Genomic DNA, 114,999 nt, shown 5'->3' with positions numbered 1-114,999 from the left:
CTTCTCCTCCTCGTGCAGGACATAAATCGTCCCGTGCTGATCCACCACCGCCTTCTGTTTGCCGATGGCCTGGTTCATGGTGATCGGCGTTTCGATGAAGTGGATCGTGTACTGCTTTCGCCCCGCGTTCTCCGGGCACAGGCTCCATTTCCCTTGTTCACCCGGACGAGCCGGCTGGTTGGTCTCTCCACCGGCCACGCCCAGACCGCCCGGCTCGTCCCCAACCGATCCGGTGGCTTTGTCCACGTGGACGGGCTCTAACCAGGGAGCCGGTCCGTGGTGTCGGGCAAATGGCACCCGTTTGCCGAAGTGCGGCTTGAAGTGCGGGTACGCAAGTTTCCCTGTCTTGGCGTCGAAGAGAATCGGCGGCCGCTTCCCAGGCATGGGCGACTTGTACTTGGGGCTGGCGAACTTCCCGGTTTCCTCAGCCTCCCCCAATGCTTGGTTGCCGTCCCAGGTCCAGTCCCACACCGTCGCATCATACGCGACGATCTGGCCCTTCTCGTCCGCGGTGTGGCCCGGCTGGCCAGCCGGCGGGAGCAACATCTTGACCCAGTCCTTGATCGACACGTCCGGAATGGGCTTGGAGAAGTCGGTCTTGTTCGCGGTGATGTTCCATTTCTTGTCGTACCAGTCCATGGTCTTGCCGACCAACTGATCCGACGTGACCGCCGGCTTCATCCGCCCCTTGCGATCCGGCAGTTCCTGCAGCGGCGGCATGACGTCGGTGCTTCCGAATGGATAGTTTCCGGTCTGGAGCGTGTTGTAGCCGCGCCCGTACGACCACATCCCCGCGACGTAATGGTGCGCGACGTGGCAGTGGAACAAATAGTCCGCCGCCACCTGTTGGCAAAGACCCCACCCGCACTCGGTCTGAAGGTCCAACACCTCCGAAGGACCGATCACTTCCACATCGACGCGGTCGGACGTGGTCCGGACCTCCGGATACTTCACCGGGCCGTTCTGAGCCGCCGTCATCAGGAAGTCCGCCTTCCCATCGGCCTTGGGCTGACGCAGCCAGCGGATCGACCCGCCGTGAGGGTGGTGGGAGTGGAACACCTCGCCGCCTCCATGGATCAGCCGCCACTTGTTCGGGTCGCCCAGGTATCCCCTCGGGATGGGCGTCGGCACATCGCCGAAGGTGTAGGAGCTGTACGACATCGACTCGTCCTCGAAGTGGAAATACTTCTCCTGAACCGCAAGGTTATTGATGCCGAACGGCTCGCTGCGATAGTTGAGCGCGCGAGCCGAGGGCCGGTACGCGTCGGTGTTCGGATCGCGCTGCGGAATCGTTTCGCCCTGGCGGTTCAGCGGGCGGAAGGATTCGTCGCCGATTTCGTGGTAGAAGATCGCGTACTCCCGGAAATCGGGGGCATTGGGATCTTCGATCATCATCTGCCAGCCGCTCTTCGATTCTTTCCCCGTGATCGGATCCAGATAGCGTGACCCCATGGGCTCGACGATGAACGCTCCGATCATCCCCAGGCTCGCCTGCTCCCGGCCGACGTGGCTGTGGAGCATATGCGAGCCCTCCTGCTCGGTAGGCCGGATATACCACTCGAAGGTCTGACTCTTTCCCGGCTGGACCGTGGCGTCGGAGTTGGCGGCGGTGGCCGCCAGCCCGGTCGCCTTGATGATCATGCTGGAGCCGTGAATATGGAGTCCGACGTCTTCACCATCGAGTTCATTCTTCAGCGTGATCACCACGCAGTCGCCTTGGTTGCCCCGCAGCACGATCGGCTGGATTATGTCGGTCTGGAGGCCGGTGCTCACGGCACCCGGGTTGTAACCCGCCGCCTTGCGGGCCTCCGCGTTGGCTTTCTCTTCAGCCCGAACCTTCGGGACATTCTCGGTCAACACGTACATGTACCCGGGGTGGTAATCCAGCCACTGGTTCAGCGTGATCTCCACGTTGATCGCCGAAACGTCGTACTCCTTGACCGGAACGTTCTTGGGGCAGCGTCCTCCGGCCGTTACGCTCTCCCCTGCTGCGGCCGGACCCAAAAAGTAGCTCCTGTCCATCTGCTGAGCCATAGCCGCATCGCTGTAGGGGCCTTGCGAGACGTGGGACGCGTGGTCGCCGGTGCCCTTGGCGATTTCGGCCATGAGCTTCTTCATGGCCGCTTCCAACTGGTCGCGGGTGCCGTTCCGACCCTCGGCCGCGTCTTCGCGTTCGAGCTGTTCCTTGAACTTCTGCTGCCAGGCGGGCAATTCCTGCGCGTCCGCGACCACGATCTCGGCGCCTCCCGATCCATGCGATCCGTGGTCTTCACCCGCCCATCCCGCGGTCGGACCGCCCGACCATAACCAGGCGCCCGCCGCGAGCCCCACCAACACCTTCCACCACTTTGCACTCATAGTGTCTCCCCCTTCCGGTTGTCGACCGGTTCGTCGCTCCCGCGGGTGACCGCCGCAAGGAGGTCCTCCGCCGTGGCATCGGTGATCCGTTTCGTGTCGTAGATTGTCAGTTGGTTGCTTTCGAGGGTGCATCGAATGATTCGTGCGGGGAAGGATTCCATCAGCCGTAACCGATTCAGCGCGTCGCCGTTGCGCCCGTCGTCACGGTCCAGGCAGAAGACGATCACGTCGGGCCGAACCTTCGGCGCGGTTTCGATCGCCGCCTCCACCGTCTTCACCGATGTCACGTCGAACCCGTCGCCCCTGCTTTCCAGCAAGCCACCCACCGCACACCCGAACAACGATGCGCTCCCCACCACCAACACCCTCCGCTTCTCGGTTACCACGGTCTTCTCGGGCATATTCGCGTCCTTTTTATCTGAATGGTGCAAACACCGTCGATTCTCCCGACGGAGTAAATTGCTGGGCATTAAGGATGATCAGGGAGTAGTCACGGGGCCCGCGGTCCCGAGGCGCGGCAGGCCTCCTCACCCGAAAGGAGTATCGGGGATCGGCTGGCCCGGATCACGGTCCGCCTCCACGCGATCCGGACCCGCGGGTCACCGCGCCGGCTTGGTCCGCTGACAGGGCAACGCGTATCTGCGGCGGATGCGTGAGCGTGTGGTGCACGGTGCACCCCTCCACCACGCGCTGCAAACGCTCAGCCATGGCCGCGTCCAGCGTCCCGCGATAGGTGATCCGCACGTCGAACCGCCCGACGCGGTGGGGCCGCTCCGCGTAGTCCCAACCCGTCGTGACCCGGAGGTCGCTGATCGGCAAGGCGTGCCGTTGCGCAAAGCGGGCTGCGAAATAGGCCACGCACCCGCCCAACGAGACCGCCAGGCACTCGATCGGCGTCATCCCCTCGTCGGTTCCATCTTCGTCCCTCGGCTGATCAAGAGTCATCCGGTGCCCGCGCACCTCCGCGTCGAACCGGACGCCCCCGCGCCACGTCACGACCGCTTGGTCGGTCATTGTCATTTCCGCCGCTGTCCGCACGTGTTTAGTCCCAGCACACGGTACACCGGGCAGAACCCCACCAGCGCGGTGCCGAGCATGATCACGCCGCCGAGCCCGAGGATCGTCCTCGCGAGCGGCGCGGCAACGGCCAACGCAGCCAGAAACAACGCGATCCCCACCGCGGCCCGTATCACCCGATCGATCGTCCCCACGTTCTCACGCATTGTCACTCCTCCCCCCTTCACCCCTTCTCCCATTCGCCAGCTCGTCCTGCCTTTGCGATCACCTCGCCAGCACCTTCGCCAGTTCCCACAGTCTCATGTCGATCGGCTTGCACGAGCTGACCACTTCGGCCAGCGGGGTGGTCGTTACCTGGCCACGGATCAGCCCCACCAGCACGCCGTGTTCTCCCCGCACCAACGCCTCCACCGCCCCTGCGCCGAGACGTGTCGCCAACAGCCGGTCAAACGCGCCCGGCGAGCCGCCCCGCTGAATGTGGCCCAAACACGTCACTCGCAGATCGAACCCGATCCGTTCATGGTGCGTGCGGAAGTATTCGGCAATGTCCGATGCCCGGAACTTCGCGCCCTCGGCGATCACGCCGATGGCATGGGCCTTCCCGCGCTCATACGCCGCACGGAATTCGTGGGCAATCGCCTCGGGATCGCAGCTCACCTCCGGAATCACCACGACTTCGGCGCCCCCAGCGATGCCGGTCATGAGCGCGAGGTACCCGCAGTCGCGGCCCATCACTTCGACCAGGAACGCCCGCCGATGCGACGCGGCAGTGGTCTTGATCCGATCGATCGCCTCGAGCGCGACGTTGAGCGCGGTATCCACGCCGATCGTGATGTCGCTCCCCTCCAAGTCGTTGTCGATGGTGGACGCCACGCCGACCACCCAAACCCCGAGGGTCGAGAGGCAGTGCGCGCCTGCCTGCGATCCGGTGCCTCCGATAACGACCAGCGCATCCAGCGCCGACGCCTGGATGGTGGCCAGCGCTTTGCGGCGGCCTTCGTCGGTGGTGAACGCTTCGCAACGGGCAGTGCCTAGAATCGTGCCCCCGCGCTCGATGATCCCGCTGACCGACCGGGTCGTCAGCGCGCCCAATTCCCCCTCGATGAGTCCTGCGAATCCCCGGCGAATCCCGATCACCTCGAAGCCCGCGGCGATCGCGGTTCGCGTAACGGCTCGGATCGCCGCATTCATCCCCGGAGCATCACCCCCGCTGGTCAAGACACCGATTCGCTTCATCTGGGCCTCCTGCTGCCCACGGTACCGCGCACGCGTCGGCAGTTCCATGCTCCGAGGTAGTTAGCGCAGAGAATTTGTGGAGTGAGGCCCTAACCCAAAGGAGTGAGACTCAGGACCAGAGTGGGGTGAACTCTTAGCCGCGTCTGAAGAGACGCGGAGCCTGTTCAGGAAGGGTCAGATGCAAGGCGGAGCGAGCGCCCGCACCGCAGCGTACTGGGTCGTACGTGAGGAGCGGACGCGCAGCGACAACGCAGCAGATGACCTTCCTGGACAGGCTCTACACCACTTCGTCGATCATGTCGATCGCGCCGCACGGACACTCCTCTGCGCACATCCCGCAGCCCTTGCAGTAGTCGTAATTGATCGCGTATCCCGCTGAAGGGTCGAGCTTGATCACCGCGTTGTCGGGACACACGCCGTAGCAGTTGTCGCAGCGAAAGCAGTTCCCGCACGACAAGCAGCGTCGCGCCTCCAACAGGGCGGTGTTCTCGTCCAGACCCCCGACTACTTCGTCGAAGCTCGAGCGCCGCCGAGCCAGTGCCAGAAGCGGCTGCTTGGCTTGCGGGGCGTCGGTGTAGTACCAGGGGTTGAGCCGTTCGAAGGTGGCCGGCGGGGGCGCCACGGGCGCTAGGTATCGCGTCCCTTTGAGCCACGCGTCGATATTCCGCGCGGCCGTCCTGCCGTGGCCGGTCGAGGCCGTGACGGTGCGCTCCGACGGTACCATGTCCCCGCCCGCGAAGACGCCCGGATGCCCGGTCATCATGGTCTCGTCCACCGCGATCACGCCGTCGGGCCGAACCACGACGCCTTCCACGTTGCGGAGAAACCCCGGGTCGACTTGCTGGCCCACGGCCAGGACGACGGTGTCGGCCGTTAGTTCCTCGAACCGGCCCGTGGGGACCGGACGGCCCTGGCTGTCCAGTTCCATGGCCTCGACGCGCAACCGGCCGTCCTCGAATCCCGCGATCGACTCCAGCCAGCGGATCACCACGCCTTCTTCGAGCGCTTCCGCCACCTCGAAGTCGCGAGCCGACATGTGCGGCCGGTCCCGCCGGTAGATGATGACCGCCTCCTCCGCGCCGAGGCGCTTGGCGGTTCGCGCCGCATCGACCGCGGTGTTGCCGCCCCCGTACACGGCCACGCGGCGGCCGATCCGGATCGGGCCTCCCGACTCGACCGCGCGGAGCAGACCGACCGCGTCCACCAAACGCCGCGCGTCGCGGGACGGGATGTCCACGCGGCGGCCGATCTGGGCGCCCACCGCCAGGAACACGGCGTCGAAAGACCCGTGCCGCATCGTGGCGGCAAGGTCATCGACGCGCCGGTTGATGACGAACCGCACGCCGAGGTCCACGATGCGGGCGATCTCCGCGTCCAGGACCTCGCGCGGCAATCGGTACTTGGGAATCCCGAAACGCATCATGCCGCCCGGCTTGGGCCCCGCGTCGAACACCTCCACGGAATGTCCCATCCGTGCCAGGTGATAGGCGGCGGACAGCCCGCTCGGCCCGGCCCCCACCACCAGTACCCTGCGGCCGGTGGCCGGCGTTGCGTTTTCGCGCCAGCCGTTCTTGATGGCAAGGTCACCCAGGAACCGCTCCACCGAGTGGATGCTCACGGCTTCGTCGAGCTGGGCGCGGTTGCACGCGCTCTCGCAAGGGTGGTAGCAGACGCGGCCGTGGATCGCGGGCATGGGGTTTTCCTTCACCAGTGCGCGCCACGCCTCCTCGTACCGGCCTTCCTCCGCGAGGTAGAGCCAGCCCTGGATGTCCTCGCCCGCGGGACAGGCGTGGTTGCACGGCGCCAGACGAGAGACGTACACCGGACGCTTGGTCCGCCAGTTGCCGGTCTGATTGGCCAGGCTGCTGCTGGGATCCAGCGTGATGGCGAACGGCTTACGCTCCACCGGATGCCCCCTCTTCCCACAGTCCATACTCCGCGATGTTCCCATCGGCGATTGCCTGAATCCCTGCGATCGCCTCGCGGTTCGGCGGGTCGCCGAACAGGTGCTTGAAGCGTCCCTGCAGCTCGAGATAGCGCTCGACCGGGACGCGCCGCCGAATGGGCGTGCGGCCGGTCACCCGGCCGAACTCCGCCTCGAACAAGGGGAACAGCCCGCACTCCATCGCCAACCGCGCCACGGTGATGGTCTTCGCCGGGTCGTGGGCCCACCCCAACGGGCACGGCACGAAAATGTGGACGTACCGCGCGCCGCGCATGCCGGCCGCCTTGGTCATCTTCGCTTCGAGGTCCTGCAGATCCGCCACCGACGCAGTCGCCACATAGGGAATCCCATGCGCCATGGCGATCTTGGGGAGGTTCTTGCCGGTAGCGAACGCATTGCCGGGATGACCGGCCGCCACCGGGGTCGTCATGGTCCGTGCGGCGGGCGGCGTGGAGCCGGAGCGCTGCACGCCCGTGTTCATGTAGGCCTCGTTGTCGTAACAGACGTACAAGACGTCGTCGTTGCGCTCGAACATTCCGGACAAACAGCCGAACCCAATGTCCACGGTTCCACCGTCCCCGCCCTGGGCCAGGACCAGCGTGTCGGATCGGCCCTTGGCTTTGAGCGCGGCGGCCACGCCGGAAGCCACCGCGGGCGCGTTGCCGAACAGCGAGTGCAGCCAGGGGATGCGCCACGAGCTTTCGGGATAGGGGCTCGAAAACACTTCGAGGCACCCGGTCGCGTTGACCGCGATCAACCGATTGTTCGCCGCGCGCATGGCCGCGTCCACCGCGTACCGTGCGCCCAACGCTTCGCCGCAGCCTTGGCAGGCGCGGTGGCCGGAGGTGAGCGAGTTGGTCCGTTCCACGCTCGACTGCACCGTGCGTTCGTCCTCGGACAGGAGACGATTTCCCACGGTGAACGTGCCGGTCTGATAGAACTTGATGCGTTCGGTGCTCATCGGCCGCTCACGTCGCGCAGCACGTTCAGCGCCGCGGGGCCCGACCGCCGGCGCTCGCGCTGCCGCGCGATCTCGCGATCCACCACCCCTTCTTGAAGATCCAGAAAGTGCGGCTCATCGAGCGCGTCGTCGCGAGCCCGCTCGATCACGTCACGCAGCGATGCGCTCGTGATGGGCCTGCCGCCAAGCCCCGCGATCACGGTGTAGACCGCGACGCCCGAGGCGTTCATCGCCAGTTTCACGTCGGCGGACACGATGCCCCCCAGGCCCAGCGCCAGGTCCTTCTCGACCACGACCACTCGCCGCGCGTGGCCGATTGCGTTGCGTAATGCCTCGGCCGGAAACGGGCGGTAGGAGACGAGCTTCACGCACCCCACGGCCGAGCCGGCTTCGCGAAGTGCGTCGACCGTGTCTTTAATGGTGCCGATTACCGAACCAAGCGCCACCACGATCGTATCGGCGTCTTCGGTCCGATACGAAGCCACCAGCCCGCCAGACCTCCGCCCGAACCGGTCCGCAAACTCGTCGGCCAGTTCCGGAATCACGCCGAGCGCCCGGAGTTGCGCGCGATGCGCCAGGTACCGAACCTCCATGAAGGCCTCGGGGCCAACCATCGAGCCGATCGTCACAGGGTCATTCGGATCGAGCAGTTGGACCGGCTCGAACGGCGGCAGATACGCGTCGACCGCGGCTTGGTCGGGCAGATCGACCGCCTCGAACGCGTGGGTGAGGACAAACCCGTCCACGCAGACCATCACCGGCACGCTCAACGCTTCAGCCAAACGGAAGGCCTGGACGTGCAGGTCCACCGCTTCTTGATTAGATTCGGCATGCAGTTGGATCCACCCCGAATCCCGCAGCGCTATGCTGTCCGAGTGATCGTTCCAGATGTTGATCGGCGCGCCGATCGCCCGGTTGCCGATGGTCATGACGATCGGTAGTCCCAATCCCGAGGCGTTGTACACGGCCTCTGCCATGAACAGGAGGCCTTGGCTGGCGGTAGCCGTGTACGTCCTGGCGCCCGTGGCGGACGCACCGATCAGCGCGCTGAGCGCCGCGAACTCGGACTCCACGGTCAGGAATTGGCACGTGCCCACCTCACCGCGTCGCACCATCGCGGACAAGGCTTCCACGATGTGGGTCTGCGGCGTGATGGGATAACAGGAGATGACTTCGGGTCGGCAGCGCGCCACCGCCCAAGCCAGGGCCTGCGAGCCTTCAATCTGCTTGAGCACGAGAACGTTCCTCCGAGTCCGCTACCGAGACAGCGCCCTTTTCGTGGACTGCGGCAAACGCCGCGTCGGCCGCGGCCGCGTTGGTTTCCCCGACTCGCCCCGGAAACCGTTGGCGGATCGCCCGGACGACCGACGCCAGGCTCACCGCGCCCGTCGCGGCCGCGAACGCGCCGAGCAGCGCGGCGTTCGGCAGCGGCCGTCCCGTGTGTGCTCGCGCAAGGTCCGTGGCCGGCACCGTGATCAACCGCCCCGGTGGAAGACGCTCAGCGAGTTCCGAGATGCCCAGTTCACCGGGACTTCGGCTGGAGTTCAGAATCACGTAACCCGAAAGCGAGAGGCCCGCGAACAGATCCACGTGGTGGAGCAGCGTGGGATCCTGCACGACCACGGCGTCCGGGTGCGTCACGGGCTCGCGGGAACGGATCGGCTGGTCATCGATCCGGCAAAACGCCACCACCGGCGCCCCCATGCGCTCGGACCCGAAGCTCGGAAACGCCTGAGCGTGCTGGCCGCCGTAGAAGGCCGCGACCGACAGCAATTCAGCCGCGGTCACCACCCCCTGGCCGCCACGGCCATGAATCCGGACTTGGAACATCGCACCCTCGCTTCGAGCTCGACGTCAAGCTTCTACTAAGGCAGACGCTAGCACGAATCTCAGATGACAGGGATCACTCGAAGGAGTGATATCAGCGAGAATTGCGGGTGAACCACTAGGTGCCGCCCGTGGCCCGTCAGACAGATCGACCGATTATCTTGTCGTAGTCAGCATGGGTGCCGATCCAAATCCAGTAAATCCCTTCAGCCACATCGAGCCCAAGCGCCCGATAGTGATCTCCGACCCGCACCGACCGGAGCTCCCCAATGCGTTTGAAGTGCAGCGACGGGTGCCGAGGATCAGCTTTCAGGAGAGCAAAGTTCTTGTCGGCCAGACGACGAATGTCATCCGGCAACGCTCGATATGAAGCCCAGAACTTAGGAGAGGCGAGATGCCTCAAAGCTCGCGAGCTTTGCCGGCTTTGTAGTCGGCGAGGGCTTCGGCAATGAGGCCGCTGAGCTTCCCGGCCTTGAGGTCGGCTTCGATCTGTTTGTCCCAAACGCGCGCGTCGAACTCCAAGAACCACGCCCGGAACTTGGCAAGCTCTTCCGGCGAGAGATTCTGAATCCGGCTTTCCAACTGCTCAACTTCGCTCATACGTCTCTCCGAAACAAGCAAACAATATCACAGAAATTCCCTTGCCAGCCAGTCCGGGGGCTCCGGTGGATCTTGGTGGAGACCTCGATCCATGCCATCAATGGCGCTCCGCAGTTTCGGAGTCTCTATTGGCGGATCCAGCGTAAGCATGGGACGAATACCGCGCGGGTGGCCGTCGCCCGGGCGGTGTTGAAGACGATCTACGCGATGCTCAAGGCAGGACAGCCGTTTGAGGCTCGGTCTCGGCGGCTGGCGGTCGCCGGCTAGACCACAGATTCCGAAAACCGGCTCACGGCTCCGCGCGTCTCCTCGCCTGCCGCTCACGGTACAACCGCTCCGTAAACCCGCCCTCTTTGAGAAAGGTCTGCTCCAGCGTTTGCAACTGCCGCCCGAGCAAAAAGCTGGCTTGGTTAATCAGACAAATGAGCGTGTTCGCCGCCACCTCGGGCGAAGCCGTTGCCATGCAGTACGGGTCAGACCCGTCCGACTGGTCCGACTTGTCAGACTGGTACTTCTTTCTCACTTCCAAAGCTTCTCGTGAATCCTTGCTCCAGATCCGCAGCCCGCGCTGGCGCAAAAAGTCCTGGTAGTCCAGAAGCAGTTCCTCCAGGCTGGCCCGGGCCACGCCGGTGAGCTTGAGTTCGGTCTTCTTCGAGGTGGCGGAGGCCATACTGCCCTCAGCGATATTCTGCACCCCGCTGCGCGCGGCTTGAATCATTTGGTCGTATGTGCGGGAGCGCTTATCGATGAACCGGCCGCAGAAGATCACGGTGGCGTCATACACCAATTGCGCGGACTGAAAACTTCGCAACTTGCGGTAGCCGCCATGCGGCGGGATCAAACGCTGAGCACCCGACATGGTTCCCTCCCGGTCTGTGTCGGACCTCTTACCAGGCCGACTCCTGCCCTGTCCAACACGTCCTACGTGTCCCACCCGTCTGACCGTACAGCACCCCGGTTCTGGCTGTGGCGCGGTCCGCGAGCACGCCCACACTCCTTATGGTCTCGACGTCGCAGCGGCCATAAGGCTCTGATTTGTGGGGCCAGCTGCTGCATTAACCAGTGAATCCGAGAAGATGACGGCGCTCAGCTCGTGATTAACTGGTGTCCCTCGGACGTGTGCTGCGATGGTTTTCTTGAAGTCAGCGTGGGTTCTCCGGATCTCATCACAAAGCGTCATGAGTTGTTGGATCGTCTGCCCCGTCTTCAGGTCCTGGCTGGCGATGTCTGGTATTCGGCGGAATTTCTGCCGCGAGACCGAAGTAGGTCCCTTCGCGGCTGTAGAGCAAGTCGCCGTGCCTCGGCTCGGTTCTTCGAATCCTTTCTCTGTACGTTGATTCCGAGACGCGGCGCGCTTCCCGCGTTTGAGGTCACAATTTGTGACATCAAATTGGAGGCACTGGCATCGAGCACCGGAGGTCCCGGTACCCGTCTACGGGGCTCGCTTCTTCTTTTTCCGATATTTGGGTTGCGTTTCCCGCACCACGTCCGGCCGGGAGGGCGTTGCGCGAATGATGGCGAGATCGATCAGATCGAGCGGATCACGGGTGGTACGTTTGCTGGCATCCAACACCTTGATCGCCACGATCCGCTTGTCTTTCGCGTAGTCGACGACGATCCCGTCGAGCTCCAGCGAATCGACGATCTCCGCGTCCTTCAAGAATTCGATGTTTAGCAGGTCGTGAACCGAATCGTATTCAATTCTCATCGCCCGCTCCCCTTCCAGTACCGCGTGACTGCAGCCGTCAGGTACCCAGTGACCACGTAACAGCATGTCTTCGGCGCGCACCCGATACCGCCGCTGAGCGACCACGCGGCCCCCGTAACCCTCCACCACTTGGTCCGGCGTACGGATCGTCTCCACCACCCACTCCCGCGGTATGCCCCGACGCGCCAGTTTCCGTTCGGCCAGTGGAATGATGTGGACTTCTTTCATCGACCGCTAAGCCACGACGTCGCATTTCGTTTGCGCACGATCCACTTGCGGGCCTCTTCCAGCACCAGCATGCCAACGGCAAATGGGATCACGAAGAGCCACGCGCCGAGCGCGATGGGCGCGGTGCCGAAGAACAGATTGCCCCACGGCGTGTAGTCGATGAGCAGGATCAATGCGACCTCCGCGGCGATGCCGGCAAGGATCAGCGGGTTGCTGAACAGGCCGAACGAGAAGGCGGACGCGCGGTGGTCGCGACAGGCGAACACGTTGACGACCTGCATCACGATGATCGCGGACAGGCAGGCCGTGGTGGCGTGCAGATACAAGGGATCGCTCCCGGAAAGCCGGTCCCCGTAAGCCCACGCTCCGCCCTCGAGCACCCAGAAGAACGCGCTCATGGCCGCGACCGCTTCCAGCCCCCCGAGGAACAGGTAGGCCCGAAGCAACAAGGGCCGGTCGAGCAATCGAGCGGTGCGCGGCCGCGGCGGGCGTTGCATGACTTGGTGATTCGGCGGCTCGGCGCCCAGCGCGAGCGCGGGCAGCATGTCGGTGCCCAAGTCGACAGCAAGAATCTGGATGATGGTGAGGGGTAATGGAATCTTGAACACCACGAACGCGAGGTAGGGCACGATTTCCGGGATGTTCGAGGTGAGGATGTAGGTGAGGAACTTGCGGATGTTGTCGAACACGGCGCGGCCTTCCTCCACCGCGGCCACGATGCTCGCGAAATTGTCGTCCACCAGCACCATGTCCGCAGCCTCGCGCGCCACGTCGGTCCCGGCAAGGCCCATCGCGATCCCGATGTCTGCTTTCTTGAGCGCGGGCGCGTCGTTGACCCCGTCGCCGGTGACCGCCACGATCTCCTTGCGCGCCTGTAACGCGGCCACGATGCGCAGTTTCTGGTCCGCGGTGACCCGCGCGAAGACGATCTCGGGCGCGGCCACGGCGAGTTGAAGCTGCGTGTCCGACAGCCTCCGGATCTCGTCTCCGGTGATCACCACCGGCGAAGGCGATCGGACCAACTCGATTTCGCGCGCGATCGCGAGCGCGGTGTGCGGGTGATCCCCGGTCACCATGACCACCCTGATGCCGGCGTCGCGGCACGTCCGGATCGCGCCGGGCACCTCAGGCCGCGGCGGGTCCTCCAACCCCACCAGACCCGAGAGAATCAGACCGCGCTCGAGCCCGGTCCGGTCCTCGCCGTCCGCCGCCGGACGATCCGCGCACGCGAGCACGCGCAACCCGCGGTCGGCCATCGCCTCCAAGGCGCGCGCCACCGCCGCCCGCCGCTCCTCGGTCAGCGCCAGCACCGCCTCGCCGTCCCGAATGCGATCGCACAGCGGAAGCACGGTCTCCATCGCGCCCTTGGTGTAGAGCGTCGGCCCTTCAGGCGTTCGGCACAACACGGACAGGCGCTTCCGATCCGCGTCGAACGGCACCTCGTCCATCCGCTGCGCCCGGTCCGCGTCCAATCCCGCCCGCCGCGCCGCGTCGGCCAACGCGATCTCCATGGGGTCTCCGACCACCTCCGGCCGGCCGTTGCGATCAACGGTTTTGAGGTCGTGGCACAAGCGTGCGACCTCGAGGACCTTCCGTGCCGCGAGCGACGCTCCCGCGCGCGCGACCAGACCGTCCGCATCCAGGACCTCGCCGGACACGAACGCCTGCTTGAGCGCCATGCGGTTCTGCGTCAGCGTGCCGGTCTTGTCCGTGCAGATCACGGTGGCGCACCCCAAGGCTTCGACCGACGCGAGCCGGCGCACCAACGCGTGGCGCCGCGCCATGCGCTGCGAGGCCATGGCCAGCGACAGCGTGACCGTGGGCAGTAATCCCTCCGGCACGTTCGCCACGATGATCCCGATCGCGAAGATGAAGTTGGCCCAGAACGGCAACCCGATCGCGCGGCCGATCACGAAGAAGACGACTCCCAGCGCCACCGCGAGGATCGCGACGACGCGGCTCAGGCGTACGATCTCGCGCTGAAGGGGTGAGAGCGCTTCTCCCGCGGTTTGGGTGAGGTGCGCGATGGTCCCGAACGCGGTGCGCATCCCGGTGGCGAACACCACCGCGCGCGCTCCACCCGAGACCACGGACGTACCCGCGAGCAGGACGTTTTTCGCGCGGAGCGGATCTTCCTCGGAACTGGGGCGGGCGTCCCGGGCCTTGGGCAGTGATTCGCCGGTCACTGTGGCGTTGTTGACCCGCACGCCCAACGCGTCGATCACGCGGCAGTCGGCGGGCACGTCGTCGCCCTCCTGCAACAGGATCACGTCGCCGGGAACCAGGTCTTCGGACGGTATCTCGGTCACGACCCGGTCGCGAAGAGCGCGGACCCGATGAGGGAGCAGACGCTGCAGCGCCAGTATCGCGCGTTCGGCGCGATACTCCTGCCAGAAGGAAAAGAGGCCGTTGATCAGGATCACGCCCACGATGGCCGCGCCCAAGGCGGCCATGCCTTGCCCCGGCTGGCGCCACTCCGCGATCAGCGCCAGGCCTGCGGCCACCCAGAGGATAAGCGCGAAGAAATGGGTGAGCCCCTTGGCGAACCGGATCGCCAGGGGACGCCTGGCGAGTTGCTCGACCCGGTTGGGGCCGAACTCCTTGAGCCGCCGAGCCGCCTGATCCTCGGTCAGGCCGTCGGCCGCGCTGTGGAGGCTGGCGAGCGCCTCGGGGGCCGTGAGGTGGTGAATTTTCACGCCCGACTGGCGCCGATGTCCGTGTCAGGCTCAGCAGCCGACGGACGCGCCGGCCTGGCCCCGGGCTCGGTCAGTAGGTCCACGGCCTGATCCGCCGCATCCGCGTACGGCAACAACACCAGATCCGCGCCGCTCTGTGCCAGGACGTCCCGATCCGCGACCGAGTGCGCGGTCAGCGCCACCTTGCCGGAATACCGATGGTGGCGAAGCGCGTGGAGCAGTGCCATGTTGACCTCGCGGACCGGCGTGGTGCTGACCACCCATCGCGTACGGCCGAGCGGGAGGTTCGCGGGAAATTCCGGGTCCTCGGCATCGCCGTAGTGCGTGGGGACGCCCAGGCTCCGGCAGCGCGCCACGGCTTCGGGGTCGAAGTCCACGCCCAGCACCGCGGCACCGCGCCGGCGAAGCCCCGCCACGATCCGGCTGCCGTACCGCCCCAGGCCGAACACGATCACGTCGGCCTGCGGAGCGGCGTCGGGCGAGTCAAGGGCTTCCTCGCGATGGGCCGTCCGGCGCTCGAACGCGCCGAGCCACGGGGCGAATCGCTCGTACAACACGTGGGAATAGAGGATCATGTATGTCGACAACGCGATCGTCACCAATCCCACCAGCGTGATCAACCCGAGCGCCCCCGAATCGATGTGGCCCAGGTCTCTTCCCAACGAGCCCAGGATGAACGAGAACTCGCTGATCTGAGCGACCGTCAGGCCCGTCAACAAGCCGGTGCGCTTGCGATATCCCATCGCCCCCATGATGATCATCACGATGAGCGGATTGCCGATCAGCACGAATAGCGACAGGACGAGCGCGGGACCGATCTGCGTATCGAGCAGCCCGATGTCCTGCTGGGCGCCGAGACTCACGAAGAAGAAGAGCAACAAGAAATCCCGTAACCCGACGAGACGAGACCCGATCGCCTCGCGGTACTGGGTCGAGGCCAGGGAAACACCCGCCACGAAGGCGCCGACCTCCTCGCCGAATCCCAGGGTTTCGGCGAGCGCGGCCAGCGACACGCCCCACGCGACCGCAAAGAGAATCAGGAGTTCGGTTGACGCGGCCAGTCGGTCGAGCAGCCGCGGAAGGACGTATCGCATCATCAGCGCGACACCCCCCAGGAAGGCGACACCCCCGGAAACGACTCCCAACATGCCGTAACCGAAAACGTCGTCCCGGCCGGCCGCTCCGAAGGCAGCCAGCACAATCATCGCCAGAACCACCACCAGGTCTTGGACGATGAGGATGCCCAGCGCGATGCGCCCGTGCAGCGCATCGATCTCGCGCTTGTCGGACAACAGCTTGACGATAATCACCGTGCTGGAGAACGTGAGGGCGACCGACACATACAAGGCCGGAATCGGCGCCAGCCCCAGCGCGAGCGCGATCGGGTAACCGGCGAGCGCGGTGAACACCACCTGTCCCGACCCCACCGCCAAGGCCACCCGGCCCAGGCTGCGGATCACGTGCAGGTCGAGCCTGAGCCCGACCACGAACAACAGCAGCGTGATCCCGATCTTCGCGAGCAGATCGACCTGGTCGGCCGACTGCACCCAGTGCAAGCCCGCGGGACCGACCAGGATGCCGACCGCGACGAACGCCACCACCAACGGTTGCCGCAACCACCGGGCGACGTATCCGCAGACCGCCGCGACCATCAGCAGGGCGGCGACCTCGGCAAAGACGTTATCGAAGACGGGCGCGCTCACCCTTCCCGTCGGCGGCGGGATCAGGGACCGGGCCGAGGACGCGAACCGTTCGGCTCACCGCACCACCAAGACGGCTTCACGGCTGTGTTTGACGACTTGATGCGAGACGCCTCCCAACAGGAAGCGGTTGAGGCCGGTGAGGCCCCTGGATCCGACGACGATCAGATGCGGCCGTTTCTGCGAGGCAACGTTCACGATCTTCTGGGCCGAGTGCCCCATCACCCACATGGCGTTCGTTCGGAGTCCGGATCGAGCCAACGGCTCGGAGTACTTCTTGGCGATGACTTGCATCAGCGCGCTGGACGGATGAGGATGAATCGGATATTCCCACACGTACATGACCGTTCCCTGGAGTTTCTTGGGAACGAACCGGGTTCGCAGAAATCGCACGGCTTTGTCCGAAGCCTTGGAACCGTCCACCGCCACCAGCACCCGCTTGAGCGCGCGGATTTTCTGCTTGACGACCAGGACCGCGCAGGGGGCGTACGTCACGATCTTCTGCGACACGCTCCCCAACAGGAAGCGTTGGATATTGCTCAGGCCGCGAGCGCCCACGATGATGAGATCCGCTTTCTCCTTCCGGGCGCGGGCCACGATCGTGTCGGCGACGGGCCCACGCGTGATGATCGCTCCGACCCGGCTCCACCGCTTCCGCACCCGCTCGAGGACCTGCGCGGTCAGCCGCTGCGCCAGCTCGAATTTCTTTTCGGCCATCGCCGCGCTCCCCTTCCGATACTTCTCCACCATCGACGGGGCGATCAACGCCTCCGTCACGGTCGGGACGTCCACCACGTGCATGATCTCGATCTCGGGTTCTTCGGCCAACGGAAGACCCACCAGCAGGTCCGTGGCCCAGCGCGAAAATTTGGAGCCATCGACCGCCACGATGATTTTCATCTCACCTCCTGTCGTCGGATGCCATTCCCTCAACAGATCCGGGGCAACTGCTCGCCGCTCAGCATATCGAGGATTCGGCGGGTTCCGATCGGGCTGCTGACCACGACCGTCGGATCGCCAGTGTGACTCACTCGGCCGATCAGGGCGGCGCCCGCGCCCAGCGGGTGGGCCTTCATCACGTCCCTCGCGCGTTCGAAATCCGCCTCGGGGACGAACGCGGCGAATCGGCCTTCGTTGGCCACGTACAGCGGGTCGAACCCGAGCAACTCGCACGCGCCTCGAACCTGGTCCCGAATCGGCACGCATCGCTCGTCGATCTCGATCGATACCCCGGCGGCCTCGGCGATCTCATTGAGCGCGCTCGCCAACCCGCCGCGCGTGAGGTCGCGCAGGCAGTGGATCTCCACGCCGGAGTCGATCATCGCGAGCACGAGCGAGGCCAGGGGCGCGGTGTCGCTCTCCAGCGTGGTCTCGAACTCCAGTCCCTCGCGGGCGGACATCACCGCGATCCCGTGCCGGCCCAGGTCCCCGCTCACCAGAATCGCGTCACCCGGTCGCACCCGGGTGGGAGCGATCGGATGACGGGCTTCGACGAGCCCCACGCCGGAGGTGTTGATGAACAGGCCGTCCCCCTTGCCCCGGTCCACCACCTTGGTGTCACCGGTCACGATCTGGACGCCGGCTTCATCCGACGCGGTTCGCATCGAACGTACCACGCGGGTGAGGGTTTCCACCGGCAATCCCTCTTCAATGATGAAGCTCGCGCTAAGGTAGATCGGACGAGCGCCGGCCATTGCAAGGTCGTTCACCGTGCCGTTGACCGCGAGCACACCGATGTCGCCTCCCGGGAAAAACAGGGGATTCACCACGTAGGAGTCGGTCGTGAACGCGAGCCGCGCGCCGCTGAGCACGGCCACCGCCGCGTCGTGACGGGTTTCGATCAACGGATTCCTGAACGCCGAGAGGAACACGTCCTCGATCAGCCGGTGCATCAAGCGCCCGCCGCCGCCGTGCGCGAGCAGGACGTGGGAATGGGTGATCGGGACGGGGCATGACAACGAAATGGATTGTTTGGGTGGACTCATCGCGGCGCTCCATTGGTCTCCCCTCCCCCCTTGCGGGGGAGGTAATGGGTGGGGGGTGATCGCCGATACCGATAGTAGGCGGCGCACGCGCCTTCGGACGAGACCATGGGCGCGCCCAACGGATGTTCCGGGGTGCATCGCGCCCCGAACGCGGGACAGTCGGTCGGGTTTTTCCCCCCCAGCAGGATCTCACCCGCGATGCACTCGGTGTCCCGGCTCTGCGCCAGCTGCTGCAACGGAAACCGTTGCAGCGCGTCGTGGCTCGCGTAACGCGGGCGCAGCGCCAGGCCGCTGCCAGGGATGTCTCCGATGCCGCGCCACGTCCGCCCCGCCACTTCGAAGACTTCCAGTACCATGGCCTGGGCCTGGGCATTTCCCTCCCGCCGCACGGTGCGGGCGTATTGGTTCTCGACCTCGGCCCGCCCGTTCTCCAATTGTTTGACGCACAGGTACACGCCCTGGAGGATGTCGAGCGGCTCAAAGCCCGTGACCACGATCGGCACTCGGAAGCATTGCGCCAACGGCTCGTACTCGGTGTAGCCCATCACCGCGCACACGTGGCCCGCGGCCAAAAACCCTTGGACGCGGTTGTTAGGTGAGGCCAGGATCGAGGACATCGCGGGCGGCACCAAGACGTGGGCGACCAGGACCGAGAAGTTGTCGACACCTTCGTGGCGCGCGCGATAGACCGCCATGGCATTGGCCGGCGCCGTGGTCTCGAACCCCACCGCGAAGAACACCACCTGTTTCGCAGGCTGCCGCTTGGCGAGCGCCAGCGCATCCAGCGGCGAATACACGATCCGCACGTCGCCCCCGCTCGCCTTCACGGCCAACAGATCCCGCGACGAACCCGGGACGCGCAACATGTCGCCGAACGAACAGAAGATGACGTCGTCCCGCGAAGCGATCTCGATGGCGGCGTCGATCAACTCGATCGGCGTCACGCACACCGGGCACCCCGGCCCGTGGACCAGGGTGAGGCCCTTCGGGAGCAGTTGGTCGATGCCGAATCGCACGATCGCGTGGGTCTGGCCGCCGCACACCTCCATGATGGTCCACGGCTTGGTGGTGATGCGCCCGATCGCGGTCGCGACCTCGGCGGCCGCGTCGGAATCGCGGTACTCGTCGACGAATCTCATCGGCCCCCGTCTTCCAGTTCCTTCAGCTCTCCCATCTCGTCGATGTACCGGAACACCCGGGAAGCCTCGGCTTCGTCCACCCGCGCGATCGCAAACCCGACGTGCACGATCACGTAGTCGCCGAGCCCCGCTTCCGGCACGAACGCGAGAGACACGTCTTTGACGATACCGCTGAAGTCCACGCGACCCGACCGGGTGACGCCTTCGCCGCCGATCTCAAGAATCCGGCCCGGAATACCAAGGCACATATCGATCCGGTTATGAAGGCCTGGAAAGTGCCACCCCCTCCCTTGCCCTCCCCCGTTGAGGGGGAGGGGAGGGTGGGGGGTGCAATTGCCTGGACGCCGCCACACCTTGTCCGAGCGCGAGGCCGCCATCGTTGGGCGGAACAGACCGGTGCCGGTAAACCCGGAACCCTGACGCGACGAGCCTGTCCAGCGCGCGTTCGGTCAGGTATCGATTCTGAAAGCACCCGCCGGTCAATACCACCCGCTCCTGCCCGGCGCGTTGTGCCACGGCCACGATCGCGTCGACGAGCGCGTCATGAAACGCCCGCGCCATCCATGACGCGGGGACGCCGCGTTCGAGGTCGTCGACTATCGCGAGGATCGTCGGGCCCCAATCAACCACGAGAACTCCACCCCGCTCCATGACCTCAATTGGATATGGCTCACCGGTAGACTGCGATTCCCCCCGATCCCCTGCCGGCAAATCCCCCCTTACCCCCCTTTGCCAAAGGGGGGATGGGGGGATTTTTCTCAAAGGAAGGTGAGGGGGGATTTCTTCCGCGGCGAACTCCAGTTCCATCGCGGCCTGGCCTTCGAACGTCGTAATCTGCCGAATCCCGATCAATGCTGAAACCGCATCAAAGAGCCGGCCGGCGCTCGATGTCACGGGCGAGTTGATCCCTCGGCCGAGCATCCGGCCCATAATCGCCCGGTCCGACTCGGAGAACGACGCAACCGGCGCCAGATCGGTCCGTTCAATGGCGCGCGTGCCGAACAGCTCGAACAACACGCCGAGCGCCGAGCGCCGCGGCTCCCGCACCGCGTGATCCGCACCAGGCAACCGAAACCGCCGGAGGTGGCCGATGCGGCGCCAGGACGCTCGATCCGCCACCAGAAACTCGCCGCCCCAGATCGTGCCGTCGGTTCCGTACCCGGTCCCGTCCCAGGCCACACCCAGCACCGGGCCGTCCAGCTCGTGTTCCGCCATACAGGACACGATGTGGGCGTGGTGATGCTGGATCGGGATCATGGCGCGCCCCGGTGCTCGCGCTTCGGGGGCCGCGGGATCATCCGGATGAAGGTCACAGACCAGCGCGTCGGGCGACACCCCGTGCAGCCAAGCCAGGTCCGCCGCGGTGCGGTGAAACACCACCCGGCTGTCCGGGTTGGCCAAGCTCCCGACGTGCTGGCTCAGCACGGTCCCGTTGCTTGTGACCACTGCCACGGCGTTCTTGTGCCCACCGCCCACGGCCAGCATCATCGGTCGGCTTGGCGTCCCGGGGACCGCAAGCGGCGCGTAGCCCCGACCCAGTCGAAGCACCACGCCCTCTCCCGCGATCACCCGTACCACGGAATCATCCGCGTGCCGTGCGATCGGGCGGTCGTGCACCAACAAGAGGTCCGCGATGTCGCGGAACCGCGCGACCGCCTCGTGCTCGCGCGTGCAGATCGGCTCATCGGACCGATTCCCGCTGGTGGCGACCACGGGGGTTCGCAGGTCGTGCATCAACAGGAGATGGAGCAGCGACGGGGGCAACATGACCCCGAGATGTGGGTTACCGGGCGCGACCGACGGAGCCACGTCCGACCGTCGCGCGGGCAGGATCACGATTGGGGCCTGGGCCGAACGCAGCAGCGAGGCCTCGACGTCACCCACGCGGCAGATCGACCGAACAACGTCGAGTGAGCCGCACAGAACGGCGAAAGGCTTGTCCGGCCGCTGCTTGCGGCGGCGGAGTTCGCGCACCGCGGCGTCATTCGAGGCGTCTGCCATCAAATGGAAGCCGCCCACGCCCTTGACCGCCACGATCAGCCCTCGCCGGATCGCGTCGGCCGCCTCGCGCAACGCGTCGTCGTCCGATGACAGGGTCCGCCCGTTCGTGTCCCACAACGCGAGCTGCGGGCCGCACGCGGCGCAGGCCACGGCCTGGGCGTGAAATCGCCGGGTCATGGGATCTTCGTAGTCGCGGCGGCACTCGGCACACAACGCGAAGGACGCCATAGTGGTATGCGCCCGGTCGTACGGCATCGATTGGATGATCGTGAACCGCGGGCCGCATTGCGTGCAGGTGGCGAATGGATAGCGGTAGAGCCGGTCTCCGGGATCGAACACCTCGGCCGTGCAGTCCCGGCACGGGGCTAGATCCTGCGGCACCTGGCTCTCCGCCGCTCCCGCCGCGTCGGACGGCTCGATCGAAAATCCCGAGACGCCCACCGCGGCCCCGGCCGTCATCTCCACGCGCCGGATCACCGCGTTCGGCGGAGGCTCCGACCGGAGGCGTCGCGCCAGCTCGTCGATGGCGCCTGCCTCACCCTCGACCTCGACGCAGACCCCAACCGGCGTGTTCTTGACCCAACCGGAAAGCCCCAACTCCGTGGCGAGCCGATACACGAACGGACGAAACCCCACGCCCTGCACCAGACCGCTGACCACCAGACAGCGCCGTTCCAGCAATGCCTGGGCCGACGCCGGCGCGCGCGGTGGGACCACGTCCGCTGAAGTCCGGATCATGTCTCGATCTCGATGCTGTCCAACCCTTCGTTGCGGTCGATGGGCCCCGCTTCCACCCCGACCTGGGTGATGACCAGTCGTGCGCCCTCGGCGATCGTGCCGCGCGCCGCATCGGCAAACCCTTCACGAATGTGCTCGATGGAGAGCGCCGATGCGGGACCCAGGCGCACGGTCACGCCGACCACGCGTTTGGCGCCGTCACGGCGCGCCACGGACGCCACGGTCCGAACGAGGGCAGTGAGCCACGCGGTTTCATGCATGGGCGGCGCACTCGACAAGGATCTGCTCGACCAGGTCGTCCAGCACCCGAGCCACCGCCGGGCTCATCACCTGTCCGAGATCGAAACGCGCTCCCACCACACCGTACACCACCAAGCGAGGCGGGAGTGCACCGATCGCGCAAGCCAACGCCACGGCGTCGCCCAAACCAAAGGCATGGGTCGACCCGCGAAACGCCGCGTAGGGAAGGGTGGCGCCGCAAACATCGTATCGCCGGATCGTACCCGGCATTTCTTTAGAGGCCATCGCGTCGACCACCACCGCCAGCTCGGCGTGGTTCCAGACCGCACACACATCCAGGACGTCACCGCGGTACGCCTTGACCTCGATGTCAGGCGCCCGCAGCTTCACACGCTCCGCAACCTCCAGCCCGAGGGCGTCGTCTCCCCGCCATGGGTTGCCCACCCCGATCACCACCCTCCGCAGCAGCCGAGGTCGCGGCTCCAGATGCACGTACGGCCTCTCACCGAGCCTTGAGCAACAGCCGCACCACGCTCAGATATCCTTCCTCGACCGCCAGATCGATTGCGGAGTCTCCGTACCGGTTCTCCGCGTTGACGTCCGCCCCCATCGCAAGCAGGGATCGAACAACGTCGACGTGCCCTTTCGACGACGCCAACATCAGCGCGGTGTCGCCGTCGATTGTGCGGGCATTGACCTCGGCGCCCGCCGCGAGCAAGGCGTTGACGATGCGGAGGTCCCCGTTCCAGGCCGCATCCATCAGCGCGGTATCGCCGCTTTCACGCGCCGCGTTCACGTCCGCGCCCGCAGTGACCAATAGGTCCAGGATGTCCACGTACCCGTTGAACGCGGCGTTCATCAGTGCGGTTTCCCCATACTCGTCCTGCGCGTTGACGTCGGCGCCCGCGGCCAGCAGCACCTTAACCGTCTCGGCGTAGCCGTTGACGGATGCGGCCATCAGCGCGGTCTTGGACGCGGGGTCCCTCGCATTGACGTTGACTCCCGCAGCCAGCAGCGTCTTGACCGTGTCGGTCTGGCCGCTCCACGCCGCGTCGAACAACGCCACCACCTGAGACTGGGTACTACGGCTGGGTTCAGCTTTTCTCGCCCCCGCCTCCTTCGGGACCACTCCCCACCCGCACACCACGAGCACCAATGTTCCCACGCACAACCCCACACGACCGACCGACGTCAGCATATCCTCGATACCTCCTGGTGACCGTCCTTTACGCTGGCCGCGTGAGCTTGGTGATCCCCAGCGAGCGAAGGATCGCCCGCTCGTAGAACGGCTCGCTCACCCCGCGCTTCATCTTGTACAAAAAGTACTTTTCCAGCCCCGCCTTGGCGAGATGGACCCACTTGCCCTTTTTGGCCCACGTCACGTCCCGAGGCGGTATCTCTGGCAGGGCGACGAACGCCACCCCGGTATCGCCCATATCCGCGAGGCAGATCGCGTTCCACGTCGCGGTCTCGCGTTTGGGATCGTTCTCGATGTCGGCCTTGATGTTGTGGACGGCCGCGGCAACCATGGATTCGATCATATAGCCGGTCTTGGGCGCACCGGTGGGGATCGGCGTCTGCTCAACCGGCGGGATCGCGACGCAGACGCCCACCGCGTAGATATTCTTGTGCGTGGGGTTGGCCTGGTAGGCATCGACCGTGACGAAGCCTTTGGGGTTGCACAACCCGGGCGTGGCCGCGACCGCGTCGACGCCGGCGAACGGCGGGATGAACATCGCGTACCGGAACGGAATCTCTTGCCCTGTTTCCAGAATCACCCGACCCGGTTGTACTTCGCGCATCGCGACGCCGGTCACCGGGGTGATCGAGTGATCGGCGAACTCGTCCTCCATCAGGCGCCTGGATTTCCCGACCCCCGCGAGCCCCATGTGGCCGGCGTACGGTTCGGGCGTCACGAACGTGATCGGCACCTTGCGCCGAATCCGTTTTTTTCTGAGATCCGTATCCAGGATGAAGGCCATTTCGTACGCGGGGCCGAAACACGACGCACCTTGCGCCGCTCCTACCACGATCGGGCCCGGATCCTTGAGGAAGGCTTGATAGGTGCCCCACGCCTGTTCGGCGTGATCAACCGTGCAGATCGATTGGGTGTACGCGCTCGGCCCCAGCCCCGGCACGGCGCCGAAGTTCAACTTGGGGCCGGTGGCGACGATGAGGTAGTCGTACGGCACCTCGCCCCGCGCCGTGACCACCACGCTCCGAGCCGGGTCGATTCGGTCGGCCGCGGCGTGGAGGAACTCGATTCCTTTTTTCCTCAAGACCGGCGCCAGGGGAAAGCTGATGTCCTTGCGCGTCCGCCATCCGACCGCGACCCAAGGGTTGGAAGGCACGAAATGGAAGTAATCGACGTTGGACACCACGGTGACTTGATGCGCCTTGCCGAGCGCCTTACGGCACTCGTACGCGGCCGGTAGTCCGCCGATCGAAGCCCCGATGATCACCACCCGCGCCATGTCGCATCCTCCCAGTCAGTACCGGTACCCGACACTCCCCCACACCAGGTTGTCTTGCGCGTCTCCCGCGTCGGCCGTCACCAATGAATACGCGTACTCGACGCGGGCGAAGAGTGATTCGGCCACCCCCTGTTCCCAACTCGCCGACAGCGTGTGGGTTGTGGTGTCGTCCTTGAAGGCGACCTGATTGGCCCCAAAGGTCGATGACGGCCGGCGCCCCCGCCCGTTTGAGGGCGTTGGGGTGGCCGCGGATTCGTAAAAGACGCTCTGGCCCACCGCAACGCCGTAGCCCAATCCGATCCACGTGCTGTCATCCGGTTGAAACTCCCCATCCACTGTGAACCGGTTGCCGCGCGAGCTGTACGTCGACACCTCGGCCGCGCGGCTCGCATAGCGGTACCCAGCTCTCAACGAGAACCGCGGCGCGAACCGCTCTCGAAGCCCGAGCGAAAACTCGTACACCGTGGCGTTGCGCTCGTCGTCTCCGTACCAGCGTCGGCCCGCGCCAGCACCAACGGTGAACGACGTCGCCGTGCCCCGAGAGAAGCGGCCCGACGACCTGACGGACAGAGCATTGACCGTCAGGTCGTCGAACTCGGCATAATACGTACCGCTGTAGGCGCCGTTCAACGTGACTCTCAGCCTCTCAGCCACCCGGTTCAACACGCCGGCGGTCAACCACGACGTGCCGAACATCGAGCCTTCTCGCTGTTCCGCCGAGGTCGCGTTATTCAGGTTGTCGTCGTACCCTCCCCCCGCGCCCAGATCGACCAGCAACGCCGGCGACGCCGCCCAAACCGGAGTTGACGCCGCGAGCACCCAGAGCGCGGGGACGAGACGTCTCATGTAAGAGCGTTATGGCTTCCCGCCGCCAGGCCCCATCCCCATTCCGGGCCCCATCCCCATTCCGCCCCCCGTCATCGGCGGTTCGTCAGGGAGTGTCACTCCGCGTTCCTTGGCGCGTACCTCCATCTGCTCGTGGTGTTGTTTTCGGATCTGTTCTCTCTCCTCGGCAGTCTTCGCGGCGCGCATCTTCGCCTGATATTCAGCGCGCTCCTGCTCCGTCATCAATTGGCTGCCGTAGATCTGCTCCTGTCCTTGCGTTTCCGTCGCAATCTGTTGTTGGCTTTTCTCCTGATCAGCGGCCGCAACGAAGCCGACCGATAAGAGAAGCACGCTTGCGGCTGCGGCCGCGCCCCAGAATCTTCGTTTCATCTTTTTGCCTCCTTTTTAGTAGAGTGTGCGTTGCACGGAGAGGCCGACTGATGGCCCGCCACCTTCAGCAGCGCCATGATCGCCGTTAGTTTCCACCCTTCCCACTCCCGCCGGGTCCAGGCCCACCACCGGGCGCAGGCGATCCCAGACCTCGCTCCATCTCCCGTTTCTCAGCTTGCTCGCGTTCCCGGGTCTTCTGCTGCTCCATCGCCGTCAACTGGTTCTCCACGCGGGTACGTACCTGATTCCCCAGCTCCTGATCGCTCACAGCCAGGCGCTTTTGATCGCGTTCGCGGGCTTGCTCGCGCACTGCGCTCTCGACCATGTTGCGGGCTTCCTTGTCAGTCACGCCCTGGCTCATCGCCCGGTTCATGCTCCGGACCGTCTCCCTGAGGCACTCCGCTTTGCAGTTGTTCTGCAGGGCCGTGCGAATCGTGGCGCGCACCTGCTCCCCTCCGCCCTTCTGCTGGAGGTACTGCTTCAGTTCGGGGTCCAGCGCGTCCAACTCTTGCTGGGACAGGTTCGTGTCCTTGTGGATTTGATCCCGCAACTGCAAGAGGTCACGATCCTGGTCACGCGTTTGATCCTGGTCAGCGGCCCACGCTGCGCCGGACCCACCAACGCTCAGCACAAACGCCACAGCCAAGCTCCAATATGTTGATTGGACGAATTGCCTTCTCATATCGACCTCCTTTGTGTGGCCGAACCGACGGACTTCGTCTCCCCGGGTGATTGGGGACCCTGGCACTCTCGCAGAGCAGGCCCCCTTCTGTCACTCCCCCAAAAGGGGCGAAATTGCCGTACGACTTTGGGCCCGAGTCTCAGGCTTGACCTATTTTCACCGTCAAGAAATGCGTGGCGCACGAGATGCACGGGTCGTAGTTGCGGACCGCTTGTTCGCAACGCCACGTCAACTGGTCCTTGGGCAAATCCAGATGCCGCGGCACCAGGTCGCGAAGGTCCTGCTCGATCATCCGCTGATTCTGCGACGTGGGCGGCACGATCTTCGCGTCGAGGATTACCCCCTGGTCGTCGATGCGGTACCGATGGTAGAGCATCCCGCGCGGAGCTTCGGTGCAACCGTAGCCCACGCCGGCGGCCGGACGCACCTCCACCGCCGCCCGCTCGGGCGCCTGATACTGCTCGATGATCCGCAGCGCTTCGTCGCACGCGTAGAGGATTTCCACGCTGCGCACGACAATGCTCTGGAACGGATTGCGACACACCAATCCCAGGCCCGCGCGTCGCGCCGCGTCCTGCGCAATGGGCGAGAGCTTGTCGAAGTTCAGGCCGTAGCGCGCCAGCGGCCCCACCAGGTAGGCGCCTCGCCCCCGGATCGCCGAATGCAGCGCGTTGGAGTGGGCGACCTGCGTTTCTTCGAAGTGGTGGTCGTAGTCGCGAACTGCAATATCGAGGCCGTGGTTGGAGACGAGCCGCCCTTCGTTGAACGGGTACTCATCCTCGTGGCGCAACGCCACGAACTCGTAGTCCTGCTCGAAGTCCGGGATGGGTAATGTCGCGGTCCAGTGCACGGTCTCCAACGCGGCGTCGCGCGCCCATTGCAGCGGCTCCGCCAACGCGGACAGCTCCGCCCGGGTGGGCAGCCGGTAGAACCCGCCCAACTTGGCGTTGATCGGGTGCACGGAACGCCCGCCCAACAACGCGATCACCTCGTTTCCGACCTTTTTGAGCTTCAGACCGCGCTCGACGAGGGCGGGATGGTCCTTGGCCATCTCGATCCCGCTCGCGTAGCCGAGGAAGTCCGGCGCGTGGAGCATGAATACGTGCAGGGCGTGGCTCTCGATCCACTCCCCGCAGTAGATCAGGCGCCGCAGCGCGCGGAGTTGCCCGTCCACCCGAACCCCGCACGCGTCCTCCATCGCATGGATCGCGCTCATCTGATACGCGATCGGGCAAATCCCGCAGATGCGCGAGGTGATGTCCGCCGCTTCGTCGAACCGGCGCCCGCGCAGCAACGCTTCGAAGAACCGCGGCGGCTCGAAGATGTCGAGCTTGACGTCGGTGACGGCGCCGTCCTTGACCGTCACCTCGAGGCCGCCCTCTCCCTCCACGCGCGCGAGCGCGTCCACCTTGATCGTCCGCCTAGCCACTTGTCCGAGTGACCCCATCGGGAGCCTGTTCAGGGAAGGCCAGATGCAAGGCGGAGGGAGGACCTTGCGCGCGGAGCGTACTGGGTTGTACGTGAGCACGCAAGGCCGACCGACAACGCCGCAGATGGCCTTTCGTGGACAGGCTCCTAGCCATGCCGCGCGGCCTCCCTTCGAAACGCCGGCGCATCGGCGTTGAAGGTGGCGAACAACCGCCCGAGGTCCTGATCCGGAACTCCGGTCGCGGCGAGCCACGCGGTGAGCGACGCGGTGTTCGGGGTTTCCATGGGACCGAAGCAGGCGTAACAGCCGCGCGCGTACTTGGGGCAGAGCGCGCCGCAGCCGGCGTGCGTGACCGGGCCCAGGCAGGGCGCCCCGTGTGCGACCATCACGCACACGGTTCCCGCGCGTTTACATTCCAGACACACACTCGACGCGGGTGTCTGCGGCCGCCGTCCCTGCAGGAAGGCGCGGATCACCTCGCGGAGCTGCGCGCCGTCGATCGGACAACCGCGCAGCTCGAAGTCGACGCGCACGTGATCGCCGATCGCGGTCGAGAGCGCCAGCGTCTCGATGTATTCGGGCGCGGCGTAGACGAGCGAGACGAACTCCTTGACGTCCTTCGCGTTGCGCAGCGCCTGGATTCCCCCGGCGGTCGCGCACGCGCCGATGGTCACCAGGGTCTTCGACGCGGCCCTGATCCGTTGAATACGGTCGGCGTCGGCCGGAGTCGTGATCGAACCCTCCACCAGCGACAGGTCGTAAGGTCCTTTCAGCACTGCTCGCGAGGCCTCACGAAAATCCGCGATCCGGATGGCATCGGCAATGGCCAGCAGATCGTCTTCGCAGTTGAGCAACGTCAACTGGCACCCGTCGCACGACGCGAACTTCCACACCGCCAGCTTGGGCCGACGCCGTGCCCGCCCTGCCGCAGCGCCATTGAGTCGCTTCACCGTGACACGCCCCTGCATCCCCATCCGATCTCCAGAACGCGACATCGTTCATTGAGTCCGACGACCCGATTCCTACGGAATCGGAGCCTTGTTCAGGACGGCGTCAGATGCAAGGCGGAGCGAGAACCGGACCGCAGCGTACTGGAGTCGTACGTGAGGACCGGAAGCGCAGCGACAACGACGCAGATGACCCGTCATGGACAGGCTTCTATACTCCCGGGTGCTCGAACCAATGGCGGATACGATCGAATCGGAAAACCGGCCCGGTCTTACACACGTACTCGGAGCCAAGCTGGCAGTGGCCGCACAACCCCACCGCGCATTTCATGTTGCGCTCGATCGAGACGTAGAGGCTCTCCGTCGGGACGCCCCGTTCAAGGAGCTCTCGGGCCGCGGCCCGCATCATCCCCTCGGGCCCGCACATCATCGCCACGCTGTTGGCGGGGTCGAGGGTCACCCGGCCCAGCAGCGTGGTGACCACGCCGGTGTGGTGGCGCCACCTCCGGTCGGGCTGATCCGTGGTCAGGTGCACCTCGGTGTTGGGGTGCTTGGCCCACGCCTGGAACTGCCGGCGGTAGACCAAATCCGTCGGCGCCTTGATCCCGTGCAGGATCTTGAGTGCGCCGAACGATCCGCGGCGTCTGACCACGTAGCTGATCACCGAGACCACCGGCGCGCAGCCGAGGCCGCCCGTGATCACGATCACGTCGCGACCCCGTGACTCTTCGAGCGGCCACCAGCTCCCATAGGGCCCTCTCAGCCCCACGACGTTCCCCACCTTCAGCCGCTCGAGCACACCGGTCACGTTGCCCACGATGCGAACGGTGTGATCGAGTCCGTCCAGGTCGTCCGGGTCCGACGCGATCGAGATCGGCACCTCGCCAACTCCGAACGCGTACACCATGTTGAACTGGCCCGGACGAAAGCGGAACGCGGCCCGTTTGCCTTCGTCTTTCACGCGGAGGCGGAACGTGTAGATCCCCCTGGTCTCGGAGCGCTTCTCCACGATCTCGGCGGGACAGGGAATCAACGAGTGCCCCCCCGAATCGCGGCCGTCTCCTCCGTGATGTCGATCCCGACCGGGCACCACGTGATGCAGCGGCCGCACCCCACGCACCCGGAGGTGCCGAACTGGTCGATCCACGTCGCGAGCTTGTGCGTCATCCATTGCCGGTAGCGCGATTTGTGCGTCGAGCGCAGGCTCCCGGGGCCGTGGACGTACGAGAAGTCGAGAGTAAAACAGGAGTCCCACGTCCGCACCTGCTCGGCCTTCGCGCCCGCGAGCTTCGTCACCTGCTCCACCGTGGTGCAAAAACAAGTGGGGCACACCATGGTGCAGTTGCCGCAGGCCAGGCATCGCTGGGCCACCTGGTCCCAGCGGGGGTGATCCAGGTTGTCGTACAGGAGTCGTTTGATGTCCGTGGTGTCCAGGCTGCGCCCCATGGACTCCGCGGTTCGGGCGATGACCGCGTCCGCCATCCCAATCTCGTCCGGCGTCGCAGTGGCATGCGGCACGGCGTTGAGAACCTCATGGCCCGCGGGGGTGCCCGCGTCGGCGACGAAATAGTGGCGTTCGCCTGCAACGACCTCGGTCAAGGCGAGATCGTACCCGGAGGACGCGCGCGGACCCGCGTCCATCGACGCGCAAAAACACGTACCCCCGGCCTGACCGCAGTTGACCGCGAGCACGAACAGCCGATCGCGCTGCGTCCGATAGTAGGGATCGACACACGCGTCCTCCAACAACACGCGGTCCTGGATGGCGAGGGCGCGCAGCTCGCACGATCGCGCGCCGATCAACGCGAGCCGAGGCGGATCATGCGATTCCTCCAGGACCACGAACCCGTCCGCTTCGCGTTCGGCGCGCCACAAGGTCAGGCGAGGGGGCAACAGGTACTTTTTCCAGGAATGGGGGCCGACCGCGTACCCGAACAACGCGCGGTCGTTGCGGGGTTTGAGGCGGTACGCGCCGCCGGCTTGCTCGTCGGTCCAACCAACCGGCAGGTCGGCCGAGGAGGTGATGCGGTCATATACGATGGCGCCGTCTCGGACCGTGGGCCCCACCAGGGCGTAGCCGCGTGCGGTCAGCACCCGGCACAACGCGTCAACGCCAGATCGGTCGATCACCCAGCTCATCGCTCTCCTGGATCCGGTCGCAGGGGCCGGGCGGTGCGGGGCATCGCGGTCCGGATGCGCGGGTGAATCACTGGCCTCCATGCCGATCGCGCTCAGGTCGTCCCGACGGGACCACGCCTTATAGGCGCCGACACGGCCCGCTGTCAAGCCCGTCTGCTACGTCTTACTGGCCGTCTTGGCGATAAACGGGCTGATGAGCTGACCGACGTTCTTGGATCCGCAGCCGGGGCAGGCCGGCTTGCCCTGGTCGTGTTCGCGAAGACTCAGGGCAACCGTGAAGATCTTCTTGCAGTCCTGGCACTCGTACTCGTACAGGGGCATGGCACGTCCTCCTGCGTAAATCCAACCCGGCGTCATTCCTGTGGGCGCCAGTATGGCGCAACCTCACTGCGTCGAGCCATCCCGCACCCGTCCCAGTTTCGATCGACAAAGGAGCGATGCATCTTACCTCTTTCGAGGCAGTGCCCGCTCGGTCTGATCACGAAGCCATCCCAGATCATCCCCGGTTGGTCCGTTCCGGATGGCGATCCGCGCGAAGCGTGCTACATTTACTCCCAACGCGGCGCCGGCAAACGGAGCGCTGATCATCGTCAATCCGTGGAACGGAGGACCGATTCATGAAGCGTGAGACCAAAGGCTTGACCAGCATTGCCGCCACCCGCCACCACTCCAACGACCCCACGCTGCAGCGTCAAATCGCCGAGCGCGCCTACCAACTGTTCGAGATGCGCGGCCACTCGCACGGATGCGACGTGGACGACTGGCTCAGAGCCGAGCGCGAAATCCGGGCCGCGTGGGGACGCAAGCGGACCACCACACGGCCAAAAAGCGCGACCAATGGACGGTCGCGGTCCAGAACCCCGAAGGCCGCTTAGCCGCGTTTTCACGGTCGCGAAATCATGACCAGACCACGCGACCGGCCTGTTCAACCTTCGCCCAACGCTTCGGGAGTTTCACTCGGATCGCGCGTCGCCGCTCGCTCTGTCGCTCGATCAACCGACCCAGCGCAAACGCGGCCCGCGGTCTCGACGTGTGCGCGAGCAGTTGGCGCAGGCGTTGTTCCGCCACGAGCGCGTCGTGATGCTCGCCCAGTAGATCCTGGAGCCGCCGCAGCCGCCGGATATATCGCGTCGTTGATTTCCCGATCGTGGCCTCGGCGAGTTCCGCGGCGTAACGGGCTCGTTTGCCGATGATCCGAATTCGGTGGAGCCGGTCGTCGCTCAGGGGCCGGCTCCCCCTGCGCATCGCTCGGCACAACTGCGCGAATCCCGCGCGGGCAATGTCGGAGAGTCGGACCGCGGCGTCGGTCACGACCGGAGAGGCCGCGGTCAGTTCGATTTGCGCCACGAGCGCCAGATACCGCTCGCTCTTCAGCGCCTCCAGCAGCGCCCGGTGCCGCTCGGTTCGCTCCTGGGCGAACGCGTCGAGCCATCGCGAGCAGGTCCGACGTTCGGCCGCGGGGAGATTCGCGCATTCCTGGCGGAGGTGGCCCAAAAACACGTCGAGGTCCCGGACCGGCCCCAAGGCGTTGCCCAGCCAAGCCAGTTCGCTTCGGAGAGTTTCGGCCCAGTCCGCAGCCAGCATGGGCCGCGCCGCGCGCAGAACGGCACGGAGCCGGCGCGCCGCCACCCGCATCTGATGCACGTCTTCTTGGTCCGTCCCGAGTCGCGTTCCCGGGTCGTGTCGCAAGAGCTGGGCGACCTGGTCCTGCAGCAGCGCCTTGAGATGAGCGACCGAGGGAGCGTGCGCCGGGACCGGTTTACCAGCACTTGGCCACGCCAGGTTGAGCACCTGAAACACCTTGGGGCGCTGATCACCTTTTTCCGCGCCTGCTTTGCGCAGGGTCTTCTCGATTCGCCGGAGGTCCTGATCGTCCCCTCCGACCTGCTCGACCTCCACTTCGGTGAACCGCCGCAGCGTGCTTCGTCCATTCAGCACCGAGACCGAGTCAACCGCTGCCTCGGCCAGCGGCCCCTCGCTGCCGATAACCTGGAGACCGACACGGCGGGTTTTCAGCTTGGCAATGGGCTTCAACGGCTGCCCGCGAAGGTACGCGACCAACAGGGCGGTCAGCGACTCGGGCGGCGCGCTGCGGCCGCCCGGGAATTCCAGTTCACGTCGCGCGCCGTTTACGGGCAGTTTGATTTGCCACGCACCCGTCCGTCCCTCCCGTCGATAACGCAGCGTGATCCCGCTCTGCGCCAGCCGATACGCCGTGGTGTCGTAGTAGGTCGAGGTGAACACGCGCGGGGGGAGCCGCCGACCCGGAAAGTTCGGCAGCGCGAACTCCGGTTGCACCCGGAGCTTGATCTCCCGTTCCAGGGCATCTCGGAGCGGCGCCGACATACGGAAAGACTCCCTGACCGCAGCAGAGTACGAACGTGCGAGTACCCTACGACGCGGAATCACAGGGCGTCAAGTATCGTTTGGAAACCAATGCCGGAGCCAGTTTCCAGTAAATCAGGAGGCGCTATACTCTCCCCTGCCACACCAGTCGGGAGGAGGGTAACCCCATGCCCCGAATGCGCCGCCTCACCTCGCTTTACCGTTCAGTCTGGGTTTCCGTCTTCGCCGTGACCTTGGCAGTCCTGCTCCCTGCTCCGGGCTTTGCCAAGTCATTCACCTTTGCCGGGGTCGTGGTCAAGATACACGACGGCGACACCATTTCAGTGGTCCGGCGCGGCCATGCGGAAAAGGTGCGGCTCGCCGGGATCGATTGCCCCGAGCTGCGGCAATCGTTCGGCCACCGCGCCAAAAACTTCACCTCGCGCCTCGCATCCGGGCAGATGGTCACGGTCAGGGTCCAAGGCTCGGACGACCACGGCCGCCGGCTGGGCGTGGTCCTGCTCCCGGACGGCCGCTCATTGAACCGCGAATTGGTCGCAGCCGGCCTCGCGTGGAAAACGTCCAAGAACAAACAACTCGCGCAACTGGAGCAGAACGCCCGTCGCACCAAACGCGGTCTCTGGGCCGACGACGATCCGACCCCGCCGTGGGAATATCGGAAAGCCAAGAGCGCGAAGCGATAAGGCATCGCTTGACTGGCATTTCCCACTCCACTTCGACATAATCCTCGCAATGTTCGTACGTCCCCCCCTCTCCAAAGGGGGGGGTAGCGATCCGCCGTGGATAAATCCCCCCCCTTTGAAAAAGGGGGGAAAGGGGGGATTTGCCTTCGGGGTAAACTACCATGACCATCCGTTCCGACAATTTCCGTGTGCGGCCCGGGGAACCGGTCGACGTCAAAGCGTGGCCGACCAGAGTCAAGCCGGTTTACGCTTCTAAAGGACACTACCGAGAACTGCTCGCCGGCCACGTCGAGAAGCTCAGCGCGTTGCAGACCCTGCTCTACGCCTCGGACAACTACGCCCTGCTCGTGATCTTTCAGGGCATGGATGCCGCGGGGAAAGACAGCGCCATCAAACACGTCATGTCCGGCGTCAACCCCCAAGGCTGCCAGGTGTTCAGTTTCAAACATCCGAGCGCCGAAGAGCTGGACCACGATTTTCTCTGGCGCACCACCCGGTGCCTGCCCGAGCGCGGCCGGATCGGCATCTTCAACCGGTCCTATTACGAGGACGTGCTGATCGTCCGTGTCCACCCTGAGATCCTCCGGAGCCAGCGGATTCCTGATGACGGACATGACGGAGCCAAGATCTGGCCGCAACGGTATCGCTCCATCGTCGATCTGGAGAGCCATCTCCACTATAACGGCACCCGAGTCATCAAGTTCTTTCTCCACCTGTCGAAGGACGAACAGCAAAAGCGCTTCCTCGAACGCATCGAAGAGCCGGAGAAGCACTGGAAATTCAGCCTGGGCGACATCGAGGAGCGCAAGTACTGGGACCGCTACATGGAGGCGTATTCGGCCTGCGTGAGCGCCACCAGCACCAAGACCGCGCCGTGGTACGTGGTGCCCGCGGATGACAAGAAGAACGCGCGGCTGATCATCTCCCACATCATCTTGGAGACGCTCCAGGGGCTCAAAATGAGCTATCCCGAGCTTGGGATCCAGCGCCGCGAGGAGCTCCGAAAAATCCGAAAGCTGCTGACCAAGTAATTCCTTCCCTGGAACATCAATCGGTTCAGTCGCGTTCCAAGTCACGCGGTGATTGACAGCGTCACCTCCACCGATAGACTTGACTCGCCGCAGTGAGTTGAACACGTCCAACGAACCGGTTGGGGCGAGTTGAGTCGATGATCCGACGGGCCTTGAACAGTCTTCGCACGTTGGTGGTGCTGCTCGTGTTGGCCGCGGTGACACCCGCGCTGATCCTGATTCTCTACACCGCGTCGGAACAGCGCGGGGCCGCGGAAGATCACGTGCAGGCCGAGGCGCTGCGGTTCGCCCGGATCGCCTCCGCCCAGCAGCAGCGCTTCATCGAGGGAGCGCGCCAACTCCTCGTCGCCCTGGCAAAGCTCCCCGAGGTCCGCCTCGCTCACGGCGAAGAATGTACGTCGGCGTTCGCGGATCTGCTGGGCGCCTACCCCTTTTACGCCAACTTGGGCGTGATCGACGCGAAGGGGATGATCTTTTGCAGCGCGCTCCCGTTCAATCGTCCCTTGAGCGCGGCCCACCGAACCTATTTTCAACGCGCGCTGGCCACGCGCGAATTCGCGGTGGGTGATTACCAAATCGGCAACATCACGAGGAAAGCCACGATCAACTTCGGTCAACCCGTGCTCGATGCCGACGGTGCGGCCCACGCGGTCGTCTTCGCGGCCATGGACTTGGAGTGGCTGAACCACCTGGCGGCCGAGGCCAACATGCCGACCGGCTCCTCTCTCACCGTGATCGACCGCCAGGGCGCGGTCTTGGTCCGGTATCCCGAATCAGAGGGCTGGGTGGGCCGACGGGTGGCCGATGAAGGATTCCTGCGAACCGTGCTGGCGCAGGGCGAAGGTGTGACCACGGCCCGTCAGCCCGACGGCGTCGAACACCTCGTGGCCTTTACGCCGCTGTCCCAGGTGCCGCAAGCCGGATACGCCTACGTCAGCATCGGCATTCCCAGAGAGACCGCGTTCGCCCACGCCGACAAGACGCTGAGCCGTAATCTGGCCGGGCTGGGTCTGGTGTGGGTTCTGGCACTGGCCGCGGCCTGGGCGGGATGCGACGTGTTTCTGTTGCGCCGCGTCAACGCCATTGTCGCGGCCACGCGCCGGTTGAGCGCCGGCGACCTCACCGCCCGCACCGGGTTGCCGTCCGACGACAGCGAATTGGGGCAGCTTGCCAAGGCCTTCGACGAGATGGCGACGTCCTTGCAGCGGCAGACCGCCGCCGTGGCGCACCAGGCCACCCACGATCTGCTCACCCAACTGCCGAATCGCGCGCTGTTGCACGATCATCTGGAGCAGGCCGTTAAACTGGCGCAACGCGAGCAGACCACGGTCGCATTGCTGATGCTGGACATCAACCTGTTCAAGGAGATCAACGACACGCTGAGCCACCGGAACGGCGACCTGTTGCTGCAACAAGTCGGCCCGCGCCTGCGCCGCGCGCTGCGGGAGTCGGACCTGATCGCCCGTCTGGGCGGAGACGAGTTCGCGGTCCTCCTCCCGGGCACGGACGCCGAGCAAGCCGCGGTGGTGGCCCAGAAAGTTCTCGACGTGTTTCAAGAGCCCTTCGAACTCGGGGACGCGACCGTCGCCGTGGGCGCCGGTATCGGAATCGCGGTCTATCCGGTCCACGGGGACAGCGCGGACCAGATCATGCAGCGGGCGGACGTAGCCATGTACGTGGCCAAGGAAGCCGGGAACGAATACTTCGTCTATACCGCCGCACGAGACCACTACGACCCGGACCGCCTCACCCTCATCAGCGACCTTCGCCGTGCGATCGACAACAACCAGTTGTTCCTCCAGTATCAGCCCAAGATCGACATCCACGCGGGTCGCACGGTCGGGGTGGAAGCGTTGTTACGGTGGCAACACCCCGACCGCGGGCTCGTTCCGCCGGACACCTTCATCCAGCTCGCGGAACATGCGGGACTGATCAAGCCCCTCACGTTGTGGGTGTTGACCACGGCGCTCCGTCAGTGCCGGACGTGGCACGACGCGGGGCTATCCATCCCGGTCGCCGTGAACCTGTCCGCGCGAAGCCTGCAGGATCCCGGCCTGGTGGACCAGGTGGCGGCCATCATCCACCACGCGGACGTCGCCCCCCAGGCCCTGGAGTTGGAAATCACCGAAAGCGTGGTCATGGCGGACCCGCAACGAGCCCTGGAAATTCTCACGCGCCTGCACACGATGGGCGTCCGCATGTCGGTGGACGACTTCGGCACCGGCCACTCGTCGTTGACGTATCTGAAGAGGCTGCCGGTTCAGTCGATCAAGATCGACCGCTCGTTCGTCGGGCCCATGGTGACGAACGCCGGCGACGCCGTCATCGTGCGCTCCATCATCGAGCTGGCTCACACGCTGGGATTCAAGGTCATCGCCGAAGGCGTGGAAACGCGCGAGACGTGGGACCACCTCGCGCAACTGGGCTGCAACGAGGCCCAAGGCTACTACGTGAGCCGCCCCCTGGCCGCCGACGCGCTCACGACCTGGCTGGCCGAATCAGCGTGGCCCGTGGGCCCGTCGACGAGCGACGTGCAAGCCAAACCCTGACGCTGAGAGACGGAACGAGGCAACGGAGGAACGGAATGCTTACGAAAAAGTGGGTGATGCAATACGGAGTGGCCGTCGCATTGGCGGCCTTATTCGCAGCGATTCTCGGTCACGTCCCGCTCTTTCGGGAAACCATGGTCGGAAAGTTTCGGGCTTCAAATCTTGTGCAGTTTCTGGGATATGGGGCCGCCCTGGTCACGATCTTGATCGGGGCCCGTCACATCGCAACGGATCGATCCAATGGCTCGAAATGGCTCGGCCCGTTCCGCGAGATGGTCTTCCCGTCCGCCACGGTCGTGGTCCTGGCCCTGGCCTACAACGTCGGGCTGTTGTTGCTCGGTCCGGTTCTCGGCAAGGGCGCGAAGTCGACCTATAACTGGATGTTCGTGATCAGCATCGTGGCCGCCAGTTCCTGGGTCATTGCGACGTGGGTGCGAAGGTGCGCGCCGCGGTTGGCGGACGGCGGGAACGAGGACAGGGAACGGGCGGCCTAGCAGGGTGCTGAAAAACTCTGCACCCTGCTTTCCCAGGGGCTCGCGCCCTAGGACGGCCCCGAAAAGCGGGGCCTGTGACCCCTCGAAGGGGGCCCACCCCCTTCGAGCAACCCCCACGCAGGCTTTTTCAGCAGCCTGCTAGGTCCGCCCCGAGTCAACCTGCTTTTTCAAACCATCCAGCACCATCCTCCAATTCTTCTCGCAGTGCTCCTTCTTTGAATCCTCGCAATCCTGCCTGACAGTCAGGACCGTGTTTCCTTTTTCGGAGCGAAGATCGCAGGTGATGGTCTGGTAGTTCTCGGGGAGATCAGGTTGGCTGGAGAAGCTGTTCCAGTAGAGGTACGAGAGGCGCTGATGCGGCTGGAACTCAAGGACCTTCCCTTTGTCCTCGTAAGTCTTTCCTTCCCACGTTCCCCGCCAATAGATCGGACTCCCCGGTTTCCAATCGGTCTCAACCTGGGTGCCGAAGAAGTACTTCTTGATCAGTTCGGGTCGAGTCAGGTGCTCCCAGACCGTTGTGACGGGAGCTTTGATCGTGATTGAAACGTTGGCGGCCATGGTCGCGTCCTCCCTAGTGCATTCCCGCCCCGCGCAGTCGATCGATCCGTTTCTTGGCATCCCGACGCGAATGCGGAGTTCTATCGCGGATCACGGCTGCGTGTCAATTCAGGTTGCGGCACTGAGATTGAGATTACGTCAGCGTATTCCTGAATCGACCGCAATGTGCCCAACTCTTGGCAGGAGCTGAACCGTAGGTCACCGGAATCCAGTCCCTTCGGCGTCTTGCGACCAATACAGACGCTCTGTGCCGCTGGCCCCGAACTTGCGATACACCAACGACCAACTCTTTTAGAGGCAGAACCGTCGAACGCGATGAAGACAGGACTGCCAGGTATGTCGTCACGAGGAAATGGGGGCGAGTGTGATCTTGCGACACGATGTGACTCAACCAACCTCCGGCATTGGCGCTGGTCGGCATGCAGCATGGATGCTCGCGACCGCGATGATCCTCACGTTGTTCTGCGGCGGCGCGGCCTGGGCCGCGGACGCGATCTTGTCATGGTCTCCGAATTTGGAGAGCGACCTTGCGGGCTACCGCGTGCACTACGGCACGGCATCAAGGTCGTACACGACTGTGATCGACGTCGGGTTGGCGACCACGTATACCGTCACCGGGCTCGGTCCCGGCACGTACTACTTCGCGCTCACCGCCTACAATCGGACCGGCGCTGAAAGCGGGTTCTCCAGCGAGGTCAGCAAAGTCATCGCGGACACGGTTTCGCCCGTGATCTCTTCGGTGGCGGCCGGAAGCATCACCAGCAGCTCGGCCACCATCACCTGGACGACCAGCGAACCTGCGACCTCGCTGGTCGAGTACGGCACCAGTACGGCCTACGGTCTGCAGACGACAGAAAACTCGGTGTTAGCCGGCAGCCACCAGCACCTCTTGACCGGACTGCAAGCCTCGACCCTCTATCACTACCGGGTGTTGAGCCGCGACGCGGCCGGGAATGTTTCCGTGTCGGCCGACCGCACGTTGACCACCAGCGCGCCGGCGCCGGCCGACACTACTCCGCCGACGATCTCCGCGGTGGCGGCCGTGACCGTGACCAGCGGCAGCGCGACCATTGCATGGACCACCAACGAGGCCGCCACCACCCAGGTCCAATACGGCACCACCACGGCGTACGGCTCCACCACGAGCCTCAACAGCACGTTGCTGACCACGCACAGCCAGGCCCTCTCCGGCCTCGCGGCTTCCACCACGTACAACTTCCGCGTCCTGAGCCGCGACGCGGCCGGCAATCTCGCGACCTCCGGCAACTTCACGTTCCGAACCCTTGCGGCGGCCGATACCACGCGGCCCACGATCTCCTCGGTCGCCGCCACCAATGTGACGAGCACCGGGGCCACGGTAACGTGGACCACCAACGAGGCCGCCACCACCCAGGTCCAGTACGGCACCACCACCGCGTACGGCTCGACCACGAGTCTGAATAGCACGCTGCTTACCGCCCACAGCCAGAGCCTGACCGGCTTAACCGCGGCCACCCTCTACCACTATCGCGTACTCAGTCGCGACGCCGCTGACAACCTCGCCACCTCCGCGGATTTCACGGTCACCACGCTGCCCGCACCCGACACCACCCCCCCCACGATCTCCGCGGTCGCGGCCACCAACGTGACCAGCTCAAGCGCCACCATCACCTGGGCCACCAATGAGGCCGCGACTACGCAAGTAACGTACGGGACGACCACGACGTATGGTTCTTCCACTCCGCTAAACAGCACACTGGTCACCGCGCACAGCCAGAACCTCTCCGGACTCGCGGCCGCGACCGTCTATCACTTCCGCGTGGTCAGCCGCGACGCCGCTGGAAACCAGGCCATCTCCGGAGATATCACGCTCACCACGCTCGCTGCGGAGCCCGCGACGGACTCATCCTCCTCCGACACGACGGCCCCGATCATCTCCAGGATCAACGTCCGCGCAACCACAACCAGCGCTCAGATCGGTTGGCGGACCAACGAAGCGGCCACGTCGGTCGTTGAGTACGGGACGACCACGGCCTACGGCTCATCGTCCGCGATGGACGCCACGCTGGTCCAACGCCATCGCCAGTCGTTGAACGGCCTCACGCCGACGACCACGTATCACTTCCGCGTTCGCAGCATCGATGCGGTCGGAAAACCTCATGATGTCGCTGGATCAAACCTTCAGCACGTCGAGTGGCAGGTGGACGACTTCACGGCTGCGACGGTTCCAGTAACGTACGCTCGTCAGACGGCGGTTCAGTGCGAATGCGTAGGCAGGTCGTCGTGCGCGTGGTTCGCGGCGCGATGATGGTGCTCGCCTGAGGTATCCCAAGGGTCGATGTGGATGGTGGCGCTGGCCAGGTAGCGTAGATCGTGCAGCAGATCGTGTTGGACGTGGACCGCGATGTCGTGGCCCTTGGTGACTGAAAGATCCGGGTCCACCGCGACGTTCACCTCGGCATGCATGCGATGGCCCAACCAGCGCACGCGAACTTCCGTGACGTCATGGACTCCTTCGATGTGGCCGACGGTGTGTCGAATCTCATCCATGACGTCGGAATCCACGCCGTCGAGTAGACGAACCACCACGGACTTGCCCGAGTCCCACACGATTTTCAGGATTGCCGCCGTGATCAGCAAGCCGATCACCGGGTCGGCCCAGGGATAACCCAGCCACACCCCGACCGCGCCCACGAGCACCGCCAGGCTGGTCAATCCGTCGATGCGGGCGTGGTACCCGTCCGCGACCAGCGCGGCGCTGCCGATCTCCTTGCCGATCCTGATCCGGAACAGGGCCACCGCCTCGTTGCCCACAAAGCCGATGATCGCGGCCGCGGCCACGGCCCAGAGATACGCGACGGGTTCGGGACGCACCAGACGTTGGAACGAGGTGTAGCCCGCGGTCACGGCGCTGGCGAGAATCACGACCACGACGGCGACGCCGGCCAGATCCTCGAAGCGTCCGTAGCCGTACGTGAACCGTTTGGTGGGCGGCCGCGTCCCCAGGCGGAACGCGGCCCATAAGGGCAGCGCAGTGGCCGCGTCCCCGATGTTGTGGATCGTATCCGCGAGCAGCGCCGCGCTTCCCGTGAGCGCCACCACCACGGCCTGAACCAGCGCGGTCGCGCCCAATCCGGCGATCGACCACTTGACGGCCCAGATGCCGCGTCGAGATGTCAGCAGCGCGGAGTCCGCGGCGCCGTGCGTGTGGCCGTGGCCCGGACCCATCAACCTTCTCCTGATCGTCGCCGGACCTTCACCCCGTCCTTGACCGCGTCGCTGGGGTACACAACCACCAGCTCCGCCACTTCCAGCCCCTTTGCCACGGTCGCTTCCACCCCGTTGCGGCGCCCCACCTCCACCACGCGTTTCTTGGCTTTGCCGCCGTCGAGCACGAACACGGTCCAGCGCTCGCCCTCGCGAAACAACGCGCCCGCAGGAACCTTCACCGCGTCCTGCTCTTCGTGGACGATGATCCGCGCCTCGACGCGGTATCCATCCCCAAGCGTCCTCCATTGCTCGGATGCGGAAGCCAGATCGATCACCACGTTCACGCGCTGTTCCTCCACGCCCAACGCCGAAATTTTGGTGAACGCGGAGGGCTCGATCAACCGCACGCGGCCGTCGAGCGGCTGGCCGCCGCCGTAGCGTTCGATGCGAACCGGTATGCCGGGCGTGATCTGCACCGCGTCGGTGGTGAGCACGTCGACCACGACTTCCAGGTCGGACGGGTCCGCGATCTCCAGCAGCGGCGTGCCCAGCGCCACCACGGACTCGCTTTCCTGCAGCACGCGCAGGACGCGTCCGGCCACCGGCGAACGAATCTCCAGCCGATCCGGCGCGGCTCCGGGGTCGATGCCCTTGCGGACTTGAAGCAGCGCCGCGCGCGCCACCTCTACTTGGTGCCCGGCCACGCGGTCCTCGAACTCCGCGGCTTCGAGGTCCTTTCTCCGCAGCGTGACGTTGAGCTCGTCCCGCTCGAGCTGAGCCGGAGGAACCAAGCGTTCCCTGGCGAGTTCCCGGCTCCGATTGAAATCGATCCTAGCCTGCTTCAGGGCCGCGGAGGCGCGCTCGACCACGGCCTTGGTCCTCCGCGACTCGTCTTCGGCCGCGGCCAGCCGTTCTTTCAGCTCCTGTTCGGTGCGCACGTCCAGCAACGCGGGAGCCGCAGGCAGCATCACGGCCAACAGCCCGCCGCGGGCGATCGCGTCCCCTTCTTTGAGCTGGATGCGCAGCACCCGGCCCGCCAAGGGCGCGGAGACCACGTAGCGCTCGCGCACCCGGGTCTTGCCGTCTTCGTCCACGGTCTGCTCGAACCGTCCTTGCGTCACCGGCGCCACGTCGACCGGGACCGGCTGCGGCAGAAAACTGACCGCCAGCAGCACCAGAATCGCCAGCAGACCGACGCCACCCACGATGCGCGCCACGGGTTTCGCCATCACTCCCTCGTTTTCAGCACCGCCACCAGGTCGAGCCGGTCCACCCGCATCCGCACGACCAACGCGCTCGCGATCCCGGCGATCAGAATCGCGAGCGCCGCGAACGCGTAGGTCCGCGGCGTGATGATCAGCGGCATGGCAAACGTCTCGTCGTGCATCAGTTCGATCAACGTCGCGGCCAATACGTAGCCGAGCGCCAAGCCCAACGGAACCGCCACGATCAGTTCGATCGCCAGTTCCCCGAGGAGGAACAGCGACACTTCGCGCCGCGTGAATCCCAGGACGCGCAGGCTCGCCAACTCCCACGCGCGCTCGGCGAGCGCGATCCGTGCGCTGTTATACACCACTCCGATCGCGATTGCCGCCGCAAAAATCGTGATCACGCCCGTGAAGAAGATGATGTTGCGCGCCGAGGTCTCCTCGAAGGTCTGGAGCGCGGACGCCTTCACGCTCACGGTGGCGACCCGCGGTCGCTCCTTGAGCCGTCCGTAGAGCTCGTTCGCCGACTCCCGGTCCACCGCCACGGCGATCGACGTCACCGACGGCCCCTCGCCCATCAGGCGATTCAACGCGTTGATCTCCATGTACCCCAACATGCCGAACACATCGGCCACGACGTCGGCCACGACCACCTCGCTCTTGAGTCTGGCGCCTTCCAATGATTCGACCGACACGACGTCGCCCGATTCGAGGCCCAGACGCTCCGCCAGACGATCCGTGAGCAACAGCCCTTCGCTCGGCAGCGGCACCTCGGCCAGGTTGTCGTCGAGCAAGCGCCGCAACCGCGCGCCGTCAGAGAGCCCGATGATCCCGGTACGATACGTCCGGTGGCCGGCGCGCAGCCGCACCGGCACTTCCCGCACGGCCTCCACCTGGGAGACCCCGGGGAGCCGCTCGACCTCGTGGCGAACCCGCGCCTCCCGGGGATCGGTCAGCACTACGCTCGCGTCCTCGCGCTCCACGGCGTTGAACTGGACGTCGATCATATACTCGACCACGTCCCGCCAGAACGTCCCGGAGACGATGATCGCCACGGAACAGGCGATGCCGAACGAGGTGAACGCGGCGCGAAACGGCCGGCGCTCCAGCGTGCGGATCACCATCCGCGCCGCCGGAGAGAGCCAGCGCTCCATCCCGATCCGTTCAAGCAACATCCGGCGGTATTGCGCGGGAGACGGCGGCCGCATGGCTTCGGCCGGGGCCAGCGCAGCCACCAGCCGGACCGCGTTGAGCGCGCCCCCCACCGCGGCGACAAAGCTGATGGCCGCGCCGAGCAGCGGGACCCACGGTTGAACGCGAAAAATTAGCCGCGGGAAATGGAAGAAGTCGGTGTACAGCCCGGTCATCCCGCGGCCCAGCCACCAGCCGACCCCGATCCCGAGCGCCACGCCGATCAGCACGATCACCGAGACGAACGCGAGGTAGTGGACGCCGATCCTGACGTCGGAGTACCCCAGCGCCTTCAACGCGGCGATCGACTCGCGCTGGGTGGCCACGTGGCGGCTCAGCACCACGTTGACCAGGAACGCGGCCACGGCCATGAAGATCGCCGGGAGAAACGTGCCCCACACCTGCTGCTGACTGATCTCCTGGCTCAGGATGCGGTTGGAGAGCTGCTCGTCGCGGCCGTAGGCGCCGAACGCGCCGTAGGGTTCGAGCACCCGATCGAGGCCGGCGATGACCGCGGGCTCGCTGGCACCCGGCGCCAAGCGCGCCACCGCGTAGTTGAACGCACCCTCCATGTCGAACGCCGAGGCCAGCCGCTCGCGATCGATCCACAACACCCCGAACGAGCGGTCGTCGGGCAGCGAGCTGCCGCGGGTCGCGAACACGTATTCGGGTGACAGCACCACGCCGACGATCTGCAGCTCTTCGCGGCTGCCGTTGAGGATCGCCGCCAGGCGATCACCCGGGCCGAGGTTGCGGGCCGCGGCGAATCCCTCGGATACCAGCACCTCGCGGTGCTGACCCGGCTCGATGAAGCGACCGTGTCGAAGCGCCAGCCGGTTCATGCGAGGCTGCCCGCCGTCCGCCAGGCCGATCATCCGCCCGATGACCGGCTCGTCCACGCCGGGAAGATCCAGCGTGACGTCGAAGACCACGGTGGTTTCCATCTCGGCCACGCCGGGCAGTTCGCCGATCCTGGCCTCAACCGGCGCGGGCGCCCGCTTGAGCCCCGCGAACACCTCGCCGAACCGCGAGGCCTCGTAATAGATATGGCGGGACCACTGCAGCGAATCATACGTGCTGAAGGAGGCGATGAACGCACCCATCCCGCCGGCCACCACGAACGCGATCGTGAGCACCTGGCTCCTGGTGTGCCATAAATCGCGCAGGAGTTTCCTGTTGAGGGCCTTCACCAGCTCAACTCCGACGGCGTGAGCTTGCGGGGATTTTTCTCCGTGGCCGAGATGCGGCCGTCGGCCAGATGCATCACCCGGTCCGCCATGCCGGCGATTGCCACATTGTGCGTGATCACCACCGCGGTGGTTCCCAACTCGCGGTTGATGCGCGCGATGGCTTCCAACACCACCTTCCCGGTCTGGTAGTCCAAGGCGCCGGTGGGCTCGTCACAGAGCAGCACCTCCGGGCCTTTGGCAATGGCCCTGGCTATGGCCACGCGTTGCTGCTCGCCTCCCGAGAGCTGGGAGGGGAAATGGTTGAGCCGTTCCTCCAGCCCGACCCATTGCAACGCCTCGTCCGGTTTCATGGGACGATCCGCGATATCCGTGACCAAGGCGACGTTTTCGCGGACCGTCAGGCTCGAAATCAGGTTGTAAAACTGGAACACGAACCCCACGTGCTGCCGGCGATAGGTCGTCATCGCGCGCTCGTCCGCCCTGGTCAGGTCGTGGTCGCGCCACCGCACCTCCCCGCTGGTGGGGGTATCCAGGCCGCCGAGGATATTGAGCAGGGTGGATTTGCCGCTGCCGGAAGGCCCCAACAGCACGACGAACTCGCCCTGGTAGATGTCGAGATCCACCCCGCGCAGCGCGTGCACTTCGACCTCACCCATGCGATACACTTTGGTGAGCGCCCGCGCGGCAAAGACGACCGTTGGCGCCGCGTTCATTCGTGGCGCAGCGCGTCGATGGGGTTCAGGCGCGCGGCCCGTTGCGCCGGAAAGTACCCGAAGACCATGCCAACCGCAGCGGAAAATACGCAGGCGAGGATGATGATCCCTGGGGTGAAGACGAACGGCACCATGAGCACCTTGCTCAGCTGCATCGACGCCACGAGAGCCACGATGACGCCGATGAGTCCTCCCAACGAAGACAACACCATGGCCTCGACCAGGAATTGCAGGAGCACCTCGCGCTCCAGGGCGCCGATGGCCAGACGGATACCGATCTCCCGCGTCCGTTCGGTGACCGAGACCAACATGATGTTCATGATGCCGATGCCGCCGACCAGTAAGCTGACGGCGGCAACGGCGCTGAGGAGAGCCGTCAGCATCCGCGTGGTCCCGGTCAACATCTTGGTGATCTCGCTCAAGTCCCTCACGCTGAAGTCATCCTCCTGTGTCGCGGAAAGATGGCGCCGCTCGCGCATCAGTCGCCCGATGTCCCGTTCAACCTTCTCCGCCGATACGCCTTGTTGAAACGAGACTTGTAGCATCGCGACGTCCTCGTTACCGGTAATGCGCCGCTGGAAGGTCCGTAACGGGATGAGCACCACGTCGTCCTGATCCATCCCGAACGCGGTTTGGCCTTTGGTCCCCAAGAGACCGATCACCTGACACGCAAGCTTTTCGAGGCGTATCGTGCTGCCCATGGGGTCCTGTGCGCCGAAGAGCCGGGTGCGCACGGTCGCTCCCACAATGCAGACCGCCGTGCCGGCGCGGAGTTCGCTGGCACTGAACTCACGTCCGGCCTCGATCGCCCAGTTCCCCGCCTTGAGATATTCGTTGGTCGTCCCGCTCACCCGGGTGGACCAGTTCTGGTTGCCGAAAATCGCGGTCATGGACCGCGTGGAGACAGGGGCAACGGCCGCAATGGACGGGACATCCCGGCCGATCGCCTCGGCATCGGCCACCCGGAATGGCGCGGCGCCCGAGGTTCCACCGGGACCCATGACCCGCATGCCCGGGGTGACGATCAAGAGGTTGGTGCCGAGACTCGCGATCTGCTCCGTGACCTGAACCGTCGCCCCGCCACCGATGGTCACCATGACAATGACGGCGGCCACTCCGATGACGATGCCGAGCATGGTTAAAAGGGAACGCAGCACGTTGCGGCGGACCTCCCGGAGCGCCAGATGCAACGCGTTCCACACCATCCTCAGGCCACCTCTTGCTGCGACGCGTCGCTCGCCACCACGCCATCCAGGAACTTCACGGTGCGCCTCGCGTAGGCGGCCATGTCGGGTTCGTGGGTCACCATGACCACCGTGATCTCGTGGCCACGGTTCAACGTCGTGAGCAAGTCCATGATTTCGCGGCCGCGCGCCGTGTCCAGATTGCCGGTCGGCTCATCGGCGAGCAGCACGGCGGGCTGGGTGACAATGGCCCGGGCAATGGCGACGCGCTGCTGCTGGCCGCCGGACAACTCGCCCTGCGTGTGGTGTTCCCATCCTTTCAGCCCCACGACGTGCAACGCCTCCCGAGCTTGTTCATGCCGCCGACCGACCGGGACTCCGCGGTAGATCAGGGGGAGTTCCACGTTTTCCAATGCCGACGTCCGGTTGAGGAGGTTATACCCCTGAAATACAAATCCCAGGTATTGACGGCGCAACAGGGCGCGCTGGTTACGGGTGAGCGCGCCGACCTCGACGCCTTTGAAGTGATAGGTTCCCGCCGTCGGTGTATCGAGGCAACCCAGAATATTCATGCAGGTGCTCTTCCCTGATCCGCTCGGCCCCATCACCGCGACAAACTCACCCTTCTCGATCCGCAGATCGATCCCGCGTAACGCGTGCATGGCGGCGTCACCCGCGCCGTATACCTTGGTCACGCCCCGCAGTTGGATCAGCGGCGGCGTGTCGGGGGGAGGGTCACTCGAACTCACGGCTTCGCCGTGACCCGATCGACCACCACGGCCATCCCCGGCTCGACCCGGCCCTCCGTCACTTCAGTCATCACGCCGTCAGTCGCCCCGGTGGTTACGGGAACGGCCTCCAACTCCCCGTTGCTGACGATCCAGACGCGCTGGTCCCGAGTGCCGGGCCTCATCTCATCGCGAGAGCTGGGCGCCGGTCTGAGAGGTCTTGGGAGGATCCTGCTCAAGAGGCCTCCGCCGGTCGACTCGCGCGGCTCCGGCGTCGGCGGCGTGAACCGCAGCGACGCATTGGGGACCAGGATCGCGTCCGTCACGCGCTCGACCGTAATGGCCGCGGTGGCCGTCATCCCCGGGCGCAGGGACAGGCTCGAGTTGTCCACGGTCAACACCGCCTTGTACGTCACCACGCCCGCGACGGTCTGTGAACCGTAACGAACCTTCGTGATCCGGGCGGGAAACGTCCGGTCCGGATACGCGTCAACCGTGAACGTCGCGTCTTGCCCGGCATTCACCTGTCCGACATCGGCCTCGTCCACGTCCACCTGAAGCTCCATGTTCGTCAGGTCCTCGGCGATGGTGAACAACACGGGCGCCTGGAAGCTCGCTGCCACGGTTTGGCCCGGCTCCACTGAACGCTTCAAGACCACGCCGTTGATGGGCGAGCGAATGACCGCTTTGGAGAGATCCGTGCGGTTGGCATCCAGCGTGGCTTGGTTTTGGGAGACCACCGCGCTGGCGGCAGCCTCGTCGGCTCGCGACCGATCGAGCGCGGCCTGTGCTGCGTCGAGTTCCTGTTGCGACGGCACCTTACCCCGACTCAACTCTCGGACGCGGACCAATCGCGCGAGTTGCGCCTCGGCTTCGCGGACGTTGGCTTGCGCCTGAAGCACCTTGGCTCTTGCCGATCCCAACGCCGCCTCTGTCTGCAACGCCTGCGCCTCGAGCTTTGTGGTATCGAGCCGCGCCAGGATCTGGCCGACTTTGACCCGGTCGTTGTAGTCCACATCGACCGTCTTGATGGTCCCGGAGACCTCGATCCCCACATCGACCTGGTTGGTCGGTTCGAGAGTCCCGGTGGCGCTGACAGTGACAACAAGGTCACCGCGCGTGACCGGCTCTGTTTTGTATCGAACGGTCTCGGTCCCGCTGCGCGCCAGCCAGAGGACGCCCACAGCGGCGGCGGCGATCGCCACCACTCCCCACGCCGCCCAACGCTTCAGCCGCGTCCAACGTGAGGTGGTCCCGATGCCCAAGGCCTTGGCGACATCGTTTGCATACTCGGTGGTGGGCTTGCTCATTGAGCCGCACCCGTCGAGTCCCCGATCGGTTTACCCGCAGCCGCCCCGAACGACGTCCAACCGCCGCCCAGGGCCTTGTAGAGCTGGATCAGGTTGGAAACGACGGCGCCGTCGCTCAGTGCCAACTGATCCTGCAGCACCAACAGGGAGCGCTGCGCCTCCAGTACGGTCTGAAAATCCAGGAGGCCCGATTCGTACCGCCCGCGCGCCAGCGCGACCGCACGCTGCGCCGCCTCCGTCGCCGCCTGCAGGTGGGAACGTCTGTTCTGTTCCTTGGCAAAGGCCACCAGGGCGTTCTCCGTGTCCTCGACCGCCGTACGCACCGCCGACTCGTAGGCAAGCAACGCCTGTTCCTGCAGCGCCGACTGAATGTTGACGTTCTCGCGCAAGCGACCGAAGTCGAACACCGTCCACAGCGCGCTGCCGCCCAGCGACGACGTGCGGGCGCCGGCGGTGAAAAGATTGGACGACGAGAGGGACTCCAAACCGATCGTCCCGACGAGGGAGAAACTGGGGTACCGCGCAGCGGTCGCCACCCCGACCTGCGCGGTCTGAGCCGCCAAGCGACGCTCCGCCCGCCGCACGTCGGGACGACGGCGCAGCGCGTCGGCGGGAACCCCGACCGCCACGCTCGCGGGCGCGACCGGGATCGGCAACGGGGGAGCCAGTTCACTGTTCAATGCTCCCGGCATACGGCCCAACAACACCGCGAGCCGGTTCTGCGCCTCGCTGATCGCGGCCTGCAACCTGGGGATCTGGGCCTTGGTTTGCTCGAGGTTGTATCGGGCCTGCTCGACGTCGAGCTCCGTGACGAGTCCGGCTTCGAAGCGCCAGCGCGCAATGTCGTAGGTCTCCTGCTGCGCGTCGCGGTTCTGCTCGGCGATGGCCAGCCCGGTCTGGCCCGTTCGCAACTCGACGTAGTTGAGCGCGACCTCCGAGAGCAGGCTGACCAGCACGTCGCGCAAGTCTTCCTCGCTGGCCTGCTCGCTGGCCGTGGCGGCCTCCATCGCGCGACGAGTGCCGCCGAACACGTCCAGCTCCCAACTCGCGTCGAACCCGGCGGCGTACAGGGTGGTCGTAGAACCGGGACCGGTCTCTTCGCTGCTCTGCACCCGGTTGACCAAGGCATTGGCGTCGAGACTCGGAAACCGGTCGGCTCCGGTCTGCTTACGGCGGGCCCGCGCTTCGCGCAACCGCGCCTGCGCCTGCTTCAGATCGAGATTACCGGCCACGGCCTGCTCGATGAGTCTCGTCAGCACCGGATCGTCGAGCGTCGCCCACCAGCGCGCGAGATCATCGGGTTCCCCGGCCGTCTCCGAGATTCCGGGAGCGGGCTCGGCCTGCCACGTTGTCGGCGCTGCGGGGTCCGGCGCGACGTAATCGGGCCCCACTGTGACGCAACCGGCGAGCAGAACGACCATCGGCAACGGCAACCACCCGAGGTGGGGCAAGCAGCCCGAGCTTCGTCGCGTCACGCCAGTTGATACGACCGCGCTTGGCAAAGCCTTCGAGCCGCCTTTCGGCCGTGTCACGACCACCACGTGGGGCGAGCGCGACCCGGCGTTGGCAGGGACATCGACGAATCTGATTTTCACGGTGGTCGGGTGCTCGGACTGACCGGCGCTGGTCACACCGCCGCCCGCTCCTTCGCCGTGAGATACAACATCCGATCGGCCAATAAAGCGGCGCCCAGGCCGAAGAGCGTCACCCCCCAAGCGACGATCCAGCCCAGAAACGGAATCGCGGTCACGATGGTATAGACCACCAGCCCGATCACCAACGCCCAGACCTCGCGAACCGGCTTCCCCATCCACGCAAAGAGTGCGGCGCCGGCCCAGATCATGACGAATACGCGCGCCACATAAATCGCCAGCACAAACAGCGCCGCCGCCATCAAGCCGAGTGGGGCGGCCAGCACGGTGATCAGGAGAATCACGGCCGCCACCGGGGTCACCACAAACGCAATGAAGCCGATGCCCAGCGAGGCCCACGGGCGCGTTCTCAACGTTGAAACCGTGGACCCGGTGTACCGCGGCAGAAGATACAGAAACAGCAGCCCGAGTACCAGGGTCGACACAAAACTCACCAATTTCGCGAGGAGGAACAACCCGGCCAGCGCCGCGAGAAACGCGCCCGGTCTCGGCCCAAAGTGCTCCGGCAGGGCCTTCCGGGTCACGACCCCGGCCACATTGGCTCCGGGATCGATCGACGCATCGGTCTGACTCCAATACGTGAGGTCCCCGGCGATCGCGGCCTTTGACGTGAGCCGCAGATCCCCGGTGGCGACGTGCAGGTTGCCCTTGACCGCGTTGGAAACCGTCACGCTCCCGCCCGCGATCTTCGCGTCCGCCTGCACCGGAGCCGCCACGCGAACGCGCCCTCCGGCCGCGACCACGCTGCGCCCGACCGCGGCCGAATCGTTCACCTCCACGTTGCCGCCGGCCACGGTCAGGCTCCGGCCGATGGGCCCGTTGATCGCGATCTGCCCGCCCGCGATCCGGGCGTCCTGCGACACGGTTCCTGAGATCGTGATGGCCCCGCCGGCCGCCAGCAGATCCCCGTTGATTGTGCCGTCCACCAGAATCTGACCCCCGGCCGCATACACGTCGCCATTGACCGTCCCGGAGATTTCAACCCGCTCGCCGTACGCAAAATAGTCCTGGTTGATCACCACACCGGCCGGGAGGATCATTACTTCCCGTTCCGCGGCATCGGAGTGCTCATCTTGCGCCCAAGCCGGGCGCGCGAGCAGCACTGCCAGCATGACAAGGCCCACGACGATTGGGTTCATCTCAGCGCCTCCCTTCGGCGAGCTTCTTGTCGAGCACGTACCCGATCGCCACGACCAGCGCGGCGATCGCGAGGTAGCGCAGACCGATCTCGATGAAATACCGCGTCGGCGAGAGATCGGAGAACGGAAGCAATCCCACGAAGTCCAGGAACCAGTTCACCCCGATCCAGACCGCCGCCAAGGTCATGCCTTCTCGCAGGAACTCCCGCTCCACCGACTTGAAGTACATCACCGCGAGCACCGCGCCCACAATCGAACCTTCGACGATCATGATGGTCTTGAAGAACGGTTGGTCGCTGCGCATCAACGGGAGCAGCGGGATCGCGGTCACGTAGGGAATGGCCCACAGAATGACGCCGTAGCCGATCTTTTTGACCACGGCGCTCCTTAGCCTTGGTGCCGCTGATGGATCGTGACGTGGTTCTCGTCCGGATCTTCGATAACAACCATTCGGCAGACCGGCGTGGAAAACGTCTCGACGACAACGGGCACCGATTGTTCCTTGAGTCGTCTCACCGCCGCATCCAAATCCGTGGTTTCAAACGCGACCACCGCGCCCTTGGCCCCCGGAGGATGGCCCATGTCCGTAGTGGTGATGGCAAACGTCGAGCCCCCGACGTCGTATTCGACCCACTGATCTCCGAACGCGTGTTCGGTCCTGAGACCGAGGACGTTCTCATAGAAACGTCTGGATCTGGCCATGTCACTCACTGGGTAGACGGTGAACGCGATGGACGTGATCATTGGCGTTTCCGCGTCACGAGGCTCTCCTCATCACGTCTCTGAGCACCCCTCGTCCCGCCACCCGCGACGCGGCCAGCACGCCCGACCACATCACACCCGGGATGCCGTGACCCGTGTAGGTGCTGGCCCCGCACAGATACAACCCCGGAATCTCGGTCGCGTGGCTGGGGCGCCGGAACAGGAACTGCGACGGAATCGGCGCGATCCCGTATCCGGTGCCGCCGGTTGATCTGGTGTAGCGCCGGTGCGTCAACGGCGTGGAGACTTCCTGAAACACGATGTCCTTCTCCAATCCCGGCAGGACTCGATCCGCCGCGGCCACGAGCCTGGCCGCGAAGGCGGCCTTTGTCTCGCGGTATCTCGCGCTGTCACGGTAGGTCCCGGTGACCATATGATCGACCGTCGTTCCCCACGCTTCGGGCTCGGACGGCACTACGGTCGCCAATTCCACGTTGGCGACGCCGTGCGGAGCGGCCCGATGGTTGTCGGGATCTTTGAGGGTGGCGATGGAGACGTAGCAGAACGGTTCGGGGTGGAACCGTCCGGCGCGGGCGTCCGCGTAGACCGGCTCCTGATCGTAGGACGGATGAACCCAGAAGTTCGTATTGGGTACGCCGGCGGCCCGAAGGTCTCGCTTCACCCCGAGGTACACCACGCCGAGGGCCGGCGCCATTTCGTACCGATGCAATCGCAGCACCGTGGCCGGCTTGAGGTGTGCGGCGCCCACCAGGCCGAGCATCGTTTCCTTGAGGTCCGCGTCGGACACGACTACGGGCGCGCGCACCACACCCCGTCCGAGCGCGTTGCTCTCGAACTCCGCGCCTGCCACCCGGCCGCGCTCGACCACGATCCTCGTGACGGGCGTGGACAGCAGGATCTTGCCGCCGTAACGTTCGATGGCCTCGGCCAGGCGATCGGAGATCACCTGGCCCCCGCCAACGGGGTAATAGGCGCCCTGCAAATACCCGGTGACCACCATCGCGTGCATGACCGCGGACGCTCGGCTCGGCGGCTCCGCATAATCTCCGCTCTGTCCGGCCAACACGCCGCGCAACCGTACGTCGTGCGTGCACCGATCGAACAATGCCTGCAGCGTGGCGTTGAGGTACGGGACGGCGTGACGGACGCTCCAGAGCGTTTTTGCCGACACGCCTCTGCCGGCCGCCTCCTGGAGCGACCAGATCGCGCGAAGTACATCCAGGTATCGGTCGATGCCGCGGGCCTCGCCGGGGAATCGTTCGATGAGTCGGGCGCGATACGCCTCCAACCCCTTGGGCACCCGAAACGTGAGGTCGGGAAACACCAACGTGTCGAACCCGTCGGCGTCCATCTCCCGAAACACGACGTCCTCGACACCGGCGGCCTTCAGTATCCTGGGGATGCCGCCCCGTGGCCCGCAGTCTCCGAGGTAGTGCAGGCCGACGTCGAACTCGTACCCCGGCCGTCTGAAGACCGTGGCGTTGCCCCCGGCCACGGCGTGTTGATCAAGGACGAGCACCGAGCGTCCGCTCCGGGCGAGCAAGGCCGCCACCGTGAGTCCACCCGTCCCCGCGCCCACCACGATCACATCGAACGTCTCTTGATCGACCGTGGGAACGCGTTCGTCCGACCGGATCCGATCAACCCGCGCGATGCCAACGCCGTCTGCCATATCGCCCATCACACATCATGTGCTACTTGAACTTTTCGCTGGCACTCTTGAAGGCAGCCTTCAGTTCGTCCCATGCCTTCCCGGCCCCGACCCTGACGTCTCCCCACGCGGCTTCGCTGGAACCCTTCAGCCCCGCCAGCTCCTTCTTCAACGCGTCCCGCTTCTGCAAGAAGCCGTCGAGCAGCCTCTTGGCCTCGGCTTCCGCTTTGGCCGCGGTGGACTTGAGCGCGTCGATCTGCGGGCCCCAGGTTTTCAATTCCTCGTCGAGTTTGGCCCGCAAATCCCGCACCGCTTGCCGCACATCGGGCTGGCCCGTTTGGCTCTTGAGCTCCTTGAGTTCGTAGCTCCACTTCAGGAGCTGGGCTTCCACCTCGCGACGCAGCGCGTCCATCTGTTCGTAGTACCCCTTCTTGGCCTCCGCGACTTCGCGGTCCACCTTGGCCTTCAACTGTTCGATCTCAACCGCCCACGCCCTGAGGTGGGCTTCGATCGTGGCCTCGGTTTCTTTCGTGTCTTGACCTTCCTTCGTTTCCATGGCTAGGGTCCTCCTTCGATCGAACGGTTGAGCGTGACGGGATGCGCCCCGTGCCTGATCGGACTTCTGTATCAGTATCTACGCGCGCTCCGGAAAAGCCCATCCCCCAAACGCAGTATTGTAATGATTCGGTGCGAAAATTGGACTAGCTCGTTCGTTTGCTGAATCGGGTGGAGGCAAACCAGAGGATCGCCGTTCCCATCACCAACAACGAGAGGTACTGAGGCCACAGAGCGACCAAGCCCGCGCCCTTGAGGAAGATGCCACGGACGATCTCGAGGTAGTGCCGCAGGGGGTTGCCGAGCGTGAGCCATTGAAACACTTCCGGCATACTGCTGACCGGAAACATAAACCCGGAGAGCAACATCGTGGGCTGGAAGATGAGAAACGTCGCCATGAAGGCTTCCTGCTGCGTTTTCGAGATCGTGGACACCAATAAACCCACGCCCAGGCCCGAGAGCAGGAAAAGCACGCTGGCGGCGAACAGGAGCGCTGCGTTGCCCACGAACGGCACGCCAAACCAGAGCAATGCCACGGCGGTCACGAGCGCCAGGTCCACCAGTCCGATCACCGCGAACGGGATGGTTTTCCCCGCGATCAGTTCACCCGGCGTCAACGGGCTCACCATCAGCTGTTCGAGCGTGCCGATCTCCCGCTCACGCACCACGGCCAGCGAGGTGAGCAGGAGGCAGACCAGGAGAATGATCGCACCGGCCACCGCCGGTACGTTGTAATCCCGGCTCGCAAGATCGGGATTGAACCACGCGCGCTCTCGGAGGTCGATAACGGGCGGCGCCGAGACGAAGCGGGCTCCGTAGTTCTGCACGATGCGCTCCGCGTAGCCCTTGGCGACGGTGGCCGTGTTTGAGTTGGTGCCGTCCAGGAGGATCTGGACGTTGGCGCCCGCCGCGTCGTGGAGCGCGGCCTCGAATCCTCGCGGAATCTCGATCCCGACGATCGCGTCCCCGTGGTCCAGAGCAGCTACCAGGTCCGCCGGACGGTCGGAGCGCCCCACCACGCGGAAGTACTCGGACGCCACGAACGCCTCGACCAGCTCGCGCGATGCGCGCGTCTTGTCGTGATCGACTACGAGGGTCGGTGTGTCCCTGATATCCGTGGAAACCGCATAACCGAACACCACGAGTTGAATGATCGGCGCGACGAAGATCATGCCGCGCAGTCGCGGCTCGCGAAAGATCTGCAGAAACTCCTTCCACACCAATCCGGAGATTCGTTCAACGGAATCGCGCCACGCCATGGCCCTGGTTCCCTACGACAACTCCTTCTTGAACGCCCGAACCGCCAACAAAAGTCCCACCACCGCGAATGCGACCATCAGCAGCCCTTGCACGCGCAGCACCTCCACGTGTACGCCCTTGAGAAAAATTCCGCGCGTCACCACCAGGAAGTATCGGGCCGGAATGAGGTACGTGAGGAGCTGCAGCGGCTTGGGCATGACGTCGATCGCATACATAAACCCGGACAACAAAAACGCCGGCAGGAACGTCGCCATCATGGCCATCTGGGTGGCGAGGAGTTGCGAACGCGCCGCGGCCGAGATGAATATTCCCAATCCCAACGCGCCCACCAGGAAGAAAAACGCCAGAATCATCAGGAGGAACGGATCGCCTCGGAACGGCACGCCGAACAGGAACACGCCCAACAAGGTGGTGGCCACCACGTCGATGAGGCCGATGGCGAGGTACGGCAGGAGCTTGCCCACCACCACCTCGCTGCGGGTGACCGGCGTGGCGGCGAGTTGTTCCATCGTGCCCCGCTCCCATTCCCGCGCGATGGTGAGCGAGGTCAGCATCGCGGCGATGATCATCATGATCACCGCGACCAGTCCCGGGACGATCATGTTGCGACTGACAAGGTCTTCGTTGTACCAGACACGGCTGTCCGCGCTGACCGGCGCCTGACGCGGAACGCCCTGCAACGAGATCGCGGCGGAGTAGGTCTGTACCACGGCCTGGGCGTAACTTAGGATGATCGTGGCGGTGTTCGCGTCGCTGCCGTCCACGATGGCCTGGAGCGAGGCGGGACGGCCGGTTCCGACGTGCCGGCCGAAGTCCGGGGGAATGACGAGGACGATCTGGACCCGTCCTTCCTGCAGCACCAGATCGATCGCGGACCTGCGATCCAGGCTCATGGCCACCGTGAAGTACCCCGACGAACGGAGCGCGTCGATCAGTTCGCGGCTTTGCGCCGACCCGTCCTCGTCCCGGACCGCGGTCGAAATGTGATCGACATCCCAGGTAATGGCGTACCCGAACAGGACCAGCAGCACGACCGGAAGCAGAAACGCCAGCAGAAGGCTCCGCGTATCCCGGCGCAGTTGGAGCACCTCCTTGCGCGAAATCGCAAGCAACCGACGCAAGTTCATCACATGCGGCCTCCAGCCGATCAACCCTCAGCGGAAGACCGACAGCGGATTCGATCTTCCAGTCAGCGTGTCGAGGAATCGGCCAAATGCAAGGCGCCGCGAGCACCGGACCGGAGCGTACTGAGTGCGTACGTGAGGACCGGAAGCGCAGCGGCAACGCCGCAGATGGCCGTTGCTTCGCCACCTGTAGGGTGCCTTCGGACCGATTAACATTTGCGCTCTTGGCGCACTCAGGTTCCTCGACACGCTCCCACAGCCCCTACCCGAGCACCGCGCCCCCTTCGGCCCGCACCAACGCCACAAACACATCCTCCAGCGACGGCTCAATCCTCTCGATGCCCCGCACCGTCACATTGTGCGCGGCGAGTCGTTCGGGAATCATTCGCCGGGCCTGTCCCTCGTCCTCCACCACCACATGGACGGCGCGACCGAACATCGCGACCTCCAGGACCCCCGGCATGCCCTGGAGCGCCTCCACGGTCTTCGGGCTCCGGTCGGTGCAGACCTCGAGCAGCGGATCGCGCATCGCGCGCCGAAGAGCCGCGGGCGTGTCCAGTGCGATCAGGCGCCCCCGGTTCATCAACGCCAACCGATGGCAGTACTCCGCCTCCTCCATGTAGTGAGTGCTCACGAAGACCGTGATGCCTTCGTCCGTCAGACTGTTGATCAGCTCCCAGAACGCGCGTCTGGACAGCGGATCGACACCGGACGTAGGCTCGTCAAGGAAGAGGATGGGCGGCTCATGCAGGACCGCGCAGCCGAGCGCGAGCCGCTGCTTCCACCCCAGCGGCAGCTCGCGGGTCAGGCGGGCGCGGTGATCGGTCAGCCCCGCCATGGCCAACACCCAATTGCGACGCTCGGGTCGCCGGGCCGTCGGCACGCCGTTGAGCCCCGAAAAGAACGCAATGTTCTCTTCCACCGTGAGGTCTCCATAGAGTGAGAACAGTTGCGACATGTACCCCACGCGCCGTTTGATGGCCTCGGTCTCGGTGAGCATGTCGAAACCAGCCACGGTCCCGCCGCCCGAGGTCGGGAGTAGTAGGCCCGCCAGCATCTTGATCGTCGTGGTTTTCCCGGCACCGTTGGGCCCCAGAAACCCGAAGATCTCCCCTCGTCGCACCTCGAAGGACACCGCGTCAACGGCCGTGAACCCGTTGAACACCTTGGTCAGCCGTTCGACTGAAACCGCAGCATCCGTGGCGTCAGATCGCACTCGAGCCCTATCCCACCTCGGACAGTCGATGGATGAAGACATCCTCCATCGAAGGCGCGATCGCGCGCACCTCGTGCACCGTCAACCCCGACGCACGCAGGACGGCTTCCACCGCCGCGGCGTCGCGTGCCGCCGACTGCACGATCACATGCAGCCGATCGCCGAACGCCGCGGCTCTGGCCACGACCGGCAGCGCGGCGACACGGCGGCTCGCCTCGCGCACCCGGTCGACCCGCACCATCAGCACGCGGTCCGCCAGCGTCCCCTGCAACGCTTCCGGAGCATCGACCGCGAGGAGGCGCCCTTGCTGGAGGAGCGCCACCCGGTCGAAGCGCTCGGCCTCGTCCATATACGCCGTGCTCACGATCGCGGTCACGCCCCGCGCCACCATGTCGTGCACGATCAACCACAGATCGCGACGCGAAATCGGGTCCACGCCGAAGGTCGGCTCATCCAGCAACAGGATTTTGGGCTCGTGGATGAGCGCGCACGACAACCCCAGCTTTTGCTTCATCCCCCCTGACAACTGGCCCGCGAGCCGGTGCTGGAACGGTCCGAGATTCGAGAACTGGAACAGGCGCTCAAGGCGGGTCTGGCGCTCGGCCCGCGGCACCTGGTACAGGTCGGCGTAAAAATGGAGATTCTCGATGACCGTCAGATCCGCGTAGAGCCCGAATCGCTGCGACATGTAGGCCAAGTTGTGCTTGATGGCCTCGGGATCGCGGGCGGCACTGACGCCGTTGAGCAGGGCATCGCCCGCGCTTGGGCGAAGCACGCCGGCCAACATGCGCAGCGTCGTGGTCTTGCCCGCGCCATCGGGGCCGACGAGCCCAAATAACTCGCCGCGACGAACCGAAAAACTCAGTGCGTCGACGGCCACCAGATCGCGAAATCGGCGGGTCAGCGCCTGAACCTCGATGGCGGCGTCGGGGCTCACCCCGGCGTTCCGTCCAGACGAACGTCGGCTGGCATTCCGGGCTTGAGGTCCTGGCTCGGATCATCCGTGATGCGCACCTTGACCGCGTAGACGAGCTTCACCCGCTCCTCGGTCGTCTGAACCGTCTTGGGCGTGAACTCCGCCTCGCTCGCGATGAACACGACCACTCCGCGATAAGGTTTGCCCGGAAACGTGTCCGTCGTGATCGTCGCGTCCCCGCCGGTGCGGACGGCGCCGATCTTGGTCTCGGGCACGTAGATCCTGACCCACCGATCGTCCGGGTTCATCACGGTCACCACCGGCGATCCGCCCTGCACGATTTCCCCGGGTTCCCGGTGACGCACCGTCACGATGCCGTCAAACGGCGCACGAATGGTCATATTAGCCAGCGTGGCATCGATGACCTTGAGCGCCGCCTCGGCCTGTGCCAGCACGGCCCGTTGGGCCTCGATCTTCTCGCGGCGAGGTCCGGTTTCCAGAATCTGCACCTGCTGCTTCGCCTGCTCGTAGTGGCTGGTCGCGACGTCGAACGCCACCCGGGCCTTGTCGTAGTTCTCTTCGCTCACGGCCCCCCCGTCGTACAGACGTTTGGCGCGGTCCAGATCCCGTTTCGCGTCGGTCAGCCGCTCGGTCGCGGCCGCGAACGCCGCCCGTCCCTGGGCGATCTCCTCGGAGCGAAAACCGCGCTCCAGTTCGAGAAGCCCGGCTCGAGCGGACGCGACTTGAGCCACGGCCTGTTGACGCTTCGCCTCGGTCTCAGCCCGGTCCAGATGCGCCAACTCGTCTCCCGCCTTGACCGGATCGCCCTCGTGCACGGCCAGGTCGCTGAGACGCCCCGCGGTTTGAAAGCCCAACTGCGAATCGGTCGCCTCGACGGTTCCGGACGCGCTGATCGTGGACCTGGCCCCGTCTTGCCTGTTCGCGGCGAACCAGAACACGATCGCCAGGCCCAACGCAGAGACGATGACCACCGGCACCAACCGCTTCTTCGCGCTCACGGCTGGTCTCCGATGGTTCGGCGCAGCCACGCGAGGTCGAGTTGACCGACCACCCGAGCCAGGTCCGTGCGCGCCGCGATTTCTCCATACCGGGCTTCAGCGAGGTTCGCCCGCGCCGTCAGGAGATCCGCCTCGGCGTTGAGATAGTCGGTCTCGGTACCGGAACCCGTTTCCCGCAGCAACTTTTCGACACGGACCACTTCCTCGTAACGAGCGACCGCCGTCTCGAGGCTCTTAATCCGTGCGCGGGCCTCGTCGAGCCGAGAGGCGGCGCGGTCCACCTCTTGGTCGATCTGCGTTTCGGCCATTCGTACCTGCTCCTCCGCGGAGAGGAGGGCCGCTTGGGCCCGCGTGATGCCTCGCTCCCGTGCCCCACCGCTGAAAAGCACGTACGACAATTTCGCGCCGGTGTTCCACTCCGCAGTACGGTCGGCGCCGTGGTTCCCGGAGTCGTAGTACAGGTAGGTTCCGACCAAACCCAGTTCCGGCCAGCGGGCGCTCTTGGCCACCGCCACCGCCTCGCCGGCTGACGCTGCCAACGCGCGGGCCTGTTTGGCGGTCGGATTGGCCTCGCGCGCTTCCGTCGTCAGCGCATCCCGCGATGGAAGCAACGGATCGGAGAGAACCACAGGAACGAGTCCGGCGATTCGCACCTCCTCGACGGACCGATTGATCAGCCGCGCCAACTCGCGTTCGGCCCGGTTCAACGCTTCGGTCGTCGTGACGCGTTCCGCCTCGGCGGTGGCGAGCGCCGCCTGAACGCGGAGTACTTCCACGCGCGCCGCGGTGCCGGCCTCGTGCCGTTGCTGGGCACGCGTCAACTCTGACCCGAGGGCGACGAGATGGCTGTCGCGCGCCGCGACGACTTCCCGTTGACTCAACACCTCGAGATACGCAGACACCACGCGGGCGACCAGGGCCTGTCCCTCGGCGCCGAGAGCCGATTCGGCCGATCCGGCCTGCGCGCGCGCCAGGCGGATCCGCGCCCCGCGCGCTCCGCCGTCGAACACCGTGTAATTCAGCGCGAGGCTCCCTTGGTAGAGCGTGTGGTCGAACGAGGGGATGCCCGCCGGGGTAAAACTGTGGATGGGGGAGACCAGCATCGGCTCCTCAAAGCGCGTGGCCGTCGCGTTCAACTGGAGCGATGGGAGCCTCGCCGCGGAGGCCTCCCCCACTGAAGCGTGAGCCTCGTCGAGTCCGGCTCTCGCCGCCCGCACCGAGGGAAACGTCTCCAGCGCCCGCTCGACCGCGCGAGCCAAGGTGAGGGCTCCCTCCGCGCTCGGCTGCGCCCATGCGGGGACGCCGAACCCCATGATTCCTGCGACCGATCCGACGATCAGAACCACGCGCGCGTGCATACCCACTCCTTTTTTCGATCACGACCCGGTTAGTTCATGCCCTCAACTTGTGTTCGCAGACGACGCCGGGAGACGACACCGGCCGATGGCATCGCACAAGGCCGGATGAGTGATACCACAAGTTCGAGGTCAACGTGAAGCGTGAAAGGCTCGCCACCTACGCGCTGAGCGGGAGGCGAGTTGCAAGGCAAGGCGAGACGCAAGGCTGGGCACTTCGGGCGAAGCACCCAGCCTCGCATCTCGCGGGCCGAGGGAAGACGAACCGTCAGCGTCCGACGAGACGCGAACCGAAGTCAACCACGCGCGGCACGACCAGCCGCTCGTAGTCGTCGTACGCCATCCGGATCGACTCTCTGGAATTTCCCGCCGGAAACACGATCTCCTCGTCTTCGGTCAGCGAGGAGTCCACCAGCACGTCCAGCCCGTACAGGTTGCCGAATGGGGGCATCATCCCGACTTCGCAGTCGGGAAACAACTTGGCGAATTCCGATTCCGTGGCCAGGCGGATCCGACGACCCGGCCGCCGGCCGAGCACTTCCTGAATGCGCAGCACGTCGACCTTGAGGTTGGCCGGCAGCACGGCCATCACGTCATCGCCCCCTTCTTTAATCATGACCACTTTGGCCACGGTTTTGCCCGGGACGTGCAAGGCTTCGGCCGTGGCGGGCGCGCTCTCCGTGGGCGGGTGCGCGATGACCTCGTACCGCACCTGGTTTTCATCGAGGTAGTCTTTGAGACGCTTTGTCACGCTCATCGCTTCACCCTCCCTCGCTTGCGTGGCCCCCCACCCTACCCTCCCCCGCAAAGAGGGAGGGTGAAGGAGGAGTAGCGTTAGTCCACGTTGATCTTGATCTCCCGCCGCTTCGCCTCTTCGGTCCGAGGAATGCGGATTTCCAAGAGTCCGTTCTTGAGCGAGGCTTTCGCCTTCTCGGAGACAATGCCGGGGGGCAACTCGACCGTCCGAACGCAGCGCCCGTAGCCCACCTCGGACAAATATCGTCCCTTTTCAGTCTTTTCCGTGGATCGCTTCTTCTCGGCCGAAATGGTCAACCGGTTGTCGGCGAGCGACACCTCCAAGTCCTGCTTGGTGATTCCCGGCAACTCGACCTTCACGACCAGGTCATCCTTCTCGTCGTACATCTCGATGGGCATCTCCCGCATCGCCGGCAAGCCCAGGAACCGTTCGAAATCCCGCGCGAAAGGAAACGGCCGGCCCCAAAAACTCTCGACCATTCGCTCCATGTCGCGTTCCAGTCTGGCGAGATTCGGCCACAACGATTCTTCGCGTTTTGCAGGGGCTTTTTCAACCTCACCGACCTCGAGCGTTTTTGCTTCCGCCATGTTGGACCTCCTTGTGTTGGAAGGATGGCTGCCAAGATGAGCCGCTTTCGCGGCCCGACAATTTTTATTTCGCGCCCGGAAGGGCGCGATGCACCTTCATCATGCATTTGTTCATGACGACTTGCAGGCCGGCGGCTCTGGCGCGGTCGGCTGCGGCGTTGTTGACGATGCCTTCCTGCATCCAGATCGCCTTGGCGCCAATCGTAATCGCGTCTTCCACGATGGGAGGAACATCCGCCGCCGGCCGGAACACGTCCACGATGTCGACCGGACCCGGCACCGCACGCAACGAGGGATACACGGTCTTCCCTAGGATCTGCCCCTTGGCCGTGGGGTTGACCGGGATGACGGTGAAGCCCTGTTCCTGGAGGTACCTCGGCACAAAGTGCGAGGGCTTCTCAGGATTGGCCGACAGCCCGACCACCGCAATGACCTTCGCCTGGCCCAGCAGGCGCCTGGCCTCGGCATCGGACAGGTTCACACTCGGAATTTCGCACTCGGCTCCGGTTTCCATCTTGTCTCTTCTTTCGATCTCCGACCGTCAGGTCGAAGCCTGTTCAGGAGCGGGCCAGATGCCCCCTTCGGGGACTTCCGACATTTCCATTCCCGAAGGTGGGTCGCAGGCGGAGCGAGACCCGGACCTGTAGGGGCGTATTGCAATACGCCCCTACGAAACCGTGAGGACCGGAAAGCGCTTCGCGCCGTCCTGTGGCGCTGTCGATGCCCCACTCCTCCCGCTTGGCGAAGCAAGCGCAGCGACAACGCCGCAGATGGCCGCTCATGAACAGGCTTTACCGGGTTTGGGGCGCGGGCGGTGCGGCGACCAGCCCATGCCGCTGCGCATAAATCGCCGCCTGCGTGCGATTGCTCATGTGCAGCTTCTTCAAGATATTCTTCAAGTGAATCTTGACCGTGTGTTCGGAAATCGAAAGTGTATTGGCGATTTCCTTGTTGGTCGCTCCGTTCGACAATTGGCAGAGAATTTCTTCTTCCCGGGTGGTCAAGGCCTGAGACGCTCCCGCCATCTGAGAGATGCGGCCATTGGCCAATGACGCGAACTCCTGAAGGAACTTCGAGGCCATTTGATGCGGGATCACGGCTTCGCCCTTCATGACGCGCTCAATGGCCGACACGAGTTCGTCGGGATCCACGTTTTTGAGCACGTAGCCCTTGGCCCCGGCCTTGACCGCTGCGAACAGGTTCTCGTCGTCTTCCGACACCGTAAGCATTAACACCCGCGCATCCGGCACCCGTTCGCGGATCGCCCGGGTCGCTTCGATCCCGCCGCACCCCGGCATGTTCACGTCCATCAGGATCACATCGGGCTTTAGTTTCGCCGCTTGTTCGATTCCCGCCCTGCCGTCACTGGCCTCCCCCAGGACGTTGATGCCACGATCCCGCAGAAGATCCACGAGCCCCTTGCGGAGCAGCGTGTGGTCGTCGACCACCAAAGCGGTAATGGTCCGGTCGGTGGAAGGGGTCGGGCTCATGGGGTTCTCCTTTGTTCGTCGAGGGGAAGAGGGATCGAAATGGTCACGGTGGTTCCTTGTCCTGGCTGTGATTCGATTATGACTTGTCCACGCAGACGGGCCGCCCGCTCCCGGATGATCGAGGTGCCCACGTGCATTCCGCTGGCATCGCCCAGGCGTACGAGGTCGAATCCGATGCCGTCGTCCTTCACGTGCACCCGGCACCAGCCCTCGCCGCGTTCGCACGCAATGCTCACGGTGTTCGCCTGGGCGTGTTTTCGCACGTTGGCCAGCGCCTCTTGAATGATCCGAAACACCTCGGCCTGTTGCCCGAACGAGAGAGCCGCAGCTTCGCCTTCCCCGGTCAGCTCCGCGCGAATCCCGGTCCGCACTTCGAACGTCTCCAACTGCTTCTTGAGCGCCGTAACGAAGGATCCAGCCTCTGGCGGCGCACTGCGGAAATCAGCAAGGAGGTGCCGTACGTCCTCGTACGTGCTCTGGATGACGTCCCGCACGACCTCCAATTCACGGCTGGCTCCGTCGGAGGCGCCGCGGTCCAGCAGTCCTTGAACGCGCCTGACCTGCAGGTTGAGGTACGCGAGTGCTTGGGCCACGCCGTCGTGCAGCTCGCTGGCGATGACGTGCCGCTCGTCGGTCACGGCCCGCTCGCGCATGCTGGCACCCCACATTGCGTTGTCGATCGCGGCCCCGAGCTGGAATCCGATGGACCGCAGAAGCGCGCGATCGATGTTCGAGAACGCCCCCGGTTGACCGGCGTAGAGCGTCAACAGACCGAACGTCCGGCCCCGGGAGCGGAACGGCACAGCCACCAGCGCACCGATTCGCTCGTCCAAGCACGCGGGCCGATCCAGACGAGGGTCGGACGCGAGGTCGTCCACCACCAACGGCTCATCCCCGTACGCAGAACGCCCGCACAAACACGCGCCCTTGGGGATCCGACACTCCGCCTGCCAGAACCGCTCCGAAAGCCCCCGGCTGGCGACCAGGCGCAGGTCATTCTCAGCGTTTTCAGCGAGGTGGATGGCCCCGGTGTCGGCTTTGGTCAGACTCAGCAAGCGATCCAACACCTGATTCAATGTACGGGCCAGCTCGGGCGCCCGACTCACGGCCAGACTTAGGGTCTGCAACACCCGCAGCGTGCTCTGTTCATCCCGCGGATTGTCCAATTGCACCAAATCAATCTCCTCCTGCTCCTCGCCCCAAGGACCGTTGTACGGCGTGATTCGATCGAGCGCCGTTTCCATCATGGCCGCTGCCTCCCACTTGATCCAGCCCCGCGTGGCTCTCGCTGTTGTCCATCGCCTGATTGATCCCTACAAGCGTCGTTATTTTGGACTACACGAGTACGGAAAGGAACACCCCAAAGGGGGTGTTTTGAGGACAACCGGATCCCTCGCGATTACGAAGCCGTCTGCGCCCGGACCACCCGCGACCCTGACGCGGGGGGCGTGGGGGGCAGAAACCGGTTCCGGTACGCGGTGACCGCGTCCTGCATGGCCGACCCCGTCAGGCCGAGGTTGCACTCGGCGTAGTCGATCGCGAGCTTATCCGCGATGATCCCGATCACCGCGGCCTCGGTCCAATACGCGCCGTGACTGAGCGGGTTCCACCGCGTGAACACGTTCCCGGCCTCGGTCACCACATCCGCGGTCACGGCGCGGGCGTAGGCATCGTTGACGGTTTTCAGAGGGTACCCGACCACGTCATCATCGCTGTAGATGTTGAGCCAGACCCCGGTCCCTGACTCGACGTGAACGGGCGCGTCGAAACCGTCCACCACCCGGCCTGGTCCGAAGGTCCCGGACGTACACGCGGGAGAACGCGCCGCGTACAACACGAGCGGAGATCCCAGCGTAAAGAAGTTCACGAAATCCACGCCGAAGTGATCACGGAATCTGCTGCTGTGGCGCCGCGTGTGGTCGTATAGAAAATCCGACGCAATCACCGAGCCCAAGCTGTGCCCGATCACGCTGAGATGCCGGCTCTCGGGCTTGAGCCGGCTTCGCAGCGCGTACGCCAGCTCCCGGTGGATTTCTTCGTACACCGCGAGACCCTGGTACGCGATCACGTCGCCCATCAACCGCATGGCGAACGCGCGCAATCGGTCCACCCGCCCGTGGAACAACCGCTGTTCGAGCTCCTTGAGCAGGCCTTCAGGGACCGACGCCCAGCGCCCCGGGATCACGTTCAAGAGCGGCGCGTCCGGCGCGTCCGGCAACCGGTATCGAGCGCGAAGCTCCCCTACGGACCGCCGGACACCGGCCGCAAGGTCGCGATCGAGTTCGCCGACGACGTTTTGATAGTCGCCGATCCCGTGGATCACGAAGATGTTGAGAGGATGGCCTGCCATGGCGAACGTCAGGAGACCGAACGGCCCCCGGTTCCAATGCGTCCCTCTTTTTCGATTTCCCGTTTGCGGGAGAGGGCTTCAGCTTGCACGCGGGCTTTGCAGGTTTCACAGATCAATTCCGCGGACGGAGTGCCGCAGATGCGGCAGCGCGAGAGCGCCCCGCGTTGTGTTTCGGTCGACGCGACAGTGGCCTTTTCCATCGCCGAGCCCGCTTCCGCCTTCGCGGCCTTGACCGTCAACACCGGGCACGGCGCGTGTTGCACCACGCGCTCCGCCACGCTGCCCAACAGCAGGTGGCCGAGCCCGGTCCGTCCGTGCGTCCCCATCACGATCAGGTCCGCGTGGTACCGAGCAACCGCGTCGCGGATCTCGGCGAACGCCGACCCCATCTCGATGTGCCACTCCACCCTGATGCCTTGAACCTTCACCTGTTCCACCCAGTCGTGCATCATCTCGGCGAGCTTCTTCGTGACGTCGGGCTCGAATCCTGGGTAGGCTCCGGTCAATTCCACTGCGTAGGCCGGAGGCTCCACCACGTGCAGAAACACCACCCCGCTCCCCAACATCTCCGCCAGCCCCATGGCATAGCGCATGGCTTCGAGCGAACACTCCGAGAAATCCGTCGGCACCAAAATCGTGTGGACCTGGAACGCACTCATCATTGCCTCCTTATTGCCTGCTTCCCTCAATTGCCGGGGTATAAGCAATTGAGGGAGCCCGTTCAGGAATGGCCAGATGCAAGGCGCCGCGAGCACCGGAGCGCAGCGTACTGGGTCGTACGTGAGCACCGGAAGCGCAGCGGCAACGCCGCAGATGGCCGTTCATGGACGGGCTCGACTCTTCGGACGCACCGTCAACACCGGACACCCAGCGCCGCGAACCACCCGCTCGGCCACGCTGCCCAGAAGCACGTGCGGAAGCCCGGTGCGGCCGTGCGTACCGATCACGATCAGATCCGCCGAGGTCTCGCCCGCGGCCTTCAGAAGTTCGTCCACCGGCATGCCCTCCCGCAATGAAGACCGCACCCCTGGTTTGCGGTTCCGGACCTCCTTGACCAGCGCCTCCAGGCGTTTGGCGGCTTCGGCTTTGAGCTCGCGCAACCACTGGTCCACGTCGTGGCGGAGTTGCAGGCTGTGGGCCACGCCGACCTCGAAGTACACGGGCCGTTCGACCACGTGCACGATCTCGACCTCCGCGCCGACGCGCTCGGCGAAACTCAACGCGTAGTCGACGGCCTCGCGCGAGCAGTCGGAAAAGTCGGTGGCGACCAGTATTCTTTTGATTGGTTTCATTCTGCTCTCCGGCGTAACCATTTCTCAAATTCCACGGCGATGTAGACCGAAGACGCGACGGCAGTGCAGAGCGCCAGTTCCCGCCCCGTCAATGCGGTGGTGTGGAAAAACGTTTGCAAAAATGGGCTGTACGTGAGCGCCAATTGGGCTGCGACCGCCATCAGCACCGCCCCGAGCAGGCGCGGGTTCGACCACAACCCGATCGTCCACAGCGCCTCGCGCTCCGACCGAATCGCGAGCACGTGAAACATCTGAAATGCGGTCAAGGTGAAAAACGCCATGGTGTAAGCCCGCACCAGATCGCCCTGCGCGACCGACCACCCGAACACCGCGGCCGTGCCGATCCCCATGAGCAGCCCCACCCATACGATGTGCGCGCCCATGCCGTTCGCGAAAATGGTCTCATCGGGCCGGCGCGGGGGACGAGCCATCACCGCGCGCTCCGGCGGCTCGAACCCCAAAGCCAGGGCCGGCAGGCCGTCCGAGACGAGGTTGATCCACAGGATCTGCACGGGCAGAAGCGGGATGGGAAGTCCGACGAGCATGGCCAGGATGACGGTCAGGATTTCTCCGCTATTGGTGGAGAGCATATACCGGGTGAATTTGCGGATATTATCGTAGATTATCCGCCCCTCTTCAACCGCCGCCACGATCGTCGAGAAGTTGTCGTCCATCAACACCATGTGCGAGGCTTCGCGAGCCACGTGTGTGCCGCCCCGTCCCATGGAGACCCCGATGTCCGCCATCTTGAGGGCGGGCGCGTCGTTCACGCCGTCGCCGGTCATGGCCACCACCTCGCCGCGCCGCTTGAGCGCCGCCACGATCTTCACTTTGTGCTCGGGCGACACGCGCGCGTACACCGCGGTGGCGGCGACGGCGCGCTCCAGGGCGTCGGCGTCCAGTTGCTCCAGCTCCGCGCCCGTCAGCACTCCGTCGGCCGGCCTCTTGATCCCCAGGTTCACCGCGATCGCCTCGGCCGTGACGAGATGGTCCCCGGTGACCATGACCGGCCGGATGCCGGCTTGGCGACAACGCGTCACCGCGACGCGGGCCTCGGGGCGAGGAGGGTCCATCATCCCGAACAGGCCCAGAAAGAGCAACTCGGACTCGACGCCCGGCAGCTTCTCCACGGAGGGCATCGCGTCGAGTTCCCGCAATCCGCACGCGATCACGCGCACCCCGTCCGACGACAGCTCGCGGTTGGTTCGCAGAATCTGGTCGCGCCGATACCGCGTGAGGGGCTCGACCGACCCGGTCCACGCCACGGCGGTCGATCGCGCCAGGACCTCGTCGATGCCTCCCTTGGTCACCACCCAGAGCCGGCCCGTGCGGTCCCGGTGAATCGTGGTCATCAGCTTCCGGTCGGAATCGAACGGCAATTCAGCGACCCTCGGATACTCGCCTTCGAGCGTTTCCTTCCAGAGCCCGGCCTTGGCCGCGGCCACCAGCAGTGCGCCTTCGGTGGGGTCGCCCAGCACCGTCCACCTGTCGTCGCGTAACCGCAAGCCCGCATTGGTACAGAGGGCGGCCCCACGCAGGAGTTGGACGAACGCCTCGTCATCCTTGGGGTCCACCACATTCCCGTTCTCGATGAACGTGCCTTCGGGGCGGTACTCGTCTCCCGTCACCTCCACCAACCGGCCTCCGTGCGCGATAATCACCACCGACATGACGTTCTGCGTCAGCGTGCCGGTCTTGTCGGAGCAGATGGCGGTCACGCACCCCAGGGTTTCCACGGCCGGCAGTTTTCGAATCAGCGCTTGCCGCCGCGCCATCCGCAGCCCTCCCAGCGCCAGCACGATGGCCACCAGCGCGGGCAGTCCCTCGGGGATGACGGCCACGGCCAGGCTGACGGCCGTGAGCAACATCAAGGTGAACGGCTCTCCCCGCCAGAGTCCGACCACGAATACCAGAGCGGTCAACGCGACCGTGGCCACGGCCAAGCGTTTCCCGAGGTGATTCAACCGCCGCTGCAGCGGGGTGGGGGGTTCTTCCACTGCCTGGAGCAAGCCCGCGATCTTGCCCAATTCCGCGGTCATACCGGTCTCGGTCACGATGGCCGTGGCCCGGCCCGCGGCGACCGTGGTGCCCATGAACACCATGTCGCTGCGATCTCCGATCGGAACCGCGCCGAGATGGAGCTTTCGGACGTGTTTGCTCGCGGGCACGGACTCGCCGGTGAGCGACGACTCGTTGATCCGGAGTTGAACGGCTTCGATGAGGCGACCATCGGCCGGCACCCGATCGCCGGCCTCCACCAGCATGATGTCGCCCGGCACCAAGTGGGCGGACGGCACGCTGAAAATCCTGCCGTCGCGCCGCACGGTTGCGACCGGCTTCTCGAGCTCACGCAACGCGGCCACCGCGCGTTCCGCGCGATAGTGCTGGCCCAAACCAAGCGCGAGGTTGATCACCACCACCGTGGTAATGAGCACGGCGTCGCCCACGTCGCCGGCGGCCCACGCGATCACCGCCGCGGCCAGGAGGACCAGGATCATCACGTCCGAGATCTGGCTCACCACGAGCGACCACAGCCTGGTGCGGTCCTTGACCGGCAGCGCGTTGAGGCCGTGGCGGGTCAGGCGCCGCTCGGCTTCCACGCTCGAGAGCCCCTTGCGCGAGGTCTTGAGCGCGTGGAGCACCTCCTCCACATCCATCGCGTGCCAGTGAGGAGCCGGTCGGAACGTCGCGCGGTCGTGCTCGGCGGGAGTTGGGCGGTGCTGAGCTTGCAGTCCGGTCAACACAACCTCAGCCTACTCTTGATAGCCTGCTCGAATCCACCCCCTGCACGGGCCATTTGCGATAACCTATCCGAGCTACCCTGTTCGGACCAATCGGGTCACCCCATTTTGTCGTGGCGTTCATCCGGACGAGGTCTCGTCGCCCCTTGATGTGCCTGTTAGTTTTGCACTACAAATATAGAGTGTCCGACTTCACTGGGAGGTGACATATGACCGATTTGATGCGCTGGGATCCCTTTAAGGAACTGGATGAGCTGCAAGGACGACTGTCCACGCTGTTCGGCCGTGCACCGGTCCGCAAAGCGGGCGAGCGGGAAGAACGTATGACGTTGACCGATTGGGCTCCGCTGGTCGACGTGATCGAAGACGAGAAGGAGTATCTGGTCAAGGCCGAATTGCCCGAGGTGAAGAAAGACGACGTCAAGATCTCGGTGCAGGACGACGTCCTCACCGTTTCGGGCGAGCGCACCCAGGAGAAGGAAGAGAAGGGCAAGAAATTCCATCGGATCGAGCGGGCTTATGGAAGCTTTTCTCGAAGCTTCACATTGCCGGAGGACGCGGATGCGTCCAAGATCTCCGCGGATTTCAAGAACGGCGTGCTCACCGTCCACCTGCCGAAATCCGAGCGCGCAAAACCCAAGTCCATCGAGGTGAAGATCTCGTGAGACGAGACCGGCCGGCGTCGGATACGCCAGGCGCCCGCCGCCGGTTCCACCCAATGTCCTACAACGGGGAGGCCTTGATGAAACACCCGCTGCAGATCACCGTGCGCAACATGTCGTTGTCCGAGGCGGCCAAAGCCGCCATCCAGGAGAAGGCCGCCAAACTCGACGCGGCGGACGACCGGATCATCGGGTGCCGCGTGCTGGTCGAGCTTCCGCACAAGCACCGCCACCAGGGCGCGCTCTACAACGTCCGGATCGATCTCACGATCCCGGGCGCGGAGTTGGTCGTCAAGCGCGAGCCGCATGAAGACCTGTACGTGGCGATCCGCGACGCATTCGACGCGGCGTGGCGCCAACTGCGCGAGCGCCGGAAACACGAGTTCCAGGACGTGGTCCCGCGCGAGACCCCGCAGCCCGAAGCCCGCGTCAGCCGGCTCTTTCCGATCGAGGGGTACGGCTTCCTGGAAACGCCGGACGGCCGCGAGATTTACTTCCACCGCAACAGCGTGCTCAACGACGGGTTCAACCACATCGAGGTCGGCGCACACGTTCGGTACGTGGAGGAAGAAGGCGAGAAAGGCCCGCAAGCCAGCACGGTCGTCGTCACCTCGCGGAACCACGCTGCGGGCCGCGCCGGCACCACGCAACCGCAGGCAGAAGGAGCCTGACCATGACGCGAGACGCGATCAGCGAGGAACGACGGCGGCAGCTCCGCGAGCTGCTCCATCGGCTCCGCGAGCAGACCGTTCAAGACGTCGAGACCCAGATCGGCCGCCGCCTGTCCGACGCCGGTGAGCGGGCGGTGGAGGTCGTCATGGACATGGAAGACCTGGCGTCCAAGGACCTCGGCGAGGGCGTGGACTACGCGTTGCTCCAAATGCGCTACCGGACGTACAAGGACATCGCCGACGCATTCCGGCGGTTCGAAGAAGGCACGTACGGCGTGTGCGAGAGCTGCGGATCACATATCCCTTTACCGCGATTACAGGCCGAACCGTTCGCCAGACTGTGCGTGCCGTGCCAGGAGAAGGCCGAGGCGGTTGAGAAGGTCGAACAGGAAGAGAAGCGTTTCAAGACCGGGTACACGGCACCGCGGCGACCGTAGCCTCTAGGCGGCTCTGCGCTTCAGCATCGCCTTCAACGCCTCAATCAGGCCAGACGCCTGTTTGACGGTGAGTTCCCGTATCGCGCTGGCTCCATACATCCGTCGCGCCAGCGCGGGCAACCGCTCGGGGGGCCAGTCCAATTCGGCTGCGAGCCGCGCCAGTAACGCCTGCTGGGCCTTGGTCATCGCCCCGGGCTTGCGAGGCGCCGACGTTCGACCACTGACTTTCGCCAGCAACTCGTCGATCACCATCGCGGCTTCGGAACGTCGCAACTCGCGCAGCGACGCCCGCCCGGTTCGCGACGCCACCAACACGTGCAACGCCCCCTCGTCCAGGCCCACGCGGTGGGACAACGCCCAAATGGCTTTCAACTGACGTGGTGAGATTCCGGTCACGGAAGCCTCCACGCCCTCCGTCTCCGGGAATGGACGAGCCTATGCGCCTTTAGGACCCGAGCTCCGAAATCACCCCCTTGAAACGCTCCCAGGGAAGCGCGCTCCAGGTCTCGGTAGTGGCATGGCCGAACGAGCGCACGATCGCACTCACCTTGCTCGCGGCGATTTCGTCAGGGGCCTCGAAGATGTCGAGATAGTCGTACGGCCCCAGCACGGCATAGTTGGCCACCCAGCGCACCTGTGGGCAGTGTTTCTTGATCCGCTCCTTGACCTCGTGTTCCAGCTTCTTCAGTCGTTCCGGTGAACTCGTGCTCTCGGGCGAGACCCTCGTCAGCATCACATAGGTACCCATCGTTTCACCTCCCTTCAGTTCAGGCCTCAGCAGACTGTGAGTTGCATCCGGACTTCAACCGCGACTCTGAACGAAACGAACGGGAAAAACATTCCCCCAAACACCCCCAAACACTATCCTTTGATGCAGATCATCGGCTCGAGCCGAGCCACCTTTCTGGCCAGTCCGGCTTCATGCGCCGCATCCACCACGGCGCTGACGTCTTTATAGGCACCCGGCGCCTCTTCCGCCACGCCGCGGTACGAGGGGCTGCGGATAAGAATCCCTTTGGCAGCCAAGTCATCGATCAGCTCTCGGCCCCGCCATTGTCTCAAGGCCTGGTGGCGACTCATGCTTCGCCCAGCGCCGTGGCAGGCCGATCCAAAGGACCGTTCCAGGCCCTTCCCGGTGCCGGCCAAGACGTACGACGCCGTTCCCATGGTGCCGCCGATCAGCACGGGCTGGCCCGCGGCGCGAAGCGCGGCCGGGATATCCGGATGCCCGGGGCCGAACGCGCGCGTCGCGCCTTTGCGGTGCACGAAGAGACGTTTGGGGTGCCCGTCGATGGTATGTGTTTCCACCTTACAGGTGTTATGGGACACGTCGTAGAGCAGCCGAAGCTGAGCCGAGGGGAAAATCTGGTGGAAAGCCTGACGTACCAAGTGGGTGATGATCTGTCGGTTGGCCAGCGCACAGTTGGTGGCTGCACGCATGGCTCCCAGGTACTCCTGCCCCACGTCCGACTCAATGGGGGCGCAGGCGAGCTCCCGGTCCGGGAGTTCAATGCCGGCGCGCGCGGCGGCCGGAAGCATTCTTTTCAGAAACTCGGTCCCGATCTGGTGACCCAGGCCGCGCGAGCCGCAGTGGATGCTGACCACCACCTCCCCGTCCCGGATGCCGTAAGCCGCGGCCAACTCGCTGTCATACACCGCCCGGACTTCCTGCACTTCGAGGTAGTGGTTGCCCGAACCCAGGGTGCCCATCTCGTCTTGCTGGCGCTTCTTGGCGAAATCCGACACCTGATCGGGCCGGGCGCCTTCCATGCGCCCGCGCTCTTCGGTCCGTTCCAGGTCTTCCGGAAGGCCATACCCCCGCCCCACGGCCCAGCTGGCTCCGCCGCGCAGCATCTCGTCCATCTCTTGGGAGCCCAGGTGAATCTGGCCCCGGCTGCCCACGCCGGCCGGCACCTTCCGGAACAAGCTCTCCGCAAGCCCCTCCCTGACCGGCAGGATCTCCTCCCGGGTCAGACCGGTCAACAGGGTGCGGACTCCGCAGGAAATATCGAAGCCCACGCCCCCCGCTGATATGACTCCGCCCCGCTCCGGATCAAAGGCCGCCACGCCGCCGATCGGGAAACCGTACCCCCAGTGCGCATCGGGCATCACGTAACAGGCCTTTTCGATGCCGGGCAGCGTGGCCACGTTGACCGCCTGCTCATAAACCTTCTGGTCCATCTCCTGCATCAATGATTCGGTCGCGTAGATGACCACGGGCACGCGCATTTTCCCGGTCGGCAGGATCCACCACTCGGTCTCGGATTGTCGCAGCAGTTGAGCGAGTTCCATCGTAGCCTCCAGAGCTCCCGCTACACGTCGACCACGCACTGGGCGATCCAGGTTCCGTCCGGATCCCGACGGACCTGGAGTTCCGTAAACGTGGCGCCCTTGACCTCGACGGCCGGCTGGTGTCTGGCGACGTCCACCGCCTCGCCCCAGGCTTTCGCGTGCAGCGTGTCGCCCTCAATGGCGACCTCGAACCGGCTGAACAGCATTCGGCGGGTCGCCATTTCATACACCAACGCGTTGAGCCAGTCGACCAGGAGCAACTCATCGTCGGCCTCCTGGCGCGTGAACTCCACCACGGTGCTCGGCGCGACCGTCGCGGGATCGGTCACGACACCGGTGAGCGCGGTCGCCGCTTGCTCGAACGCTTCGGCCTTGGAGCGACCGGCCCCCCGCACGCCCATGTCAGCGCCGTGATGAAACAGTTCCCACCGTACCACGACACCCTCCCGATTCTCTATTCGAAATGTCGATCGCCCAGTCCGAACCCCGACATTATGAACAGCGGCTTCCAAAAACCCTATCCCCCGAACGAGGGGTATTTCCCCTGGGCGCCGGCGGCCGGGAATAGACTGGTGAGTCTGGGCCATGGTGTTGTGGAGATCGAGCTGTCACCTGAGGACGCCACCGTTCGGCAGTCTTGAGGTCGTTGGCTGCGCGGACATCGGCTATGGCTCGAGCGCGGCCTTTACGAGCAGCATGAACGCGACGCCCACGGTGAAGGCCGCAAAGTGCACCACGTTGACTCGCAGGTCGACGTGCTCTTTGACCTCCGGGATCAGGTCCGAAGCGCCGATGTAGAGGAAGTTGCCGGCCGCGAACGGCACGAGGAACGACACGTCGAGGCGGGACGACGCGCTGTAGGCGACGAGACCGCCCACGAGGAAGGTCAGCGCGGACAGCACGTTGTAGAACAGCGCCCGGCGCCGCTCCCAGCCGCCGTGCACCAGCACCCCGAAGTCGCCGAGTTCCTGCGGCACTTCGTGCGCCGCAGCCGCGAGCCAGGTGACGACACCGAGGCGAATATCGATTAAGAAGGTGCCGGCCACCGCGAGCCCGCCGAGAAAATTATGCAGGCCGTCACCGATCAGAATCAGATAGGTCAACGGCTTCTTGCACGCTCGCTCGGCCCGCTGGCAGTGATGCCAATGCAGGAACTGATCGAGCGCAAAAAACGCCGAAAACCCGGCGAGTGTCCAGACATGAACCGCGGCGATGCTCATTCCGGCCTCAAGCCCGGCGGGGATCATATGGAAAAAAGCGCCGCCCAACAGCGACCCCGCGGCAAACGCGACCAGGGGGAGGAGAATGAGCCGGAGGGTCTGCTCCTTGAGCAACAGCGTCACACTGCCGACGAGCGCGATCGCGCTCATAAGCAGGCCGCTTCCGATGATCCACAGCAACAGGGCGTCCATGCTCTCCTTGGACCCTTGGATCAGAGCAACGTCTTCAGGGTCTCGACAAACCGCACGTTGTCTTCCGGCACTGCCGTAGTGACGCGCATATAGCCGGGGCCCAGGCGCGGGTCGTCGAGCGGTTTGATGAGAATCCCGCGCTCCTTGAGGCGTGCCGCGAGTTGGTCCGCGTCGTGCGGGGCAAAGTCGGCGACGAAGAAATAGGTCTCGGTCGGAAAAGTCCGCGCCCCCAGGGCGCGCAACTGTGCGGCGAGGTCCTCGGTCCAGGCGCGCAATTGAACGGCCCGCGCGCGGATCTTGTCTTCATGCGTCAAGGTCGTTAGTGCCGCCGCCTGACTCGGGCGGGCCAGCGGGTAGGCCTCGTTGTGCGTATTCAGATCGTCGGCAACGGCTTCGGGGAGCACGGCATAGCCGACCCGAAACCCCGCCAGGCTATGCGCCTTGGACAAGGTGCGGGTCACCAGCAGATTGCGATGTTCGGGTACCAGATGGGCGACCGATTGCCCGGCCAGGCCGATAAACGCCTCGTCCACGAGAAAGCGGGTCTCGGGGTATCGGCGCAATAAGTCGGGCAATGGTCTGGTGTCGAAAGTACCACCGTTGGGGTTGTTGGGGTTGACGATGACGGCGAGCGTGGTGCCCGCGGGGATCACCAGCCCGGAGAGATCGAAGGCAAAGGCCTGCTCGGGCAACAATCGTGTTTCGGTATAGCGCCGGGCGATGTCGGGAAACAGGGCATAGGTCGGCGTCAGCAGGTGCACCTGCCTTCCGAAGCGGTCAAAGAGCTGGCGCAGGATCAATTCCGAGCCGGCGTTGATGTGGATCAACCGCTCAGACAGCCCGAGTTGCCGCGCGATCAGGTGGCGCAGGGGTCCCGAATACGGTTCGGTGTAATGGTTGCTTCGACCGAGTTCGGCTTGGGCCGCGGCAATGGCCTCGTCGATGGGAGGGAGCGGATTCTCGCAGAGGAGCAAGTTGATCCCTTCAAACGTCGCCCCTCCCTTTTCGACAATATGCTGCTCGTTCATCCTGAAACCTCCCCGACCTCAAGCGCGGAGGTGACCGGCTGGCAACGGAGGGGACCGCACTGGATCACACGACTCTGTCACACCAACCTGATCCCCATGCCGATCACGTCGCCGGCGGGAATCGTGATCACGGCCCTCCAGAGACCATCCGGGAGCAGCGTACTCGCCCACCAGACGCCACCCCATCGTGCTCCCGCCGCATCTCGGACCATACGCTCCAGTTCTCGACGTGAAAAGTCCCGCGCCTGTCCCAGGATGGCCCGCCGCGCCTGCCGCCCCCATCTCCGCGAGAAGCCGCCGAGGCTCCATCGGTTCAGGACCATAACGATCATTCCCTGGCACGTGATCCGGACGGCTTCCGAAAGCGCGGACAAGGGGTCCTCCAAGAACTCTAATGTAGTGATGAACACGGTCAGGTCCACCGCGTGATTGCGAAATGGGAGCCGATGGGCATCCGCCAGGACCGCCGGGACAACAGGAGTTCGCGCGCGCATCTGCCGGAGCATGCCTTCCGCCCGGTCCAGCCCCACCGCCCGCATTCCCCGGGTTTGCATCTGACGCGTGAAGTGCCCGGTCCCACACCCGACCTCCACAACGGTTCGGGCTTGGGGAAAATCGGACAGGAGACGAGCGAGGAGTGCCGACTCGGCCCGGTCCGCCCGTTGTCCACGGCGAGACGTGTACCACTGTTCATAGCCGCTGGCCGCCCGCTCGAAGACCTCCCAAGGCATCACCGATCCGAGGTCAAACCGCGCAGGCGTTCGAGAGCGTCACGACCATCACGACCTGGCCGTTAGCCGCGGCCCGGCTGAAGCCACGCCGCAAGGAATCGAAGACCAGATCGGCCTCCCCCGTGACGAGCGTGCTCATCGTGCCAATGTCTGGACTCAGGCCCGCGGACTGGAAGGCGCTATACAGGCTTTGAATTGCCGGGGAGAGATGGTCTTGCCGTAAGGGGTAGAGGCTGACTTGAGCACTGATGATCATGGGGATGGGAGCTCCTCATCGGTTTATAAGCACAGCGGTCGGCGAACGCCCGAGATTCGCTTGGGTTCGGAGCGACGGCTCCTGACGTGGTGCACGGGGTGAATCGAAACCACTCGATCACACCTGGGAAACGCGTGTAATCGGCACAGTAGCGAAGCACGCTGGAAAGTGCAAGCGGAAGTCGGTTCCGAAGCAGTGCAGGTTTCGAATGCAGGCTGAATTCATGAAGGACATTTTCCGTTATCGCGCCGCTGAGCCAACCGGCGGCACCCCCCCCAAAACCGAACTTCTGGAAGGATTAAAGAATTAGAGAAGAATCGGAGTGATATCCAGAACCTGGATCCGCTCATGGGCGGGTTGCGGGAGGGAATTCGTCACCCAAGTGTTCCGCACGGGCAGGCGGCTGATCCGTTCACGAGCGTCTTGCGAGAATATCCCGTGGGTCGCGGCGAGCCGGATGCTGCGGGCGCCGCGCTCGGAGACCAGCCTCACCGCTTCGCAAATCGTCCCGCCCGTGTCGATCATGTCGTCGACGATCACCACGTGTCTTCCCTTCACCTCGCCGCTGATGGTCCGCGCCACGGCAACGTTCGGCCTCGGCCTCGCTTTCTCGACGATGACGACCTCGGCGTTGGGGATGAGTTGGGCCGCCAAGGTTTGAGCCCGATGACGGGCACCGGCATCAGGCGCCACCACCACATCGACGGGCTCACCACGGGAGACGTGCTCCGCAAAGAGCGGGAGCGCGGACAACTCGATTGCGCGGGGACCGAGCGCTTCCACGATACGCGGGCTGTGGACGTCGAGGACTCGGAGCCCGGCCGGCTGGAGGTTTCTCAAGAGCTCGGCGACCATCACGCCCAGACTCCCCTCTCCTGGACGGACCGGCCGATCCTGGCGCGCGTAACCAAGATAAGGAACCACCACTGACGGCGTGTGTGAACCGTTTTCTTCAAGGAGCCGGAAGAGCGCCAACAGATCGAACAACGACGTCGGGTCCGGCGTCACGGAGGCGATCAGAGTCACGGCCCGGCCGCTGACGTCCTCGGTCAGGCGATAGCTGCGCTCGCCGTCGGCAAACCGAACCGTCTCGTACCCACCCAGCGCCTTGCCGCGCTCAGCGAGCATCTCGCGGAGGTGGACGGTCGATGGGGTGAGGAACCACTTCATCGTCACGAGATTTCGTTCCGGCCGCGCCGGGTCCGCAACTGCGCACCTCCCCGCTGCTATTAGCGGATGGTTTGCTCCCCTGAGTCAAGATACGAGGTCTTGCACCACCGGACGTGGAGTGCTACGGTGCCGTGGTGCCTATTCTGAAAGCCGTGCGCCGGGTGCGGTGTACGCGATCACGCTGGTGGCATTTGCCGCAATGCCGCTGCTCGTGGCTCGGAGTTGAGAAGTGTGCCCGGTGACCCCTGCCCGACGCAAGCGATGGTCGCAGCGCGTCACCGAGACCAGCAATGCCTTGGATCTCGAGCCCGGCGTGTTTGCCCTGGATGATCCGCGCGAGATCGCCCGCTCCCTCAAGCGCTCCGCCGAGCGGAGCCAGCGACGGAAGGCGCCGCCCTTTCGCTCCGCCATGTCCATGCTCACCTTCTATATCAATCGCGCCGGCCGAACGCTTCCGGCAGCCCAACGTGCGCGCCTCCAGGCGGCGAAGGACGAACTGCGCGTCTTGTTCGGCCGCCCGCGCGGCGGCTCGCGATGAACCACCTCAGCCGCGATGAGCTCCGCCGCGACCATCGGCCCGAAGCCATCCAGAGACGTCTGAGCCAAACCGCCGGGTCTCGGCACATCTCGGACGCGGTGCTGGGCGGTATCGACGGATGTATTACCACGTTCGCGGTGGTCTCAGGAGCCGTGGGGGCGGGGTTCTCCTCCTCGGTGGCGCTCGTGCTGGGTTTTGCCAATCTGGTGGCGGATGGCTTCAGTATGGCGGTCAGCAACTACGAATCCATCAAGGCTCAGCGCGAATTCATCGAAGAGGTGAGGCGAACCGAAGAAGACCACATCGACAGGATTCCCGAAGGGGAACGCGACGAGATCCGCGCCATTTTCCGGCGAAAGGGCTTCGAGGGCGACACGCTCGAAGAAATCGTCCGTACCATCAGCCAGGACCGACGCCTCTGGGTCGAGACCATGCTCACCGAAGAGCATGGTCTGCAGAAAACACGCCCCAGTCCGTGGAAGTCCGCGCTGGCCACCATGGCCGCGTTTCTGGTCGTGGGCGCGATGCCTCTGGCGCCGTTATTCGCGTCCGGGGTGGACCTACGCCGTCAGTTTGTGTTCAGCGCCGTTCTGGCGGGCGTCGCGTTTTTTTCGATCGGGATGCTCAAGAGTCTGGTGTTCGCCAAACCCGTGTTCCGCTCAGGATTGAGCACGTTGTTGACCGGCGGGACCGCCGCCGGTCTGGCGTACCTGACCGGTTATCTCCTTCAACAGGCGTTCGGCGTCGGCTGACCGTCACGCCGCTCCGACCGTCAGGACCACCAACTCACCCTTCATTCTTGGATGCAAGTCGCAGCGGAAACTCACCGGCCCGGACTTGTTCGGGGTAAAGAGCACCTCGACCTCGGTGCCCGGATCCACGTACAGGCCTTTGATCCCGCGGCCGTAGGTAACGACCCCTTCGCTCTCCACGCGCACCTCCAAGCCGTCCAGCGCTTCGGAGGTGAAGCCGTGTTGCACCTCATCGACGTTGTGCAGCACGATCCGCACCGGCTCGTGGAGCTGAAGGGTCCCGGCCTGAACCTTGAAGGCGAAGTCCTGGATCGTCACCTCGATGGACCGGCGCCCGTCCTGTGCGCTCACCACCCCGAGACCGATGAGGCTCGCTCCCAGTCCCGACGCTTGCTTGACCGTGAGCTCCCGGATCGTGCTCGTTCCATACATCCGTCGCGCCAACGCCGGCAGCCGCTCGGGCGGCCATTCCAGTTCGGCTGCCAGCCGCGCCAGTAGCGCCTGCTGGGGCCTCGTCGCCGCCCCGGGCTTCTGACGCGCCGGCGCCCGGGCGCCGACCTTTCCCAGCAGCTCGTCGATCACCGCCGCGGCTTCAGCCCGCCGCAACTCGCGCAGCGACACGCGCCCGGTCCTCGACGTCACCATCGCATGCAACTCACGGTCGTCCAGTCCCACGCGATGGGACAATGCCCAAATGGCTTTCAACTGGCGCGGCGAGATCCCTTCGCGGAGGCCCCCGGGCACACTCTTCTCCTCCGATTGTTGTTGAAGCTTACCAACAATCGCACGCGGAATAATCCCCAAACGGAATATTGTCTATTGGACGCGAATAGCGTGCACAGGATCGGTTGACTTCAGGAAGAAATCGGACTATATGTGGCGCGGTGCCGTAAGCTGACTGCGCCTCGGCGTACAAAGACCACTCTCCCGCAGCCGTGTGCCCATGGTCCGGAGGTCTGTCGAGATGTGCGCGAACTCACAGGCTTTAGACCGGTAGATGGAACCCATCGCTTCCGGCCCACCGATCATTCTCGCGGCTTTCCTGGTAAGCGCCGGGGTCACACTCTATGCCGGCATTCAAACCGCCATCGTGGGTATCGTGAGGCACCGCGTGCCGCTCTACCTGGCGTTTGCGGCGATGTCCTTCTGCGCGACCGGTTTTCAGTTCGCCACCATCGGCTACTACTCGGCCGGATCGATCCCTGCGGCAGCCCTGGCCCTGCAATGGCAGGCCAGCTTCGCACTGCTCTTTCACCCGGCGCTGTTTGTCTTCGTTGCGCTGTATACGCGGCAGGAACGGATCACGCCTTGGTTCGTCGCCATTGCGTTAGCCTTCGGCGGATTCCTCGTCGCGAACCTTGTGGCCCCGAATAGTCTTCGCTTCACAACGCTGGAGGCGGCCACGCCGCTGCGATTTCCGTGGGGGGAGACGCTTGCGCGCTTTTCTGGCCCTCCGGGGATTGAAAATGGGCTCGTTCGCGCTGCACACCTCGGCGTGTTTTTTTGGGCGACATGGCGTGCGGTGGCGCATTTCCGTCGCGGCCATCGGCGCGCGGCGCTTTTCCTGGCCGCCTGCATACTGCTTGTGGTCGCCGCAAGTACGTGGGCGGCGTTGATCGACCTTGGGGTCATCGACTCCGTCTATGTCACGGGGTTCTCGTTTCTCGGACTTGTGCTCCTGATGAGCGCCAGCCTGGGTATGGAGCTGCATGATCAAACCACCCGCCTCGAAGCGACCTCCGTCGAGCTTCGGAAGGAGAACGAGCAGCGCGGGAAGGCCGAACAGCAGGTCCGCCGCATGGCGTATCAGGATCACCTCACGGGCCTCGCCAATCGTGGGTCGTTTCACGAACGCCTGGCCGAGACGATCGTCCAAGCCGCAAGGACCGGCCAATACGGCGCCATCCTCCTTATTGACCTCGACCATTTCAAGACTATCAACGAGGCGCTCAGCCATGACGTCGGAGATCAGGTCCTGCGGGAGGTCGCTCGTCGCCTCATCGCGATCGCCGGCGAGCGTGCGTTCGTAGCGCGCCTGGGTGGAGATGAATTTGTGATGGTCGTGTCGGGAGTGTCCACACACCAGCAAGAAACCATCGCAACCGCCCGCGAGCTGGCGGAGACGGTGCAGAGCGATCTCTCGAAGGCGCTGCCCGTCGGGGAGCACGTCTTTAACGTCGGCGCGAGCATCGGAATCGCGCCGTTTCCGTCCGATGGGTCGACATCAAAGGACATTCTGCGCCACGCCGACATGGCGCTCTATCGCGCAAAGAATCTCGGTCGCCGCACCAATGAGCTTTACGCCCCGGCAATGTCGGTGGCGGCCGACGAACGGCTGAAGCTTGAGCGGAGCCTACGCGTGGGTTTGGAGAACGGCGAGATCAGTCTGTACTTCCAGCCGCAGATCGACGCAGCCGGCCGCCTGGTGGGGGCCGAGGCGATGATGCGCTGGCGCCATCCGGAGATGGGCATGATCCTCCCAGCCTCGTTCATCCCGATCGCGGAGGAAACCGGGCTGATCCACACTCTCGCCACGTGGATGTTTGAGCGGGTCTGTGATCGGCTCGTTGCCTGGTCGCAGGCTGCCGTGCCGTTCGACGGAGTGGTGGCCATCAACGTCAGCCCGTGGCAGTTCACTCGGCCCGATTTCGTCCTCCAGGTAGAGGGTACTCTCACCCGGAGCGGGGTGGCGCCAAGTCGCGTGACGCTGGAGATCACCGAGACCGCACTGCTGTACGACCTTCAGGAGACCGTCAGAAAGCTGACCGCACTGCGCACATTGGGAATCAAGATCGCCCTCGATGACTTCGGCACCGGGTACTCGTCGCTCGCGTATCTCAGAGTCTTGCCTCTGGACCAACTCAAGATCGACCGGGCCTTCGTGAACGATCTCGGCATAGAGTCGGGCCGCGCCCTGGTCGAAAGCATGATCAGCATCGGTCAGCATATGAAATTGCAGGTCATCGCCGAGGGCGTCGAGTCCGCCTCACAGCGAGACACGCTGCTGAGCATGGGTTGCAGATACTTTCAGGGCTACCTGTTCTCGTATCCATTGGCAGAGCAGGAATTTCTACGGTGGATCGCCGAGAACCACCAAGCGACGGGACCTTCATGGGGGCGGTGAAGGAGGGTGGGCCGGCGCGTTCTGCCCGACGCACGCAATGGTCCCGGCGCGTCACCGCGACCAGCAACGCCCTTGATCTGGAGCCTGTACCCCAAGAGTCTGGTGTTCGCCAAACCCGTGTTCCGCTCCGGATTGAGCACGTTGTTGACCGGCGGGACCGCCGCCGGTCTGGCGTACCTGACCGGTTATCTCCTTCAACAGGCGTTCGGCGTCGGCTGACCGTCACGCCGCTCCGACCGTCAGCACCACCAACTCACCCTTCATTCTTGGATGCAAGTCGCAGCGGAAACTCAGCGGCCCGGACTTGTTCGGGGTAAAGAGCACCTCGACCTCGGTGCCCGGATCCACGTACAGGCCTTTGATCCCGCGGCCGTAGGTAACGACCCCTTCGCTCTCCACGCGCACCTCCAGGCCGTCCAGCGCTTCGGAGGTGAAGCCGTGTTGCACCTCATCGACGTTGTGCAGCACGATCCGCACCGGCTCGTGGAGCTGAAGGGTCCCGGCCTGAACCTTGAAGGCGAAGTCCTGGATCGTCACCTCGATGGACCGGCGCCCGTCCTGTGCGCTCACCACCCCGAGACCGATGAGAACCGCTCCCATCGCCACCGCCACTGCCCATTGCCGTCTGCTCCGCATCGCGTTCCTCCCCTCTGGTTCGATCACCGATTCTCGCGGTCGACCGCCTCGGCGAGCGCGTGAATCGCCGGCGCGATCCGTACCGGGTAACTCGCTTCTGTTTCCAGCTCCCGCAGCGCGTCCGGCAGCAACGCGAGTTGGGACACGGCATACGACCGGATTTCTCCCAGCGCGGGAGCACGCGAGACCCGAGCGCCCGCGCGCATCACGGGTTGGATCAACGGCTCGCCCTCTTGCGCGTCGTCCTCCAACGTCAGGGTGTCCTCAGCCATCCGTTGGTCCGGCCCATACCGGCGGAACACCTGCTTTCGGCCCGGCCAAGTCGCCTTGCCCTCGGAGCGCTTGCGCCGCGGCCGTCCCGCATACTCCTGCAGCTTGTACGCGCAGTCCAGGTACGGCGCGTCCGACGAGGTCATCAGGCGCGAGCCCACACCGAACCCGTCGATGGGCGCGCCGCCGCGCACCAGATCGCGCACCGTATACTCGTCGAGGTTGCCGCTGGCAAAGATCGTTGCGTGCGGCAACCCGCCGCGATCCAGGATCCGGCGGACCCTTCGCGCGTGCTCACCCAGATCACCGCTGTCGAGTCGCACGCCCTTGATCGTGATTCCCTCGGCTGCAAGTTGCGGGGCGAGTTTGACGACCTTTTCGGCCGCGGCTTCGGTGTCGTAGGTATCCAGCAGGAGCACCACGTGCTGCGGTTGGTGGCGCGCGAAGTGCGCGAAGGCCTCGGCTTCGTCGTCGTGCGCCTGGATGAACGAGTGCGCCATGGTGCCGTAGGCCGGCACGCCGAACACGTCGTCGGCCAACACCGTCGCGGTGCCGGAAAATCCCGCGAGGTACACCGCGCGCGCGCCGAGCAGCCCGGCTTCCGCGCCGTGGGCGCGCCGCAGCCCGAAGTCCACGAGCTGTTTACCCGGCGCCACCAGGACGAATCGCGCGGCCTTGGACGCGAGCAGGGTTTGCAGTTGGATGACGTTGATCAGGCGGGTTTCCACGAGTTGGGCCTGCGGCAACGGCGCGGTCACGCGCACCAGCGGCTCGTTGGGGAAGCACACCGTGCCCTCAGCCATGGCGTGCACGTCGCCGGTGAACCGGAACCCGCGCAAATAGTCCACGAACCCCGGGTCAAAGCGGCCGCTGGCCTCGACCCACGCGAGGTCCTCGGGTGTGAAGCGCAGGTGTTCCAGGTACTCGACCAATTGCTCGAGTCCGGCGGCCATCAGGAACCCGCGGCCGGACGGCAGCTTGCGGACGAAGAACTCGAACACCGCGGTCCGCTCCATGCCGAGACGCCAATAGACGTAGAGCATGGAGAGTTGATAGAGGTCCGTCAGCAGCACGCTCGATTCGCGCGTCATCGGGCGAGCTGTTCCCAGCGGACCGGCTCGGCTCCCAGACGGATCATCTCCTCCTGCGCGCGTTGTCCGTCGCCGGCGTGCACGTCCACGGCCTTGATCGCGTCCGTGAGCAGTCTGACCGCGTAGCCCAAGCTTCTGGCGTCCCGCACGGTCGCGAGCACGCAGTAATCCGTGGCCAGCCCGCCCACGAAGACCCGTCGCACGCCCGCGGCCCGCAAGCGCTCGTGCAGTGACGTTTCCTGAAACCCCGAATACGCGTCGCGGTCCGCTGCGTCTCCCTTCGAGATCACCACGACGTTGGCCGGAAGATCCAGACCCGGACCGAACTCCGCGCCGGGGGTCCCCGCTACGCAGTGCCGCGGCCACGGTCCACCCTGCTCGCGGAACGAACAGTGCGACGGCGGGTGCCAGTCGCGGGTGGCGAAGACCGGCAATCCGCGATCGCGCCACAAGGCCGCGTAGCGGTTGATCGTCGGGATCACGGCATCGCCGGCAGGGACGGCCAGGCTCCCGCCCGGCAAGAAGTCCCGCTGCACGTCCACCACCAACAGGGCGTCGCCCGGTTGAAGCGTCGTCTGGTTGGGTTGCGTGGCCACGGCCTCATCCTGCCTGAACGCACGCATTGGTGTCCAGACCTTGCACACCTCTATTCTCGCTGTCGTACGGCGCGGATGCTACACCCCGAACGCGGGATTTCGAGCTCGTGCATCGGCTGACTCCGCTCCCTCGTTTGGAGTACTATTCCGCTCGAGCTCCACCTCCCTTGGAGCGGGCGATCCGCTCCCCTTGGGGGATGGCAACACGTTGCGCGTTCCGGCATGCTGTCCTGCACGCAAAGGAGAAACGGGATGCGGTACCGACGAATCAGCTACCGATACACCGAGGTCGTCACGCAGCACACGGTGCGGCTGCTCGGCGATCCCTGGGGTCTGTTGTCGCGGACAACGGTCGCGCGGCCCGAGTGGAAACCGCCGGCAGATCTGTATGAGACCGCCGACTCGTACGTGGTCAAGGTCGAGCTGGCCGGTGTGTCGGAGGAGGATCTCGACGTGTCGGTATACACCGACGCGATCGTGGTGGAGGGGGTCAGGCCGATCGGGGTGACCGGCGAGGTCCGCTACCACACCGCGGAAATCCGCTACGGCCCGTTTCGGCTCGAAGTCGCGTTCCCCACGCCGATCAACCGAGAGCGCGTGTCCGCGCAATACGAATCCGGTTTTCTGCTGCTGACCGTGGGCAAGGACACAGGGAGCCCGCCATGACCGAGCACGAACACGACCCTGACCGCCCGGTCCGGGAAATCCCGGATACATTGCCCGTGCTCCCCCTCAGGGATGCGGTGGTGTTTCCGTTCGCGGTGGTGCCGATTTCCGTGGGCCAGCAGCGTTCGGTTCAGCTCGTGGACGACGCGATGAAGGGCAACCGCATGATCGCGATGGTCTACCAGCGCACGCCGGAGTCCGTGCCCGCCGGTCCCAACGACGTGCACCGGGTGGGCACCGCCGCGGTGGTTCACCAACTCCTGCGCGCGCCCGATGGCACACTGCAGCTCCTGGTGCAAGGAGTGGCGCGGGTCCGGATCATCGACTTTGTCCAGACCGAACCCTACTTGGTGGCCAAGGTCCAACCGGCCCCGGAGCAGACCGAAGCCGGGCTCGACACCGAAGGCCTGGCCCGTTCGGTCCGCACCCTGTTTCGACGATTGGTCGAACTCATGCCGGACGTCCCGGACGAGTTGGGCCGCGCCGTGGAACTGCTGGAGGACGCGCCGCACGTGGCTTACATGGTGGCCGCGGTCGCGCCGATTCCGGTCCCGGTGCGACAGGAAATTCTCGAGCTCGACGCGGTGGACACCAAGCTGCGGCGCATCGTCAACGTGCTGCAACACGAGATCGCGGTCCGCGAACTCGGCCACAAGATCGCGGTCGACACGCGCGAGCAGGTCACCAAGACACAGCGCGAGTATTTCCTGCGCGAGCAGATGCGCGCCATCCAGCGCGAGCTGGGGGAAGGCGACGCCGAACAAGCCGGTATCGAAGAGATCCGCAAGCGCATCGGCGACACCGCGCTCCCGGACGAGGCGCGGCGCGAAGCCGAGCGCGAACTGTCTCGGCTGGAACGCACGCCCGCGGCCTCGCCCGAGCACGGCCTGATCCGCACCTACCTGGAGTGGATCGTGGGCCTGCCGTGGAGCAAACTGACCGGCGGGGACATCGACGTGGATCACGCGCGTCGCATCCTCGATCGGGATCACCACGACCTCGAAAAAATCAAAGACCGCATCGTAGAGTACTTGGGGGTCAAGAAGCTCCGTCAGCAACGCGGGCTGGAAACCCCGGAAGGCCGCGCGCACGAACCCATCCTGTGTTTCGTGGGGCCGCCCGGCGTGGGGAAGACCAGCCTGGGCCAATCCATCGCGCACGCCATGGGTCGCAAGTTCGTGCGCATCAGCCTCGGGGGCATCCACGACGAAGCCGAGATCCGCGGGCATCGCCGCACTTACATCGGCGCCATGCCCGGCCGGATCATCCAAGCCTTGCGACGCGGCGAGGCCGCGGACCCGGTGTTCATGCTCGACGAGGTAGACAAGCTGGGAGTAGGTATCCACGGCGATCCCTCCGCCGCCCTGCTCGAAGTGTTGGACCCGTCACAGAACCAGACCTTCGTGGACACCTACCTGAACGTTCCGTTCGACCTCTCGTCCGTCTTGTTCATCTGCACCGCGAATACCACGGAGACCATCCCGCCCGCGCTGCTGGACCGCATGGAAGTATTGAGCCTGGAGGGCTATACCGAAGAGGAAAAGCTCTTGATCGCCAGGCGATTCCTGCTTCCCAAGCAGCTCGCAGCCCACGGCCTTCGCGAGAACGAGGTAACCATCGACGACGACAGCCTTCGCCGAACCATCCGCAACTACACGCGCGAAGCCGGGGTCCGCAACCTCGACCGCTCCCTCGCCACGATCTGCCGCAAAGCCGCCAAAACCATTGCCGGCGGCAAGACCACCAACGTGTCCGTTACCCCCGCAACCGTCGAAGACCTGCTGGGCCCGCAAAAGTTCTTTCCGGAGCTGGCCGAGCGCATCGACCGTCCGGGCGTGGCCACCGGCCTGGCATGGACCCCGTCGGGCGGCGAACTGCTCTTCATCGAAGCCGCGGTCATGCCCAGCAAACGCAACCGCATGATCATCACCGGCTCGCTCGGTGACGTGATGCGCGAGTCGGCCGAGGCCGCCTTGTCCTGCGTACGCTCGCGTGGCGAGTTGCTCAAGCTTCTTCCCGACGCATTCGAAGACAAGGACATCCACATCCACGTCCCCTCCGGCGCCATCCCCAAAGACGGCCCGTCCGCCGGCATCACCATCACCACCGCCCTCGCCTCCGCGGTCACGGGCCGACGCGTGCGCCAGGACGTGGCCATGACCGGCGAGATCACCCTGCGCGGCAAGGTCCTGCCGATCGGCGGCCTCAAAGCCAAAGCCCTCGCGGCCCACCGCGCCGGCATCAGGACCATCATCATCCCCAAAGGCAACGCCCGAGACCTCGACACCATCCCCGAAGAACTCCGCAAAGACCTCGACGTGGTCACCGTGGACACGATCGAAGAAGTCCTCGACCGCGCCCTCGAACCCTCGCCGCGCCCTTCGGACGGCCAGGCGGCCGAGAAACCGGCAGCCGATCGCTCGGAATCGGCGGCGTCGAATTGAGCGCGTCCCGGAGTCTGCGGCGATCCTTGGCCGGACCGCCGCGTGGTTGCGGGCTCGACCGATTCTCGCTATCATGAGCCCGCGCTCAAAGGTCAATCACAGAGGGGTCGATGTCCAGGTCTCAACGCATCTCGGTCGCAACGCCCTGGCTGAGTCCGACCGAATCAACGGTCCTGACGCGCTTTGCCGAACAGGTCCGAGCGCAATACGGCGGCCGCGTCAACCGGATCGCTCTCTTCGGCTCGCGGGCGCGCCGTGAAGGGCACGAGGAGTCGGATCTCGACGTCGCGGTCATTCTCGCCGACGTCGATCAGGCGCTGCGCCGCGCGCTCATCGATCTCGCAACGGATCTGTTCCTGGAGACGGAGATGAGGATCTCGCCCTTGGTCCTGTCACAGGACGAGTTCGACACCTTGCTCCGCTTAGGGCGCGGAGTGGCCATCGCGATTCGAGACGAGGGGATCGACCTGTGAGCGCCGAAGACCGCAGACAAAACGTCCGATTGGAACAGGAAGCCGGGACTGAAGCCTTGAGCGCGGCGCGGGCCTTGGTCGAGAAAGGGCTGTATCGCAGCGCCATGTCGCGCGCCTACTACGCGCTGTTCCACCACGTACGAGCGTTGCTCTATACGCAAGGCCTGGAGCCGAGAACCCATGAGGGGCTGGAACACCTCTTCGGCCTGCACTGGGTGAAGCCCGGCAAGGTCGATGCCGCCAGCGCCAAACTCCTGGCCCGGTTACAAAAGTACCGCGAGCAATCCGACTACGGCACCGTGACCATCTTCACCAAAGACGACGTGGAACAGGAACTGCGGGAGGTCGAGCGTTTCATCGCGACCGCGCAGCCATATCTGAACAAGGCCTGACGCTCGGGCGAGCCACAGAAAGGGAATCCGCAGTATTGGGTCCACAGTCCTGGGAAATAGTACTCTGACCCTGATTTTTTCACCGTGGGATTATGAGTTCATCCTCTCCAACGGCGTGGTACTGTAGGTAAAACCGGGACGCCAGAAAGCGACTTTCAAATGGGGTCTGCGCGCGCCGAAGGCCAGCGCCGAACAACAGGCTTGAGCGGACCGGCTTCACCGGCCGCTCAGCCTGCGCGTTCGGCCACGTGAAGAGTCGGGTTTGGTTGACGCTGTTGGTCTCTGCGGTGGCCGGTGCGTTGGTGTGGGCGTTGTCACCGTGGCTGGTCGGTCACCCCGAGCCGTGGGATGCAGACGGCCCTTTCTACCTTCTCGCCCTCGTGACTGCAGGTTCGTTCGCGGGGTTACTCGCGCCACGGCCGCTGTGGGCGCACTACATCGGAGCCTTTGCCGGTCAACTGATTTACGAGTTGCTCTTCCTGAGCATGGGGCCGCTCTTTGTTCTTGGCGCCGCATTCTTGCTCGCCTACTCGCTTGTCTTTTCGGCAGCGGCAGCACTGGCAGCGTATCTGCGCGTCCACATTGAAAGCGCACCCTCCTAATCGAGCCAGGGCAATGACCACCGGTCTGCGTATTCAAGACCTCACTCTGGAAAAGCAGGGGCTGTGGCAGAGAGTCAATGACTTGTGGGCCCTGTCGTTGACACGCAATGCCACAGAGATTCGAAACACGCTTCATCCTCGATATGTCGGCTGGGACATCAGCAGCCCAACTCCTCATGACAGAGAGTTTGCCGTTCAGTCCGTACTGGGGAACTCGCCGGTGGTTACCCAGTATCAACTCACTCCCCTGAGTGTCGAGGTATACGAGCATACGGTCGGCATCGTTCACTACGCCTACTCAGCCACCGTCGCGCCAAGAGAAGCGGCACCGCGACACGTAACAGGAAAGTGGACCGAGATATACTTGAAACAAGACCGACAGTGGGTCATGATCGGTGTGAGTGGGCGGCCTGATCAGCAAGCGGGAGCATGCAACGTGTCAGGGTAGGTGCGATCGAGACCTCACGATGCCGAAGCAAGTTCATTTCTTCGCCGGCTTGTTGGCAACGCTGACGATTGCCACCTTCTTCCTCTCCACGGTCATCGTGGAGTTGGTTGGCTCTCATGGGGCCGTGGCAACGGTAAAGGCTCTGATTGTTGTGCCCGGCCTGCTTATTCTGGTGCCCGCCATTGCAGCGACAGGCGGTAGCGGCTTCTACCTATCGAAGTCTCGCCAAGGGCGGCTCGTTGAAAACAAGAAAAAGAGAATGCCGTTCATTGCGGCGAATGGGCTTGTGATTTTGATCCCGTGTGCCATTTTCCTGGACCTTTGGGCGGCCGCCGGCACGTTCGACAGCACGTTCTATCTGGTTCAGGGTTTGGAGCTTCTGGCAGGCGCGGCAAATCTCACGCTCATGGGCTTAAACATCCGTGACGGTCTGAAAATGTCTGGGCGCCTTCGTGCAGTCCCGAGTGCTCACTAACAACGGCATCGAGGGAGAAAGAGACAAACCAGGATGCGAATGACCGGGAAGCCTTATGTTCCAGCAGCGGGATCAGACTGGCTCCTTCCCTTCTACGATATTTTCACCAAGCTCTTGGGAGTGGAGGCGTTTCACGGGAAGCTGATCGACCAAGCAGCCATCAGCGCTGGCCACCGAGTCCTCGAAATCGGTTGCGGAACAGGGAATTTGGCGATCCTGACCAAGCGCCTGAATCCCGCGGCCGAGATCGTCGGGATCGACCCCGACCCGAAAGCCTTGGCGCGCGCACGCCGAAAGGCGGAGCGCAGTGGAGATGCGATTCAGTTCGATCTTGGTTTTGCAGAGGAGTTGCCCTATCCCGACTCGTCGTTCGATAGGGTCTTGTCCGCGTTCATGCTCCACCATCTTCCACCGGATGCGAAGCCGCTCGCCGTCCAGGAGGCCCGGCGTGTCCTCAAGCCGGGAGGCTCCCTGCACCTCGCTGATTTCGATGAAGGACACCCCCACTGGGGTGGTTTCCTCGCGCGCCTCCTGCATTCGCGACATGGATCGAGCTCCCAGCAATTGGTCCTCGGTCTCATGCGGGACGCCGGATTCGCGGACTCTCAGGAGGTCGGGCACGAGGCCATTGTCTTGGGACGAATCGTCTGCTACAAAGCCGTCCGTCCTCCTTCGCCCCTATCCACGGCCGCCTGACACCGGCTTGCAGCCAACGTTACTCCGCTGCGCTCCGCAACGCGCTGCCCCTGACCGCTACGGAAAAGGAATCGGTGGCGGTCTTGACTGAGTGCCGCGCTCGGGCGCAGGATACGGCGAAAAACGGATGACACGCGAGCCGGTCGCAAGCGTGGTGATCGTCCTCATCGCGCCACGGCTAGATCACCCTACAACAAAGCACGGTGACAACACGTCTCGTCGGCAGAAACGCGATGGCTGCTCAGATTTCGCCATCCACTAAGACTGTCGGATTCTGGTCTGCGGTACTCGCCACGGTCTTTAGCATCATGTACGTCGTGGGGCAGCTCGCGGAATGGATGGGGTTGTTGGGGTCGCAGGGAGGGCCCGAGAGCGGTAGCACCCTGCTGGGGCTCGTGGTCCTGCTGACGCCGTCGCTCTTCCTGGGATCCTCGTTCCTAGTGCTCGTCGTCAGCATCCACCAACTGGCGTCCCCCGACAGACGAGTCTGGAGCCATGCAGCGGTTGTCTTCGCCACTGCCTATGCCGTCCTCATCAGCATTGTGTATTTTGTTCAGCTCACGCTGGTCGCGCCCCGTATCGCGCGCGGGCAAATTGAAGGCATCGAGATGTTTCTGTTCGTGCCCTTTGATTCATTCTTGTACGCCGTGGACATACTGGGCTATAGCTTCATGAGTGTGGCCACTCTGTTTGCCGCCATGGTGTTCTCTGGGAGCGGGCTGCATCGAGTTGTGCGGTGGTTCTTGACCGCGAATGGATTGTTGCTCCCCTTCGTCGCGCTGCAAATGTACTTTCATCCACTGATATGGGTCGCAGCACTGTGGGCGGTGACGTTCCCGGGATCAACGTGGACGCTCGCCATCCTCTTTCGCCGCGCCGCGACCACGGCAACCGACGATGAATGAAGGGCACCTTCGTGATCAGATGGCGACGGAACGCACCCACCTTGCCAATGAGCGCACGTTGCTCGCCTACATACGCACGGCTCTCGCCTTGGCCGCCTCGGGTGCGGTGCTCTTGCAGTTTTTCCCGGCCTATCCGATGCTGTCGTGGTGCGCCTGGCTTCTTGTCCTCGCAGGCGGCGTTACGGGTGCCGTTGGCATCTATCGCTTTGTGATTGTCAGGAGGCGGCTACGTGAATAGGGGAAGGAGGCCTCAGTGAGCGTTCGGGTGGTGCAGCTCGGGTCTTCGCGAAAGTCCGGCGAGGGTGTTCGCATCGGCACGGTTCGTCGGCCCCCGCGCGGCGTGCCGAAGGAGCGGTTCGCGGTCGAAGACTGGTACGACGTGTGGCTGCCGAACCTCGCTCCGAGTCCCGACCTCATCAAGCTCGCACAGGCTGCAGTGTCTCCGCAGGACTGGCAAGCGTTTGCGCGCAAGTACCGCGCCGAAATGGCCCAACCGGAGAACGCGAGAGTGCTCGACGTTATCGCTGCTCTGTCCCACACCGCGGACTTCTCAGTCGGCTGCTACTGCCGGAACGAGGCGCATTGCCATCGGTCCGTTCTTCGTGAATTGTTGCGAGAACGTGGCGCGAAGCTTGGGAATTAGAGATATCGTGGCAAATATTGGGGTCGGAGTGCTATTTCTGCTGTGAAAGCCAGTCACGAAGCGGAAATAGGACTCTGACCCTGATTTTGCTGATTTTTGCTCCTCTGAATTTTAATCCTTCTGACCCTAGGCGTTAAGGATGCCGAAACCACGCGAGGCCGCCGCGCTGTTTAGCGCCCACACCATGGCATCGGATTCGGACACGGAACTTGCTCTCCCCGAGTAGTCATCCAACGCCTCCGGCTGCCGCGCAGTATGACCTGACGCGCCCCTCGTACCGCGCCGATATCGACGGGCTTCGCGCGATCGCGGTTCTCTCCGTCGTCGGCTTCCATGCCTTCCCCGACCTCGTCCCCGGGGGGTTCGTCGGCGTTGACGTGTTCTTTATCATCTCCGGATTTCTGATCAGCAGCATCCTCTTCGCCGGTTTGGCTGGCGACCGGTTCAGCTTCATGGAATTCTATTCGCGCCGCATCAAACGCATCTTTCCGGCGTTGGTCCTCGTCTTGTTCGCCACATTCGTCTTTGGATGGTTCGCATTGCTCCCGGATGAATACAAACCGCTCGGCAAACACATCGCCGCCGGCGCGGGGTTTGTCTCCAACTTTGCACTCTGGAGTGAGGCGGGATATTTCGACACCTCGGCAGCAACGAAGCCGCTGTTGCACTTGTGGTCATTGGGGATTGAGGAGCAGTTCTATATCCTGTGGCCCCTCGTCCTCTATCTGGCGTGGACCAGTCGGCTCGGTTTTCTATCGGTCACGCTGCTCATCCTGGCCGCATCGTTCGCCATCAACCTCACGACGGTGGACGGGGACCGCGTCGCGGCATTCTACTCGCCGCTTTGTCGTTTCTGGGAGCTCCTGCTCGGCAGCACGCTCGCCTACCTTGCGTCTCGTCGTACCGTGGTCCCGGCGTCGACGCGCAACGCCCAGTCGATGATCGGCGCGGCGTTCCTTGCCGTCACGCTGTTTGCGATCGATGACAAGACCGCGTTTCCGGGCTGGTGGGCGCTCCTGCCCACGATCGGCGCCGTGCTGATCATTGCATCCGGTCCCGGCGCCTGGATCAACCGCGCGATTCTCTCTCGGCCGGTGTTGGTGTGGTTCGGCCTCATCAGCTATCCGCTCTATCTGTGGCATTGGCCCCTTCTGTCATTCAAACATATCGTCAAACACGGCGTACCGAGCGTGCTCAGCCGCATCTCGTTGATCGCGCTGAGTATCCTGCTGGCCTGGTTGACGTACCGCTACCTGGAAACGAATGTGCGCTTCCGACGCCAAGGGACGGTCACGGTCGCCCTGATCCTGCTTTGCGGGGTCTTGCTAGGCTTCGGGGCCTTGACGTGGCGTGAAACCATCGCGCCCCGCCACGATGACAATCGTCTCAAGACGATTCTTTTGGCGCTCGACGACTGGGACCATCCACCGAAGGCGTTCAGCGCGCTGGAATACCAGGGGCAGACGTTCTTCATTCGACGTGCCGCCGGACCGACGGTGCTGTTTCTCGGCGATTCCACCATGGAGCAATACGGGCCGAGGATCGACCAGGTCATTTCCGAGCGCCCGCACCTAAGCAAATCCGCCATATTCGCCACGGCCGGAGGCTGTCCGCCGATCCCACACATTGGGACCCCCACGCATCGGCACTGCCAGCCCAGACTTGAGGCGGCTGTCGCACTCGCCCTCGGCAACGAGATCGACACCGTGGTGCTCGGCGCGTGCTGGTGGTGCTATTTCGTGCAATGGATCAAACCTGAGGATCATTCTCACGAAGAGTATTTCTTCGACCAAGCCGGTCGGGAGGAGTTCCTGAAGGGCGGCAACGGTGTGGACCTGGCGCTCGACTCTTTCTTACGCCTCCTTCAACTCCTGGCCTCCCACGAAAAACGCGTCGTTCTGGTCCTGAACACCCCGGCAGGACAGACACTCCACCCCAAGAACCTATTTAACGGCTCGCGATTCGGTCAGATCCGATACGAAGAGACGGCCGGCATTGCCCGGAGTGACTTTGAACGAGACTATGGGCCGATCAAGGATCGGCTGACCGCCATGGCCCGTGGTTCGGGCGCAACAGTCATCGACCCACTGGACTTCTTGTGTTCTGAAGGAGTCTGTTCCGCTTTGATGCCGGACGGCACCCCGATGTACCGCGACGATACGCATCTGCGAGCGTCTTACGCCAGGAACCACGTCAGATTTCTCGACGGCTCCATCCACCTGGACGCACGTCTAGACGCGACATCGAACGATTGAGACCTTCCCCGTATGCCGAAAGCACGCGAGGCCGCTGCGCTGTTTTGCGCGGCGGCCTCGCGTCAGACTGTATGGGGTTTACGGCTCGACGACAATGGTGCCCCACATCCCCATGTGAATCGCGCAGAAGTACCCGTACACGCCGGGCGCTCTGAAGGAATGCGAGTAGTCGCTGCCGGGAATCATGTGCTGGTGAAACTCCAGATCGTCGACTCGGGTCGCCACGCCCCGAGAGAGTGGGCCCGAGGACGTGAGAAAATGCTCGGTGTCGTCGCGGTTGGTCCAGGTCACACGATCGCCGACCTGGATCTTCATCATCTGCGGGGCGAACGTCTGCGTTTCAATGACAACGGTCTGCTCACCCGCGGATGCGGTCGGAGCGGTCGCAAGTTGGAACCCCGACCACAGGACAAGAGCGCCAAACAGAGCGATCAAGCGTACTCTCATAACACGTCCTCCGGTTGGACTGGTAGCGCCCTGCATCATTAAGATAGACGCCTACCTTGGAGACCGCCGCCTCCGGAGGGGTATTCCGTCTCGGTACGTGTCCGACTCACGTTGCGCGCTCGTCCATTTTGGAACACTCGCTTCAGCCTTTTGGAGGCAGCCACCGCACGAACCACTCCGAAGCCAGGCGCGCGACCTCCTCCAGCGTGCCGGGCTCCTCGAACAGGTGCGTGGCGCCGGGAACGATCACGATCTCCTTTTCACACCTGAGCTGCGTGTACGCCCGGCGGTTCAGATCGATGACCACATCATCGAGCCCGCCCACGATCAACAGCGTGGGCGCGGTGACGCGGGACAGCTCGCGCTCCGCCATGTCGGGCCGTCCGCCCCGCGACACCACCGCGCCGACCCCTGAGCCCATCTCGGCCGCAGCGATCAAGGCCGCAGCCGCTCCCGTGCTCGCGCCGAAGTACCCGATGCCCAGTCCTTTTCCGCCCGGCTGTTGCCTGAACCAGGTCGTCGCTACAGCCAGTCGCTTTGACAACAGGTCGATATCGAACCGTGTTTCGTAGACCGCGTCCTCCTTCGACGTCAGGAGGTCGAACAACAATGTACCGAGCCCAGCGCTTCGCAGTTCCCTGGCCACGAACTGGTTGCGCGGGCTGTGGCGGCTGCTGCCGCTGCCGTGGGCGAAGATCACCACGCCCCGCGCGTTGTCGGGGATGGCCAACTCGCCTTCGAGCGTCACCCCCTCCCCGCCCACAACCCGCACGGGTGTGATCCGCTTGTCAGCCGCCCGCCGTTGCACGTTCGCCTCCGCGCCCGTTGGTGATGATCAGCCGATCGCCTTCGCGTCGCACCAGCGTCTCCATGTCCGCGCACAGGGCAACGGCCCGACGGGTGATACGCTCGAACTCGCGGCCCTCGGCAACCGTAGTCCGACAGTCGGCGATGAACACGGGGCGCATGGAGATTTCACGGACCGCGAGCCCTGCCAGCGACACTTCGAACAATGCTTGGCCGTCGTTCTCGAAGTCGGGATCCACCGCGTAGTCGTCGACCAGATCACCGGTCGAATAGAAAATCGGTCGGCCCCGGTAGACCTCGATCCCGTGGAAGATGTGTGCGCTGTGCCCGAACAGCGCGGCGTAGCCCATCTCGATCGCGGCGTGGGCCAGGCGGACGAAGCGCCGCGACGGCTTCCACACCATGTTGGGACCCCAGTGCAGGGAGAGGATCGGCCACTCCACGCCCAGCTCGCGCATGCGGTCAAGGCTTTCCTGGAAGCGCTTGCGGGCCGCCGGCTCGTCGTCCAGATCCAGAAACGCGATGCCGGGCAGGTCGGCTCCGGCCGCGAAGTCCTGCTGGTGGTCGCAAAACGCGGCCATCCCGAACCGGATCCCGGCGCGATCCACCACTGCGGGCGCCAATGCCTCTTCCACGTTGCGCCCGGCCCCGGCCACGGCAATGCCGCGCTCTCGAAGCAGCGCCAGCGTGTCGATCAGGCCTTGCCGCCCGAAATCCAGGCTGTGATTATTGGCCAGACTGACCAGATCCACGCCCGCGTCCGCGAGCGAATCCGCCGCGGCGGGCGGCGCGCCGAAGTAAAACGCCTTGGCCTCCCCTTCCCACACCGCCTCACGGCCGGTGATCGCGCACTCCAGGTTCACGACGGTGAGATCCGCGGTCCGCATGAACGGCGCCACGGAACCCAGGGGGTACGCGGGACCGCGCTCTAGGATCTCGTCTTTGACGAGCCGACCCAGCATCACGTCGCCGCCGAACACGATTCGCGGGTGGGACGCCGCATCCACGTGTGTCCTCACGACACCATCACGGCGAACCGGCGGTCAGACGACGTCCGGGAGTGAGCTCGTGGCTGGCAACGGACACGAGCCCGCATAACGGGTCTGCCGCGCGTGGTTGAGCGCGCTCATGATACGTTGTTCGGATCCCCAGTCGCTCCAGGAGACGCCGCGTGCCGGCAGGACCAGGAGCACGGGTGACCGGCGGCCCGGGGTCGCCGCGAGCACGGTACGCGAAAAATTCACGGGCTGGAGGTCGCGGTAGACGTCTTCCACCGCTCGGGCCTCCTGGGGCGTGCCGATCGCGAAACGGATGCGTTCGAACGCCGCGCGCAGCGGGGGCTCGACGCGCGCGATGAGGTCCAACAGTGTCTTGGGACGGAAGGTCATGACCAACGTGTTCCACAAGGCCCCCAGCTCGACCAGCTTCTTGGCGGACTCGGGCGTCGGCTTTTCGACGAACGTCAGGACTCGCCGGAAGTTGGAGTTCAATTGCCCCACCTCATTGCAGGCCGGGACCACGTACCCGTACTCCGGCTCTGCGTGGTGGGGTTCGGCGCCGAGCAAGACTAGGCTCGTGGGGTGGTGTTCAACCGCTTGGAAGGCCAGATCCACGTACCCCATGAACAACCCTTCGGGGTCGATGAAGTGGTCGGACGGGAACACGGCGACCACCGAATCGGGATACCTGGCCACGAGATGGAGCAACGGAAGCAGTACGCCGGGAGCGGTCTCTTTGTTTTCGGGCTGGAGGATCACGGTGCCGGGCGGCCGACCGCTGAGTTGGTCTTCGGCCTCCGGGAACTGAAGGTGAGACACTCCCGCGATCGTGTACACCCGTTCAGGCGGAATCAGGCGTTCCACCCGGTCAAACGCTTGCTCGAGCAGGGACCGCGAACCCGTGAAGCGCACGTACTGCTTGGGCAGCGCATCGCCCCTCATGCGATGGACGAACGGGCGGAGCCGTTGTCCCGAACCTCCCGCCAGCACGATCGCGCACCGAACCGGTTGTGTCATGGGACCCTCTCCTGGGGTTGAACCGCCTTGACGGTCAGCACCGGACAAGGCGCAAAGCGGACCACTCGTTCGGCCGTACTGCCCAGCATTGCGTGCGCCAGACCGGTTCTGCCGTGGGTTCCCATCACGATCAGATCCGCTTTCCGATCGGCAGCGACGTTGCCGATCTCGGTGAAGGGCGTGCCCGAGACGAGAACGTGTTCCGCGCGGATCCCGCGACCACGCGCGTCTTCGGTCAGTTGCCGCAGCGACTCGATCGCTCCCCGCCTGACCTCAGCCGAGACGTCCGGGTGCGTGAGCGCAAAGTCCACGGAATAGACCGTCGGTTCCATGACGTGGAGCAGGACGAGGTCGGCACCTGTCCGCGTTGCCAGCGCGAGCGCGTACTCCACCGCGGCGAGCGAGCCCGCGGAGAAATCGGTTGGTACCAGGATTGTCCGAAGAGAAAAGGTCGTCATCGCCTACACGTAGCCCCAAGAAGAACTTCCGCTGCGACCGACCGCGCTCATGACCACTCGCCGGCTGCGAGTAATTTCGATACATCCTGAACCGACGCCCACCAAAAACCTATCCCCCAAACGGGGTGTTCGGCACACCCAAAGTGGGCATTCGATGATCACCCGTCTGCGCCGTGGCATCCTTCAATTGCCTCGGACCCTTACACCCATGGTGGAGTGGCGAAATACCCCCGGCCTGAGTCATAATGCGCTCCGAGATGACGCCGTTGACGTTCCGAGATCGCGCCCACGCCGCTCGATCGTTGGTCGATCGCCTGGCCGAATACCGCGGCCAGCGGCCGTTGGTGCTCGCCATTCCACGCGGAGCCGTGCCCATGGCGGCGATCATCGCCGACGCGCTGGGCGGTGAGGTCGACGTGGTGCTGGTCCGCAAACTGGGCGCTCCGGGGCAGCCCGAACTGGCGATCGGCGCGGTCGATGAGATGGGTCGGGTGTCGCTGGTGCACACGGCCCGCGATCTGGGGATCAGCGAGGCCTACATCGCGCGTGAAGTGGAGGCGCAGCTCAAGGTCATCCGGGCGCGACGGTCGCTGTACACGCCCGTCCATCCCCCGATCGATCCGGCCGGAAGGGTGGCGATCGTGGTCGACGACGGGATCGCGACCGGAGCCACCATGCTGTCGGCCCTGGCCGCGGTGCGCGAGCGCAAGCCCGCGACGCTGGTCGCGGCAATCGGCGTTGCTCCGGCGGACGTCGTGTGGCGGGTCCAGGATCTCTCGGACCGGGTCGTGTGCCTGGTGACGCCGGAGGTGATGTTCGCAGTGGGCGAGTTTTACCGGGACTTCCCTTCGGTCAGCGACGAAGAAGTGGTCGACATTCTCAGCAAACACCGCGCACCGGCCGCGGATTCACACCCCTGAGGACAGAAGCCATGACCAGCAAAGGACGAACGCAGGCCGCCAAGACCAGAGCCCCACGCACGGACCGCCGGATTCTTTCTCAGGAATCGGTTCAGGACACGTACCAGATCCGCGGCAAATTACCGGAGCCGACCGTGTGCCCCGAGTGCGGCGCGGTTTTTCACAAAGGCCGCTGGACATGGGCGGCGCGGCCCGCGGACGCCCAAGAGCACCGTTGCCCCGCGTGCAGCCGCATTCGCGACAACTATCCCGCGGGCACCATCACGATCAGCGGTCCCTACCTGACCGCTCACCGGGACGAGTTGCTGGGCCAAGCGCGCAACGAAGAAACCGCCCAGCGGGCCGACCATCCCTTGTCCCGCATCATGGCCGTGGAGGAGCACCCCGATCGCGTCACCATCACCACCACCGACCTGCACTTACCCCGCCGGATCGGCGAAGCGCTCCGCCGCGCGTACGACGGCGAGTTGACGATCGATCACGAGAAGCAGTCCTATCTCGTGCGCGTCACCTGGACCCGTTGAGCGCTCACTGATTGCCCCGGAGTCGGAGCCTGTTCAGGCAGGGTTAGATGCAAGACGCCGCGAGCACCGCAGCGCAGCGTACTGGGTCGTACGTGAGCAGCGGATGCGCAGCGGCAACGCCGCAGATAGCCCTGCATGGACAGACTCCTACTCTGTTGGAGATTCGGCCGACGACCAACTCCTACTCAACCGCTCCAACCGCCCGGTCAAGTCGTGCAGCTTCTCGTGAATGGATTCGTTGTTGAAGCGTTGGATATCCGACAGCGCGACCGAGAAATCGGTGAGCGCAGCCAGCCATTCCCGCTGCGACTCACTCGTAAGGGGCTTGTCCTTCGCGCGATCGATCCGCCACGATGCTTCACTCAGCCGAGCCGCTGCGTCTTCCAGATGCGCTGGTACCGCCATGGCCGTCTCCTCTCAGAAGGACCTCATTCTCCGCGCACCGCTCCCGCGCGTGTTCAGTGAACGCTGGCCGGTGTCCTTCGCCCCGGGCGTGACACCACATCCAGGGGATGCTGCCGGTGCCCGACGATCACCGCGTCCACCAGCTCCCCGCAGTTGAGGCAGCGCCAGCCGTCGCTCAACTCAAAGTCACTCACGTCCGCGCCCGCCGTGTACGCCTCGCACGTCATCAATCCCCCGCATCGCAAACACCTCATGTTCTCCTCCTTTTCGCCTGAGACGCGTTGGGGTAGTCGCAACCGAGCGTCCCCATTGTGACGAGAGGCGGAGAAGTTTCCTATCCCCCAAAAGAAGCGTTCGCGGAGAAACGTCACGCGGCTGCGCCGGCGCGGCGGGACCGCACCGCGTCGCCTGCCGAGGCCGTCTCCTGTCCGGACTCCTTGTGCGACCGCGTTCCCAGGGACAGCACCTGTTCCCTTCTGGATCCATAGCGGAACACGGTGACGCCTTTGAGCCCCATGCGGAAGGCGGCCAGATACACGCGCTCCACGGTTCCCACGTCCACGTCCGCGGGAAGGTTCACGGTCTTGCTCACGGCGTTGTCCACCTCGCGTTGAAAGATCGCCTGCATCTCGAGGTGATCGAGCGGATCAAGGTCGAGCGCGCCCCGAAGCAGATGGGCCAGATCGTCCGGCACGCCGGCCAGGCCCTGCACGCTGCCCGACTTCGCCAACTCCGGGATCAGCGACTGCCACTCCAACCCGCGCGCTTCCATGGTGCGGGCAAACAGCGCCGAAACCTCCGGTAACACCCGGCCGCCCAACACGTGACGGCGCGTGAACGCCACGCCGAAGAGCGGTTCGATGCCCGAGGTGGTGCCCGCAATGACGCTCAGCGTCCCGGTGGGCGCGATGGACAGCAGCGTGGCGTTGCGGCGGAGCCGCCTGGCCGGGGCGAAGATCGACCCGTTCCAGTTGGGGAAGACTCCTCGCTCGGCCGCCAGCTCGGCGCTGGCCGCCTCAGCGGCCTCGCGCATCGCCACGGCGATCGCGCGGGCCGTGCGTTTGGCCTCGGGGCTGTCGTACGGCAGCCCGAGACGGATGAACGTTTCCGCGAGCCCCATCACCCCCAACCCGATCTTCCGGTTGGCTTTGGCCGTTCGCTCCAACTCCGGAATGGGGTACTCGTTGACCTCGACCACGTCATCGAGAAACCTGACCCCAAGCCGGACCAGCGCTCTGAAGCGCTCGTGGTCGAAGACCTCGCCCGCTCCTTGTCTCACCAAACACGCCGCCAGGTTGATCGACCCCAACGTGCAACTCTCGTACGGCAGCAACGGCACCTCGCCGCAGGGATTCGTCGCGCGGATCCGCCCCACGGCCGGGGTGGGATTGGCCCGCTGGAGCGCGTCGAGAAACACCAGCCCGGGGTCACCGGTCGCCCACGCGGCTTCGACGATCGAGCGAAAGAGCGGAGCCGCGTCCACGGACCCGACCACCCGCCCGGCGGATGGATAACGGAGCGGCCACGGGCCGCCGTCCACCACCGCCTGCATAAAGGCCTCAGTGACGCCCACCGACAGGTTGAAGTTGCGCAGCGCTCCGGGGTCGCGTTTGGCGTCGATGAACGCGGTGATGTCGGGGTGATCCGCGTCGAGGATCGCCATGCTCGCGCCGCGACGGATCCCGCCCCGGCGCATCGCGTCGGTGGCGGCATTGAAAATCCGCAATACCGCCACCACGTCCGACGCCTTGCCTTCGAGCGCGGCGCGGCGGTCGGCGGCGGGATGGACCGCGGAAAAGTTGTACCCGGTGCCGCCCCCGGTGCGATGGATCATCGCCGCGTCGTGGAGCGTATGGAACACGCCGTCCAGGGTGTCGTCGATGGGGAGCACAAAACACGCGGAAAGCTGGCCCGGAGGCCGTCCCGCGTTCATGAGCGTGGGGGAGTTCGGGAGGAACTCCAGATTCGCCATGGCGGCGTGAAACCGCTCCTCCCACTCCGCGGCGAGAGCCGCCGAACCGAAGCGTTGCTCCGCAGACGCGATAGCGCGCGCTACCCGTCGGAACAGCGCTTCCGGCGTCTCCTCGACGGTCCCGTCGGGGCCTCGGCGCAAGTAGCGCGTGCGTAACACCTCGATCGCGTTTGGGCTGAGCCTCAACATCCCTCGAGCGTCAGGGTTTCGCGGGCAGGTCGAGTTGCTCCACAATAACCTCCTCATCGGTCTCGCGGTTGCCGCCCGCTTCTTCCGGAGACGGTCGGTGATCCTCGCGCACCGCGACGACCGGGCACGGCGCCCGTCGCATCACCCGTTCGATGGTACAGCCCAGCCACGTTCGCGGGGACCCCTCGCGCCCGTGGGCGCCCATGACGATCAGATCCGCCTTCTCCTCACACGCGAACTTCACGATCTGGGACAAGGGCTCGCCCTCCACCAGGCGCTGATGGGTGGTCAACCCTTTGGAACGGAGCCGCGCCACCGCCTTCTGAACGTCCCTCTCCGCGTGCCGCCGCGTGTCGGTGCGCGCGGCGGCACGGAGCGGCTTGGTCTCTGTTTCCTCCTCGGGTTCCTCGCGCTCCGCCTCCTCCACGACGTGGAGAACGGACACCTCGGCGTGAAACGCGCGGCCCAGAGCGACCGCATACTCCAATGCCGCCCTCGAACTCGCCGAGAAATCCGTCGGTACCAGAATTCGTCGAACCGCTCCTTGGCGCATCATTCTCCCCTTTCCCTGAAACCAAGCCGTGAACTGTTTTTTTTAGAGTATGCGAGCCTTGCCGGTACGTTTCTATAGCTCAAAAGGGGTAAGTGCGCCTCAGCCCACAGAAGGAACAACGCGGACGTCCACCACCCCCAGCCGGTGCACACTTGCCGGCACTGATGCCTACATCAGTGCCCGCTTGCCATAACCATTGGGTTTCGGTATAAGACGGAGCTATCCTGCCAAGCAGCGGGCATTCCCCAACCGGTTCCTCGACCAAGGAGGGTTCGACGTGACCAAGTTCTCGGAACGGCGACAGCACTCCATCAGGGTCCGCATCAGAGAGTTCGGAATCCCCCCCATCCACGACGGGCTCGTGCTCGGCAAGAAATCGCCGATCGGCTGCGAGGCGTTTCGCCGGGCGATCAGCCTGCTTGTCGCCACACCGTTCGAGCATATCGAGCTTGACGATGGGGTGATCGGCGATATCCTCATCCGCGCCAACATTCTACGCCGGATACCAAAAGATAAGTTGATCTCGTTCGTGCTGCAACAGGTCAAACCCCTGATGGAACCCGAAGACGTGCTGCATATGGATGTCGATCTCGAAGTGTCCTTGGAGACGGACGCCTTATGACCCCGTTGGTCGCCGCCGACGCGCTCCACGAGCCCCTGCAGCGCGTGCGGAGCGAGATGCGACCCAAAGACTGCGACGCAAGAGGCACCGTCATCTATGCCGTGTTCGGCGACGCCGAGGGCGACGGCGCGTTTCTCGGCCTCGTCACGCCCGAGGACGTCGCCCGTTTCCCGCACCGCATCTTTGCCGACCTCATTCCGAGTCACGGAGCGCGGTCTCTGATGCTCGACACCCCGCTCGAGGACGCGCTCACGAAAATGGACGGCGCCGAAGCCGCGGCGGTGCTCGGTGCCAACGGGCGATTCGCCGGTGCCGTCACGCGCACGAGCCTCTTCTCCACGCTCCTCAGACGGGAGCGCGAGTTGCTGGATGAATCCCAGCGCCTCCACCAACAGGCTGAGCAGGACCGCGAGCGGTTGCTCGCGTGGTCCGCCCGACTGGAGGAACTCCACGCGGCGTCGACGAATCTCTTGGGGCTGCTCGCGATGCAGTCGCTGGAAGACGAACTCCTGCAGCGCGGCATCGCCGCCCTGACCGCGCTCCTTCAAGCGCGCTACGGCGCGGTCGGCATTCTCGATGGCGAAGGCGGCCTCGCTCGTTTCTTTCACACCGGCCTCAGTCCCGAGGAGGTGGAACGCATCGGGCAACCTCCCGAGGGCCGTGGGCTCTTGGGCGTCGTGCTCCGCGAGAACCGCGCCATCCGGATCGACGATCTCGCACATGATCCGCGCGCGGTGGGCTTTCCTCCGAACCACCCGGTGATGCGATCGTTACTCGCGGTGCCGATCTCGTATCGCGGGGAGGTCTTCGGCCGGGTGTACCTGTGCGACAAGACCACCGGCCAACCCTTCAGCGACCACGACGAGCTGTTGGCCACGAGCTTCGCCGAGTCGCTGGCTCTCGCGGTGGCCAACGCGCGCGCGCAAGCCGAACGCGAGCAACATGAGCGGACCATGGCGGGCTACAACCGCACGCTTGAGCTGCTGGCGACCGGGGCCGCGCTGCCCAGCGTCCTCCTGGCCCTCGTGCAGGCAATCGAGCACCGGTACACCGCCGGCCCCTGTTCGGTGCTGGTCCTGGACCCGACCGGCACGCGGCTGTTGTTGGCCGCCGCTCCCAATCTCCCCGATGCGTACAACCGAGCGGTTGACGGGATCGAGATCGGCCCCGGTGTCGGCTCGTGCGGGACCGCAGCGTATCGAGCGGAGCTGGTGGTAGTCGAAGATATCGAAACCGACCCGCGGTGGGAGAATTTCCGCCATCTGGCGCTCCCTCACGGGTTGCGCGCGTGCTGGTCGCACCCGATTCTATCGTCCGACCGCCGCGTCCTAGGCACGTTCGCAATGTACGCGCGCTCCCGTTACGCCCCCACCGAAGCGGACTTGAAGCTGATCGCCACCGCGGCGCAGATGGCCGGCATTGCCATCGAGCGAAAACTCGCAGAGGAACATCTGCGGGCCAGCGAACACCAATTGCGTTCGATCGTGACCAGCAGCGCCGACGGCATCATCACGATCGACGAACGCGGGATCGTCGGTTCGTTCAACCCCGCTGCCGAGCGCGTTTTCGGCTACTCCGCGTCGGAGGTCGTGGGCCGCAACATCAGCGCGTTGATGACCGAACCCGACCGAAGCGCCCATGACGAGTACATCAGGCGATACACCACCACGGGTCAAGGCCAAATCATCGGCGTCGGCCCCCGCGAGGTGATCGGTCGGCGCAAGGACGGTTCGACGTTTCCCATGGACCTGGCCGTGAGTGAAATGCGCCTCGACGACGGTCGGCGGTTCGTGGGCATTGTGCGCGACATCACCGAGCGCAAGCAAGCGCAGGAACGTCTTGATCGCCTGGCCTACTACGACCCGCTCACCGGTTTGCCGAACCGACTGCTCTTCCACGACCGCCTCACCCAGAACGCGATCAACGCCGCTCGTCACAACCGGGTGGTCGGGGTGATGTTCTTGGACCTTGATTGTTTCAAGACGATCAACGACACCTTGGGCCACGAGGTGGGCGACGCGGTCCTCAAGGGGTGGCCGAACGACTCAACCGGTGCATACGGGAGGGCGACACGGTCGCCAGGCTGGGCGGTGATGAGTACGCGATCGTGCTGGCCGACATGGCACATGCCGAGGATGCCGCCAACGTCGCACGCCGCATCCTCGACGAGTTCTCCCAGCCCGTCCGCGCCGGCCGTCACGAGCTGTACGCAACGGCGAGCATCGGCATCACCTTGTACCCGACGGACGATGAGCGGGTGGAACAGTTGCTGAAAAACGCCGACTCGGCGATGTATCGCGCCAAAGAAACCGGGCGGAACACCTACCAGTTCTACACGGCCGACTTGAACGCCAAGGCGATCGAGCGCCTCGACCTGGAGACCCACCTTCGCCGGGCACAGGAACGCGACGAATTCCTGCTGCACTACCAGCCGCAGGTCGAGCTGTCCACGGGTCGCATCGTCGGCATCGAGGCGCTCATTCGCTGGTCGCGCCCGGACCGCGGAATGGTCCCTCCGGGCGAGTTCATCCCCGTGGCCGAGGAAACCGGGTTGATCGTCTCGATCGGCCAATGGGTCCTTCGCGCCGCGCTCGCGCAAGCCAAGACCTGGCAGAACGCTGGTCTGCCGCCGGCGCGCGTTTCAGTCAATGTGTCGCCGCGGCAGTTTCGCCAACCCGAGTTTCCCGCCACCATCGCCCGGGCGCTTGACGAAGCCGGACTCCCGCCGCATTCGCTGGAAATAGAGGTCACGGAAAGCATCTTGGTCGAGCACGAGCCGGCCGTACTTGCCCGGTTCGCCCAGTTGCACGAGCTGGGAGTCAGTTTTGCGATCGACGATTTTGGAACCGGCTACTCCTCACTGAGTTATCTCAAGCGATTTCCGATCGACACGCTGAAGATCGATCGGTCCTTTGTCGCCAACCTGGCGGCCGACCCCGACCACTCGGCAATCGCCTCGGCGATCGTCTCATTGGCGCACAGCCTTCGACTTCACGTGGTCGCCGAAGGCGTGGAAACCACGGACCAAGCCGCGTTTCTGCGTTCGTTGGGTTGCAACTCCGCTCAGGGATACCTCTACAGCCGGCCGCTCCCGGCTGATGCGGTCGAGCCCCTGCTGCGTCAGGGCAGCCTCGGCTGAAAGTGCATTGCGAGCACATTCCCCGCAGCGTGCTGCGGGGTAAGCGAGCAAGATGAAAATAGTGCTCTTTTTCCTCCTTGCATTTCGAAGATTCCCTGCAGCTTGCTGCAGGGAGCTTCAATCCTGATCGATCGTCATCGGACCCCGAAGACCGAGCGGATCGCCGTCGTGAGCCGTTGCGGCTCGAGGGGGAACGTCGTATCGACGGTGACGGCGTGGGCCCGTTCGTCATCGTCCAACGGTTCGCGGGTCACGAGTTGTCGGGAGAGCACGGCGAGGTCCGCGTCCGAGGCGTCCCGCCCCTCGCCCGCCCGCTTCGCGACGCGTGCGCGCAGCTCAGCCTCCGCAGCTCGTATGTCGAGGATGACGAACGGGACGCGTCGCCGCTCGGCCACGGCGCGTAGCGTGCGTCGCTGGGCCATGGTGAGGAACGCGGCGTCGACCACCACCGAGAACCCGGCGTCCAGCACCGCGAGGGCCAGTTCCGCGAGTCTGGCGTAGGTCCTGACGCCGGCGTCCGGCGCGTACAACCCCTCGTCCAGACCCGCGCCGGTTCGAGCGCGCGGCGGCAATCCGAACAGGCGTTTGCGCTCCACGTCGCTGCGGATTCGAATCGCTCCCAACTGCTCCACCACGCCTTCGGCCACCGTGCTCTTGCCCGAGCCCGAGACGCCGCAGGTGATCGCCAGGAACGGCGGACCGGGCGGCGAGGAGCGGCTCGCCAATTCCAGATACCCGCGATACTCCCCCAGCAGGCGCGCGCGCTTCGCGCTATCGGGCTCAGCCTGCGACCACGCTAAACACGCGACTTTGGCCCGCACCAGGGCCCGGTACGCGTGGTAATACGCAAACACGCGAAGGCCCGCGTAATCTCCCGTGCCCTCCAGATACGCGTTGAGCGCCCGGCGCGCCAGCGCGGCCGCGCCGCGGTCCGACAAGTCCATGACGAGAAACGCCATCTCGCTCATCACGTCGATCCACCGCAGGTCCTCGTTGAACTCGATGCAATCGAAGATCAGCGGCCCGTCGTCCACCCACGCGACGTTCCCGAGGTGAAGGTCGCCGTGGCATTCCCGGATGAAGCCGTCGCGTTTGCGAGCGGCGAACGTCTTGGCGAGCACGGCGTAGCCCGCTTCGCTGTCGCGTGCCAGCTCTCGAATACGCGGCTGATCCGCCGGATCCATGACGCGTTCCTGAATCGTCACGAGGTTCTCCCGGATTCGTTCGGCCACTCGGTCGGAAGTGCCGAAGGGCGTGTCGGGCCTTGCGATCGCTGCACGGCGGTGGAAGTCGGCCACGGCATCGACCAAGGCATCGAGGCGGTCCGGCGTCAGCTCTCCCCGCGCCAGGACCAGGTCCAACCGCGCCTCGTGCGGAAACTGCCGCATCTTCACCGCGTACTCAATGACCGGGCCCGGCCCGCGTACGCGTGGGTGCTCGACCGCCCCGGTGATCGGCACCACATCGAGATACCATTCTGGCGCCAACCGGCGGTTCAACCGCAGTTCTTCCTGACAGAAGAAACGCCGCTTCTCCAGCGTCGAGAAATCCACAAACCCGAAGTTCACCGGCTTCTTGACCTTGTACGCGTAGGGTCCGGTGAGCAGGACCCACGAGATGTGCGTTTCCATGACCTCGAAGCGCTCGACCGGGTGATCGTAGAGAGCGGGGTCCTGGAGGCAGCGGATCAGCTCTGCGGACATGGGTTCACTCGAGCGTGGAAGGTTCGATCCGAGCATAACGAATCGGTCGTTGGGTTACAATGCGTCGCCGTGTTCGCTGGACATATCGTGCGGGGTTGCCCAGTTCCTCGCGGGATAAATCCCCCCTTGCCCCCCTTTATCAAAGGGGGGATGGGGGGATTTGACCTGGACGCATGATCACCATCGACGGAGCATACGGAGAAGGCGGCGGACAGATCGTGAGGACCGCCCTCGCGCTCTCGTGCGTCACGGGTCGGGCGGTCGAGATCGACCGCGTCCGCGCCAATCGCAGGAATCCCGGCCTGCAACCCCAGCATCTGACCGGAGTACTGGCTTGCGCCCAGATCACGCGCGCCGAGGTGGAGGGCGCGGTTCTGGGATCGAAGCGGCTGGTGTTTTCGCCGGGCCGCATCAGTGGTGGCGACTACACCTTCGACGTGGAGCAAACCGCGGGCAAGGGCTCGGCCGGCTCGGTCTCGCTGATCCTCCAGGCGATCCTGCTCCCGCTCTCCAGCGCCGCCTCACCAAGTCGCATAGTGCTCCGCGGGGGCACGCACGTCAACCGCTCGCCGTCGGTTCATTACCTCACCGAGGTCTTTCTGCCGACGATCCGGCGTTTGGGCGTGCAGGCCGATGTGGATCTGGTGCGATGGGGCTTTTATCCGATCGGTAAAGGCGAGGTCATCGCGCGCATCACACCGTCTCCCAATCTCAAAGGGCTGACATGGGACAGGCCAGGACCAGTGACGCGCATCGTCGGAATTTCAGCCATCGCCAACCTCCCGCGGCACATTGCCGAACGCCAGAAAGACGCGGCAACACACGTCCTCCACGCCGCGGGTGTGACGTCTGACATCCAAATCAGCGAGGCGCAGGCCGTAGGCCGCGGCACCGCGTGCTTTCTCAAAATCGAGATGCACAACGGTGCCGCAGGATTCGCCTCGCTCGGCGCGATCGGGAAGCGCGCAGAGGTCGTGGGGCGTGAAGCCGCCGAGGAATGTGTGAGGTTTGTGAAAAGCGGGGCCGCGGTGGACCGCCACCTCGCGGACCAACTTCTGCCCTACCTCGCGCTGGCTCACGGGCCATCGACCATCACCACAGAGGCGGGCACGACGCACCTGCTGACGAACCTCTGGGTGATCCAGCAATTCGTGGACCGGGAGGTCAGGGTGGAAGGCGCGATCGGCCAGAAAGGCCTCGTCACTGTGGAGTAGGCAATTGGCCTTGTCCCGCTTGATCGGTATAATGCCCCCGTTCTATTTGGTTCCCCCCTTTTTCAAAGGGGGAAACTGAAGGCGTGCGACGGCCGTGAACAAACCATTACTGTTTGTGTCCTGGACCTGACGCGGCGGTCCATTCCACAAGCGGCCGAGCCGAGGGTATCCTCGGGCGCCTAGAATTCCGTTGTTCCGCCCTGCCCATCCAGTTCGTATGCACCCATGGACCATGGGGCCGTGCGAGTCGTGCCGTCTTGGTCGGTCGGGAATGCGGCTGTGAATGCGGCTGAAAGATCCAGCCCCCCTTGCGTCACGCTGGCGTGGGAGGAGGCGGTCAAATGCCAATCGTTGTCCTCCATGGAGGTGATCTGATGATCGGGTCCGTCACGATCGGCGAACTGTGGATCAATGGACACATTATTCCGGCCGTATGGGAGGCTGTTGACGCCACTGATGTCTGTAAGAGTATAAAGTGTCGAGCCATCCGAATACAGGGCGGTTGGACAGTCGAACAGATCGTTGTTAAAGACGACAATTGTGAACACAGCCAGATTATAGAGGCAGTACCGTTGTCCGTTCCCGGAGGTAAACACGATATTGTTTTGAATCATCGGCGTCCCTCGACCGGACATATCGATGCCGATGGCTTGGGTCGCGCCACTCCCCCCGTCGATCGTATTATTCCTAATCTCGGGAAGCCCGGAACCAGTGGAGGGAAATCGGATCTGAATGCCGTAGGAATAGGTCCCGCTCCCGCCACTGATCGAATTATTCTGAATTGGTGTAGACCCAGAACCTGGGGTGAAAACGATGCCATAGGAGCTATCTCCGCTGCCCCCGGCGATCGTATTGTTCTCAATGGTTGGAGAAGACAATTGGGTGATTACGATGCCATAGGAGCTATCTCCGTTGCCCCCGCTGATCGTGTTACTCTTGATGCTCGGAGACCCGCCGAGGGTCATAATACCGTGTGAGTTTCGACCGCTGCCCCCGGTGATCGTATTGTTCTCAATGGTTGGAGAAGAAAATTGGGTGATCAGGATGCCATAGGAGCTAGCTCCGCTGCCCCCGCTGATCGTGTTATTCCGGATGCTCGGAGCCGAGGAGTACTCGCTGTAGATACCGGTGGTCCCCTCAATCGTGTTATTCCGAATGCTCGGAGCCGAGTAGCCCTCGATCTGGATGCCGACAGAGCCCCCGGTGATCGTGTTGTTTTGAATGGTCGGATTCCCCAAGCTGAAAATGCCGAAGGAATTGCCGGTGGTATTGGACCCGGCGTCGATGGTGTTGTGTTGAACCGTCGGCGAGGCCTGGAAGTGGATGTAGATACCGGATGATGCCGAGACGCCACCGACTCGAAGCAGAAATCCATCCAGCACCGTGGCGGCCGTAATGGGGCCGTTGGCTTCAACCACCGAATTGGTACGGGCGGTCGCCGCACGAGCCGTGCTCACGTCCACAATGATCGTGGTATTGGCCTCCGAGATATCCATCGCGGGCGGCACGGGATCGCGCCGGCTAAAGTCTGCGGAGTACCCGCCATAGACCGAAATACCTTCGGCCAGGACCACGTGGGTGGGTGTGGTCGCACCGCTATCGACCGGGTGCGTCCCGTGCGACACCAAGACGACTCCGGGAGAGAACGCGGCGGCGGCCGCAATCCCTGCGGGGATCGTGGCTTTGGGCGCCTGCTTGGTGCCGGGCTGACCATCATCCCCACCATCTCCAGGTGTGCTCACATAGATGATGCCGTCCACCACCACCAGGCTCACATGGAAGGTGTTCAGTGGGTTGCCCAGCGCATCGTTGGCTTCCACGGTCAGCGTGCGAGGGCCCAAGGTCCAAGTGGTGCTGGGTGCAAGGGTGGCGGTGTCGTCGGGCTGTGTGGTGGTGGACCAGACCGCCGCGGTCGCTTCCGGGACGAGATCACCATCCAGCGCCAGGGTCGCGGGGTTCATCGACTCGCTGAACACGATAGTCAGGGGCGCGTCCTTGGCGAGGAAGGTCCCGTTGGGTGGGTCGACTGCCGCAGTGGGCAAGGTGGCATCGACCGTGACGGACAGGTGCACGGTGTCGAGGGCATTGCCGGCAACATCCTTCACATCGATGGACAGGGTCCGGTCAGGGCCGCCGGTCCATTGCGTCACGGGTCCGATCGTGAGCCGCTCCGAGGTCGTGGCGGACGCGCCGGCCGCCATTGTCGTGGGGCTGGATAAGAGCGCGGCCCAGACTCCCCCGTTGCTCTCGGCGGCCATGGTGCCCCCGAGGCGGAGGGAGAGGGGATTCATCGGCTCGTTGAAAGTCACGACGATCTGCGCGCCGGGGCCGAGCGTGCTGCCGCTGGGCAGGTTGATGGTCGACACCACCGGCGCCGTGGTGTCCCCAGGGGCTCCGCCGCCGGAAGACCCTCCGCTGCTACAGGCTGCCAACAAGACCGTCAGCAACGCGGGGACTGCAGAGAAGGGCGAACGAGACATGCGGTCCATACCGGCCTCCGTCGGTTTCTGGTCACTCGATTCTGGTCGACGTGAGCCTGGTCGTGGCACGTCGGCCGCACGATGGTCTGGGTCCAACGCCAGAACGCTGCGCCTGGGAGTGGCGACCCACAGGAAATGAATGCGATCGCCGATCTGGCGATCGCGACGTGCCCACGGGGGCCTCAACAGAAGGGACGCAAGGCGGAGTCGACTATTTACATCAACCTACCAGAGCAGCGGGGTGAAAGCAATCTGTTTGTAGCCCAGTCGCTAGCGAAGAGCTGTTTTTTCACGCTAGGAGTGTGTCCGAGTAATGGCGGTTAACCTCGATACGCCGGGTGTGGAAGCGCTCATGGGCAGCGATCGAGTGCGAGGCATTGAGAGCGTGTGCCGTCCGGGGGGCCTGAGGGCCTCCACGAC

General features: G+C 64.7%; 116 protein-coding genes and 1 pseudogene (1 of these 117 only partly in view). 32 read left to right on the top strand and 85 right to left on the bottom strand.

Features of this window, described 5'->3' with window-relative positions; genetic code table 11:
• The 10 genes from AB1451_00585 to AB1451_00540 form a co-directional block, all read right to left on the bottom strand.
• On the bottom strand, positions 1–2,358 hold the beginning of the coding sequence (locus tag AB1451_00585; protein MEW6681408.1) for a multicopper oxidase domain-containing protein. Its footprint begins 2,547 nt before the window's first position; the window shows 2,358 of its 4,905 coding nt (coding positions 1–2,358); its start codon is at positions 2,356–2,358; its stop codon lies beyond the left edge, outside the window.
• Entirely contained in the window at positions 2,355–2,759 is a 405-nt protein-coding gene (locus AB1451_00580; GenBank protein ID MEW6681407.1) for a hypothetical protein, read from the bottom strand. Before AB1451_00580 ends, AB1451_00585 begins: the two co-directional genes overlap by 4 nt.
• Before the next feature lie 163 nt (positions 2,760–2,922).
• Positions 2,923–3,372 carry an OsmC family protein gene (locus AB1451_00575; GenBank protein ID MEW6681406.1) on the bottom strand — a complete coding sequence of 150 codons (450 nt, stop codon included), beginning with the start codon at positions 3,370–3,372 and terminating at the stop codon, positions 2,923–2,925.
• Between the two features lie 2 nt (positions 3,373–3,374).
• A complete protein-coding gene (locus tag AB1451_00570) occupies positions 3,375–3,581 on the bottom strand; it encodes a DUF2892 domain-containing protein (GenBank protein ID MEW6681405.1) in 207 nt (68 codons plus the stop codon).
• 58 nt (positions 3,582–3,639) lie between these two features.
• The gene (locus tag AB1451_00565; protein ID MEW6681404.1) at positions 3,640–4,611 is read right to left on the bottom strand and encodes an ATP-dependent 6-phosphofructokinase; all 972 of its coding nucleotides are present in this window, start codon (positions 4,609–4,611) and stop codon (positions 3,640–3,642) included.
• Between the two features lie 277 nt (positions 4,612–4,888).
• Positions 4,889–6,517 carry an NAD(P)-binding protein gene (locus AB1451_00560; protein ID MEW6681403.1) on the bottom strand — a complete coding sequence of 543 codons (1,629 nt, stop codon included), beginning with the start codon at positions 6,515–6,517 and terminating at the stop codon, positions 4,889–4,891.
• Positions 6,507–7,517 carry a thiamine pyrophosphate-dependent enzyme gene (locus AB1451_00555; protein MEW6681402.1) on the bottom strand — a complete coding sequence of 337 codons (1,011 nt, stop codon included), beginning with the start codon at positions 7,515–7,517 and terminating at the stop codon, positions 6,507–6,509. Before AB1451_00555 ends, AB1451_00560 begins: the two co-directional genes overlap by 11 nt.
• Entirely contained in the window at positions 7,514–8,752 is a 1,239-nt protein-coding gene (locus tag AB1451_00550) for a transketolase C-terminal domain-containing protein (GenBank protein ID MEW6681401.1), read from the bottom strand. Before AB1451_00550 ends, AB1451_00555 begins: the two co-directional genes overlap by 4 nt.
• Complete coding sequence (locus tag AB1451_00545; protein MEW6681400.1) at positions 8,736–9,347, bottom strand: 2-oxoacid:acceptor oxidoreductase family protein; 612 nt, start codon at positions 9,345–9,347, stop codon at positions 8,736–8,738. Before AB1451_00545 ends, AB1451_00550 begins: the two co-directional genes overlap by 17 nt.
• Before the next feature lie 396 nt (positions 9,348–9,743).
• Complete coding sequence (locus tag AB1451_00540; GenBank protein MEW6681399.1) at positions 9,744–9,944, bottom strand: hypothetical protein; 201 nt, start codon at positions 9,942–9,944, stop codon at positions 9,744–9,746.
• Positions 9,945–10,019: 75 nt separating this feature from the next.
• Here AB1451_00540 and AB1451_00535 point away from each other — a divergent pair, with 75 nt between their 5' ends.
• Positions 10,020–10,211, top strand: a complete 192-nt coding sequence (locus AB1451_00535; protein MEW6681398.1) for a hypothetical protein — start codon at positions 10,020–10,022, stop codon at positions 10,209–10,211.
• 22 nt (positions 10,212–10,233) lie between these two features.
• Here AB1451_00535 and AB1451_00530 read toward each other — a convergent pair whose 3' ends face one another.
• The 21 genes from AB1451_00530 to AB1451_00430 form a co-directional block, all read right to left on the bottom strand.
• Complete coding sequence (locus AB1451_00530) at positions 10,234–10,803, bottom strand: four helix bundle suffix domain-containing protein (GenBank protein MEW6681397.1); 570 nt, start codon at positions 10,801–10,803, stop codon at positions 10,234–10,236.
• Positions 10,804–11,376: 573 nt separating this feature from the next.
• Positions 11,377–11,880, bottom strand: coding sequence for a DUF2283 domain-containing protein (locus AB1451_00525; protein ID MEW6681396.1), 504 nt, complete (start codon positions 11,878–11,880; stop codon positions 11,377–11,379).
• On the bottom strand, positions 11,877–14,576 hold the full coding sequence (locus tag AB1451_00520) for a cation-transporting P-type ATPase (protein MEW6681395.1): 2,700 nt from the start codon (positions 14,574–14,576) through the stop codon (positions 11,877–11,879). Before AB1451_00520 ends, AB1451_00525 begins: the two co-directional genes overlap by 4 nt.
• On the bottom strand, positions 14,573–16,228 hold the full coding sequence (locus AB1451_00515; protein ID MEW6681394.1) for a cation:proton antiporter family protein: 1,656 nt from the start codon (positions 16,226–16,228) through the stop codon (positions 14,573–14,575). The genes AB1451_00520 and AB1451_00515 overlap by 4 nt, the downstream gene beginning before the upstream one ends.
• Positions 16,229–16,333: 105 nt before the next feature.
• Positions 16,334–17,176 carry a universal stress protein gene (locus AB1451_00510; protein MEW6681393.1) on the bottom strand — a complete coding sequence of 281 codons (843 nt, stop codon included), beginning with the start codon at positions 17,174–17,176 and terminating at the stop codon, positions 16,334–16,336.
• Between the two features lie 29 nt (positions 17,177–17,205).
• Entirely contained in the window at positions 17,206–18,261 is a 1,056-nt protein-coding gene (hypE, locus tag AB1451_00505) for a hydrogenase expression/formation protein HypE (GenBank protein MEW6681392.1), read from the bottom strand.
• Entirely contained in the window at positions 18,258–19,400 is a 1,143-nt protein-coding gene (gene hypD / locus AB1451_00500) for a hydrogenase formation protein HypD (protein MEW6681391.1), read from the bottom strand. The genes hypE and hypD overlap by 4 nt, the downstream gene beginning before the upstream one ends.
• On the bottom strand, positions 19,397–19,648 hold the full coding sequence (locus AB1451_00495; GenBank protein MEW6681390.1) for a HypC/HybG/HupF family hydrogenase formation chaperone: 252 nt from the start codon (positions 19,646–19,648) through the stop codon (positions 19,397–19,399). Before AB1451_00495 ends, hypD begins: the two co-directional genes overlap by 4 nt.
• A 10-nt stretch (positions 19,649–19,658) precedes the next feature.
• On the bottom strand, positions 19,659–22,139 hold the full coding sequence (gene hypF, locus AB1451_00490; protein ID MEW6681389.1) for a carbamoyltransferase HypF: 2,481 nt from the start codon (positions 22,137–22,139) through the stop codon (positions 19,659–19,661).
• Positions 22,136–22,399, bottom strand: coding sequence for a hydrogenase maturation nickel metallochaperone HypA (locus tag AB1451_00485; protein ID MEW6681388.1), 264 nt, complete (start codon positions 22,397–22,399; stop codon positions 22,136–22,138). The genes hypF and AB1451_00485 overlap by 4 nt, the downstream gene beginning before the upstream one ends.
• Positions 22,392–22,871, bottom strand: coding sequence for a hydrogenase maturation protease (locus AB1451_00480; protein MEW6681387.1), 480 nt, complete (start codon positions 22,869–22,871; stop codon positions 22,392–22,394). The genes AB1451_00485 and AB1451_00480 overlap by 8 nt, the downstream gene beginning before the upstream one ends.
• Positions 22,872–22,881: 10 nt before the next feature.
• On the bottom strand, positions 22,882–23,577 hold the full coding sequence (locus AB1451_00475) for an ankyrin repeat domain-containing protein (protein ID MEW6681386.1): 696 nt from the start codon (positions 23,575–23,577) through the stop codon (positions 22,882–22,884).
• A 28-nt stretch (positions 23,578–23,605) separates the two neighbouring features.
• Positions 23,606–24,853 (bottom strand): FAD-dependent oxidoreductase, encoded by a 1,248-nt coding sequence (locus AB1451_00470; protein MEW6681385.1) that lies wholly within the window; start codon positions 24,851–24,853, stop codon positions 23,606–23,608.
• 15 nt (positions 24,854–24,868) lie between these two features.
• Positions 24,869–25,699 (bottom strand): hypothetical protein, encoded by an 831-nt coding sequence (locus tag AB1451_00465; protein ID MEW6681384.1) that lies wholly within the window; start codon positions 25,697–25,699, stop codon positions 24,869–24,871.
• A gap of 9 nt (positions 25,700–25,708) precedes the next feature.
• Positions 25,709–26,068 carry a hypothetical protein gene (locus tag AB1451_00460; protein MEW6681383.1) on the bottom strand — a complete coding sequence of 120 codons (360 nt, stop codon included), beginning with the start codon at positions 26,066–26,068 and terminating at the stop codon, positions 25,709–25,711.
• 85 nt (positions 26,069–26,153) lie between these two features.
• The gene (locus tag AB1451_00455; protein ID MEW6681382.1) at positions 26,154–26,750 is read right to left on the bottom strand and encodes a hypothetical protein; all 597 of its coding nucleotides are present in this window, start codon (positions 26,748–26,750) and stop codon (positions 26,154–26,156) included.
• A 139-nt stretch (positions 26,751–26,889) separates the two neighbouring features.
• Entirely contained in the window at positions 26,890–28,197 is a 1,308-nt protein-coding gene (locus tag AB1451_00450) for a Ni/Fe hydrogenase subunit alpha (protein MEW6681381.1), read from the bottom strand.
• A gap of 128 nt (positions 28,198–28,325) precedes the next feature.
• Entirely contained in the window at positions 28,326–29,147 is an 822-nt protein-coding gene (locus AB1451_00445; protein ID MEW6681380.1) for an oxidoreductase, read from the bottom strand.
• A gap of 190 nt (positions 29,148–29,337) precedes the next feature.
• A complete protein-coding gene (locus AB1451_00440; protein MEW6681379.1) occupies positions 29,338–30,159 on the bottom strand; it encodes an FAD/NAD(P)-binding protein in 822 nt (273 codons plus the stop codon).
• A complete protein-coding gene (locus AB1451_00435; GenBank protein ID MEW6681378.1) occupies positions 30,156–31,265 on the bottom strand; it encodes a 4Fe-4S dicluster domain-containing protein in 1,110 nt (369 codons plus the stop codon). The genes AB1451_00440 and AB1451_00435 overlap by 4 nt, the downstream gene beginning before the upstream one ends.
• 156 nt (positions 31,266–31,421) lie before the next feature.
• Complete coding sequence (locus AB1451_00430) at positions 31,422–31,586, bottom strand: zinc ribbon domain-containing protein (GenBank protein ID MEW6681377.1); 165 nt, start codon at positions 31,584–31,586, stop codon at positions 31,422–31,424.
• A gap of 296 nt (positions 31,587–31,882) precedes the next feature.
• On the opposite strand from AB1451_00430, the gene AB1451_00425 reads away from it, so the two are divergent.
• Positions 31,883–32,140 carry a DUF2934 domain-containing protein gene (locus tag AB1451_00425; GenBank protein MEW6681376.1) on the top strand — a complete coding sequence of 86 codons (258 nt, stop codon included), beginning with the start codon at positions 31,883–31,885 and terminating at the stop codon, positions 32,138–32,140.
• Positions 32,141–32,162: 22 nt separating this feature from the next.
• Here the strand turns inward: AB1451_00425 and AB1451_00420 are convergent, their stop codons facing one another.
• Positions 32,163–33,611: a CYTH and CHAD domain-containing protein gene (locus AB1451_00420; protein ID MEW6681375.1), complete on the bottom strand. Its 1,449-nt coding sequence runs from the start codon at positions 33,609–33,611 to the stop codon at positions 32,163–32,165.
• 167 nt (positions 33,612–33,778) lie between these two features.
• Between AB1451_00420 and AB1451_00415 the strand changes: the two genes are divergently transcribed.
• The 4 genes from AB1451_00415 to AB1451_00400 all read left to right on the top strand — a co-directional run bounded on the left by AB1451_00415 (position 33,779) and on the right by AB1451_00400 (position 38,368).
• Positions 33,779–34,294, top strand: coding sequence for a thermonuclease family protein (locus AB1451_00415; GenBank protein ID MEW6681374.1), 516 nt, complete (start codon positions 33,779–33,781; stop codon positions 34,292–34,294).
• 161 nt (positions 34,295–34,455) lie between these two features.
• Positions 34,456–35,325, top strand: coding sequence for an ADP-polyphosphate phosphotransferase (locus AB1451_00410; GenBank protein ID MEW6681373.1), 870 nt, complete (start codon positions 34,456–34,458; stop codon positions 35,323–35,325).
• Positions 35,326–35,462: 137 nt separating this feature from the next.
• Positions 35,463–37,874 (top strand): EAL domain-containing protein, encoded by a 2,412-nt coding sequence (locus AB1451_00405; protein MEW6681372.1) that lies wholly within the window; start codon positions 35,463–35,465, stop codon positions 37,872–37,874.
• 35 nt (positions 37,875–37,909) lie between these two features.
• Complete coding sequence (locus AB1451_00400) at positions 37,910–38,368, top strand: hypothetical protein (GenBank protein ID MEW6681371.1); 459 nt, start codon at positions 37,910–37,912, stop codon at positions 38,366–38,368.
• A 138-nt stretch (positions 38,369–38,506) separates the two neighbouring features.
• Here AB1451_00400 and AB1451_00395 read toward each other — a convergent pair whose 3' ends face one another.
• Positions 38,507–38,926, bottom strand: a complete 420-nt coding sequence (locus tag AB1451_00395) for an SRPBCC family protein (protein ID MEW6681370.1) — start codon at positions 38,924–38,926, stop codon at positions 38,507–38,509.
• 430 nt (positions 38,927–39,356) lie between these two features.
• Between AB1451_00395 and AB1451_00390 the strand changes: the two genes are divergently transcribed.
• Entirely contained in the window at positions 39,357–41,213 is a 1,857-nt protein-coding gene (locus AB1451_00390) for a fibronectin type III domain-containing protein (protein ID MEW6681369.1), read from the top strand.
• Here the strand turns inward: AB1451_00390 and AB1451_00385 are convergent.
• The 28 genes from AB1451_00385 to AB1451_00250 form a co-directional block, all read right to left on the bottom strand.
• Positions 41,162–42,133, bottom strand: coding sequence for a cation diffusion facilitator family transporter (locus AB1451_00385; protein MEW6681368.1), 972 nt, complete (start codon positions 42,131–42,133; stop codon positions 41,162–41,164). The two genes, AB1451_00390 and AB1451_00385, sit on opposite strands and share 52 nt — an antisense overlap.
• Positions 42,133–43,344 (bottom strand): efflux RND transporter periplasmic adaptor subunit, encoded by a 1,212-nt coding sequence (locus tag AB1451_00380; protein MEW6681367.1) that lies wholly within the window; start codon positions 43,342–43,344, stop codon positions 42,133–42,135. Before AB1451_00380 ends, AB1451_00385 begins: the two co-directional genes overlap by 1 nt.
• Entirely contained in the window at positions 43,344–45,704 is a 2,361-nt protein-coding gene (locus tag AB1451_00375; GenBank protein ID MEW6681366.1) for an ABC transporter permease, read from the bottom strand. Before AB1451_00375 ends, AB1451_00380 begins: the two co-directional genes overlap by 1 nt.
• A complete protein-coding gene (locus AB1451_00370) occupies positions 45,701–46,417 on the bottom strand; it encodes an ABC transporter ATP-binding protein (protein MEW6681365.1) in 717 nt (238 codons plus the stop codon). The genes AB1451_00375 and AB1451_00370 overlap by 4 nt, the downstream gene beginning before the upstream one ends.
• The gene (locus AB1451_00365; GenBank protein MEW6681364.1) at positions 46,414–47,622 is read right to left on the bottom strand and encodes an ABC transporter permease; all 1,209 of its coding nucleotides are present in this window, start codon (positions 47,620–47,622) and stop codon (positions 46,414–46,416) included. The genes AB1451_00370 and AB1451_00365 overlap by 4 nt, the downstream gene beginning before the upstream one ends.
• Positions 47,623–47,624: 2 nt before the next feature.
• Complete coding sequence (locus AB1451_00360) at positions 47,625–48,350, bottom strand: ABC transporter ATP-binding protein (protein MEW6681363.1); 726 nt, start codon at positions 48,348–48,350, stop codon at positions 47,625–47,627.
• Positions 48,347–49,639, bottom strand: coding sequence for an efflux RND transporter periplasmic adaptor subunit (locus tag AB1451_00355; GenBank protein ID MEW6681362.1), 1,293 nt, complete (start codon positions 49,637–49,639; stop codon positions 48,347–48,349). Before AB1451_00355 ends, AB1451_00360 begins: the two co-directional genes overlap by 4 nt.
• Positions 49,636–51,270: an efflux transporter outer membrane subunit gene (locus AB1451_00350; GenBank protein MEW6681361.1), complete on the bottom strand. Its 1,635-nt coding sequence runs from the start codon at positions 51,268–51,270 to the stop codon at positions 49,636–49,638. The genes AB1451_00355 and AB1451_00350 overlap by 4 nt, the downstream gene beginning before the upstream one ends.
• A complete protein-coding gene (locus tag AB1451_00345; protein MEW6681360.1) occupies positions 51,267–52,430 on the bottom strand; it encodes a hypothetical protein in 1,164 nt (387 codons plus the stop codon). The genes AB1451_00350 and AB1451_00345 overlap by 4 nt, the downstream gene beginning before the upstream one ends.
• Before the next feature lies 1 nt (position 52,431).
• The gene (locus tag AB1451_00340) at positions 52,432–52,809 is read right to left on the bottom strand and encodes a hypothetical protein (GenBank protein ID MEW6681359.1); all 378 of its coding nucleotides are present in this window, start codon (positions 52,807–52,809) and stop codon (positions 52,432–52,434) included.
• Positions 52,810–52,817: 8 nt separating this feature from the next.
• Positions 52,818–53,174 carry a VOC family protein gene (locus AB1451_00335; protein MEW6681358.1) on the bottom strand — a complete coding sequence of 119 codons (357 nt, stop codon included), beginning with the start codon at positions 53,172–53,174 and terminating at the stop codon, positions 52,818–52,820.
• A 13-nt stretch (positions 53,175–53,187) separates the two neighbouring features.
• Positions 53,188–54,834 carry an NAD(P)/FAD-dependent oxidoreductase gene (locus AB1451_00330; GenBank protein MEW6681357.1) on the bottom strand — a complete coding sequence of 549 codons (1,647 nt, stop codon included), beginning with the start codon at positions 54,832–54,834 and terminating at the stop codon, positions 53,188–53,190.
• Between the two features lie 13 nt (positions 54,835–54,847).
• Complete coding sequence (locus AB1451_00325) at positions 54,848–55,360, bottom strand: hypothetical protein (protein MEW6681356.1); 513 nt, start codon at positions 55,358–55,360, stop codon at positions 54,848–54,850.
• A 145-nt stretch (positions 55,361–55,505) separates the two neighbouring features.
• On the bottom strand, positions 55,506–56,618 hold the full coding sequence (locus AB1451_00320; GenBank protein MEW6681355.1) for an ABC transporter permease: 1,113 nt from the start codon (positions 56,616–56,618) through the stop codon (positions 55,506–55,508).
• Positions 56,619–56,630: 12 nt separating this feature from the next.
• The gene (locus tag AB1451_00315) at positions 56,631–57,746 is read right to left on the bottom strand and encodes an ABC transporter permease (protein ID MEW6681354.1); all 1,116 of its coding nucleotides are present in this window, start codon (positions 57,744–57,746) and stop codon (positions 56,631–56,633) included.
• Positions 57,747–58,005: 259 nt separating this feature from the next.
• Positions 58,006–58,959, bottom strand: a complete 954-nt coding sequence (locus AB1451_00310; GenBank protein ID MEW6681353.1) for an ABC transporter ATP-binding protein — start codon at positions 58,957–58,959, stop codon at positions 58,006–58,008.
• A 7-nt stretch (positions 58,960–58,966) separates the two neighbouring features.
• Positions 58,967–59,896: an ABC transporter ATP-binding protein gene (locus tag AB1451_00305; GenBank protein MEW6681352.1), complete on the bottom strand. Its 930-nt coding sequence runs from the start codon at positions 59,894–59,896 to the stop codon at positions 58,967–58,969.
• Complete coding sequence (locus AB1451_00300) at positions 59,893–60,894, bottom strand: HlyD family efflux transporter periplasmic adaptor subunit (protein MEW6681351.1); 1,002 nt, start codon at positions 60,892–60,894, stop codon at positions 59,893–59,895. Before AB1451_00300 ends, AB1451_00305 begins: the two co-directional genes overlap by 4 nt.
• Positions 60,891–62,252, bottom strand: a complete 1,362-nt coding sequence (locus AB1451_00295) for a TolC family protein (protein ID MEW6681350.1) — start codon at positions 62,250–62,252, stop codon at positions 60,891–60,893. The genes AB1451_00300 and AB1451_00295 overlap by 4 nt, the downstream gene beginning before the upstream one ends.
• Positions 62,253–62,517: 265 nt before the next feature.
• Entirely contained in the window at positions 62,518–63,006 is a 489-nt protein-coding gene (locus AB1451_00290) for a YbaK/EbsC family protein (protein MEW6681349.1), read from the bottom strand.
• A gap of 77 nt (positions 63,007–63,083) precedes the next feature.
• The gene (locus tag AB1451_00285; protein ID MEW6681348.1) at positions 63,084–63,593 is read right to left on the bottom strand and encodes an Hsp20/alpha crystallin family protein; all 510 of its coding nucleotides are present in this window, start codon (positions 63,591–63,593) and stop codon (positions 63,084–63,086) included.
• A 64-nt stretch (positions 63,594–63,657) separates the two neighbouring features.
• Positions 63,658–64,107, bottom strand: coding sequence for a CoA-binding protein (locus tag AB1451_00280; GenBank protein MEW6681347.1), 450 nt, complete (start codon positions 64,105–64,107; stop codon positions 63,658–63,660).
• Positions 64,108–64,384: 277 nt separating this feature from the next.
• Positions 64,385–65,083, bottom strand: coding sequence for a response regulator transcription factor (locus AB1451_00275; GenBank protein ID MEW6681346.1), 699 nt, complete (start codon positions 65,081–65,083; stop codon positions 64,385–64,387).
• Positions 65,080–66,330 carry a GAF domain-containing protein gene (locus tag AB1451_00270; GenBank protein MEW6681345.1) on the bottom strand — a complete coding sequence of 417 codons (1,251 nt, stop codon included), beginning with the start codon at positions 66,328–66,330 and terminating at the stop codon, positions 65,080–65,082. The genes AB1451_00275 and AB1451_00270 overlap by 4 nt, the downstream gene beginning before the upstream one ends.
• A 152-nt stretch (positions 66,331–66,482) precedes the next feature.
• Entirely contained in the window at positions 66,483–67,433 is a 951-nt protein-coding gene (locus AB1451_00265; protein ID MEW6681344.1) for a hypothetical protein, read from the bottom strand.
• An 8-nt stretch (positions 67,434–67,441) separates the two neighbouring features.
• Positions 67,442–68,092 (bottom strand): universal stress protein, encoded by a 651-nt coding sequence (locus tag AB1451_00260; GenBank protein MEW6681343.1) that lies wholly within the window; start codon positions 68,090–68,092, stop codon positions 67,442–67,444.
• 162 nt (positions 68,093–68,254) lie between these two features.
• Complete coding sequence (locus AB1451_00255) at positions 68,255–68,725, bottom strand: universal stress protein (GenBank protein MEW6681342.1); 471 nt, start codon at positions 68,723–68,725, stop codon at positions 68,255–68,257.
• Positions 68,722–71,466, bottom strand: a complete 2,745-nt coding sequence (locus AB1451_00250; protein ID MEW6681341.1) for a cation-translocating P-type ATPase — start codon at positions 71,464–71,466, stop codon at positions 68,722–68,724. The genes AB1451_00255 and AB1451_00250 overlap by 4 nt, the downstream gene beginning before the upstream one ends.
• 209 nt (positions 71,467–71,675) lie before the next feature.
• Here AB1451_00250 and AB1451_00245 point away from each other — a divergent pair, with 209 nt between their 5' ends.
• The 3 genes from AB1451_00245 to AB1451_00235 all read left to right on the top strand — a co-directional run bounded on the left by AB1451_00245 (position 71,676) and on the right by AB1451_00235 (position 73,236).
• The gene (locus AB1451_00245) at positions 71,676–72,131 is read left to right on the top strand and encodes an Hsp20/alpha crystallin family protein (protein MEW6681340.1); all 456 of its coding nucleotides are present in this window, start codon (positions 71,676–71,678) and stop codon (positions 72,129–72,131) included.
• Positions 72,132–72,208: 77 nt separating this feature from the next.
• Positions 72,209–72,799, top strand: a complete 591-nt coding sequence (locus AB1451_00240; GenBank protein MEW6681339.1) for an HPF/RaiA family ribosome-associated protein — start codon at positions 72,209–72,211, stop codon at positions 72,797–72,799.
• A gap of 2 nt (positions 72,800–72,801) precedes the next feature.
• Positions 72,802–73,236, top strand: coding sequence for a TraR/DksA family transcriptional regulator (locus AB1451_00235; GenBank protein MEW6681338.1), 435 nt, complete (start codon positions 72,802–72,804; stop codon positions 73,234–73,236).
• 3 nt (positions 73,237–73,239) lie between these two features.
• On the opposite strand, the gene AB1451_00230 is transcribed toward AB1451_00235, so the two are convergent.
• From AB1451_00230 to prs, 9 genes are all read right to left on the bottom strand, one after another.
• Entirely contained in the window at positions 73,240–73,632 is a 393-nt protein-coding gene (locus AB1451_00230; GenBank protein ID MEW6681337.1) for a phage protein GemA/Gp16 family protein, read from the bottom strand.
• Positions 73,633–73,681: 49 nt separating this feature from the next.
• Positions 73,682–73,984: a GYD domain-containing protein gene (locus AB1451_00225; protein MEW6681336.1), complete on the bottom strand. Its 303-nt coding sequence runs from the start codon at positions 73,982–73,984 to the stop codon at positions 73,682–73,684.
• 113 nt (positions 73,985–74,097) lie between these two features.
• Positions 74,098–75,528, bottom strand: coding sequence for an RtcB family protein (locus tag AB1451_00220; protein MEW6681335.1), 1,431 nt, complete (start codon positions 75,526–75,528; stop codon positions 74,098–74,100).
• A 20-nt stretch (positions 75,529–75,548) separates the two neighbouring features.
• Entirely contained in the window at positions 75,549–75,965 is a 417-nt protein-coding gene (locus AB1451_00215; GenBank protein MEW6681334.1) for an archease, read from the bottom strand.
• Positions 75,966–76,193: 228 nt separating this feature from the next.
• A complete protein-coding gene (locus AB1451_00210; GenBank protein ID MEW6681333.1) occupies positions 76,194–76,940 on the bottom strand; it encodes a ZIP family metal transporter in 747 nt (248 codons plus the stop codon).
• A 20-nt stretch (positions 76,941–76,960) separates the two neighbouring features.
• Positions 76,961–77,968 carry a histidinol-phosphate transaminase gene (locus tag AB1451_00205; protein ID MEW6681332.1) on the bottom strand — a complete coding sequence of 336 codons (1,008 nt, stop codon included), beginning with the start codon at positions 77,966–77,968 and terminating at the stop codon, positions 76,961–76,963.
• A 77-nt stretch (positions 77,969–78,045) separates the two neighbouring features.
• Positions 78,046–78,699 (bottom strand): class I SAM-dependent methyltransferase, encoded by a 654-nt coding sequence (locus AB1451_00200; GenBank protein MEW6681331.1) that lies wholly within the window; start codon positions 78,697–78,699, stop codon positions 78,046–78,048.
• Between the two features lie 13 nt (positions 78,700–78,712).
• Positions 78,713–78,955 (bottom strand): YkoF family thiamine/hydroxymethylpyrimidine-binding protein, encoded by a 243-nt coding sequence (locus AB1451_00195; protein ID MEW6681330.1) that lies wholly within the window; start codon positions 78,953–78,955, stop codon positions 78,713–78,715.
• Positions 78,956–79,261: 306 nt separating this feature from the next.
• On the bottom strand, positions 79,262–80,125 hold the full coding sequence (gene prs, locus AB1451_00190; GenBank protein MEW6681329.1) for a ribose-phosphate diphosphokinase: 864 nt from the start codon (positions 80,123–80,125) through the stop codon (positions 79,262–79,264).
• Between the two features lie 238 nt (positions 80,126–80,363).
• Between prs and AB1451_00185 the strand changes: the two genes are divergently transcribed.
• The gene (locus tag AB1451_00185; GenBank protein MEW6681328.1) at positions 80,364–80,663 is read left to right on the top strand and encodes a DUF3175 domain-containing protein; all 300 of its coding nucleotides are present in this window, start codon (positions 80,364–80,366) and stop codon (positions 80,661–80,663) included.
• Complete coding sequence (locus AB1451_00180; protein ID MEW6681327.1) at positions 80,660–81,415, top strand: VIT1/CCC1 transporter family protein; 756 nt, start codon at positions 80,660–80,662, stop codon at positions 81,413–81,415. The genes AB1451_00185 and AB1451_00180 overlap by 4 nt, the downstream gene beginning before the upstream one ends.
• A 3-nt stretch (positions 81,416–81,418) precedes the next feature.
• Here AB1451_00180 and AB1451_00175 read toward each other — a convergent pair whose 3' ends face one another.
• Positions 81,419–82,159 (bottom strand): phage protein GemA/Gp16 family protein, encoded by a 741-nt coding sequence (locus AB1451_00175; GenBank protein MEW6681326.1) that lies wholly within the window; start codon positions 82,157–82,159, stop codon positions 81,419–81,421.
• Between the two features lie 253 nt (positions 82,160–82,412).
• Between AB1451_00175 and AB1451_00170 the strand changes: the two genes are divergently transcribed.
• Both AB1451_00170 and AB1451_00165 read left to right on the top strand, forming a co-directional pair.
• Positions 82,413–84,539 (top strand): EAL domain-containing protein, encoded by a 2,127-nt coding sequence (locus tag AB1451_00170; GenBank protein MEW6681325.1) that lies wholly within the window; start codon positions 82,413–82,415, stop codon positions 84,537–84,539.
• Positions 84,540–84,611: 72 nt separating this feature from the next.
• Complete coding sequence (locus AB1451_00165; GenBank protein MEW6681324.1) at positions 84,612–84,758, top strand: hypothetical protein; 147 nt, start codon at positions 84,612–84,614, stop codon at positions 84,756–84,758.
• 3 nt (positions 84,759–84,761) lie between these two features.
• Here the strand turns inward: AB1451_00165 and AB1451_00160 are convergent, their stop codons facing one another.
• Genes AB1451_00160 through AB1451_00150 form a run of 3 tightly spaced genes read right to left on the bottom strand, consistent with a single transcriptional unit; the run spans position 84,762 to position 87,132 of the window.
• Positions 84,762–85,175 carry a cupredoxin domain-containing protein gene (locus tag AB1451_00160; protein ID MEW6681323.1) on the bottom strand — a complete coding sequence of 138 codons (414 nt, stop codon included), beginning with the start codon at positions 85,173–85,175 and terminating at the stop codon, positions 84,762–84,764.
• 23 nt (positions 85,176–85,198) lie between these two features.
• The gene (locus AB1451_00155) at positions 85,199–86,536 is read right to left on the bottom strand and encodes a nicotinate phosphoribosyltransferase (protein MEW6681322.1); all 1,338 of its coding nucleotides are present in this window, start codon (positions 86,534–86,536) and stop codon (positions 85,199–85,201) included.
• Entirely contained in the window at positions 86,533–87,132 is a 600-nt protein-coding gene (locus AB1451_00150) for a nicotinamidase (protein ID MEW6681321.1), read from the bottom strand. The genes AB1451_00155 and AB1451_00150 overlap by 4 nt, the downstream gene beginning before the upstream one ends.
• A 252-nt stretch (positions 87,133–87,384) precedes the next feature.
• Here AB1451_00150 and AB1451_00145 point away from each other — a divergent pair, with 252 nt between their 5' ends.
• From AB1451_00145 to AB1451_00090, 12 genes are all read left to right on the top strand, one after another.
• Positions 87,385–87,798 carry an Hsp20/alpha crystallin family protein gene (locus tag AB1451_00145; protein MEW6681320.1) on the top strand — a complete coding sequence of 138 codons (414 nt, stop codon included), beginning with the start codon at positions 87,385–87,387 and terminating at the stop codon, positions 87,796–87,798.
• Positions 87,795–90,242, top strand: coding sequence for an endopeptidase La (gene lon, locus AB1451_00140; protein ID MEW6681319.1), 2,448 nt, complete (start codon positions 87,795–87,797; stop codon positions 90,240–90,242). The genes AB1451_00145 and lon overlap by 4 nt, the downstream gene beginning before the upstream one ends.
• A gap of 95 nt (positions 90,243–90,337) precedes the next feature.
• The gene (locus tag AB1451_00135) at positions 90,338–90,715 is read left to right on the top strand and encodes a nucleotidyltransferase domain-containing protein (GenBank protein ID MEW6681318.1); all 378 of its coding nucleotides are present in this window, start codon (positions 90,338–90,340) and stop codon (positions 90,713–90,715) included.
• Positions 90,712–91,107, top strand: coding sequence for a HEPN domain-containing protein (locus AB1451_00130; GenBank protein MEW6681317.1), 396 nt, complete (start codon positions 90,712–90,714; stop codon positions 91,105–91,107). Before AB1451_00135 ends, AB1451_00130 begins: the two co-directional genes overlap by 4 nt.
• 248 nt (positions 91,108–91,355) lie before the next feature.
• On the top strand, positions 91,356–91,709 hold the full coding sequence (locus AB1451_00125) for a hypothetical protein (protein MEW6681316.1): 354 nt from the start codon (positions 91,356–91,358) through the stop codon (positions 91,707–91,709).
• A gap of 13 nt (positions 91,710–91,722) precedes the next feature.
• Entirely contained in the window at positions 91,723–92,157 is a 435-nt protein-coding gene (locus AB1451_00120) for a nuclear transport factor 2 family protein (GenBank protein MEW6681315.1), read from the top strand.
• A gap of 19 nt (positions 92,158–92,176) precedes the next feature.
• Positions 92,177–92,632: a hypothetical protein gene (locus AB1451_00115; protein MEW6681314.1), complete on the top strand. Its 456-nt coding sequence runs from the start codon at positions 92,177–92,179 to the stop codon at positions 92,630–92,632.
• A 39-nt stretch (positions 92,633–92,671) separates the two neighbouring features.
• A complete protein-coding gene (locus AB1451_00110; GenBank protein MEW6681313.1) occupies positions 92,672–93,328 on the top strand; it encodes a class I SAM-dependent methyltransferase in 657 nt (218 codons plus the stop codon).
• A gap of 233 nt (positions 93,329–93,561) precedes the next feature.
• Complete coding sequence (locus AB1451_00105; protein ID MEW6681312.1) at positions 93,562–94,233, top strand: hypothetical protein; 672 nt, start codon at positions 93,562–93,564, stop codon at positions 94,231–94,233.
• Positions 94,226–94,471, top strand: coding sequence for a DUF202 domain-containing protein (locus AB1451_00100; GenBank protein MEW6681311.1), 246 nt, complete (start codon positions 94,226–94,228; stop codon positions 94,469–94,471). The genes AB1451_00105 and AB1451_00100 overlap by 8 nt, the downstream gene beginning before the upstream one ends.
• 15 nt (positions 94,472–94,486) lie before the next feature.
• Entirely contained in the window at positions 94,487–94,876 is a 390-nt protein-coding gene (locus AB1451_00095; protein ID MEW6681310.1) for a DUF488 family protein, read from the top strand.
• Positions 94,877–95,085: 209 nt separating this feature from the next.
• Entirely contained in the window at positions 95,086–97,131 is a 2,046-nt protein-coding gene (locus tag AB1451_00090; protein MEW6681309.1) for an acyltransferase family protein, read from the top strand.
• Between the two features lie 78 nt (positions 97,132–97,209).
• On the opposite strand, the gene AB1451_00085 is transcribed toward AB1451_00090, so the two are convergent.
• From AB1451_00085 to AB1451_00065, 5 genes are all read right to left on the bottom strand, one after another.
• Positions 97,210–97,566 (bottom strand): plastocyanin/azurin family copper-binding protein, encoded by a 357-nt coding sequence (locus tag AB1451_00085; protein ID MEW6681308.1) that lies wholly within the window; start codon positions 97,564–97,566, stop codon positions 97,210–97,212.
• 154 nt (positions 97,567–97,720) lie between these two features.
• The gene (locus AB1451_00080; protein ID MEW6681307.1) at positions 97,721–98,386 is read right to left on the bottom strand and encodes a dienelactone hydrolase family protein; all 666 of its coding nucleotides are present in this window, start codon (positions 98,384–98,386) and stop codon (positions 97,721–97,723) included.
• Positions 98,367–99,404 carry a CapA family protein gene (locus AB1451_00075; GenBank protein ID MEW6681306.1) on the bottom strand — a complete coding sequence of 346 codons (1,038 nt, stop codon included), beginning with the start codon at positions 99,402–99,404 and terminating at the stop codon, positions 98,367–98,369. Before AB1451_00075 ends, AB1451_00080 begins: the two co-directional genes overlap by 20 nt.
• 24 nt (positions 99,405–99,428) lie before the next feature.
• Complete coding sequence (locus AB1451_00070; GenBank protein MEW6681305.1) at positions 99,429–100,400, bottom strand: sugar phosphate nucleotidyltransferase; 972 nt, start codon at positions 100,398–100,400, stop codon at positions 99,429–99,431.
• Entirely contained in the window at positions 100,397–100,858 is a 462-nt protein-coding gene (locus AB1451_00065; GenBank protein ID MEW6681304.1) for a universal stress protein, read from the bottom strand. Before AB1451_00065 ends, AB1451_00070 begins: the two co-directional genes overlap by 4 nt.
• Positions 100,859–101,115: 257 nt before the next feature.
• Here AB1451_00065 and AB1451_00060 point away from each other — a divergent pair, with 257 nt between their 5' ends.
• Together AB1451_00060 and AB1451_00055 are read left to right on the top strand one after the other, a co-directional pair.
• Positions 101,116–101,778, top strand: a complete 663-nt coding sequence (locus AB1451_00060; GenBank protein ID MEW6681303.1) for a phosphoribosyltransferase family protein — start codon at positions 101,116–101,118, stop codon at positions 101,776–101,778.
• An 11-nt stretch (positions 101,779–101,789) separates the two neighbouring features.
• Positions 101,790–102,302 (top strand): BCAM0308 family protein, encoded by a 513-nt coding sequence (locus AB1451_00055; GenBank protein ID MEW6681302.1) that lies wholly within the window; start codon positions 101,790–101,792, stop codon positions 102,300–102,302.
• Positions 102,303–102,449: 147 nt separating this feature from the next.
• On the opposite strand, the gene AB1451_00050 is transcribed toward AB1451_00055, so the two are convergent.
• The 4 genes from AB1451_00050 to AB1451_00035 form a co-directional block, all read right to left on the bottom strand.
• Positions 102,450–102,707, bottom strand: a complete 258-nt coding sequence (locus AB1451_00050; protein ID MEW6681301.1) for a hypothetical protein — start codon at positions 102,705–102,707, stop codon at positions 102,450–102,452.
• Positions 102,708–102,760: 53 nt separating this feature from the next.
• Entirely contained in the window at positions 102,761–102,961 is a 201-nt protein-coding gene (locus AB1451_00045; protein MEW6681300.1) for a hypothetical protein, read from the bottom strand.
• 113 nt (positions 102,962–103,074) lie between these two features.
• Positions 103,075–104,868 (bottom strand): adenosylcobalamin-dependent ribonucleoside-diphosphate reductase, encoded by a 1,794-nt coding sequence (locus AB1451_00040; protein MEW6681299.1) that lies wholly within the window; start codon positions 104,866–104,868, stop codon positions 103,075–103,077.
• A gap of 10 nt (positions 104,869–104,878) precedes the next feature.
• Positions 104,879–105,421 carry a universal stress protein gene (locus tag AB1451_00035; GenBank protein MEW6681298.1) on the bottom strand — a complete coding sequence of 181 codons (543 nt, stop codon included), beginning with the start codon at positions 105,419–105,421 and terminating at the stop codon, positions 104,879–104,881.
• Positions 105,422–105,698: 277 nt separating this feature from the next.
• Here AB1451_00035 and AB1451_00030 point away from each other — a divergent pair, with 277 nt between their 5' ends.
• The 3 genes and pseudogenes from AB1451_00030 to AB1451_00020 all read left to right on the top strand — a co-directional run bounded on the left by AB1451_00030 (position 105,699) and on the right by AB1451_00020 (position 109,182).
• On the top strand, positions 105,699–106,043 hold the full coding sequence (locus AB1451_00030) for a hypothetical protein (protein ID MEW6681297.1): 345 nt from the start codon (positions 105,699–105,701) through the stop codon (positions 106,041–106,043).
• Positions 106,040–108,312 (top strand): annotated as a pseudogene (locus AB1451_00025) (diguanylate cyclase). Before AB1451_00030 ends, AB1451_00025 begins: the two are co-directional and overlap by 4 nt.
• 21 nt (positions 108,313–108,333) lie before the next feature.
• Positions 108,334–109,182 carry an EAL domain-containing protein gene (locus tag AB1451_00020; protein ID MEW6681296.1) on the top strand — a complete coding sequence of 283 codons (849 nt, stop codon included), beginning with the start codon at positions 108,334–108,336 and terminating at the stop codon, positions 109,180–109,182.
• A 134-nt stretch (positions 109,183–109,316) separates the two neighbouring features.
• Here AB1451_00020 and AB1451_00015 read toward each other — a convergent pair whose 3' ends face one another.
• The gene (locus tag AB1451_00015; protein MEW6681295.1) at positions 109,317–110,885 is read right to left on the bottom strand and encodes an AAA family ATPase; all 1,569 of its coding nucleotides are present in this window, start codon (positions 110,883–110,885) and stop codon (positions 109,317–109,319) included.
• 173 nt (positions 110,886–111,058) lie between these two features.
• Here AB1451_00015 and rtcA point away from each other — a divergent pair, with 173 nt between their 5' ends.
• Positions 111,059–112,099: an RNA 3'-terminal phosphate cyclase gene (gene rtcA, locus AB1451_00010; protein ID MEW6681294.1), complete on the top strand. Its 1,041-nt coding sequence runs from the start codon at positions 111,059–111,061 to the stop codon at positions 112,097–112,099.
• Between the two features lie 179 nt (positions 112,100–112,278).
• Here rtcA and AB1451_00005 read toward each other — a convergent pair whose 3' ends face one another.
• Positions 112,279–114,588 (bottom strand): right-handed parallel beta-helix repeat-containing protein, encoded by a 2,310-nt coding sequence (locus AB1451_00005; protein MEW6681293.1) that lies wholly within the window; start codon positions 114,586–114,588, stop codon positions 112,279–112,281.
• Positions 114,589–114,999 lie beyond the last annotated feature (411 nt).

It is taken from the genome of Nitrospirota bacterium, assembly GCA_040757335.1.
GTDB lineage: Bacteria > Nitrospirota > Nitrospiria > 2-01-FULL-66-17 > 2-01-FULL-66-17 > JBFLXB01.
The sequence above is the reverse complement of the archived record's forward strand: the minus strand, read 5'-3'. Positions and strand labels throughout refer to the sequence as shown.

Bases quoted from the DNA above. Each gene is read 5' to 3' on its own strand.
- AB1451_00580 (MEW6681407.1), bottom strand. From the start codon at position 2,759: ATGCCCGAGAAGACCGTGGTAACCGAGAAGCGGAGGGTGTTGGTGGTG.
- AB1451_00575 (MEW6681406.1), bottom strand. From the start codon at position 3,372: ATGACCGACCAAGCGGTCGTGACGTGGCGCGGGGGCGTCCGGTTCGAC.
- AB1451_00570 (MEW6681405.1), bottom strand. From the start codon at position 3,581: ATGCGTGAGAACGTGGGGACGATCGATCGGGTGATACGGGCCGCGGTG.
- AB1451_00565 (MEW6681404.1), bottom strand. From the start codon at position 4,611: ATGAAGCGAATCGGTGTCTTGACCAGCGGGGGTGATGCTCCGGGGATG.
- AB1451_00555 (MEW6681402.1), bottom strand. From the start codon at position 7,517: ATGAGCACCGAACGCATCAAGTTCTATCAGACCGGCACGTTCACCGTG.
- AB1451_00545 (MEW6681400.1), bottom strand. From the start codon at position 9,347: ATGTTCCAAGTCCGGATTCATGGCCGTGGCGGCCAGGGGGTGGTGACC.
- AB1451_00540 (MEW6681399.1), bottom strand. From the start codon at position 9,944: ATGAGCGAAGTTGAGCAGTTGGAAAGCCGGATTCAGAATCTCTCGCCG.
- AB1451_00530 (MEW6681397.1), bottom strand. From the start codon at position 10,803: ATGTCGGGTGCTCAGCGTTTGATCCCGCCGCATGGCGGCTACCGCAAG.
- AB1451_00525 (MEW6681396.1), bottom strand. From the start codon at position 11,880: ATGAAAGAAGTCCACATCATTCCACTGGCCGAACGGAAACTGGCGCGT.
- AB1451_00515 (MEW6681394.1), bottom strand. From the start codon at position 16,228: ATGGTCGCGGCGGTCTGCGGATACGTCGCCCGGTGGTTGCGGCAACCG.
- AB1451_00510 (MEW6681393.1), bottom strand. From the start codon at position 17,176: ATGAAAATCATCGTGGCGGTCGATGGCTCCAAATTTTCGCGCTGGGCC.
- hypE (MEW6681392.1), bottom strand. From the start codon at position 18,261: ATGAGTCCACCCAAACAATCCATTTCGTTGTCATGCCCCGTCCCGATC.
- hypD (MEW6681391.1), bottom strand. From the start codon at position 19,400: ATGAGATTCGTCGACGAGTACCGCGATTCCGACGCGGCCGCCGAGGTC.
- AB1451_00495 (MEW6681390.1), bottom strand. From the start codon at position 19,648: ATGTGCCTTGGTATTCCGGGCCGGATTCTTGAGATCGGCGGCGAAGGC.
- hypF (MEW6681389.1), bottom strand. From the start codon at position 22,139: ATGATCCGGACTTCAGCGGACGTGGTCCCACCGCGCGCGCCGGCGTCG.
- AB1451_00485 (MEW6681388.1), bottom strand. From the start codon at position 22,399: ATGCATGAAACCGCGTGGCTCACTGCCCTCGTTCGGACCGTGGCGTCC.
- AB1451_00475 (MEW6681386.1), bottom strand. From the start codon at position 23,577: ATGCTGACGTCGGTCGGTCGTGTGGGGTTGTGCGTGGGAACATTGGTG.
- AB1451_00470 (MEW6681385.1), bottom strand. From the start codon at position 24,853: ATGGCGCGGGTGGTGATCATCGGGGCTTCGATCGGCGGACTACCGGCC.
- AB1451_00465 (MEW6681384.1), bottom strand. From the start codon at position 25,699: ATGAGACGTCTCGTCCCCGCGCTCTGGGTGCTCGCGGCGTCAACTCCG.
- AB1451_00460 (MEW6681383.1), bottom strand. From the start codon at position 26,068: ATGAAACGAAGATTCTGGGGCGCGGCCGCAGCCGCAAGCGTGCTTCTC.
- AB1451_00455 (MEW6681382.1), bottom strand. From the start codon at position 26,750: ATGAGAAGGCAATTCGTCCAATCAACATATTGGAGCTTGGCTGTGGCG.
- AB1451_00450 (MEW6681381.1), bottom strand. From the start codon at position 28,197: ATGGGGTCACTCGGACAAGTGGCTAGGCGGACGATCAAGGTGGACGCG.
- AB1451_00445 (MEW6681380.1), bottom strand. From the start codon at position 29,147: ATGCAGGGGCGTGTCACGGTGAAGCGACTCAATGGCGCTGCGGCAGGG.
- AB1451_00435 (MEW6681378.1), bottom strand. From the start codon at position 31,265: ATGAGCTGGGTGATCGACCGATCTGGCGTTGACGCGTTGTGCCGGGTG.
- AB1451_00430 (MEW6681377.1), bottom strand. From the start codon at position 31,586: ATGCCCCTGTACGAGTACGAGTGCCAGGACTGCAAGAAGATCTTCACG.
- AB1451_00425 (MEW6681376.1), top strand. From the start codon at position 31,883: ATGAAGCGTGAGACCAAAGGCTTGACCAGCATTGCCGCCACCCGCCAC.
- AB1451_00420 (MEW6681375.1), bottom strand. From the start codon at position 33,611: ATGTCGGCGCCGCTCCGAGATGCCCTGGAACGGGAGATCAAGCTCCGG.
- AB1451_00415 (MEW6681374.1), top strand. From the start codon at position 33,779: ATGCCCCGAATGCGCCGCCTCACCTCGCTTTACCGTTCAGTCTGGGTT.
- AB1451_00410 (MEW6681373.1), top strand. From the start codon at position 34,456: ATGACCATCCGTTCCGACAATTTCCGTGTGCGGCCCGGGGAACCGGTC.
- AB1451_00405 (MEW6681372.1), top strand. From the start codon at position 35,463: ATGATCCGACGGGCCTTGAACAGTCTTCGCACGTTGGTGGTGCTGCTC.
- AB1451_00400 (MEW6681371.1), top strand. From the start codon at position 37,910: ATGCTTACGAAAAAGTGGGTGATGCAATACGGAGTGGCCGTCGCATTG.
- AB1451_00395 (MEW6681370.1), bottom strand. From the start codon at position 38,926: ATGGCCGCCAACGTTTCAATCACGATCAAAGCTCCCGTCACAACGGTC.
- AB1451_00390 (MEW6681369.1), top strand. From the start codon at position 39,357: ATGCTCGCGACCGCGATGATCCTCACGTTGTTCTGCGGCGGCGCGGCC.
- AB1451_00385 (MEW6681368.1), bottom strand. From the start codon at position 42,133: ATGGGTCCGGGCCACGGCCACACGCACGGCGCCGCGGACTCCGCGCTG.
- AB1451_00380 (MEW6681367.1), bottom strand. From the start codon at position 43,344: ATGGCGAAACCCGTGGCGCGCATCGTGGGTGGCGTCGGTCTGCTGGCG.
- AB1451_00370 (MEW6681365.1), bottom strand. From the start codon at position 46,417: ATGAACGCGGCGCCAACGGTCGTCTTTGCCGCGCGGGCGCTCACCAAA.
- AB1451_00365 (MEW6681364.1), bottom strand. From the start codon at position 47,622: ATGGTGTGGAACGCGTTGCATCTGGCGCTCCGGGAGGTCCGCCGCAAC.
- AB1451_00355 (MEW6681362.1), bottom strand. From the start codon at position 49,639: ATGAGCAAGCCCACCACCGAGTATGCAAACGATGTCGCCAAGGCCTTG.
- AB1451_00345 (MEW6681360.1), bottom strand. From the start codon at position 52,430: ATGAACCCAATCGTCGTGGGCCTTGTCATGCTGGCAGTGCTGCTCGCG.
- AB1451_00335 (MEW6681358.1), bottom strand. From the start codon at position 53,174: ATGATCACGTCCATCGCGTTCACCGTCTACCCAGTGAGTGACATGGCC.
- AB1451_00330 (MEW6681357.1), bottom strand. From the start codon at position 54,834: ATGGGCGATATGGCAGACGGCGTTGGCATCGCGCGGGTTGATCGGATC.
- AB1451_00325 (MEW6681356.1), bottom strand. From the start codon at position 55,360: ATGGAAACGAAGGAAGGTCAAGACACGAAAGAAACCGAGGCCACGATC.
- AB1451_00320 (MEW6681355.1), bottom strand. From the start codon at position 56,618: ATGGCGTGGCGCGATTCCGTTGAACGAATCTCCGGATTGGTGTGGAAG.
- AB1451_00315 (MEW6681354.1), bottom strand. From the start codon at position 57,746: ATGAACTTGCGTCGGTTGCTTGCGATTTCGCGCAAGGAGGTGCTCCAA.
- AB1451_00295 (MEW6681350.1), bottom strand. From the start codon at position 62,252: ATGCACGCGCGCGTGGTTCTGATCGTCGGATCGGTCGCAGGAATCATG.
- AB1451_00290 (MEW6681349.1), bottom strand. From the start codon at position 63,006: ATGAGCGTGACAAAGCGTCTCAAAGACTACCTCGATGAAAACCAGGTG.
- AB1451_00285 (MEW6681348.1), bottom strand. From the start codon at position 63,593: ATGGCGGAAGCAAAAACGCTCGAGGTCGGTGAGGTTGAAAAAGCCCCT.
- AB1451_00280 (MEW6681347.1), bottom strand. From the start codon at position 64,107: ATGGAAACCGGAGCCGAGTGCGAAATTCCGAGTGTGAACCTGTCCGAT.
- AB1451_00275 (MEW6681346.1), bottom strand. From the start codon at position 65,083: ATGAGCCCGACCCCTTCCACCGACCGGACCATTACCGCTTTGGTGGTC.
- AB1451_00270 (MEW6681345.1), bottom strand. From the start codon at position 66,330: ATGATGGAAACGGCGCTCGATCGAATCACGCCGTACAACGGTCCTTGG.
- AB1451_00265 (MEW6681344.1), bottom strand. From the start codon at position 67,433: ATGGCAGGCCATCCTCTCAACATCTTCGTGATCCACGGGATCGGCGAC.
- AB1451_00260 (MEW6681343.1), bottom strand. From the start codon at position 68,092: ATGAGTGCGTTCCAGGTCCACACGATTTTGGTGCCGACGGATTTCTCG.
- AB1451_00255 (MEW6681342.1), bottom strand. From the start codon at position 68,725: ATGAAACCAATCAAAAGAATACTGGTCGCCACCGACTTTTCCGACTGC.
- AB1451_00245 (MEW6681340.1), top strand. From the start codon at position 71,676: ATGACCGATTTGATGCGCTGGGATCCCTTTAAGGAACTGGATGAGCTG.
- AB1451_00240 (MEW6681339.1), top strand. From the start codon at position 72,209: ATGAAACACCCGCTGCAGATCACCGTGCGCAACATGTCGTTGTCCGAG.
- AB1451_00235 (MEW6681338.1), top strand. From the start codon at position 72,802: ATGACGCGAGACGCGATCAGCGAGGAACGACGGCGGCAGCTCCGCGAG.
- AB1451_00225 (MEW6681336.1), bottom strand. From the start codon at position 73,984: ATGGGTACCTATGTGATGCTGACGAGGGTCTCGCCCGAGAGCACGAGT.
- AB1451_00220 (MEW6681335.1), bottom strand. From the start codon at position 75,528: ATGGAACTCGCTCAACTGCTGCGACAATCCGAGACCGAGTGGTGGATC.
- AB1451_00210 (MEW6681333.1), bottom strand. From the start codon at position 76,940: ATGGACGCCCTGTTGCTGTGGATCATCGGAAGCGGCCTGCTTATGAGC.
- AB1451_00205 (MEW6681332.1), bottom strand. From the start codon at position 77,968: ATGAACGAGCAGCATATTGTCGAAAAGGGAGGGGCGACGTTTGAAGGG.
- AB1451_00200 (MEW6681331.1), bottom strand. From the start codon at position 78,699: ATGCCTTGGGAGGTCTTCGAGCGGGCGGCCAGCGGCTATGAACAGTGG.
- AB1451_00195 (MEW6681330.1), bottom strand. From the start codon at position 78,955: ATGATCATCAGTGCTCAAGTCAGCCTCTACCCCTTACGGCAAGACCAT.
- prs (MEW6681329.1), bottom strand. From the start codon at position 80,125: ATGAAGTGGTTCCTCACCCCATCGACCGTCCACCTCCGCGAGATGCTC.
- AB1451_00180 (MEW6681327.1), top strand. From the start codon at position 80,660: ATGAACCACCTCAGCCGCGATGAGCTCCGCCGCGACCATCGGCCCGAA.
- AB1451_00170 (MEW6681325.1), top strand. From the start codon at position 82,413: ATGGAACCCATCGCTTCCGGCCCACCGATCATTCTCGCGGCTTTCCTG.
- AB1451_00160 (MEW6681323.1), bottom strand. From the start codon at position 85,175: ATGCGGAGCAGACGGCAATGGGCAGTGGCGGTGGCGATGGGAGCGGTT.
- AB1451_00155 (MEW6681322.1), bottom strand. From the start codon at position 86,536: ATGACGCGCGAATCGAGCGTGCTGCTGACGGACCTCTATCAACTCTCC.
- AB1451_00145 (MEW6681320.1), top strand. From the start codon at position 87,385: ATGCGGTACCGACGAATCAGCTACCGATACACCGAGGTCGTCACGCAG.
- lon (MEW6681319.1), top strand. From the start codon at position 87,795: ATGACCGAGCACGAACACGACCCTGACCGCCCGGTCCGGGAAATCCCG.
- AB1451_00120 (MEW6681315.1), top strand. From the start codon at position 91,723: ATGACCACCGGTCTGCGTATTCAAGACCTCACTCTGGAAAAGCAGGGG.
- AB1451_00115 (MEW6681314.1), top strand. From the start codon at position 92,177: ATGCCGAAGCAAGTTCATTTCTTCGCCGGCTTGTTGGCAACGCTGACG.
- AB1451_00110 (MEW6681313.1), top strand. From the start codon at position 92,672: ATGACCGGGAAGCCTTATGTTCCAGCAGCGGGATCAGACTGGCTCCTT.
- AB1451_00105 (MEW6681312.1), top strand. From the start codon at position 93,562: ATGGCTGCTCAGATTTCGCCATCCACTAAGACTGTCGGATTCTGGTCT.
- AB1451_00100 (MEW6681311.1), top strand. From the start codon at position 94,226: ATGAATGAAGGGCACCTTCGTGATCAGATGGCGACGGAACGCACCCAC.
- AB1451_00070 (MEW6681305.1), bottom strand. From the start codon at position 100,400: ATGACACAACCGGTTCGGTGCGCGATCGTGCTGGCGGGAGGTTCGGGA.
- AB1451_00065 (MEW6681304.1), bottom strand. From the start codon at position 100,858: ATGACGACCTTTTCTCTTCGGACAATCCTGGTACCAACCGATTTCTCC.
- AB1451_00060 (MEW6681303.1), top strand. From the start codon at position 101,116: ATGACGCCGTTGACGTTCCGAGATCGCGCCCACGCCGCTCGATCGTTG.
- AB1451_00055 (MEW6681302.1), top strand. From the start codon at position 101,790: ATGACCAGCAAAGGACGAACGCAGGCCGCCAAGACCAGAGCCCCACGC.
- AB1451_00050 (MEW6681301.1), bottom strand. From the start codon at position 102,707: ATGGCGGTACCAGCGCATCTGGAAGACGCAGCGGCTCGGCTGAGTGAA.
- AB1451_00045 (MEW6681300.1), bottom strand. From the start codon at position 102,961: ATGAGGTGTTTGCGATGCGGGGGATTGATGACGTGCGAGGCGTACACG.
- AB1451_00040 (MEW6681299.1), bottom strand. From the start codon at position 104,868: ATGTTGAGGCTCAGCCCAAACGCGATCGAGGTGTTACGCACGCGCTAC.
- AB1451_00035 (MEW6681298.1), bottom strand. From the start codon at position 105,421: ATGCGCCAAGGAGCGGTTCGACGAATTCTGGTACCGACGGATTTCTCG.
- AB1451_00020 (MEW6681296.1), top strand. From the start codon at position 108,334: ATGTATCGCGCCAAAGAAACCGGGCGGAACACCTACCAGTTCTACACG.
- AB1451_00015 (MEW6681295.1), bottom strand. From the start codon at position 110,885: ATGTCCGCAGAGCTGATCCGCTGCCTCCAGGACCCCGCTCTCTACGAT.
- rtcA (MEW6681294.1), top strand. From the start codon at position 111,059: ATGATCACCATCGACGGAGCATACGGAGAAGGCGGCGGACAGATCGTG.
- AB1451_00005 (MEW6681293.1), bottom strand. From the start codon at position 114,588: ATGGACCGCATGTCTCGTTCGCCCTTCTCTGCAGTCCCCGCGTTGCTG.